General features: G+C 59.4%; 105 protein-coding genes and 1 pseudogene. 54 read left to right on the top strand and 52 right to left on the bottom strand.

All coding sequences use genetic code 11. The features are described from left to right. Positions 1–18 precede the first annotated feature (18 nt). The 9 genes and pseudogenes from ASG35_RS15995 to ASG35_RS15950 all read right to left on the bottom strand — a co-directional run bounded on the left by ASG35_RS15995 (position 19) and on the right by ASG35_RS15950 (position 11,635). Positions 19–879: a hypothetical protein gene (locus tag ASG35_RS15995; RefSeq protein WP_082508412.1), complete on the bottom strand. Its 861-nt coding sequence runs from the start codon at positions 877–879 to the stop codon at positions 19–21. Beyond that, the gene (locus ASG35_RS15990; protein WP_056359206.1) at positions 876–2,999 is read right to left on the bottom strand and encodes a glycosyl transferase family protein; all 2,124 of its coding nucleotides are present in this window, start codon (positions 2,997–2,999) and stop codon (positions 876–878) included. Before ASG35_RS15990 ends, ASG35_RS15995 begins: the two co-directional genes overlap by 4 nt. A gap of 9 nt (positions 3,000–3,008) precedes the next feature. Then, a complete protein-coding gene (locus ASG35_RS15985; protein ID WP_200945741.1) occupies positions 3,009–5,255 on the bottom strand; it encodes a cellulose synthase in 2,247 nt (748 codons plus the stop codon). 215 nt (positions 5,256–5,470) lie between these two features. Beyond that, entirely contained in the window at positions 5,471–6,697 is a 1,227-nt protein-coding gene (gene wecB, locus ASG35_RS15980) for a non-hydrolyzing UDP-N-acetylglucosamine 2-epimerase (RefSeq protein ID WP_056359201.1), read from the bottom strand. Positions 6,698–7,214: 517 nt separating this feature from the next. Beyond that, the gene (locus ASG35_RS15975; RefSeq protein ID WP_056360727.1) at positions 7,215–7,598 is read right to left on the bottom strand and encodes a cupin domain-containing protein; all 384 of its coding nucleotides are present in this window, start codon (positions 7,596–7,598) and stop codon (positions 7,215–7,217) included. Between the two features lie 381 nt (positions 7,599–7,979). Further along, positions 7,980–8,603, bottom strand: a pseudogene (locus ASG35_RS15965) (alkaline phosphatase family protein); the annotation flags it as partial. A gap of 179 nt (positions 8,604–8,782) precedes the next feature. Beyond that, positions 8,783–9,208 (bottom strand): MarR family winged helix-turn-helix transcriptional regulator, encoded by a 426-nt coding sequence (locus ASG35_RS15960; protein ID WP_056359196.1) that lies wholly within the window; start codon positions 9,206–9,208, stop codon positions 8,783–8,785. A gap of 233 nt (positions 9,209–9,441) precedes the next feature. Continuing rightward, positions 9,442–10,245, bottom strand: a complete 804-nt coding sequence (locus tag ASG35_RS15955) for an SDR family NAD(P)-dependent oxidoreductase (protein WP_056360725.1) — start codon at positions 10,243–10,245, stop codon at positions 9,442–9,444. A 445-nt stretch (positions 10,246–10,690) separates the two neighbouring features. Continuing rightward, on the bottom strand, positions 10,691–11,635 hold the full coding sequence (locus tag ASG35_RS15950; RefSeq protein WP_056359192.1) for a GlxA family transcriptional regulator: 945 nt from the start codon (positions 11,633–11,635) through the stop codon (positions 10,691–10,693). A gap of 120 nt (positions 11,636–11,755) precedes the next feature. On the opposite strand from ASG35_RS15950, the gene ASG35_RS15945 reads away from it, so the two are divergent. Both ASG35_RS15945 and ASG35_RS30805 read left to right on the top strand, forming a co-directional pair. After that, entirely contained in the window at positions 11,756–12,151 is a 396-nt protein-coding gene (locus ASG35_RS15945; RefSeq protein WP_056359190.1) for a tautomerase family protein, read from the top strand. Positions 12,152–12,638: 487 nt separating this feature from the next. Further along, positions 12,639–13,076, top strand: coding sequence for a tautomerase family protein (locus ASG35_RS30805; protein WP_082508411.1), 438 nt, complete (start codon positions 12,639–12,641; stop codon positions 13,074–13,076). 437 nt (positions 13,077–13,513) lie between these two features. Here ASG35_RS30805 and ASG35_RS15935 read toward each other — a convergent pair whose 3' ends face one another. Further along, positions 13,514–13,939 carry a DNA polymerase beta superfamily protein gene (locus ASG35_RS15935; RefSeq protein ID WP_200945740.1) on the bottom strand — a complete coding sequence of 142 codons (426 nt, stop codon included), beginning with the start codon at positions 13,937–13,939 and terminating at the stop codon, positions 13,514–13,516. Positions 13,940–14,164: 225 nt separating this feature from the next. Between ASG35_RS15935 and ASG35_RS15930 the strand changes: the two genes are divergently transcribed. Further along, a complete protein-coding gene (locus tag ASG35_RS15930; RefSeq protein ID WP_056359182.1) occupies positions 14,165–15,211 on the top strand; it encodes a sensor domain-containing diguanylate cyclase in 1,047 nt (348 codons plus the stop codon). Positions 15,212–15,238: 27 nt separating this feature from the next. Here the strand turns inward: ASG35_RS15930 and ASG35_RS15925 are convergent, their stop codons facing one another. Further along, positions 15,239–16,486 carry an MFS transporter gene (locus ASG35_RS15925; RefSeq protein ID WP_056360721.1) on the bottom strand — a complete coding sequence of 416 codons (1,248 nt, stop codon included), beginning with the start codon at positions 16,484–16,486 and terminating at the stop codon, positions 15,239–15,241. Between the two features lie 181 nt (positions 16,487–16,667). Here ASG35_RS15925 and ASG35_RS15920 point away from each other — a divergent pair, with 181 nt between their 5' ends. After that, positions 16,668–16,889: a hypothetical protein gene (locus ASG35_RS15920; RefSeq protein ID WP_056359180.1), complete on the top strand. Its 222-nt coding sequence runs from the start codon at positions 16,668–16,670 to the stop codon at positions 16,887–16,889. Further along, complete coding sequence (locus ASG35_RS15915; RefSeq protein WP_056359176.1) at positions 16,874–18,295, top strand: HdeD family acid-resistance protein; 1,422 nt, start codon at positions 16,874–16,876, stop codon at positions 18,293–18,295. The genes ASG35_RS15920 and ASG35_RS15915 overlap by 16 nt, the downstream gene beginning before the upstream one ends. A gap of 6 nt (positions 18,296–18,301) precedes the next feature. Here ASG35_RS15915 and ASG35_RS15910 read toward each other — a convergent pair whose 3' ends face one another. Further along, positions 18,302–18,805 (bottom strand): Mpo1 family 2-hydroxy fatty acid dioxygenase, encoded by a 504-nt coding sequence (locus tag ASG35_RS15910; RefSeq protein ID WP_056359172.1) that lies wholly within the window; start codon positions 18,803–18,805, stop codon positions 18,302–18,304. A gap of 733 nt (positions 18,806–19,538) precedes the next feature. Between ASG35_RS15910 and ASG35_RS32135 the strand changes: the two genes are divergently transcribed. The 4 genes from ASG35_RS32135 (at position 19,539) to ASG35_RS15890 (ending at position 22,331) form a co-directional block, all read left to right on the top strand. After that, on the top strand, positions 19,539–20,120 hold the full coding sequence (locus tag ASG35_RS32135; protein WP_235527563.1) for a helix-turn-helix domain-containing protein: 582 nt from the start codon (positions 19,539–19,541) through the stop codon (positions 20,118–20,120). Positions 20,121–20,266: 146 nt separating this feature from the next. Continuing rightward, on the top strand, positions 20,267–20,875 hold the full coding sequence (locus tag ASG35_RS15900; protein ID WP_056359167.1) for a tetratricopeptide repeat protein: 609 nt from the start codon (positions 20,267–20,269) through the stop codon (positions 20,873–20,875). Between the two features lie 83 nt (positions 20,876–20,958). Further along, entirely contained in the window at positions 20,959–21,786 is an 828-nt protein-coding gene (locus tag ASG35_RS15895; protein WP_056360718.1) for a hypothetical protein, read from the top strand. A 56-nt stretch (positions 21,787–21,842) separates the two neighbouring features. Beyond that, positions 21,843–22,331, top strand: coding sequence for a hypothetical protein (locus ASG35_RS15890; RefSeq protein WP_056359164.1), 489 nt, complete (start codon positions 21,843–21,845; stop codon positions 22,329–22,331). 53 nt (positions 22,332–22,384) lie between these two features. Here ASG35_RS15890 and ASG35_RS15885 read toward each other — a convergent pair whose 3' ends face one another. Continuing rightward, positions 22,385–22,702 (bottom strand): ArsR/SmtB family transcription factor, encoded by a 318-nt coding sequence (locus ASG35_RS15885; protein ID WP_056359161.1) that lies wholly within the window; start codon positions 22,700–22,702, stop codon positions 22,385–22,387. An 86-nt stretch (positions 22,703–22,788) separates the two neighbouring features. Between ASG35_RS15885 and ASG35_RS15880 the strand changes: the two genes are divergently transcribed. Beyond that, positions 22,789–23,886: an NADH:flavin oxidoreductase/NADH oxidase gene (locus ASG35_RS15880; RefSeq protein ID WP_056359159.1), complete on the top strand. Its 1,098-nt coding sequence runs from the start codon at positions 22,789–22,791 to the stop codon at positions 23,884–23,886. Between the two features lie 33 nt (positions 23,887–23,919). Here the strand turns inward: ASG35_RS15880 and ASG35_RS15875 are convergent, their stop codons facing one another. Next, positions 23,920–24,282, bottom strand: a complete 363-nt coding sequence (locus ASG35_RS15875; RefSeq protein ID WP_056359155.1) for a hypothetical protein — start codon at positions 24,280–24,282, stop codon at positions 23,920–23,922. A 486-nt stretch (positions 24,283–24,768) separates the two neighbouring features. Then, positions 24,769–25,665 (bottom strand): LysR family transcriptional regulator, encoded by an 897-nt coding sequence (locus tag ASG35_RS15870; protein WP_056359151.1) that lies wholly within the window; start codon positions 25,663–25,665, stop codon positions 24,769–24,771. Between the two features lie 120 nt (positions 25,666–25,785). Between ASG35_RS15870 and ASG35_RS15865 the strand changes: the two genes are divergently transcribed. Both ASG35_RS15865 and ASG35_RS15860 read left to right on the top strand, forming a co-directional pair. Beyond that, positions 25,786–26,241, top strand: a complete 456-nt coding sequence (locus tag ASG35_RS15865; RefSeq protein WP_056359148.1) for a cupin domain-containing protein — start codon at positions 25,786–25,788, stop codon at positions 26,239–26,241. A 147-nt stretch (positions 26,242–26,388) separates the two neighbouring features. Next, positions 26,389–27,900, top strand: a complete 1,512-nt coding sequence (locus tag ASG35_RS15860; RefSeq protein ID WP_056359146.1) for an esterase-like activity of phytase family protein — start codon at positions 26,389–26,391, stop codon at positions 27,898–27,900. 65 nt (positions 27,901–27,965) lie between these two features. On the opposite strand, the gene lhpI is transcribed toward ASG35_RS15860, so the two are convergent. The 3 genes from lhpI to ASG35_RS15845 all read right to left on the bottom strand — a co-directional run bounded on the left by lhpI (position 27,966) and on the right by ASG35_RS15845 (position 31,063). Continuing rightward, positions 27,966–28,868 (bottom strand): bifunctional Delta(1)-pyrroline-2-carboxylate/Delta(1)-piperideine-2-carboxylate reductase, encoded by a 903-nt coding sequence (lhpI, locus tag ASG35_RS15855; protein ID WP_056359143.1) that lies wholly within the window; start codon positions 28,866–28,868, stop codon positions 27,966–27,968. Positions 28,869–28,870: 2 nt separating this feature from the next. After that, complete coding sequence (gene lhpH, locus ASG35_RS15850; protein ID WP_056359141.1) at positions 28,871–29,878, bottom strand: trans-3-hydroxy-L-proline dehydratase; 1,008 nt, start codon at positions 29,876–29,878, stop codon at positions 28,871–28,873. 63 nt (positions 29,879–29,941) lie between these two features. Beyond that, positions 29,942–31,063 (bottom strand): branched-chain amino acid ABC transporter substrate-binding protein, encoded by a 1,122-nt coding sequence (locus tag ASG35_RS15845; protein WP_056359138.1) that lies wholly within the window; start codon positions 31,061–31,063, stop codon positions 29,942–29,944. A gap of 154 nt (positions 31,064–31,217) precedes the next feature. Here ASG35_RS15845 and ASG35_RS15840 point away from each other — a divergent pair, with 154 nt between their 5' ends. After that, positions 31,218–31,949 (top strand): FadR/GntR family transcriptional regulator, encoded by a 732-nt coding sequence (locus tag ASG35_RS15840; RefSeq protein WP_056359135.1) that lies wholly within the window; start codon positions 31,218–31,220, stop codon positions 31,947–31,949. Between the two features lie 10 nt (positions 31,950–31,959). On the opposite strand, the gene ASG35_RS15835 is transcribed toward ASG35_RS15840, so the two are convergent. The 7 genes from ASG35_RS15835 to ASG35_RS15810 form a co-directional block, all read right to left on the bottom strand. After that, complete coding sequence (locus ASG35_RS15835) at positions 31,960–33,279, bottom strand: sensor histidine kinase (protein WP_056359132.1); 1,320 nt, start codon at positions 33,277–33,279, stop codon at positions 31,960–31,962. Continuing rightward, on the bottom strand, positions 33,276–34,016 hold the full coding sequence (locus ASG35_RS15830; protein WP_056360715.1) for a response regulator: 741 nt from the start codon (positions 34,014–34,016) through the stop codon (positions 33,276–33,278). The genes ASG35_RS15835 and ASG35_RS15830 overlap by 4 nt, the downstream gene beginning before the upstream one ends. 5 nt (positions 34,017–34,021) lie before the next feature. Further along, on the bottom strand, positions 34,022–34,144 hold the full coding sequence (locus ASG35_RS32450; RefSeq protein ID WP_268761125.1) for a hypothetical protein: 123 nt from the start codon (positions 34,142–34,144) through the stop codon (positions 34,022–34,024). Then, a complete protein-coding gene (locus tag ASG35_RS15825) occupies positions 34,141–34,512 on the bottom strand; it encodes a GFA family protein (protein WP_056360711.1) in 372 nt (123 codons plus the stop codon). The genes ASG35_RS32450 and ASG35_RS15825 overlap by 4 nt, the downstream gene beginning before the upstream one ends. Positions 34,513–34,724: 212 nt before the next feature. Then, entirely contained in the window at positions 34,725–36,188 is a 1,464-nt protein-coding gene (locus tag ASG35_RS15820) for an efflux transporter outer membrane subunit (RefSeq protein WP_056359129.1), read from the bottom strand. 1 nt (position 36,189) lies between these two features. Beyond that, the gene (locus tag ASG35_RS15815) at positions 36,190–37,383 is read right to left on the bottom strand and encodes an efflux RND transporter periplasmic adaptor subunit (RefSeq protein ID WP_056359126.1); all 1,194 of its coding nucleotides are present in this window, start codon (positions 37,381–37,383) and stop codon (positions 36,190–36,192) included. Next, positions 37,373–40,564 carry an efflux RND transporter permease subunit gene (locus tag ASG35_RS15810; protein ID WP_056359123.1) on the bottom strand — a complete coding sequence of 1,064 codons (3,192 nt, stop codon included), beginning with the start codon at positions 40,562–40,564 and terminating at the stop codon, positions 37,373–37,375. Before ASG35_RS15810 ends, ASG35_RS15815 begins: the two co-directional genes overlap by 11 nt. Positions 40,565–41,714: 1,150 nt before the next feature. On the opposite strand from ASG35_RS15810, the gene ASG35_RS15800 reads away from it, so the two are divergent. Together ASG35_RS15800 and ASG35_RS15795 are read left to right on the top strand one after the other, a co-directional pair. Continuing rightward, positions 41,715–42,983 carry a PQQ-dependent sugar dehydrogenase gene (locus tag ASG35_RS15800; protein WP_056359116.1) on the top strand — a complete coding sequence of 423 codons (1,269 nt, stop codon included), beginning with the start codon at positions 41,715–41,717 and terminating at the stop codon, positions 42,981–42,983. Further along, a complete protein-coding gene (locus ASG35_RS15795) occupies positions 42,980–43,297 on the top strand; it encodes a c-type cytochrome (RefSeq protein ID WP_200945739.1) in 318 nt (105 codons plus the stop codon). Before ASG35_RS15800 ends, ASG35_RS15795 begins: the two co-directional genes overlap by 4 nt. 55 nt (positions 43,298–43,352) lie before the next feature. On the opposite strand, the gene ASG35_RS15790 is transcribed toward ASG35_RS15795, so the two are convergent. Together ASG35_RS15790 and ASG35_RS15785 are read right to left on the bottom strand one after the other, a co-directional pair. Continuing rightward, positions 43,353–44,051, bottom strand: coding sequence for a haloacid dehalogenase type II (locus ASG35_RS15790; RefSeq protein WP_056359113.1), 699 nt, complete (start codon positions 44,049–44,051; stop codon positions 43,353–43,355). Between the two features lie 49 nt (positions 44,052–44,100). Further along, positions 44,101–44,739 (bottom strand): CGNR zinc finger domain-containing protein, encoded by a 639-nt coding sequence (locus ASG35_RS15785; protein WP_056359110.1) that lies wholly within the window; start codon positions 44,737–44,739, stop codon positions 44,101–44,103. Positions 44,740–45,001: 262 nt separating this feature from the next. Here ASG35_RS15785 and ASG35_RS15780 point away from each other — a divergent pair, with 262 nt between their 5' ends. Both ASG35_RS15780 and ASG35_RS15775 read left to right on the top strand, forming a co-directional pair. Continuing rightward, complete coding sequence (locus ASG35_RS15780; protein ID WP_056359107.1) at positions 45,002–45,862, top strand: alpha/beta fold hydrolase; 861 nt, start codon at positions 45,002–45,004, stop codon at positions 45,860–45,862. A 12-nt stretch (positions 45,863–45,874) separates the two neighbouring features. Then, a complete protein-coding gene (locus ASG35_RS15775) occupies positions 45,875–46,645 on the top strand; it encodes an SDR family oxidoreductase (protein WP_056359103.1) in 771 nt (256 codons plus the stop codon). Between the two features lie 21 nt (positions 46,646–46,666). Here ASG35_RS15775 and ASG35_RS15770 read toward each other — a convergent pair whose 3' ends face one another. Then, on the bottom strand, positions 46,667–47,491 hold the full coding sequence (locus tag ASG35_RS15770; protein ID WP_056359099.1) for a hypothetical protein: 825 nt from the start codon (positions 47,489–47,491) through the stop codon (positions 46,667–46,669). A gap of 154 nt (positions 47,492–47,645) precedes the next feature. Between ASG35_RS15770 and ASG35_RS15765 the strand changes: the two genes are divergently transcribed. Continuing rightward, complete coding sequence (locus ASG35_RS15765; RefSeq protein WP_056359093.1) at positions 47,646–48,185, top strand: RBBP9/YdeN family alpha/beta hydrolase; 540 nt, start codon at positions 47,646–47,648, stop codon at positions 48,183–48,185. Positions 48,186–48,195: 10 nt separating this feature from the next. Here ASG35_RS15765 and ASG35_RS15760 read toward each other — a convergent pair whose 3' ends face one another. Then, positions 48,196–48,816 carry a nucleoside/nucleotide kinase family protein gene (locus ASG35_RS15760; protein ID WP_056359090.1) on the bottom strand — a complete coding sequence of 207 codons (621 nt, stop codon included), beginning with the start codon at positions 48,814–48,816 and terminating at the stop codon, positions 48,196–48,198. A 412-nt stretch (positions 48,817–49,228) separates the two neighbouring features. On the opposite strand from ASG35_RS15760, the gene ASG35_RS15755 reads away from it, so the two are divergent. From ASG35_RS15755 to ASG35_RS15740, 4 genes are all read left to right on the top strand, one after another. Continuing rightward, on the top strand, positions 49,229–49,756 hold the full coding sequence (locus tag ASG35_RS15755) for a 2,4'-dihydroxyacetophenone dioxygenase family protein (protein ID WP_056359087.1): 528 nt from the start codon (positions 49,229–49,231) through the stop codon (positions 49,754–49,756). Beyond that, complete coding sequence (locus tag ASG35_RS15750) at positions 49,753–50,502, top strand: SDR family NAD(P)-dependent oxidoreductase (protein ID WP_056359084.1); 750 nt, start codon at positions 49,753–49,755, stop codon at positions 50,500–50,502. The genes ASG35_RS15755 and ASG35_RS15750 overlap by 4 nt, the downstream gene beginning before the upstream one ends. Before the next feature lie 77 nt (positions 50,503–50,579). Continuing rightward, on the top strand, positions 50,580–51,881 hold the full coding sequence (locus tag ASG35_RS15745) for an MFS transporter (RefSeq protein ID WP_056359081.1): 1,302 nt from the start codon (positions 50,580–50,582) through the stop codon (positions 51,879–51,881). Positions 51,882–51,902: 21 nt separating this feature from the next. Next, entirely contained in the window at positions 51,903–52,631 is a 729-nt protein-coding gene (locus tag ASG35_RS15740; protein WP_056359078.1) for an SDR family NAD(P)-dependent oxidoreductase, read from the top strand. Between the two features lie 5 nt (positions 52,632–52,636). On the opposite strand, the gene ASG35_RS15735 is transcribed toward ASG35_RS15740, so the two are convergent. Continuing rightward, positions 52,637–53,029: an ester cyclase gene (locus ASG35_RS15735; RefSeq protein WP_056359075.1), complete on the bottom strand. Its 393-nt coding sequence runs from the start codon at positions 53,027–53,029 to the stop codon at positions 52,637–52,639. A 235-nt stretch (positions 53,030–53,264) separates the two neighbouring features. Between ASG35_RS15735 and ASG35_RS15730 the strand changes: the two genes are divergently transcribed. Beyond that, complete coding sequence (locus ASG35_RS15730; RefSeq protein WP_056359071.1) at positions 53,265–54,440, top strand: MFS transporter; 1,176 nt, start codon at positions 53,265–53,267, stop codon at positions 54,438–54,440. 130 nt (positions 54,441–54,570) lie between these two features. On the opposite strand, the gene ASG35_RS15725 is transcribed toward ASG35_RS15730, so the two are convergent. Further along, entirely contained in the window at positions 54,571–56,493 is a 1,923-nt protein-coding gene (locus tag ASG35_RS15725; protein WP_056359069.1) for a hypothetical protein, read from the bottom strand. A 40-nt stretch (positions 56,494–56,533) separates the two neighbouring features. Here ASG35_RS15725 and ASG35_RS15720 point away from each other — a divergent pair, with 40 nt between their 5' ends. The 7 genes from ASG35_RS15720 (at position 56,534) to ASG35_RS15690 (ending at position 64,237) form a co-directional block, all read left to right on the top strand. Next, complete coding sequence (locus ASG35_RS15720) at positions 56,534–56,938, top strand: hypothetical protein (RefSeq protein WP_156393189.1); 405 nt, start codon at positions 56,534–56,536, stop codon at positions 56,936–56,938. Positions 56,939–57,912: 974 nt separating this feature from the next. Beyond that, complete coding sequence (locus ASG35_RS15715; RefSeq protein ID WP_056359063.1) at positions 57,913–58,188, top strand: hypothetical protein; 276 nt, start codon at positions 57,913–57,915, stop codon at positions 58,186–58,188. A gap of 118 nt (positions 58,189–58,306) precedes the next feature. Beyond that, on the top strand, positions 58,307–59,209 hold the full coding sequence (locus tag ASG35_RS15710) for a YihY/virulence factor BrkB family protein (protein WP_056359060.1): 903 nt from the start codon (positions 58,307–58,309) through the stop codon (positions 59,207–59,209). A 58-nt stretch (positions 59,210–59,267) separates the two neighbouring features. Next, positions 59,268–60,203 (top strand): LysR family transcriptional regulator, encoded by a 936-nt coding sequence (locus ASG35_RS15705; protein WP_056359058.1) that lies wholly within the window; start codon positions 59,268–59,270, stop codon positions 60,201–60,203. 75 nt (positions 60,204–60,278) lie between these two features. Continuing rightward, positions 60,279–61,685, top strand: coding sequence for an FAD-dependent tricarballylate dehydrogenase TcuA (tcuA, locus tag ASG35_RS15700; RefSeq protein ID WP_056359053.1), 1,407 nt, complete (start codon positions 60,279–60,281; stop codon positions 61,683–61,685). Then, on the top strand, positions 61,672–62,847 hold the full coding sequence (tcuB, locus tag ASG35_RS15695) for a tricarballylate utilization 4Fe-4S protein TcuB (RefSeq protein WP_056359052.1): 1,176 nt from the start codon (positions 61,672–61,674) through the stop codon (positions 62,845–62,847). The genes tcuA and tcuB overlap by 14 nt, the downstream gene beginning before the upstream one ends. A 64-nt stretch (positions 62,848–62,911) precedes the next feature. Next, positions 62,912–64,237, top strand: a complete 1,326-nt coding sequence (locus ASG35_RS15690; RefSeq protein WP_056359051.1) for an MFS transporter — start codon at positions 62,912–62,914, stop codon at positions 64,235–64,237. A 126-nt stretch (positions 64,238–64,363) separates the two neighbouring features. Here ASG35_RS15690 and ASG35_RS15685 read toward each other — a convergent pair whose 3' ends face one another. The 3 genes from ASG35_RS15685 to ASG35_RS15675 form a co-directional block, all read right to left on the bottom strand. Beyond that, the gene (locus ASG35_RS15685; protein ID WP_056359050.1) at positions 64,364–64,945 is read right to left on the bottom strand and encodes a DJ-1/PfpI family protein; all 582 of its coding nucleotides are present in this window, start codon (positions 64,943–64,945) and stop codon (positions 64,364–64,366) included. Between the two features lie 99 nt (positions 64,946–65,044). After that, on the bottom strand, positions 65,045–66,235 hold the full coding sequence (locus ASG35_RS15680) for an amidohydrolase family protein (protein ID WP_156393188.1): 1,191 nt from the start codon (positions 66,233–66,235) through the stop codon (positions 65,045–65,047). Between the two features lie 82 nt (positions 66,236–66,317). Next, a complete protein-coding gene (locus tag ASG35_RS15675) occupies positions 66,318–66,521 on the bottom strand; it encodes a CsbD family protein (protein ID WP_156393244.1) in 204 nt (67 codons plus the stop codon). Between the two features lie 168 nt (positions 66,522–66,689). Between ASG35_RS15675 and ASG35_RS15670 the strand changes: the two genes are divergently transcribed. From ASG35_RS15670 to ASG35_RS15660, 3 genes are all read left to right on the top strand, one after another. Continuing rightward, entirely contained in the window at positions 66,690–67,817 is a 1,128-nt protein-coding gene (locus ASG35_RS15670) for an aminotransferase (protein WP_056359049.1), read from the top strand. A 145-nt stretch (positions 67,818–67,962) separates the two neighbouring features. Beyond that, positions 67,963–69,360 (top strand): LLM class flavin-dependent oxidoreductase, encoded by a 1,398-nt coding sequence (locus ASG35_RS15665; protein WP_056359048.1) that lies wholly within the window; start codon positions 67,963–67,965, stop codon positions 69,358–69,360. A 273-nt stretch (positions 69,361–69,633) separates the two neighbouring features. Next, the gene (locus ASG35_RS15660; protein ID WP_056359045.1) at positions 69,634–71,040 is read left to right on the top strand and encodes a sigma-54 dependent transcriptional regulator; all 1,407 of its coding nucleotides are present in this window, start codon (positions 69,634–69,636) and stop codon (positions 71,038–71,040) included. A 286-nt stretch (positions 71,041–71,326) separates the two neighbouring features. On the opposite strand, the gene ASG35_RS15650 is transcribed toward ASG35_RS15660, so the two are convergent. Then, positions 71,327–72,229: a LysR family transcriptional regulator gene (locus ASG35_RS15650; RefSeq protein ID WP_056359043.1), complete on the bottom strand. Its 903-nt coding sequence runs from the start codon at positions 72,227–72,229 to the stop codon at positions 71,327–71,329. A gap of 143 nt (positions 72,230–72,372) precedes the next feature. Between ASG35_RS15650 and ASG35_RS15645 the strand changes: the two genes are divergently transcribed. After that, positions 72,373–72,963 (top strand): ester cyclase, encoded by a 591-nt coding sequence (locus ASG35_RS15645; protein WP_056359042.1) that lies wholly within the window; start codon positions 72,373–72,375, stop codon positions 72,961–72,963. 32 nt (positions 72,964–72,995) lie between these two features. Continuing rightward, positions 72,996–73,721, top strand: coding sequence for an SDR family oxidoreductase (locus ASG35_RS15640; RefSeq protein ID WP_056359039.1), 726 nt, complete (start codon positions 72,996–72,998; stop codon positions 73,719–73,721). Between the two features lie 9 nt (positions 73,722–73,730). Here ASG35_RS15640 and ASG35_RS15635 read toward each other — a convergent pair whose 3' ends face one another. Next, the gene (locus ASG35_RS15635; protein WP_156393187.1) at positions 73,731–74,861 is read right to left on the bottom strand and encodes a glycosyltransferase; all 1,131 of its coding nucleotides are present in this window, start codon (positions 74,859–74,861) and stop codon (positions 73,731–73,733) included. 453 nt (positions 74,862–75,314) lie between these two features. Between ASG35_RS15635 and ASG35_RS32690 the strand changes: the two genes are divergently transcribed. Then, positions 75,315–78,485: an autotransporter family protein gene (locus ASG35_RS32690; RefSeq protein WP_056359035.1), complete on the top strand. Its 3,171-nt coding sequence runs from the start codon at positions 75,315–75,317 to the stop codon at positions 78,483–78,485. A gap of 224 nt (positions 78,486–78,709) precedes the next feature. Next, complete coding sequence (locus ASG35_RS15625) at positions 78,710–79,477, top strand: SDR family oxidoreductase (RefSeq protein WP_056359032.1); 768 nt, start codon at positions 78,710–78,712, stop codon at positions 79,475–79,477. 127 nt (positions 79,478–79,604) lie between these two features. Here the strand turns inward: ASG35_RS15625 and ASG35_RS15620 are convergent, their stop codons facing one another. The 6 genes from ASG35_RS15620 to ASG35_RS15595 all read right to left on the bottom strand — a co-directional run bounded on the left by ASG35_RS15620 (position 79,605) and on the right by ASG35_RS15595 (position 87,206). Further along, complete coding sequence (locus ASG35_RS15620; RefSeq protein ID WP_056359030.1) at positions 79,605–79,814, bottom strand: hypothetical protein; 210 nt, start codon at positions 79,812–79,814, stop codon at positions 79,605–79,607. Between the two features lie 218 nt (positions 79,815–80,032). After that, positions 80,033–80,665 (bottom strand): response regulator, encoded by a 633-nt coding sequence (locus tag ASG35_RS15615; protein WP_056359029.1) that lies wholly within the window; start codon positions 80,663–80,665, stop codon positions 80,033–80,035. Then, positions 80,662–82,698 (bottom strand): response regulator, encoded by a 2,037-nt coding sequence (locus ASG35_RS15610; RefSeq protein WP_056359028.1) that lies wholly within the window; start codon positions 82,696–82,698, stop codon positions 80,662–80,664. The genes ASG35_RS15615 and ASG35_RS15610 overlap by 4 nt, the downstream gene beginning before the upstream one ends. Next, complete coding sequence (locus ASG35_RS15605) at positions 82,695–84,860, bottom strand: hybrid sensor histidine kinase/response regulator (protein ID WP_056359027.1); 2,166 nt, start codon at positions 84,858–84,860, stop codon at positions 82,695–82,697. The genes ASG35_RS15610 and ASG35_RS15605 overlap by 4 nt, the downstream gene beginning before the upstream one ends. Positions 84,861–85,028: 168 nt before the next feature. Continuing rightward, positions 85,029–85,430 (bottom strand): hypothetical protein, encoded by a 402-nt coding sequence (locus tag ASG35_RS15600; RefSeq protein ID WP_200945738.1) that lies wholly within the window; start codon positions 85,428–85,430, stop codon positions 85,029–85,031. A 96-nt stretch (positions 85,431–85,526) separates the two neighbouring features. Then, complete coding sequence (locus tag ASG35_RS15595; protein WP_056360704.1) at positions 85,527–87,206, bottom strand: VRR-NUC domain-containing protein; 1,680 nt, start codon at positions 87,204–87,206, stop codon at positions 85,527–85,529. Between the two features lie 247 nt (positions 87,207–87,453). Between ASG35_RS15595 and ASG35_RS15590 the strand changes: the two genes are divergently transcribed. From ASG35_RS15590 to ASG35_RS15570, 5 genes are all read left to right on the top strand, one after another. Then, the gene (locus ASG35_RS15590; protein WP_056359025.1) at positions 87,454–88,755 is read left to right on the top strand and encodes a UDP-N-acetylglucosamine 1-carboxyvinyltransferase; all 1,302 of its coding nucleotides are present in this window, start codon (positions 87,454–87,456) and stop codon (positions 88,753–88,755) included. 332 nt (positions 88,756–89,087) lie between these two features. Next, positions 89,088–89,903: a substrate-binding periplasmic protein gene (locus ASG35_RS15585; RefSeq protein ID WP_056359023.1), complete on the top strand. Its 816-nt coding sequence runs from the start codon at positions 89,088–89,090 to the stop codon at positions 89,901–89,903. After that, positions 89,900–93,082 (top strand): bifunctional diguanylate cyclase/phosphodiesterase, encoded by a 3,183-nt coding sequence (locus ASG35_RS15580; protein ID WP_082508410.1) that lies wholly within the window; start codon positions 89,900–89,902, stop codon positions 93,080–93,082. Before ASG35_RS15585 ends, ASG35_RS15580 begins: the two co-directional genes overlap by 4 nt. Before the next feature lie 193 nt (positions 93,083–93,275). Then, on the top strand, positions 93,276–94,670 hold the full coding sequence (locus tag ASG35_RS15575; RefSeq protein ID WP_056359020.1) for an aspartate aminotransferase family protein: 1,395 nt from the start codon (positions 93,276–93,278) through the stop codon (positions 94,668–94,670). A gap of 62 nt (positions 94,671–94,732) precedes the next feature. Continuing rightward, positions 94,733–95,230, top strand: coding sequence for an Lrp/AsnC family transcriptional regulator (locus tag ASG35_RS15570; RefSeq protein ID WP_056359016.1), 498 nt, complete (start codon positions 94,733–94,735; stop codon positions 95,228–95,230). A gap of 27 nt (positions 95,231–95,257) precedes the next feature. Here the strand turns inward: ASG35_RS15570 and ASG35_RS15565 are convergent, their stop codons facing one another. Then, complete coding sequence (locus ASG35_RS15565) at positions 95,258–96,175, bottom strand: LysR substrate-binding domain-containing protein (protein ID WP_056359009.1); 918 nt, start codon at positions 96,173–96,175, stop codon at positions 95,258–95,260. A 115-nt stretch (positions 96,176–96,290) separates the two neighbouring features. Between ASG35_RS15565 and ASG35_RS15560 the strand changes: the two genes are divergently transcribed. The 3 genes from ASG35_RS15560 (at position 96,291) to ASG35_RS15550 (ending at position 98,239) form a co-directional block, all read left to right on the top strand. Continuing rightward, the gene (locus ASG35_RS15560; protein WP_056359006.1) at positions 96,291–97,373 is read left to right on the top strand and encodes a tartrate dehydrogenase; all 1,083 of its coding nucleotides are present in this window, start codon (positions 96,291–96,293) and stop codon (positions 97,371–97,373) included. 83 nt (positions 97,374–97,456) lie between these two features. Continuing rightward, entirely contained in the window at positions 97,457–97,669 is a 213-nt protein-coding gene (locus ASG35_RS15555) for a DUF2934 domain-containing protein (protein WP_056359005.1), read from the top strand. A 372-nt stretch (positions 97,670–98,041) separates the two neighbouring features. Then, on the top strand, positions 98,042–98,239 hold the full coding sequence (locus ASG35_RS15550) for a hypothetical protein (RefSeq protein WP_056358994.1): 198 nt from the start codon (positions 98,042–98,044) through the stop codon (positions 98,237–98,239). Positions 98,240–98,244: 5 nt separating this feature from the next. Here the strand turns inward: ASG35_RS15550 and argE are convergent, their stop codons facing one another. Genes argE through ASG35_RS15525 form a run of 5 tightly spaced genes read right to left on the bottom strand, consistent with a single transcriptional unit; the run spans position 98,245 to position 102,624 of the window. Beyond that, positions 98,245–99,435: an acetylornithine deacetylase gene (argE, locus tag ASG35_RS15545; RefSeq protein WP_056358992.1), complete on the bottom strand. Its 1,191-nt coding sequence runs from the start codon at positions 99,433–99,435 to the stop codon at positions 98,245–98,247. A 3-nt stretch (positions 99,436–99,438) separates the two neighbouring features. Further along, a complete protein-coding gene (locus tag ASG35_RS15540) occupies positions 99,439–100,110 on the bottom strand; it encodes a DUF1028 domain-containing protein (protein ID WP_056358990.1) in 672 nt (223 codons plus the stop codon). Between the two features lie 11 nt (positions 100,111–100,121). Then, the gene (locus tag ASG35_RS15535; RefSeq protein ID WP_056360700.1) at positions 100,122–100,535 is read right to left on the bottom strand and encodes a RidA family protein; all 414 of its coding nucleotides are present in this window, start codon (positions 100,533–100,535) and stop codon (positions 100,122–100,124) included. A gap of 7 nt (positions 100,536–100,542) precedes the next feature. After that, positions 100,543–102,027 (bottom strand): 4-hydroxyphenylacetate 3-hydroxylase family protein, encoded by a 1,485-nt coding sequence (locus ASG35_RS15530; protein WP_056358987.1) that lies wholly within the window; start codon positions 102,025–102,027, stop codon positions 100,543–100,545. Between the two features lie 51 nt (positions 102,028–102,078). Beyond that, positions 102,079–102,624: a flavin reductase family protein gene (locus ASG35_RS15525; RefSeq protein ID WP_056358984.1), complete on the bottom strand. Its 546-nt coding sequence runs from the start codon at positions 102,622–102,624 to the stop codon at positions 102,079–102,081. A gap of 154 nt (positions 102,625–102,778) precedes the next feature. Here ASG35_RS15525 and ASG35_RS15520 point away from each other — a divergent pair, with 154 nt between their 5' ends. The 7 genes from ASG35_RS15520 to ASG35_RS15490 all read left to right on the top strand — a co-directional run bounded on the left by ASG35_RS15520 (position 102,779) and on the right by ASG35_RS15490 (position 110,212). Then, the gene (locus tag ASG35_RS15520; protein ID WP_056360697.1) at positions 102,779–103,702 is read left to right on the top strand and encodes a LysR family transcriptional regulator; all 924 of its coding nucleotides are present in this window, start codon (positions 102,779–102,781) and stop codon (positions 103,700–103,702) included. 152 nt (positions 103,703–103,854) lie between these two features. Continuing rightward, positions 103,855–105,000 (top strand): SRPBCC family protein, encoded by a 1,146-nt coding sequence (locus ASG35_RS15515; protein WP_056358981.1) that lies wholly within the window; start codon positions 103,855–103,857, stop codon positions 104,998–105,000. A 27-nt stretch (positions 105,001–105,027) separates the two neighbouring features. Next, a complete protein-coding gene (locus tag ASG35_RS15510) occupies positions 105,028–106,185 on the top strand; it encodes an ABC transporter ATP-binding protein (RefSeq protein ID WP_056358978.1) in 1,158 nt (385 codons plus the stop codon). A gap of 1 nt (position 106,186) precedes the next feature. Beyond that, complete coding sequence (locus tag ASG35_RS15505; protein WP_056358975.1) at positions 106,187–107,254, top strand: ABC transporter substrate-binding protein; 1,068 nt, start codon at positions 106,187–106,189, stop codon at positions 107,252–107,254. Positions 107,255–107,300: 46 nt separating this feature from the next. After that, on the top strand, positions 107,301–108,533 hold the full coding sequence (locus tag ASG35_RS15500) for an ABC transporter permease (RefSeq protein ID WP_235527596.1): 1,233 nt from the start codon (positions 107,301–107,303) through the stop codon (positions 108,531–108,533). Positions 108,534–108,551: 18 nt separating this feature from the next. Further along, entirely contained in the window at positions 108,552–109,379 is an 828-nt protein-coding gene (locus ASG35_RS15495; RefSeq protein ID WP_056358969.1) for an ABC transporter permease, read from the top strand. A gap of 41 nt (positions 109,380–109,420) precedes the next feature. Then, positions 109,421–110,212, top strand: a complete 792-nt coding sequence (locus tag ASG35_RS15490) for a phytanoyl-CoA dioxygenase family protein (RefSeq protein ID WP_056358966.1) — start codon at positions 109,421–109,423, stop codon at positions 110,210–110,212. 47 nt (positions 110,213–110,259) lie between these two features. On the opposite strand, the gene ASG35_RS15485 is transcribed toward ASG35_RS15490, so the two are convergent. Further along, positions 110,260–110,823, bottom strand: coding sequence for an acyltransferase (locus ASG35_RS15485; protein WP_056358963.1), 564 nt, complete (start codon positions 110,821–110,823; stop codon positions 110,260–110,262). A gap of 719 nt (positions 110,824–111,542) precedes the next feature. On the opposite strand from ASG35_RS15485, the gene ASG35_RS15480 reads away from it, so the two are divergent. Both ASG35_RS15480 and ASG35_RS15475 read left to right on the top strand, forming a co-directional pair. After that, positions 111,543–112,463: an SMP-30/gluconolactonase/LRE family protein gene (locus ASG35_RS15480; protein ID WP_056358961.1), complete on the top strand. Its 921-nt coding sequence runs from the start codon at positions 111,543–111,545 to the stop codon at positions 112,461–112,463. Between the two features lie 112 nt (positions 112,464–112,575). After that, positions 112,576–113,784 (top strand): porin, encoded by a 1,209-nt coding sequence (locus ASG35_RS15475; RefSeq protein WP_056358959.1) that lies wholly within the window; start codon positions 112,576–112,578, stop codon positions 113,782–113,784. A gap of 208 nt (positions 113,785–113,992) precedes the next feature. Here ASG35_RS15475 and ASG35_RS15470 read toward each other — a convergent pair whose 3' ends face one another. The 3 genes from ASG35_RS15470 to ASG35_RS32680 form a co-directional block, all read right to left on the bottom strand. Then, positions 113,993–114,511 carry a type VI secretion IcmF C-terminal domain-containing protein gene (locus tag ASG35_RS15470; protein WP_235527595.1) on the bottom strand — a complete coding sequence of 173 codons (519 nt, stop codon included), beginning with the start codon at positions 114,509–114,511 and terminating at the stop codon, positions 113,993–113,995. A 14-nt stretch (positions 114,512–114,525) separates the two neighbouring features. Then, positions 114,526–114,809, bottom strand: a 284-nt coding sequence (locus ASG35_RS32685; protein WP_442854842.1) for a type VI secretion IcmF C-terminal domain-containing protein, incomplete at its 3' end; no start/stop codon positions are given. Position 114,810: 1 nt separating this feature from the next. Continuing rightward, positions 114,811–115,343: type VI secretion IcmF C-terminal domain-containing protein (locus ASG35_RS32680; protein WP_442854841.1), on the bottom strand; the 533-nt coding region annotated here is incomplete at both ends.

Genomic DNA, 115,343 nt, shown 5'->3' with positions numbered 1-115,343 from the left:
TACGAAGCGGATTGATATTCACTGCAGAAGGCTGTTCACGAGTTGAGGCGGCACGTAGTGAGGTCCATCGAAAAGATAGGTTCGATAACCGCGATAGGCGTCGAGCTGCGAGCGAAGTTCCTGCGCCGTTGCCGATCGGAACGACGCTCCCGGCGCGAGCCGGAAAGCCTCCGCAATGATCCGCACGCGCTCGAGTCCGAACTTCGCGCTGAGGGCGTCGGCATAGGTCCGGGCAACGCCTGGTTCGCGCGCGTACACGCCCACGCCGTCCTGCAGCAACACGCCGACATCGTTTGGAAGCCAGGTCGAAAGCCAGTCCGCCAACGCCGCGCCGCCAATGTTGCCGCGGTCATAAACGCTGATCCATAACGGCCGCGGCAGGCGTGCGAGCAACGGCGCGAGGGAGTGCGCGTCCTGCCAGCTCGGATCGACTTCGACCGGGAAATACCATCCTTCAATATTCAGTCGCGGCGCCGCGCGCACGAGTTCGAGTGACTGGTCGACAAGCAGCGCGACGTTGGCGCGCGCGGCGTTTTCGTCGAAACGGCCAGCCAATCCAACGAGGACATGCTTCGCCCACGGTTCTTGCGCAACGCGGTTCCAGTCGGGCAAACGCGGCGCCACGGGAATATGCGTTCCGGCCACGTACGCGGTGTTATCGACCGCGGTCCATTGCAGCAGCAGGTCAGTGACGCCAAGGCGATTCCATTCCCCGTATGCGTTGGCGTGCGTATTGTCGAGTTGCCATGCAACGCCCTGGACAAGCGGCGTTGACTGGCAACCCGCGAGTCCCAGCACCAGCAGTCCGGCAGCGCTGCCGAGCAGGAAAACACGGCGGCCCGGTTTCAAGGCGAAGCCGACGGAACCATTGCCGCTCATGTATGCTGCCCCGCTTCACGCGTGCTGATCTGTCTCTGCACGGCATCGCTCAACGCTCTCGCCGAGATCGCGCCGTACGCGACCATGAATTCGCCGATCCGGCCATCGCGTTCCGGCCTGTACACCTTCAGCGCCTGATTGAAACTCTCGCGCGTGATGTAGCCCATCTGGATCAGCAAATCGCCGAGAAGCGGCACGTTTGTTTCGTTCGGCTCGAGGGCGTTGTCGGCGCCGCGCAAGAACCGGAAGCCGGTCGCGATTTCGCTTTCCCGCACGATCCGCTGGGTGACCGGCGCGCCGGCGACACGTTCGATTTCCTTGAGGGCATCGTCCGCGATCGGGCTTGCCGCCAGCACGATCCGGCGGCCCGCATGGTCCGTGCCTTGCGGCAGGACGCGGTATCGAATGGCATGTTCGAGCGGCACGTGTTCCTGGCCTTCGTTGAGCAGAGAAGGGTCCAGCGTTGCGCGCTGCAACTCCGATTGAAACGAAAGCGCTTCGGCAAGCGTTTCTTCATCCAGCCAGCCGCGCGCAATCAGCACGCGGCCAAGCGGCGCTTCGCTCGCGAGCTCGTCTTCCATTGCGGTCTTGAGTTGTTCCTCGTTGATTGCCTGCCACGAGACGAGCAGTTCGCCAAGCCGTTGACGACGTTTTTCGGAGAGACCTGCCGCCGATGGAAAGTCGTGCATGGTCTTGTCCCACGCGAGCCGTTTCCCCGTAACCAGATGCGATGCGAACAACCGCCATGCCCGCGATACCGCCAGAAAGTTGATGAAGTTCGCGACGACCATGCGTGGAATGGAGACAATGCCCTGCTCCCATCCGTAGAGCCGCGAGACGAAATACACGCGTTGCACGACGCGCAAAAATACAGCGATTGCGTTCAGCACGAGCACGGCATTCATCCACGCCGAATCCACGAACGGCGAAGGCAACAGGTCGCTTGTGAGCCCGAGCGAGGCCGCGCCCATGAACGCGATGAACTGCAGCACGAGAACGTAAGCCAGCATGCCCACGAACGATGTCACCACGCCCTTGCGATCGCGAAACAGCAAATAGCGATTGGCAAGCGAGCCGCTCCAGCCGGTCTGCTGCCAGCCCTGCATGCCGATCCCGAGCACCCAGCGCGCACGTTGCCTGTAAGCGGTGCGAACCGTATCGGGGAAAAATTCGCGCACGGAAAGCGGCACCGTCACGGTTACTTCGCGATCGTCGCCCAAGCCGAAAACGCTCTTGCGGCGCGTGAGGTACTGCACGGGAAACACCGCGAAAATCGATTCCATGCCGAGCTTCAGCAAACGCGCGCCGACGTCGTAGTCTTCGGTGAGGGAATCGGTATTGAACGGCTGGTTCTTCGTGGTTTCGACAAGCGCGAGCATCGCCCGCCGCGAGAAGCACGTGCCCACGCCCGCGGACGGCACGCTGCCCGTCATGCTCTCGCGGACCACGAGATCCTTTGCGTGCCACTCGGCGAATTCATCCATGTAAGTGCCTGCGACCAGCTCGTACCAGTGCCGCTCGAGCGACGCCACCGGCAACTGGATCATGTCCTTGCGCGGCAGGAGAAAGTTGAAGAACTTCAGCTCCAGCGAATGCAGCACATCTTCGCTGTCATGCAGGACAAAACCCGCGAATTCCAGATCCGCGTTGCGTTCATGCTGAAACGCCGCCTGCACGACCCAGTTCAGGCAATCGGCCTTGCAGGTCGGGCCCTCGTGCGGCACTTCCACGCGATGCAACTGCTTGTAGCGCATCCGCATGCGTTCGACTTCGGCGATGGTCGCGGCATCGTTCACGTACGTTCCCACGAAGATCGCGTAGTTCCGGTAATCGAGCACACGCACGGCGTCTTCGAGCATTGCCGCGATCACGCCGTATTCGTGCCAGGCGGGAATCATGATGGCAATGGGCTGTTCCGCGCGCTCCTGCAATTGCGCTGCCTTCAGCGGCGTATATCCGCGCTTGACCGTAAGCGCGCGAACCAAACGCCGGACCCAGTAATACGCGTCGATAAACAGATCGTCTGCGCTCGAAACCAGGATGATCACGGCGATCACGCCCGCGCAATATTGCAGCGTGTAGTAATACTGTTGCGCGTAATAACCGGCGTGCAGGTCCATGACATGTCCTCATTTCGGCGGCGGATTTTCAGCCTGCTTGGTGGCCTGATTTGCAGCCTGCTTCGTGGCCTGATTTGCAGCCTGCTTTTCAGCTTGCTGCTTGCGGCTGCGCACCAGCGAGGCGAACATCAGCAACAGGATGAACATGCCGACGAGCAACGCCGGCACCGTCCACGCCAGCCATTTCTCCGACCATGGCGCGCCGGCCTGGTTGCCAGTATCGATACGGATCATGTTCGCCGGATCACGGGTATCGATCTCTTTGAGCACACCCGTACCGTCGATAACCGCAACGTCGGCTTGCGCCAGTTGCAGGCTCACGGGCACGAGCGGCGCGCGTGCGCCCACGCTGCGCCAGATCACGCCACGCGTATTGCCTGCATGTGCAACATCGAGCACGCCCACGCCTTGCTGGCTGACGTCGTAGAGAGGCTGGTCGTCGTTGCCGGTGATGGCGAGGCGCGTGTCTGCAACCCGCACGTGCGACTTCTGGTCTGCAAGCGCGACGTCGAACGCGAGGAACGGTCCCGTTGGCGTGACCGCCGCGTCGCCCGTTGTCACCGTCAGCGACGCGCGCTGCGGATCGACGCCAGTGGCGTCGGCAAGACGCGCGACGCGGGGAAGGGTGGTCGTCGCGTCGGCGAGATACGCGTTCGGCACCAGGACGCTTGCGCTCGTTGCAAAGCGCGCGACCATGCCAGTGAAGTTATCCTCGGCGTCGGCCTTGACGAGCGTGAGATGGCTGGTCGGCAGGACCGCCGCCGGATACCCTTCGTCGCTCGCGCAGCCCGAGTCGGACTGGCGCGTGAAGGTGACGCGCAAGAGGTTGCGTGAACTGAGCGACGTGCGCGGAATATGCGATGTCACCCGTTGCGCGCGGCCATCGGCATCGAGCAATTTCGAGCCTATCAGCGTGTCGTTGAAAAACACCGAGGCGACCACGCCCGCGTTGTGGCCGTTGGGCGAACCGGCAAGATCGAGCACCACGTCATCCGGCAACCGTCCCGCGCCGGCGACCGCGCCGAGATCGAAATCCGCTGTCCACGATGCCTGGCGCAACACATTCACCGTGCGCGGTTGGCCGCCGAGCGCTGCAAGCGGCACGATGTCATGGCGGCCGTTCGCGGCGCTGTCTATTTCATGCACGACCAGTTGATTCGATCCATCCACGGCGCGCCAGACCTGCGCGAGCGCGCCGACCGAACGCGTGTCGCCGACGACGATCGCCGCCTGACCCGCCACATGGACAAGGCGCACTTCGCCAGGCGCGAGCGGCGCGACCAGCGGAGCGGCGACGCGCGCACGCCAGTCATCAAACGCACTTGCAGCTTCCGGCGACACAGCCGCCGCTTGCAGCCGCAGCGCGTCGAGCGAGGCGTTGACGTTCGCGCGCAAGGTGTCGTCAGTGACGATGAGATCCGCCGGCAGCGCAGCAGGCGCCGCGATGGCAAGCAGCGCGCCGGCTTCCGCCGCGTTCGCCAGCTTGTGCTCTCCGCCGGCTGCGAGCGCGGCGAACGCGGGCATGGCGCGCAACGCTGCGGGCACATCGGGCGCGCCGAGATTCACGGTGTCGCCCACGGCGGGCCAGCCGCTTACCGACGGTTCACGGCCATCGCGCTGCATGATCGCGGCGGCGCGCCACGCGGTATCGTAGGCGAGCGTGCCGAGCCGTTTCGACGATACAGCTATAGCCGGCATTTGCGGCAGCGCGCTCCACGCGGTCCGCAAATCGCGAATGTCGCCGCTGTTGTACCGATAGTTCAGCCGGGTGCCGGGCGCGAGGCGCAACACGTTGCCAATCGCCGTCTGGTCGGCGCATTCGGCGTCGTTGATCACCGACGCATATTCGAACCCGACACGCACGTATCCATTCGCGCGCGGCGACCCATCCACGCCGATGGTCGCCGCCGCGTTGCCTTGCGGCTGCGTGAGGGCGTGCGCGAGCACCGGGGAACCGTCGAGGGAAACGAGCATTGTCGTGCGGCCGCCGTCGCCGCGCAGGTAGGTGGCATCGACTTGCAAGGCTGCGTCGCTGATTGGCACGCCCGCCGGCACCGGGAAGTAGTATTCGCGGCGGCTATCGGGCGCGCCGAGCGCCACGGTATCGCGCACGCCGAGGCGTTTCAACTCGACAGTGCGTGTGATCGAAGCATGGCTGGCGGCGTTCAAGGCATCGGCGAAATCCGGGTTCGCGGACAACGGTTGAGCGGCCGCTGCGTTCAATGACCATGCGACCAACGCAACACATGGAATCACGCGGACAAACGCCGGCAGGGCTCGAGAAAAGCGGTGACGATGATGCGATGGATTAGCTCGGGTCAAAGTAGGTAGCGGATTTGATTTGTGTCTGAGCAACGACGATCCGATGCAGCCCGCGCGAAGAGAGCGCGTTGCTGCGAATGGATGCCGCAAGAAGGATCGAGCCGGCGCCTTACGGCGCAATGCGATGGCGCAATCTGATAATGCAAAGATCAGCCGCCGGAAACTCTCTTGGCGCGCGAGAGGGCGGGCGCATCGATTACCGGCGGCGAAGCGCCGAATTCCGTGAATCGCCGGCCTGCAAGCACGGCGACGATCCGCTCCGACGCGTGGCCATCGCCGTAAGGATTGGCGGCGCGCGGCACGATTCGCGGCGGGCGTTTGGCTAGAGCGGTCGATGATGACGCCGATGACCCCAGCAGCGCCGATACCGCCGCGCCGATGGCCGCGCGGCTCGTCCCGACCAGCCGCACCGTACCCGCTACAACCGCTTCCGGACGCTCGGTGATATTGCGCATGACAAGCACCGGCTTGCCGAGCGCCGGTGCTTCTTCCTGCACGCCGCCCGAATCCGTGAGCACGATTGCCGCGCGTTGCATCAGCCGCACGAAACCGAGGTAATCGAGTGGCTCGATCAGGTGCACATTCGGCTCGTCCTGCAACATGGCAAGCACAGGTTCGCGAACGTTGGGATTGAGGTGAACCGGATAGACGATCTGCACCGCATGACGTCGCGCGATGTCGCGCAACGCGAGGCAGATCTGGTGGAATCCATCGCCGAAACTTTCTCTCCGATGCCCCGTAACCAGCAGGATCGGCTTGCCGTCGCTCGTGAAGGGCAGTGCGGCGTCCAGACGTTTGCGCAGATGTGCGTCGGCGTCGATGCGCGCGGCCGTCATCATGAGTGCATCGATGACCGTGTTGCCCGTGACGATTACGCGGCCCTGCAAATTCTCGGCCTCGAGATTCGCCTTTGCGCCCGCGGTCGGCGCGAACAGCAGGTCGCAGACGACATCCGTCACGCGGCGGTTCATTTCCTCAGGCCACGGTTGCGACAGATCGCCCGTGCGCAACCCGGCTTCAACATGCGCAACCGGAATTCGCCGATGAAACGCCGCGAGCGCGGCAAACGACGCCGTTGTGGTGTCGCCGTGAACCAGCACGCGATCAGGCTTCGCGATATCGAGCACGCTGTCGAGCGAATCAAGCACACGCGCGGCGAGCCCGTTGAGCGTCTGGTTCTCCGTCATCACGGCGAGGCGATGATCGGGCGTGATGTCGAACTGGTCCAGGACCTGTTGCAACATGGTTTCATGCTGACCCGTCACGCAGACGATCGACTCCAGGTCGGGATCCGCTTCGACCCACTTCACCAGCGGCGCCATTTTGATGGCTTCGGGACGCGTCCCGAAAATAGACAATATCTTTTTCAACGCCATTGATTTTCGGGTCGTCGTTTTCGTATGGAAAGTCTAAAAGAATTGTCTAATCTAAATGAAGTTTCAGCTTAAATAATTCGTAAAAGACGGTAATCGATGTAATTGATAGTAACTGCCCTAATCGACGAAAATTGGACAGTTAGTTCATACAAAACAAGTGGATAGATATTTCCTGACGATTGGCTGACGGTTAGGTTTTTTCGCCAGAATTGCCGCATCAGGACAGGCAATGTTCTGATGAAAGGGAAAGCGGAGTTGATTGCGGTGCGTAGAAAGTGTGCAATTTAACGCGACTGGTGATATTCAATTAAACGCGAATAAAGAGTACCTGAAATAAATCTTTTATTTGCATTTATTTATGCATTAAATATCGAATAAATACGTTTTTTTATGAGGTATTTAATGCGAACGGTAATCTTCACCAGGTCGTATCGTCGACCGCAAATGTGGAACCGTTCGATGACGCCGCGCTGTGCACGGCGCATCGTCTTGAGACAAGGCAGAGGGGTAATCCCGGTCAGGCAAGCTGCTGCGCGAGCGTCTTTGTAAGCGGCGTATCGACGTCACCCGTATGCAGCGTAGTCACAGGCTCGATCAGCACGATCCAGCATTCCTCTTCCGCCACCGGATTGTGCAGGACGCCTCGCGGTACGACGTGCATGCTGCCTTGGGCGAGCGGCACCACACGGCCGTTTTCGTATTCCATGCGCAGATTGCCGCGCACGATGTAAAACAATTCATCCTCGCCCGCGTGGCTATGCCAGGCAAGCTGGCCGCGCACCTTCGCCACCTTCACGTACTGATCGTTGACCTGCGCCACGACCTTCGGCGACCAGAAGTCGGTGATCGCTTCGAAGGCGGACACCAGGTCGAATGATTCAGCAAACAACATCGTGTTCATGTTCATCTCCACATTGGAATGATCGATACCGCGAGCAAGATCGCCATCGACCCGTTCAATTTCTCATTGCCGCAACGTCTTCAATAAAAGTGCGGACATTGCACCCGCTGCGCACCAGATGCGCGCGCGAATTCTCTGCTTAGTAAGGTTCCTTACGATCGAAGCGACGGCCGCGACAGCGCTTGCGCGCGGTGACAAGATAGCTTAAAGCTCGAAGTTCGGCACAGAGCCCGGTCTGCAAGTCGCTCACGAGCGCTGCGATCACCGGTTCGCCCGAGACTATTGGGCAAAAGCTCGCGGCGATCGTCAAATAATACGCGTGGGTATAAAGCGTGTACCTCGCAGTCCGCGAGTGGTATGCAACTGCGAGGCACATATCGGTTAGCGATCGATGTCAAAACCCGGCAGCACGCGCGTACCTTCGCGAGCTACCGATTGCAGCAAGTCCGGATCAATACCAAGCGACTGCAGGATCGTCGGGGCGACCTGAGTGGTGGTGACGGGCAACGTGACCGTGCTTGCGTGGCGCAACCCGGCGTAGGACACAACAAGGCCGAGATGACCGTCATCGGGGGCATTGCCGCCGTGCTCTTCATCCTTGGCTTTGCTCGACGTATAGATCACGCCGGGATTCGGCTGCACGATAATGTCCGGCGTGCGGCCGCGAGCCGGATCGCCGAATGCGTTTTCCATGCGCTCGCCCGAGAGGATGTAGGCTTGCGGTCCGTCGGCGCAGATGCCGGGCGCGTTGCAGCTCAAGTTCGCGCGCAGCGTCTTGACGGCGGCGGCAGTCTGGCGCTGATCGCGCAACCAGATGAGACTGACGTCGTCGCTTTGCACGAATCCGGTTCCGGAAAGGCCGCTGCCGTCGTTAAGGTTTCCTGTCTTGGTGGCGTTCTGTCCGAAGTTGCCGTTGGCATCGATGAAATTGTTGGCCTCAAGCAGCGCGGTAACGGTGTCGCCGTTTTTTACGAGCTTCGTGTGATCGGTTGGTGACTGGCCGTTNGTTGCCGTTGGCATCGATGAAATTGTTGGCCTCAAGCAGCGCGGTAACGGTGTCGCCGTTTTTTACGAGCTTCGTGTGATCGGTTGGTGACTGGCCGTTTGCGAGTAACAAGGTTTTTCTTACGGGCTCTAATCATTCGGAGGTTGTGCGTGAGCAGGGCGATCATCCCTGCTGGTAGTTAGTCTCCGACTTTCTGCAGCGTTTCAAGGGCATCAAGAAGCGCGGCCTTTGCGGGTCCTTTCAGGAATTTCTTGACCTCCTTCTCGACCTGTTTTTGTGCCGCGCGCCAATACGGCTCGGCTTCTTTCAATACACGAGCACCCGCGGGACTGAGTGTCGCCAGCTTGTACCGCGCATCTTCGTCGCTCGATACATTGACCCAGCCAGCGTCGATCAACAATTTGATGTTGCGGGAAATCGTCGTCTTGTCGAGAGCGAGTTCGCTTGCGATTTCGTTGTAAGTCGCTGAACCCAGCCGGTCGAGGCCGCGCAAAAGAGTGAGCTGAGTGATTTTCAAGCCGACCGGGCGCAAAGCATTATCGTAGACGCTCGTCAGTGCATTCGCCGAGCGCCTGAACTGGGTGCAATAGCATTCAGTGAACATCGTCAATCCTCTATAGGTCGAGAAGTGTATATGCAACTATCGTATCACCGCGTCGAATGTATGCCGGGATCGGATTGAAACAGCGAAGCACAAGCTGCGAGGCGATACTGATATTCGATCCCGACCAAGGCAGAAAGTAGCGAACCTATATTGTCCCGCGCACGCCAATAATGCTTTGTGCCGTCACCCGTGTTTGTGCAGGGTGACGGCATACGATCAAAGCGAAATACCCATTACTTGCTAGAAGCGAGACCATAGCGCGCTGCCGGCGCCGAATTGCCGAACTTCTGCGAGATTGCGCGGCGACCCGCTTCCCATTGGTTCCAGTCTTCTGCGTCGTGCAGACCTGGAATCGTCACGATTTCACCTGCATCGAGACCGGCCAGCGCTGCATCGACGAGATTAGTTGCGGACATCGTGACCGGCGAAGTCTTCTGGTTCGGATAACCCGCGACGTCCCAGAATTCGGTAGCGGTCGCGCCCGGCAGAACCGACTGCACGCGCACGCCTTTGTCTGCAAGATCGCGTTGCAGAGCGTGGCCGAAACTGATGACGTACGACTTCGACGCGCTGTACACGCCATTGAGCATTTCAACCGCGATGCCGACCACCGACGCGATGTTGACGATCGTGCCCGTGCCGCGCGCCACGAAAGCGGGAGCGACGGCGTACGTGAGGCGTGTCAGGGCGGTGATGTTCAGGGCGATCATGTCTTCCATCGTGTCCACATCGCCTTGCAGGATCGAATTGACCGAACCTATGCCGGCGTTGTTGACGAGCATGGTGATGCTCGCATCGTCGCGCAGCACGGCTTCAACGCGACGGACCGCGGCCTTATCGTTCAGGTCCTCGGCAAGATACTTTACCGAGCGGCCCGTTTCGGTTGCCAAGCGGGCAGACAACGCTTTCAGACGTTGTTCGTTCCGTGCGACCAGAATGAGGTCGTAACCGCGCTTCGCGAGACGGTCGGCATAAATAGCGCCTATGCCGGCCGACGCGCCAGTAATGAGGGCAGTACCTTTCGAATTGCTCATGATTTTCTCCAAGAGTTTCAGTCGATTGATTTCGACTTCAGGACGAAAGATACGCTGGCTTGATGCCGTCTCAAATGTCATATACGCAACGATTCCGGCCATCGTGCGAAACCGCTGCGCTGGAGGATTTCTGTACTAGAGCATTGAATGCGTGCGAAATGAATAGCAAGGGCAACCCGTGCCCTTGGCACGACCAGTTGGACAATGGATAGTGCTACAGACGCGTGAACGAGAGAAACGAGAAGACTTAGCGAATAAGCGTACTGCGCTTTCAATCGAAGCTTCGCTAGGAGCGAACGGTGTTAAGTAAGCTATCCGCAGGTAGGCAGCAATTTACATTGACTGCCACCGCCTTGAGTGGGCGTCAGATTGCCAATCGGAACGCCTTAACGAATGCATATGAATTCAAGCACGTCCGTGTAGCCCTGAATTTTAAGCGCCCGGTGCCTCAAGCCAGAACGGAAGGCAAGGCGGTTCGTTGTATCGATTGCGGTGGCTGACCAAAAGCCCGCAAAAACGCGCGACGCATACGCTCGCGATCGCCGAAGCCCGTTTCCCGTGCGATCTTGTCGATTGGATGACGGCCCGTCTCCATCATCGTTCTTGCGGCTTCTACGCGAAGACGCTCGACAGCCTTTGCCGGCGATTGCCCCGTCTCCTCGCGGAATATCCGGCTGAACTGCCGCGGACTAAGATTGGCGGCTTCGGCAAGCTCCTCTACCGATAGCTCCGCTGTGAGATGTTCCTTTGCATAAGTGAGGGCGTTCTGAACGCGATCCGTTTTGGCGTCAAGTTCGAGCAGCGCGGAATACTGTGACTGCCCGCCTGCACGCCGATGCGTCACCACGAGTTTTCGGGCGATGTCGCGTGCCATCTGCGGACCCAAGTCCTTTTCCACGAGTGCGAGCGCGAGGTCGACACCGGCACTCATGCCGGCGGATGTCCAGATATGTCCGTCGATTATGAAGATCCGGTCCTCTTCCATCTGGACGTTCGGATAGGTACGCTGGAATGCCCTGGCGAAATGCCAGTGCGTCGTCGCTCGACGTCCATCCAGCAACCCTGCTTCCGCGAGGATAAATGCTCCCGTACAAATCGCACAGATCCGGCGAGCGTGCCGGCTGGACGAGCGTAGATACACTTTGAGGCCTTCGCTCGGCTTCGCTGTTTCGTTATCGCCTGTAACGATCAGCGTGTCGAATTTTCGACGGACGAACGTGCTGGTTTCGACCGAAAAGCCTTGTGACGACTTGACGGGGCCGCCGAGCTCCGAGACCAGCGAAAGATCGTAGATCTGCTCGCCACTCAAGATGTTGGCGTATTCGAACACCGTCGTGACAGCGAGCCCGAGCGATTGAAAGTCAGGATAGACGATCAGTCCAACCTTTTGCATGACAACCTCCGATGGATAAATACGTCGATGGCTGAAAACGTTGCATCTACGTCATTGAGCCGATGATCGCATAAATTTAGGATTTAGCGTTGCTGCCCCATCCAAACAGTTGAGGAAGTCATGCCTTATTTGCAACTCGATGTACCTTACGAATACACCTCGGACCAAAAGAAAGCAGCCGCAAAGAAGATCGGCCAGATCTACGCGGATGTGATGGAGGTCAACACGAACATCATTACCGTGTCGATCCGTGAAGTGGGCAAAGGTGGCGTGTGGCGATGCTCCGATGACGAACCCAACGAAGCGGCGATCATGATGCTGGATATCCGCCGAGGTCGCCCGCTTGAACAGCGCGCAGAGTTGGCGCGACGGCTGATCGAAGCGTGCGTTGAATTGCTCGATCTCAAGACGAACCGGTTGAACATAGAGTTCACCCAGCATTCCGGCGACGAGATGTATCACCCGATCTTGGGCGGATTTAATAAAGACTGGATCGAAGACGAGCGTAGCGAATAGCGATCTCGATGCATGTTTCTCTTCATATTGACCGATAGAGCGGTTGGCTTCTGCTTTCGCGTGCGTCGACGCTAACAGCACGTTCACGTCGCGACTGCTGTGGATTTGAGCAAGTCGTCTTAGCAGGGATTTTTCGAATACGTCAGTTGCTTGGCGTGGGTTGCCGCCATGCAATGCACGATCGATCCTTGCAGAGAGAAATAGCGAAAAATCCGCGACTTCATAATCAGCAATTGATCACGCGTCGGCTTTCGTTGACTATGCTACGCCGTGCTGCTACTGGCCGAAGTTGCATCTCGATACCATGTGTGTCGATACCGATTTGCAGTTGCCGCCCCGCTCCTTTAATGACACGTTCGAGTGCCGCGCGAAGAGATTAGGGTAAACGTCCCTTATCCGCATGAAATCCAACTCATAAGATGTACCTACAACTAAACCTCCTTAAGTTACTGGTTACTGTAACTTTTGAATATCTGGATTAGAAACCATGCCTACATACGTTGTGTCAGCCGCAGCAGGGCGCTTCACTGAAGACGAGAAGTTGCGGATCGCGCAAGCCATCACCCAATCACACAGCGAAGCGACTGGCGCTCAGTGCTTCTTTGCACAAGTGATCTTCACCGATGTGGCCCGGGGAAATCATTTCATTGGCGGAAGCCCGCTTCGTGCGGAGCAAATATTTGTTCACGGCCATATACGTGCGGGCCGTTCCGATGACAAAAAACAGCTGCTTCTTTCCAGAATTGTCGACTCCGTGATGAAGATTGCATCGGTCGAGCGACGTTTTGTTTGGGTCTATATATCCGAAATTCCAGCGCTTCAGATGATTGAATATGGCCATGAGCTGCCAATTCCAGGGGAGGAGGAACGATGGCTGGAGAATCTGCCGCAAGCAGACCGGGAATATCTTCTTAGTTTAGGTTAAGGCTATCGCTGAAGGCACTTGCCTCGACGGATTTCATTCTGCGTTTGTGACCCTGCGAAGGTTGGTCATGACTTCATGAACCAACGAATAACGTCGCAGGAGAGAACCCGATCAGGTTTTGAATATTCCATCATTGCAACCGACGCTATTTTATAGGATATCTAAGCAATAGAGGCGCTTGATGTTCCGTTTGTCGCACGCCGACTGAATCACTTTGAACCGGTCGAGTTCGCGCATGTTCAACGTCATCAGTTCGGTAGGCTGCATGGCGAGCTCCCATCGTTGGATCGGAAGCTCCCAGCATCGCACCAGAAGCAAAACACGACATTCCTATCTTGCTCAAACACATAATTTATCTTATGTAAAATTAAATGGATACTGCCGAAACCCCACGACGCGCACGCCAAGTCGCACCTACCTCCAACGTGGGATTCACTTCAGCACCACACGCTGCAGAAAGGCATCGAGCAAGGCGACATCTCCTTCTGGACGCTTCTGAACAACGCCGATCTCCGCTTCGCGCCACATAGTTTCGATGAAACCGTGAATCGCAGGCCGGCGTGGTCCCAGCTCAGCCTCTCCCACGCTCGTTTTGATAGCAAGAGTTCGTTGATCTCGGCAAGCAAGACAACGTCCGTTACGGTGCCGGCGACCAGATCTGCGAAACGCATCGGCGGCATGCCCTTCTCCGAATCGATCCAGCGAACTGCCAATAAGGGGCGCAATACGTAAAGGTACTTCTTGAAGCAAACCTCATCGCCCTGCAGGTACCCGCGAAAGTTCTTCTTGCCCATGGACAGGTAGTGATACCGACCGCGAACTGGAGAAAAAAAAGCGTGAGCCAAGGCCTGAAGTGCGCTCACGTGAACTTCGTCCGCCAAAATTGTTCGTTTGCCATCTAATCCAGACGCCGTTGGAGTCGTCGAAAAAAGCAGCATCTATCCGCCGGTCCGTTTGTCCATCGCGTACTAACGATGTCGCCCGCCTCTTAAATAATGGACGCAAACTGCCGTTAACATCGTCGAGCGATTCCTCCAACCTCGAAGCCGCGACAACCGAACCGATAAATCAACGCCCGACGCCCGCCAATGACAAGCCAAGACAATAACGAAAGTAACCTGCGAGCCGCCTTCCTCCCGCATGATAAACCCCCCGCCCCGACCGCACGCGTTTTCGGCGATGGTGACAGCGCCATCTACCGGACCCTGCTCGAATCCACCAAGGCGATCCCGTGGAAAATCGACTGGGCCACGATGGAATTTGCGTATATCGGTCCACAAATCGAAGCGCTTCTAGGCTGGCCACCGTCGAGCTGGAATAATGTCAACGACTGGGCCGAACGCATGCATCCGGAGGACCGGGCATCGGTCGTCGATTTTTGCGTGGCGCAGTCCAAGGCCGGCACCGACCACGAAGCCGATTACCGCGCGCTCACCCGCGATGGAGGCTATGTCTGGTTGCGCGACGTGGTGCACGTGGTGCGCACCGCGAACGGCGAGGTCGATTCACTCGTCGGTTTCATGTTCGATATCAGCGAACGCAAACGCAACGAGGAAAAACTCGCGCAGCTTCAGAAGGAACTGGAAAGACTTTCATTCCACGACAGCCTCACGAACGCAGGCAATCGCCGCATGTTCGACCGCGTCATGGAGCGCGAATGGGCGGCATCGAAAGCTTCGGGAACGCCGCTTTCGCTGATCATGGTCGATATCGATTTCTTCAAGTCGTACAACGACTACTACGGCCATTTGCAAGGCGACGAGTGCCTCAAGCACGTCGCCCGCATGCTGGGCGAGGCAGCCGGCCCGGACAGTTTTCTCGCGCGTTTTGGCGGCGAGGAGTTCATTCTGGTTCTCGCCAACACGCCCGCCGAACACGCCGTGAAAATTGCTGAACGTTGCCGTGCGCTGATATCGGATGAAGCGATTGCGCACGTGCGTTCACCGCACAACCAGCGCGTGACGGCAAGTTTTGGTGTCGGAACAATCGTGCCGACCGAACGAATGGATGCAACGGCGTTCATCAATCTCGTCGATGCACAGCTGTACCAGGCAAAGGACAATGGCCGCAACCGCATTGCCGCGGTCGATCATGCGGGCATGGGTGGCGAGGCGTTCAAGTCGCACTCGCGGTAAGACTACACGCCTGCTTGAGTCCCTCACTTACTCCGGCGTCGCGTTGCAGGGAACCGGCACCGCCGACACGTTCTCTTCGCGCGCGCCGATACTCAACAGCGCCACGAGTCCCAGCAACGCGAGCGAACCGCCGAGCAGGAAGTCGGCGGGAATGCCCGCGCGATCGACGACCGTTCCGCCGACCAGCGACCCCGCTGCAATCGCGACCTGAATGATGCTGACAAACAGCGCCGATCCGGCTTCGGGCTGCTCGGGTGTCGCGCGCTGGATCCAGACGCTAAAGCACAGCGGCAGCGCGCCGAACGCGATACCCCACGCCAGCACAATCGCGCTCACGCCGAGTTGCCAATGGCGCAAGGCAGGCATCAGCAACAAGGCGCACGTCAGGATGAAGATCATGGTCGCCGTCGACATCTTCAGATTCTTGACCACGGTTGCCGATGCCACGAAATTCGACACGAACCCGATCACGCCGAATCCAAGCAGCAACCAGGTGATGGTAGATATGTCGAGATGGGCATCGCCGAGCAGAAACGGCGTTACATACGTGTAGGACGCAAAGTGACCGCCGAAAACAAGGGCGACCATCAACAGGCTTTTTCGCGAATGCGATTGCTTCAGCAGCGCCGTCAGATCGGAAAAGCGCAATGCTGTCGACGACGGCAGCGAAGGCACCATCAGCAATTGCGCAACGAGCGCAACAGCGACAAGACCGCCGGTCGCCATGAACGATACTCGCCACGACGCCAGCCCCGCGATGAACGTCCCCAGCGGCACGCCGATCACGGTCGCGCAGGTCACGCCGGTCAATATGGTGGCCATTGCTTTCGCTGCATCTCGCGGTTGCACGAGCCGCCGCGCAGCGGAAGTCGCCAAGGTCCAGAAGCCGCCCAGCGCGGCGCCGAGCAGCGCACGCCCCAGGAGCATCACGGTGAAATTCGGAGCGAAAGCGGACAACAGATTCGATGCCAGCAACATCGCGGTGAGCAGAAGGAATACATGCCGGCGATCCATTCGCCCTGCTCCGAGCATCAGCCCCGGCGCGGATATCGCTGCAATGACGCCGGGCGTGGTCACCATCAAACCCGCCGTTCCCGGCAACACGTCCAGTTCGCGCGATACATAAGGCAGCAGTCCCACAGGCAGGAACTCCGTGGTGACGAATGCAAATGCGCCGACCGTTACGGCCGCCACCGATAACCACTGGCGTAGCGAAGAAGCGGTATCGTTTTCCGGCGATGCGTCGCCGATGGATGATGGATTTTCCGGCAACATGGTTTGACCTGGAAGAGCGTGCAGAAAGAAGGTTCGTCGAGCGTTGTCCGCCTTGAACGACGTGGCGGAAACGCGGCGAAACGAATGGTTGCGGCAACATACCATCGCATTAAAGGTCTCGCAGAAACCATCCCCTGCTGGGCGTGTGGTTTAAAACCACGCGCGCCCGGCACCCTTGTTCATGCCACAGATGACGGTATTGGTCGGCTCAATTGCCGGATCGCAAGCATGTCGCGATGTGCGGGTCGTGCTCTGTATGGCCAGGATGCCGGCGCGCGTGGAAAGTCTTCATGCGCTGATTGCCAAGGCGCAGGCTTTGCCGGAAAAAAAACTGGGCTGCACTATATTGCGTACATGCCCGGTGTTCGAACTGGCAGGAGGCAAGCAATGGTGCGTCTCGTGATGATACTTCTCGGTGTCGACTATTTGCGGACTCGCTGGCGCGGACTCATGGCCGCTGGATTCTTCAGCATCGCGCTCGGCACGGTGATTTTCATCGATGCGCTCGACGGTTCTCTCTACTTTCCGATCACGCCATTCGCCCTCTTGCTGTTGATCGAGGGACTCGCCACGCTCGCGGTTGCGTGGACCGGCATGGGCGGCCAACGTTCGTTGCGGTACGTCAAAGGTACGACGTTCTGTCTCTCCGCCGCGCTCGTGCTGATTGGCGGCGAACACGGCAACTTCGCGCTCGCGCTTATCTTCGGTACGCTTTTTTTCATCGATGGCGCCCTGCAGATTATTTCCGCCCGACTGGTCCGTTACCGCACGTGGCGGCTCGCGATCGCCGGCGGCGTGCTCGAAATTGGCATTGCGATCTTTTTCTACCAGCCCTACCCGGATTTCTACACGGGAACTGTCGCGTACTGCGTGGCCTTCGGCCTGTTTTTCAGCGGCTGGAACATGATCCTGCTCGCCATGCGCGTCCGGCGCATGGCGAGCAATCCGGCAGTGGTCGCCGAACGAACCGGCGCAACGTCGGGCGTTCAAGCTGTCAAAACCGAGCGATGGGACGGGCCGCCCGCGCCCCATGAAGCTGCGCTTACCGTGCATGTGTGGACGCCCGTGGGTTCATCGAAGACACAAGCGCGACGGCAAATCATTGTCGACAGATACATTGCGGCGATCGACAAAAACGGCGCGATTTCGACCGGCCACGCCGCGCTGGAGTCGGCCGAGGGCGTGTACATCAGCTTGTACCCGGCCGCCGAAATCGAGCGCTCGCCGGAGGAGTTCGCGCGCATCGTCCGGGCGACGCGCGACAACGACGTGCCCGGCATCTTCCAGCCCGACTATGCGACCGAATCCGCAGCGTGGTGTCCGTCGACCCGGCAAGTGCGTATCCGCAATTACGATCCTGTGCGACTCGAACGCTTCTGGCGGGAATACCGGCGCGATACGACTTACAACCTCACCTACCGGAATTGCTCGAGTACGGTCGCGCGGGCGCTGGAAGCGGCTATTGAAGGCGCGTCCGTGCGCGCGTGGGGCGAGGGCGGCGGCTGGAAGCCGTTCTTGCGCGTCATGACGACGCCCGAATTATGGGTCGCGGCCCAGGTAAGAAAGCGCGCGGCGACCATGGCCTGGACGCCGGGACTGACGCTCGACTACGCCCGCGCGCTCAGCATGCTCGCGGACCCGCGGACTTCCGGATGGACGAAGATGGCGCGGCTGGCGCTTCGCACCATGTGTCGATCGAAACAACGATGGCGCGCGGAGAAAGCGGCGGCGCTCAATGTTCGCGATGTCGCGCCAGCAGGAAGGGATTCGGATTCGAATACGGCGGATATTGAATCAAGGTCGACGTAGTAAATTTCAATCGTGCGGATCCGCCTTGATCGCCCGATGCAGGCCTGGACGCCAGCCGAGACGGAACAACGCTTCTGCCAGAACGGACAGCGGACCGATTAGCAGTCCAATGACGTCATCGACAAACGCAGGTTTGCGATGCTCATATGCAATATGCCCAACGAACTGCAGCGTCCATCCGATCAAGAAAAGCCCCGCACCCGTGACCAGCCAGACGAGCGTGGATTGAGCCGCAAGCCATTGCCCGACGCCCAGACACAGCGCTGAAACCAGCACCATGATCAGGCCGAGCGGAACATCGAGGACAAGATAGTAGAGCGTCGCCGCGACGAACAACATAGCCGCAGGCGAGAGCGCAAACGGCAACGGTGCAGCGGTCCACGATGGTCGGCTCAACAGCACGGCAAGCGCGACGACGATCATCGGAATGCCCGCCAGATGGGTGGCGATGTTACGGCTGTCGCGATGATAAGCCGCGTATTGAGTAAGCTGCTCGGTCAGCGTTTTCACACACGTATCTCCGGTTGAAACGGCATGCATCGCGGCGTGCGCCAGACATATTCGCTGCATGTTTATTTTATCGACGCGCTCACTTTCGCGCCTGAGATGGCGGGTTTACGCTTATAAGTTTCCCTATTCAATCGCCCGGCTAACACCCCGCTTTCGAGCGACGTGCAGAAATCTCATTTGAAACGGATAATGCGCTTCGTAATCCGTTGTTCAGCTTCATTTCATCTGGTTTTCATCACTTCCTATCGTGCAGGCACGACTCCGGAGTTCAAATTTGAATCCTTATCTTTTCCATTTCTCGACCGACGCCTATTCCGAGGACCAACGATTCGATGTATGGCGAGATGAAGTCAACGCAATATTCGACGTCGGCATCGAAAAGCCCGCCTCTCAGCGCTTTAACTACGACTTGTCGACCGGATACGTCGGATCGCTGTTAATGGGTTGCGGCACGTGGGCCGGCGAAGACGATCCTGTTGCATATAGTGTCAAACGGCCATCACAAATGATCCGTAGGGACGGTCTCGATCATTTTTATCTCTGCCTCGGCATCACACATTCCATATCCGGGTATGCGGCGCGGGCGACCATCAATACAGAGCCGTCGAAGATATATATCCTCGATCTCGCGCGTGAACTCGATTCCGAAATCATTGCGGGCGACACGATCATATTGACCATTGCACGTGATCTTCTCGATCCGCGGATCAAATCAGCGAATCTGCATGGGACCGTGCTCGAAGGCCCGCTCAGCGCCCTTCTCAGCGATCACATGCATGCACTGCGCCGGCAATTACCAAACTTGTCGCCAGCCGAAATGCCGTATGCCGAACAGGCAACACTCGCGATGATATCGGCCGCGCTTGCGCCATGCATTGCAACACTGGCCGACGCGGAAAACGAAATCAATCAAACGGTATTCACGCGGGTGAGACGGTTTATCGATGCGAATTTGCAATCCGCGGATCTGACACCGTTGCTTATTTGCCGTGATGTCGGTATATCCCGCGCGCAGCTTTACAGAATGTTTAGTCGTGAATCAGGCGTTGTTTCGTACATTCAACAACGGCGACTCGACAAAATCCGACAGATACTGGAAAGCCCAGCTGGCACCGGTTATCGCATATCAACGCTTGCATTTGAATATGGATTCAAAAGCGAATCGCATTTCAGCCGAACCTTTCGCAATGCTTTCGGATATTCGCCACGCGAAGCACGCGATCGGGGTTCATCGTTTGAAAAACCAGGCAATGCTTCCGCCGATAACGCTCAATACGCCGGCTCATTAAAAGAAGTCCTCGGAAAGCTCGATTGATTCTCTGCTTTTGAGACGCTCAGGCAGGTTTTGGAGACAGTGAGGCAAATTGGAATTCTGCGTCGCTGTTACCATTTTCTCGCCTTATTCGTCAGGCATTAGACGCGACGAACAACAATCGATATCAAAGCGCATCGGGGATCAAGATGAAGTTTCGCTGGCTGGCGCTGTGCGCCGCCCTGGCGCTGGGAGCGTGCGCCCAAAATTCGTCGCACAGCGATCATGTCCGGATCTGCGATGACCACGGATGCGGCAACCGGCCTAAGAGTCAGGTGTCATTCGAGGCATTGGGCAACGGCAACACCGGCAACACCAGCAACACCGCCGACAGCGACGGCCGCATCACTGCACTGAAATTGGCGGCGCAAAAAGAGCCGCGTGCGGCCTACGACCTGGGCCTCAGATATTTTCGCGGCGACGGCGTCCCGCAGGATAGTTATCAGGCGCTCGTGTGGATGAGAAAGGCCGCTGAAGGCGGCGATCTCGAAGCGCAGAAAGCGCTGGGAAATTTTTATTTGTTCGGCCTCGAAGAGATGGGACCTGATCCCCGCGAGGCTGAAAAATGGCTGCTGATTGCATCGGGGCGAGGCGACGCCGAGTCGCGCAAACTTCTTGAGCAAGCGAGAGCTGCGAAGAAGTCAGAGGAGACCTACTACACATGGCAAACCGAATGGCGAGCGGTCTATTACGGCTACTGGTCGTCCGGCTATCCGTACTACGGGCATTGGCAGCAGCGTAGCTGGTACGGATATTAAGCCAACATTTTTTATCGACGTGCTCAGGCTTCATGCGAAGCCTGACAGGTCGCGTGCCGATCACTCACAACGCATCCAATAACATGACTCTCAGTTCACAAATTTCCGGCGTTAAAAAAGTACTTGCGGTCCTCCTGACTGCATCGCTGAGCGCGTGCGGCGGCATGGTATCGACTGGCGGACAAAGCGCCGGCGTCTCGGGTGCAGCGGGAGGCGCGACGAGCGCCGGCGCCGATGAAACCCTCGAACGCTGCACCGCGCCGCTCGGCACGATTGCAGTCGACGACGGCCGCAATGCGGACTGGTTCGGCCCATTCGGCAGCGCGACGCAAGTGACATCGATCGATCCGTTGCTGCGGCTCGCGGTCCAGCAATCGAACTGCTTCGTGATTACGTCGATCGGCAATCAGAAATCCGATGCCCGCCTCTCGCGCATCACGTCCTTGCAGCGCAATTCGGGCGAATACAGGGCGGGGTCGAAACAGCAGAAAGGCCAGCGCGTCGCCGCCGATTACTACATGGAGCCGCAGATCGTCATCAACGACTCGGCCATTGGCGGTGTGACTGGCGTTCTTGGCGGCCTCGTGGGAAATGCGGCGATCGCCAAGCTGGCGGGCGGCATGCAGAGCCGCGCGTCCGTCGTGACCCTGACGCTTTTCGATGTGCGCTCAGCAGTCCAGATTTCCGCGGCCGAGGGCAACGCGACAGCGACCAACTACGGCGCGGCTTTATCAGGACTCGGCGGCGGCGCTGCGGGCGGTCTGGGCGGTTTCTCGAAGACGCCGGAAGGCAAGGCAACAGTTGCCGCTTTCATAGATGCCTACAACAAGATGGTCGTCGCGCTGCGCAGCTACAAGGCGCAGGACGTTCAAGGCGGTCTTGGCCGCGGCGGTCAACTGAAGGTCAACTGAAGGTCAACTGAATTGCCGGAGATTGCCGTGCCGGCATGCCTGAGAGGAGCGTTACGATGAAAAGCCGAGTCAAGCGGTTGTTGAAGTTCGCCAGCGTCTTCGTGCTGCCTGCAATGATGCTCGCAACCGCCCTTCCCGCTCGCGCGCTCACGGCTGCGGACCAGAAGGAAATCCAGAGCTTCACGCTCACCGACGACTTCCTCACGCGCTTTGAAGCCGCGGCAGCCGAAGGCGGCGCGCGTCCCGAAGAAAACGACCCGAAGAAGGCAGCGGCGATGTTGTCATCGATCGATGCAATGAGCGCATCGATTGCGAAAACGCCTGCAAGCAAGGCGGCGCTCGACAGGCACGGCTTGACCGCGCGTCAGGCGGCGGTTGGTGCGATCGTCCTGATGCGCGTGCAGATGACGGACCAAATGCTCGCTGATCCGAAGCAAGCCAGGTACGTCGATAAAGCGAAGATTCCCAGCGCCGCGAACATGGCGTTTTATCGTGCGCACAAGGCCGAGATTGACAAAGCATTCCAGCGCAGTAACGAAGAATGATGAACAATTGATCGTTTCAGCCGTCGCTGCCGAATCTGAAGCACGCATGGCCCTCAGGCCATTTCCTCCACCAGCACGTGCTTCAAAATGGCTTCCATGAGGCCAGGGAAGCGGCTTTCCACTTCGCCGAGCCGCAACGTGTTCTGATGAACCGTGCCGGCTACGCGCGTCTGCACGAGACCCGCATCGCGCAAGATCCGGAAATGATGCGACATGCTGGACTTCGGCCGGCCGCCGTCGAGTTCACCGCACGTCGCCTCCGTCACGCGCGCGAGGTGCCGCACAATGTCCAGCCGCACCGGGTCGCTCAGGGCGTTGAAGATCCGCTCGAGGGCAAAATCCTTGGGATCGGGATGGTTATAGTTGCGCATAAAGCAAATGGTAAAGGATTCTGCGATACTCCGGTTATTCGATTTTTATCGAACTATCGAAACAGCCTGTTTTTGGAGCCTCGCAGATGCCGACATTGTTTGAACCCTTCAAGCTAAAAGACGTTTCCCTTCGCAACCGCATTGCCGTTCCGCCGATGTGCCAGTACTCAGCCGAAGACGGCCTGATCAACGACTGGCATCGTGTGCACCTGGCTGCGCTCGCACGTGGCGGCGCGGGACTCGTGATCGTGGAAGCAACGGCCGTGTCGCCGGAAGGCCGCATTACGCCAGGCTGCACCGGAATCTGGAACGACGAACAGGCGCAGGCCTTCGTGCCGGTTGTGGCATCGATCAAGGCGGCCGGCGCAGTGCCTGGAATCCAGATCGGTCACGCGGGCCGCAAGGCGAGTGCCAACCGGCCGTGGGAAGGCGACGACCATATCGCGGAGAGCGACCCGCGCGGCTGGCCGACCATTGCGCCGTCGGCGATTGCATTCGGCGGCGGCCTGCCGAAGGTGCCGAAAGCCATGACGCTCGACGATATCGCGCGCGTCCGCCACGACTTCGTGGCCGCTGCACAACGCGCTCGCGATGCGGGCTTCGAGTGGCTGGAACTGCACTTCGCGCACGGTTATCTCGGCCAAAGCTTTTTCTCGACGCACTCGAACCAGCGCGACGATGCTTACGGCGGCAGCCTCGAAAATCGCAGCCGCTTCCTGCTTGAAACGCTCGCCGCGGTGCGTGAGGTCTGGCCAGAGCATCTGCCGTTGACGGCGCGTTTCGGCGTGATTGAATACGATGGACGCGATGAACAAACGCTCTCGGAATCCATCGAGCTGGCGCGCAATTTCAAGCGTGGCGGCCTGGATTTGCTGAGCGTGAGCGTTGGGTTTTCCACGCCGACAGCGAATATTCCGTGGGCGCCGGCGTTCCTCGCGCCGATCGCCGAGCGCGTACGCCGTGAGGCGCAGCTTCCGGTTGCATCGGCGTGGGGAATCGACACCCCTGAACTCGCCGATGGCACCGTTCGCGACAACCAGCTCGACCTCGTGATGGTCGGCCGCGCACATCTCGCGAATCCGCACTGGCCGTATTACGCGGCGAAGAAATTGGGTATCGACCGTGCGTCCTGGACGCTGCCGGCGCCTTATGCGCATTGGCTCGAGCGTTACGCGGTCAACTAAGCCAGCCGTACGCGTGATCGCGCTTCCCGGTGATCACGCGAACCGGTGATCCTCCAGCGTCTGGCGGCACACCTGCAGCATGCGCTGAACCACGGTGCTGGCGGGGTTCAGCTTCATGTCGCCGGTGAAAAGGCCCTGGACATCGGCACGTTTCAATGCAATGCCAACGCCGATCAGATCGCGTTGCGCAATCTGCAACGCGAGTTGCCCGAGTCGAACGCGATCGAGCCACGGCAAATGCAGGCGATTGCCAGAAAGCCATGACCGGCACGCGATCACGACATGATCGACACGCCAGTCGCTCGTGAGCGCGTACGTAGCCGCCGCGGTGGCGACGACAAAACACAGCAATTCAGCGTGTGCCTCCGGAAGGAGGCTCATATCACCTGTTTCCATACTTGCACTTTTTACAATGAACGCCTGACGGCGGAAGCGACAATCCCGATATCCTGCCACGACAAATGATCGGGCGCGGCGGTTTATCGGCGCTGGTGAGTTTTGGAATGTAGGGCGCGTTCGCCGCGTGGGCGACATCGCGAGAGCTTACCCATATGAGGGCAAGTTTGCTGGGACACCGCAATTCGCGCCGCCAGGCGCTGGCGCATCGTTTCCATGCTTCTCCCGTCCGACGAACGGCGCCGCGTGCATCAGCGCGGTTGAGTCCAGTAGCCGGCGCATTTCAAAGAGGTGGCCGATGCGCTTCACCGCTACGTGCTCCGCAACCCAATGCCCGATTCGTTCCTTCTAAACCGCGCCCACGTGTAAATACGCGCCATGACATCGCGCGCGACAGTGCGGCTGACGTTGGAAGGTTGCGCAAGGCGCTCTTCCTTAATGCGCTCGGAGCCGAACAACACGAGCGTACAAAATCTTGAAGCGGATTTACCCGCTTGTCTGACCTCTCGACACCAGCGCATCGATAAACACACGAACGCGCGGCGGCATCATCCGTGAGCCGGGCGTGATGACATTCACCCGCAGCGGTGCGGGCCGGCATTCGGGCAACAACTCGACCAGCGTTCCTTCCCTGAAGTGCCGCTCGGCCATGTGTTCAGGCACTTGTGCGATACCCGCGCCGTCGAGCACCGCTTCGACCATGGCGTCGCCATGACTCAACGAGAACCGCGAGCGTGGGCGCAACTGGACTGACTGGCCGTCAACCACGAACTCGAGCGGACGCTCGCGGCCATTAGTAGGCATCCTGAACAATATGACTGCCCGATGCTCAACCTCGGCAACCGACCTCAACGCGCCATTCGCCTTCAAATAAGCGGGACTTGCGCACAGCACCAGATGCTGCTCATCGATCCGGCGTGCGACCAGACCCGAGTCGTCCAGCGCGCCGATGCGCACCACGGCATCGAGCCCTTCGGTTACCAGGTTCACGCGCTCGTCTGTCAGACGCAGGTCGACATCAAGCAGCGGATACGCTTCAAGCAATCGGTTAAGCACGGGCACGATCTTGCGGGTTCCATAGCCAATCGGCGCGCCGACTCGCAGCGTTCCCGAAGGTGCTTCCGGAGATTGCGCAGCCGATAACTCCAGCGCTTCGATCTCCTCCAGCAGCCGCGCGCAGCGCGCAAAAAGCGCGTCGCCCTCCGCTGTCAACCGCACCGCACGGGTCGTCCGATGAAACAGGCGCACGCCGAGATCGCTCTCCAGACGCGCGACGCTTTTCGCTACCGAAGACGGCGCAAGACCCAGTTCCCGCGCCGCCGCCGCGAAGCTGCTGTTGCGTGCGACCGCTGCGAAGCTCATGAATTGTCTGAGGTTTTTCATTCGGTATTCACGGTAAGTTGCCGTGAATGTTACGGCAGGCGGGACTCTATTTCTTGAACGGCGTGGAGCCTATAGTTAATTTTTTAAAGATTAAAACCCGACCACATCGAGAGGAACGCCATGTTCGTGTTGAATACCCAAGCGCCTGAATACAACTTTGCCGGCACGCGCATACGCTTGCTGATCTCCGGAAAAGACACCGCAGGCGTCTTCTGCATGATGGAGATCTTCGGCCCTCCGCGCCGCGCAACGCCGTTGCATGTCCACGATCGCGAGGAAGAGACCATCACCGTGCTGGAAGGTGTTGTCGATATCACCATCGACGGGAAAGAGGTCAGCTTGCGCGCCGGCGAGACCGCGCTCTTGCCGCGAAACGTGCCGCATCGGCTGGCGAACAACACCGATCAGCCATCGCGATACATGCTCGTCTGCACGCCCGCCGGCTTCGATGATTTCGTCGATGCCTGCGCTCACGCAGAGAATGGTCCGGTCACGCCTACAGCGCCGGGTCCTGATGACATCAAGCGGATGATCGACGCCGCGCCTCGATTCGGCATCACCTTGCTGCCGGGTTAACGGCCCTTATCGCGTCATCAACTCGTCACGATCCTCACGCAGTATTACCGCCAGCCTTCAAACGGCCGACGGACTGCGTGCTGGTTTCCCGTTTTCGCTCGCCAGGCACGTTCGACAAGATCCCTTCCAACCAAGGAAAAAAACATCGTGTCTCGCTCCAGATTGCTTGCTCTTACGACGATAGCCTCGTCGCTCATGTTTGCAACGGCGGCGCACGCCGGCGTCGACCTGATTGCGATAGGTCAGCTAAGCGGCCTGACGGGAGACTTGTCGAAGGAAACAGCGGCGCCGCTCGAAAACGGCGCGCCAGGCAATTTGCTCGGCGGCTTGGGTTCAGGCATTGCATACGCCGGATGCCACACGTTCGTGGCCGTGCCCGATCGTGGACCAAACGCGATCTCGTACAACGCAGCTATTGACGATACCGCCTCGTACATCAACCGCTTCCAGACCTTGCGTCTGCGTTTGCAACCGGCCGGCGCAGGCGCGTCGCTGCCCTACAAGCTGACGCCGAAGCTTATCGATACCACCCTGCTCCACGCCTCCGAATCGCTCGTCTACGGTAACGGCGCGGCAGCCGGCGTGCCGAACGGCGCGCCTTTGCTGAACCGTCGCAATCGCACGAACTACTTCACGGGACGCTCGGACAATTTCGACCCGGCGCGGTTATCGACGAATGATCGCGACGCACGCTTCGATCCGGAAAGCGTGCGCGTGAGCAACGATGGCGACAGCGTTTTCATCTCCGATGAATACGGCCCCTACGTGTACCGTTTCGATCGCCGGAGCGGACGCAGGATCGATACATACAAGTTGCCGTCGAGCTTCGCGGTATCGACACTGAGCTCGATTGGCAACGACGAAATCAGTCTGAACACATCGGGCCGCGTTGCGAACAAGGGCATGGAAGGTCTCGCTATCTCGCCCGACGGCAAGACGCTTTTCGGCGCGATGCAAAGCCCGCTGATCCAGGATGGCGGCACGGACGGCGCTTACACGCGCATCGTGAAGATCGATCTGCGTACCCGCAAGATGACGCAGTTCGCGTATCCGCTGACGAACATCGGAACGACGGCCAAGCCGAAATATCCGACCATCAGCGACGTGGTCGCCGTCAACGATCACGAATTGCTGATGGACGAACGCGACGGCAAAGGTCTCGGCGACAATTCGACGGCTGCGTTCAAGAAGGTGTTTCACATCGACCTGACGGGCGCGCAGGACGTGACCAACGCGAGCAGCGCGGCCGGACTTGCGCCGTACGCGGTCCAGAAGACGCTGTTCCTCGATATTGTCGCGACGCTGAATGCGCACGGTATTGGCGCGAACGATATTCCGGCGAAGCTCGAAGGTCTTGCGTTCGGTCCCGATGTCACCGTTGGCGGCGCGAAGAAGCACACGCTTTTCGTGGCGAACGACAACGATTTTGTCGGCACGATCACCGATACGAATCATCCGGCCGGCATCGCGAACACGAACCAGTTCTTCGTGTTCGCATGGGACCCGAGCGAATTGCCGGGTTATGTGGCGCAGCGTTTGCCTGGCGTTGGCAACGACTCACACGACGATCATCGCGGACGCGGCCACGACGATCACGGTCATGACCATGACGACAACGACAACAACACCTGCGGCCCGGATCGCGACGACGATCATTGAGCGTTGAATGTGCATCGGGCGCGGTTGCTAAACACGGCGCTCGATGCACGCAGTCACTCTTGCCCTTACCCTTGCGATAACCGCTCGCGCGCAAGCCGCGCCGCAGCGAGATCCCACGCGGCGCATCCAACGGTCTTGAATACCACCGGCCGATCCGCCGGCACACTCCGCGTTCCGTCTATGACATCGGCAAGCGCGCCGACCTTCGTCCAGTCGATGCCCGCCTGAATCAGATCGCCCGCTTCGTGTTTCGCGCCTGCCGGATCGTCCACCACCACGTCGCTCGCATGCACGATGGACGCCGCGATCTCCGCGCCATCCGGCGTGAAGGCGCCGACACCCACAACCAGTCGCGCCACGCGCGCTGCGTCGTGATAGACCGGCGTCCGGCTTGTAGTGAGCGTGACGACCACGTCGATATCATCCGGCACGACGTCGTTTTCGAGCGCCACGATGCCCTTTCTCGCTGCAGCAAACCGCTGAGCCGATTGCAGCGATGAACCCTTCACGTAGAGCGTGGCGTCGGGAAAAAGCGCCGCAAATGCTTCGGCGTGATTGCTTGCCTGTTTGCCTGTGCCGATCAGCAGAATCGACTTCACGCTGCGCGCAAGAAGCCTGATGCCGAGCGCCGATATTCCGGCCGTGCGCCTGCCCGTGACTGTCGGGCCGTCGAGCGTAAAAAGCGCCTGCCCGGTGATCGAATCGTATGCCGTCACTTGTCCGTGAATGGTCGGCAAACCCTTTGCGCCATTTCCCGGACAGACGTTCACGAGCTTGTGGATTGCGAGATCCGTGGCGCTTGCGGGCATCGACAACATGACGCCTTTCGCCTGCAAAGGCACGACAAGCCGCTCCGGGCTGACGATCTTTTCCGCGCCATATTCGGTCACTGCATTGCTTAACGCATCGACGAGTTCGGGATACGGAAGCAGCGCCGCGGTCTGTTGTTCATCGAAGGACTGGGTCATGTTTATCGCACCAAAAAGCCATAGGTGAGCGGATCGCGATCGTCGACGATCCAGTTCGCGAAACCGCAGATATACGCGTTGCCCTCGATCTCGGGGATGACGGCATTGAAGGAACCGAGCTTTGTTTCGCTCAGCACGCGGCCCTTGAAAATGGTGCCGATCACCGATTCGTTGACGATCGTTTCGTCCTTCTTCAACAGCCCGCGCAAATACAATTGCGCGACGCGTCCCGCCGTGCCCGAACCGGTAGGCGAGCGATCGACTTCACGGTCGGCGAACACGCAGCAATTCGCCTGCGATGAACCCGCGTGGCGCGCTTCGTTCGCGATGATCGTGCCGTAGATATGGTTCAACTCCGGAATCTCCGGATGCACGACCTTCACCGCCGCGTTGGCCGCGGCCTTCACTTCGGCGCCGAACTGGATCAGCTTGTCGACCGAAGATTCGCGGATCGGCAAGTCGAACGGCGCGCCATCGGTATAAAAATAAAACGCGCCGCCAAACGCAATGTCGCCCGTCACGCTGCCAAACGTCGGCGTCTCGACCGTTACATCCCGTTGCCAGATGAACGACGGCACGTTGACGAAGCGCACGTTGCCGGCATGGTTTCCATCCCACTGCACGAATGCTTCAATGAAACCGCAAGGTGCATCGATACCCACGCGCGTCTCGGGAATCGTCCGCTCGATCCAGCCAAGCTCCACGGCCGCCGTTGCAAGTCCGATCACGCCGTGGCCGCAATGATCGCTGTAACCCTCGTTGTGAAGGAAAATGATGCCGAAATCAGCGCCTTCGCTGACGGGTTCGGTGAGATAACCACCATACATATCGGCATGGCCGCGTGGTTCGAACATCAGCGCGCGGCGAATGTGGTCGGCATGTTCCTTGAGCCATGCACGGCGCGCGACGATCGTCTTGCCTTGCATTTTCGGCAAACCGCTCGTCACTATTCGAAACGCCTCCCCTCCGGTATGGACTTCAACCGTGCTGATAGCATTCGTGATTTTCATTTCTTTCCTGATTCGCTTGCTTCACGCTTCATTGGCGTGTCATTTGTCGCTTCATAAGCCGCGTCATTGTCCATAAGCGACCGGCAGGCCGTCCTTGATTTCGTAGACGGTCGTGGGCGCGCCTTTCAGGTCGCCTTTTGCGTCGAAGGAATAGGTGCCCGCAATGCCCTTGTAGTCCGTCTTCGCGAGTTGTGCCGTCAGCTTGGCCTTGTCCGTTGTCGTGCCGGCTTTCACCATTGCATCGGCGAGCAGCATCATGCCGTCGTAGTAACTCACGGCGTAGACCTGCGTGTCGGTGTGATACGTGTCCTTGTAGCGTTTGACGAAGTCGCGTCCCGCGGCGGTTTTCTCGAGCGACGTGCCGCCTTGCGCGCAATACACAATCGATGCCGCGTCGCCCGCAACCTTGCCCATGTCGGCGGAACAAATGCCGTCGCCGCCGAGCAGCTTGGCGCGCAACCCGCGCTGGCGCATTTGCCTGGCCATCGGCGCGCCTTGTGCCGCGTATCCGCCGAAGAAAATGACGTCGGGATTCTTCGCCTTGATGGTGGTCAGAATGCCGAGAAAATCGGTCGCGCTCGAGTTGGTGTATTGGCTGTCGACAATCTGAATGCCTTGCGCCTTCGCTACATTCACGAACTGTTCGGCAACGCCCTGGCCGTAAGCCGTGCGATCGTCGATGACCGCCGCTGTCTTCGCTTTGAGTGTCTTCTTCGCGAACACCGCCATGGCGCCGCCGAGTTGTTCGTCGCTCGCACCGATGCGGAAAACATTCTTGAAGCCTTGCGTGGTCAACGCGGGATTCGATGCCACGGGCAGCATGGGAATGCCGGCCGCGTTGAAGACACGCGACGCCGGAATTGCGACGCCGGAATTGTAGGGCCCAAGAACAGCGACAACGCCGCCGTCAGCCAGTTTTTGGGCGATTTGAACGCCAATTTTCGGATCGGCCTGGTCGTCTTCCGAATCCAGTTTGAAAGTCACTTTCTTTCCTGCGACCGTGATGCCCTTCTTGTTCAGGTCTTCCACCGCGAGGCGTGCGCCATTCTCGTTGTCCTTGCCGTTGACCGCTTGCGGACCCGTCAGCGGCGCTGAATGACCGATGGTCACCACCTCTTGCGAGTGGGCGTTCATGCTTGCAAGGGTCGCGGCGGCGACCATCAAACCTGCGACAGCCTTATTCATTTATTTCGCTCCGTGTGGGACTATACTGGTCTTTATTGCAGACCAGTTAATGTATTCCACAACGGCTCACGGTCGCAACTATTTCAAAAACAAATCGGACTTATGCTGGTTGGCTCTTGACCGCGCGGTTTGATTAAACAAGCGAGATCCACGAATGTCAGCGGTGCACGCCGAATTGGACGGCTCGTTCCGGCCCAGGCAAATTTACGAACAGGTATCGCAGAAGATCCGCGATGAAATTGCGGCTGGCCGCTTCATGCCGGAATCGCGTTTGCCCTCGGAGCGCGATCTTGCTGCGTTGTTCGGCGTAGGACGGCCGGCCGTTCGCGAGGCGATCGGTGCGTTGCAAAACGAAGGTCTGGTCGTCACGAAGCGGAATTCAGGAACCTTCGTGTGCGGTGACGCGTTCGACCGCCTTTCACGGCCAACCTCGAATAGCGCGGAAACGGCAGACTTCAGCCCGAGTTCCACGCTCGATGTCCGCATGGTCCTTGAGCCTGCCATCGCGAGGCGCGCGGCCGTTCGCGGCCAGCGCGACAGTCTGGCGGAGCAGTATTTGAATCAGATGGAAAGCGTGCACGACATAGACGACCCGGCGCAACGCGCGCTATGGAACAGCAGCGACCGCTTGTTTCATCGGCAACTCGCCGTGATGACAGGCGACGCGTTGATGATCAAGATCGCCGATGAAGTCGCGAGCTCGATGGACCAGCCGTTATGGAAGCGCCTGAAAGACGAAGGCATTTACGACGCCGGCCGCATTCGCCTGTACGTGGCCGAGCATCGGCTGATCTATGAAGCGGTTATTCAAGGCGATGCCGATGCCGCAGCGTTCTATGTGGAACAGCATATCAAGCGCGTGGAGCGCGATATCGCGCCGAAGTGAGGACGCGTAGTCACCCTATATTTTTCAGCACGAGCCGCGCCTCCAGACCGCCGCCGGTGCGATTGTGCAACGTGAGCGTTGCGTCCATTGCCAATGCGAGTTGCCGCGCGATTGCAAGCCCAAGTCCCGTGCCGCCCGTGTTGCGGTTACGCGAACTTTCAACGCGGAAGAACGGCTCGAACACTGCTTGCATTGATTCGGCCGGTATGCCCGGACCGCGATCGAGCACCGAGACCGTCACGTTTCCATCCAGCGCGGCTCCAATATCGATTTTTGCATCGCCGCCGAACTTCAGCGCGTTATCGACCAGATTGCAGACTATGCGCCGCAACGCCTGAGGCCGCGTCATCAGCGAGTGCCCAATGTTGCCTTGCAGCGAAACCTGCTTGCCGGCATCGACGTAATCGCACACCAGGCTGTCGAACAACGCATCGGGATTGATACGACAAGGTACCTCGGTTGCGCCGTGCAACGTCCGCGCGTACGTCACGCCCTCCTTCACGAGCGTTTCCATCTCCTGCAAATCCTGTTGCAGCTTGCTGCTCTGCGCGCTCTCTTCCATTACGTCGACACGCAAGCGCATGCGCGTGATCGGCGTCTGCAGATCGTGCGAAATCGATGCCAGAATCTGCATGCGTTCGGTCATGTACATGGCGACGCGATCCTGCATGGCATTGAATGCCCTCGCCGCGCGCGCCACTTCGTCCGGACCGTCCTCTGGCAGACGGCTTGCCTTGAGGTCGGGTCCGAGAGCGTCGGCAGCGTTTGCCAGTTGCTTGAGCGGTCGCGTTGCGAGGCGCACCGCGAACCAGCAACACGCGGCGAGAACGAGCAGTTGCATCGCGAGCACGAGCGGCAGCCAGGGCGACAACGGCGTGCCCGGCATGGGACGCAGGTCGATGGTCAACGGCGAGCCGTCGCTCAGGCGCAGATGAACCTGCAGCCGTTCTACATCGCCGGGAACGGCATTGACCGTCAACGGATAACGCTTGCCGATGCCGTCTTCTATCGACGCCGCAATGCGCGCCGATAATTTTTCATCCGGCGCCTCTCCGCTCACACCTGGTCCGAGAATGAAGCCATAGCTGCGCCGCTCCAGCCGCGGCAGCCAGGCGGCGCGCTGATCCGCCGGCAGGACATCCAGCAGCGCCACCGAACTCGTCACTTCGCGTTCGATATAACCCGTCATGATGTTCGTCATCGACTGGTCGCGCTCGGTCATGGTGAGCCAGAACGACATGGTCTGGGCGAGCGCAAGGCCGACCAGAAGGATCAGCGCGAGCCTTGCGAACAATGTTCGCGGCCAGCGTAATGCCGATTGCGCGTTCATTGCGGTCCTTCGAGCGGAATCACAGCCGCCGAAAACACGTACCCTTCGCTGCGCAGCGTCTTGATGTAACGCGGTTCACGCGCGACGTCCTGCAGGCGCTGCCGCAAGCGGCTCACCATCAGGTCGATCGACCGGTCGAACTGATCCGCCTGCCGGCCCTGGGTAAGGTTGAGCAATTGATCGCGCGTAAGGACGCGTTGCGGGTTGTCGAGAAACACGCGCAATAGCCGATACTCCGCGCCGCTCAGCGCGACCATTGTGCCGTCTGCATCCAGCAGATGCCGCGCGGTGGTGTCGAGCCGCCAGTCGCCGAAGCTCAGGATCTGCGCCGATTCCGTCACCTCCATGCCGGGCGGAAGCATGCGCACACGCCGCAGCACCGCCCGGATCCGCGCCAGGAGTTCGCGCACCGCAAATGGCTTGGCGAGGTAATCGTCTGCGCCCATTTCCAGGCCGACAATCCTGTCCGCCTCTTCGCTGCGCGCGGTCAGCATCAATACCGGCACCGCGCGGAACTTGCTTGCCCGCAACTCGCGGCAGAGCACGAGTCCGTCTTCGCCCGGCATCATCAGGTCGAGCACGATCAGGTCGGGCGCGCCCTGCTCCAGCGCGGCGCGCATCTGGCGGCCGTTGGCGGCAAGAGAAACGCGCATGCCGTTCTTCTCCAGATACGTGGCGAGCAACTCGCGGATACCGCGATCGTCGTCCACGATCAGCACGTGGTCAGTGGTTTCCATCGGGATCATTCCTTCCTGCGTTTCACCAGCATCCGGCTTGCGTTGATGAGTTCGCACTGCACCGGATGCGCCATTTCCGTCGCGATCCCGCCCGCAAGGAAGGCGACGATTGCCAGAAACCGTCTCATGCGTCTTCCACGACAGACAGGCTGGCGCCATCGACGACGCCGGCTTCAAGCGTATACGGATCGACACTTTCAAGGCAACCGATGTTGACGCGCCACAGCAGCGGGTCCTTGCGTGTCTGATGAAACGGATAGATACCGCAGTGCTTGCAGAAATAGTGCTTCGCCACGCGCGTGTTGAATTGATACAGCGTCAGCGCGTCCTCGCCGCTCAGGACCTTGAGTGCACTGGCGGCGAACGGCGGCGTCATCAGCGCGCCCTTGCGACGGCACAGGCTGCAATTGCAGCGCGATGCCGGCACGACCGCGGTGCGGACTTCGAATTTGACGGTCCCGCAGTGACAGGATCCTCGCAGCAGACTGGCGGTCATAAAGCTCTCCGTTTTATCGATGTCTGCTTTATAGCCCGGCATCCGAAGCGTTTTATGTCGCAATGTATCTGAGCCTGTACGCGATACAAAACCTTTCACAGAAGGGGCAATAAACGTCCTTTGACGCTCACGCAAAGCGATAAAAAAAGGCGCACCGTCTGGTGCGCCTTCGACTTTTCCACCTTCCACCTTTCTGCCTTGTTCAGCCTTGTTCAGCCCTTGGGCCCGGTCTCCGCCACGAGCGCCGGTGCCTGCGCCGCGTTCGCCAGTTCGTCGCTCGACCATCCGCCGCCCAGCGCCTTGACCAGCTGCACGTTCGCGCTCAACTGCCGCGTCTGGATGTCGAGAACGGCGCGCTGTGCATCGAGCGCCGCGGTCTGCGCCTGCACCACATCGAGATATCCCACCGCACCTTGCTTGTACCGGTTCAGCGCGAGATCGACGGAATGTTGCGCCGAATTGCCGGCATCGCGTTGCTGCTCCAGCGCCGTGCCGAGATCCTGAAGCAGCGAAAGATTGTCTTCGATCTGCTGGAACGCCGACAACACAACACCGCGATATCGCGCGCCCGCTTCATCGGTTGCCGCTTTCGCGGTATCGAGCTGCGCGCGGCGCAAACCGCCATCGAAGACGTACTGCACGAGCTGCGGACCAATAGCCCAGAAAAGCGTCGGCGCGCTGATCAGGCTGGCGTACTGCGAGCTCTGGAAACCGCCTTGCGCACTCAGCGTGATCGACGGGAAATACGCCGCGCGCGCCACGCCGATCTTCGCGTTCGCTTCCGCGACCCGGCGCTCGGCCGCGGCAATATCCGGCCGACGCTGCAACAAGGTCGACGGCAATCCAGCCGGAATTACCGGCAACGTGATCGACGCCGTCTGTTGCGGCAAACTGAATTCGGATGCCGACGCGCCGATCAATTCCGCGATCGCATGCTCGATCAACGCACGTTGCGCCAGGTTCTGCGATAACTGCGATTTCGCCGATGACAACTGCGTCTGCGCCCGCGACACATCGAGCCCCGACACAATGCCGCCGCCGTGCAGCGTTTGCGTAAGCTGCAATGCGCGCGCGAACGCCTTGACGGTATCGTTGAGCAATTGCGTCTGCTGGTCGAGCCCGCGCAGGCGCACGTAGCTATCGGCGAGCTGGATCTGCAGACTCAATTGAACCGATGCAAGATCGGCCTTCGACGCTTGCGCTTCATCCTTTCCCGCCGCTACCGAATCACGCACGCGGCCCCATAAATCAAGGTCGTAATCGACTTCGCCGCTGAGCGTGGCGGAGTTGTAGTCGTTGGGTCCGCCCGAGCGCAATGGCCGTCTGTATGACTGCCGGTCGCGTTGTGGAACCGCGCTCGCCGTGACTTTCGGAAACAGTCCCGCCGAGACCTGATCCACGAACGCCTGCGCCTGCCGGTAATGCGCGAGCGCCGCCGCGAGATCCGTGTTGTTCGCGAGCAGCCGTTGTTCGAGATCGTCGAGGCCCGCGTCGTTGTAGCTTTTCCACCAGCCGGTGCGGCTCAGTTGATCGGCCGGTTGCGCGCTGATCCAGGGACCCGTGGTCTTGTATTGCGCGACGACCGGCGTGGGCGGCACGTGATAGTCCGGCGCCAGCGAGCAACCCGCCAGCACACTTATAGCCGCAGTCAGCGCGGCAACGCGATACTTCGGCATCCTAGCCATTTGCTGGGACCTTCCTGGCAGCGCCCGCGACCTGCACGCGATCGCCATTTACGAGGCCATCGGGCGGTGTATCGATCACTTGGTCCGACGCAACGAGGCCCGAGCCTACTTCCACCGAGTCGCCGAAATCGCGATTGATCGTCACCTTCTTGAACACGACCTCGCCGTTCGCACCGAGCGTTGCGACCATCAGGCCGCGTGCGTCGAAAACGAGCGAACTGGCGGGGACACGTACCGCGTTTTGCTGCACCGGCAGCTTGAATTGCAGGCTCGCGAAGCCGCCGGGCAAGAGCTTGCCGTCGGTGTTATCGACGAGCAACTGGACCAGTGTCGTACCGGATGCCACGTTTACCGAATCCGCCGATGCAATCACGCGCGCCGTGAAATGCTGCCCAGGATATTCCGGCACGGTGAGCGTTGCGGTCGTGCCGCTGCGGACATCGGGCGCGTAGCTCTGCGGTACTTGCACATATACGCGCAGCTTCTTGACGTCCGATACCACGAACAGCTCTTGTCCGGTACCACCGCTGCCCGCGTTGATCAGCGCACCTACGTCCGTATCGCGCGCGGTGACCACACCGTCGAACGGGGCGACGATGCGCTCGAATCCCTTGGTCGCCAGCAAGCGGTCCACGTTGGCTTGCGCGGCCGCGACCGTGGCTTTCTTCGCGGTGTAGTCGCCCGTGCGTTCATCGACTTCCTGTTGCGCAACCGAGTCAGAGCCGAGCAGCGCCTGCCAGCGTTTCGCGGTCGTCCCCGCAAGCGCCGCATTGGCCTGCGCGCTCGCCAGGTCCGCGCGCGCCTGCAGCAACTGCTGGTCGAGCTCGGGCGACTCGATCACCGCAAGCAGTTGACCGGCTTTCACCGGCGCGCCAATGTCCACGCTCCATGACTTCAGATATCCGCTAACACGCGCGAAAAGCGGCGCACGCGAATACGCTTCAAGATGCGATGGCAAGTCGAGCGTCGGCCCGTTCGCGGCGCTGACCGGATGAATCACCGTCACCGTCGGCACGGTTTGCGCGGCGGTCCAGGTCTTTAGATTGCGGGCATCGACCACGCGCAGCGCGACGCCCGCCGCTACGACGATCAACGCAACGGCGACACCCACCACGCCGATTACGACGAGCCGCCGGCGCGGCACTGGCGCGTTATTGACGTTGGGAACAGCGGGTTCAGACGACATGAGCAGGACCTCCCGTTACGGGTGTCGGGGCAATCGCGCGGCCAGGGCGCGAGTGGATGATGCAGAAGATCACCGGGACAAGAAGCAATGACGCGGTGGTTGCGAAAATCAGGCCGCCGATCACGGCGCGGCCAAGCGGTGCGTTCTGTTCGCCGCCCTCGCCCAGCGCAAGCGCCATTGGCGCCATGCCGATGACCATGGAGAGCGCGGTCATCAGCACGGGCCGGAAACGGGTGAAGCCGGCTTCGAGCGCGGCCTTGAACGGGTCGCCGTGTTCGGCCAGACGCTCGCGGCAGAAACTGACGACTAGAATGGAGTTCGCAGTCGCCACGCCCATGCACATGATCGCGCCGGTGAGCGCCGGCACGGACAGCGTAGTGTGCGTGGCAAACAGCATCCAGATGATGCCCGCGAGCGCCGCGGGCAACGCGGTGACGATCACGAACGGATCCGCCCACGACTGGAAGTTGACCACCACGATCAAATAAATCAGCACGACCGCGCCGAGCAAGCCGAACAGCATGCCGGCGAACGCGCTGTTCATGGTCTGCACCTGACCGAGCAATGCAACCGATGACCCCTTCGGCAAGGTGCCCGCATTGTTTTGCACGACGCGCTGAATGTCGGATGCAACCGCGCCGAGATCGCGATCCTGCGTGGTGGCGAAGATCTCGACCATCGGCTGGATGTTGTACTGGCTCACGACCGCGTTGGTGTTGGTGCGCTGGACAGTCGCGAGTCCGCCGAGAATCTGGCCGCTGCTTTGCAGGTTCGATGTGATCGGCAGGTTCTGCAGCGAAGCCAGCGAATCAAGACTGTATTGCGGCGTCTGCATGACGATAGGATAAGACACGCCGTTCGCATTGTTCAGCCAGAACGTCGGCGCAACCTGGCTCGAACCCGCAAGGTTCACCACGAGGCTGTTGGTCACATCGCGTTCATTGATGCCGAGTAATTGCGCGCGCGTACGATCCACATCGACATTGAAAGTCGGCGAATTTTGCGCTTGCTGGATGCGTGCATCGACCACGCCGGGAATGCGGCGGATCTCGCGCAACAGGCGGTTCGCATACGCGAAGTTCGCAGGCAGGTTGTTGCCGCGAACCTGCAGATCGACGGGCGCCGGCGAGCCGAAGTTCAGGATCTGGCTGATGATGTCTGCGGGCGGAAACGAGAAGGTCACGCCCGGATAAAGGCGCGGCAGTTTCTCGCGCATCTGCCGCACGTAATCGTCCGTTGGATGATGATTTTCGTTCAGCGCAATCTGGATATCGCCGTCTTGCGAGCCGATGGTTCCCGTATTGTTGTACGCGAGGTTAATACCGCTTACCGGCAAGCCGATGTTGTCGACCACAGTGCTCAGTTCGTTGGGCGGAATGATCTGCCGGATCGACGCTTCAACGTCGGCGAAGATCTGCGCCGTCTTCTCCACGCGCACGCCGACGGGTGCACGCACATGCAACAGGATTTGCCCCGCGTCCACCGCCGGAAAAAAGTTGCGGCCGAGCAAAGGCACGAGCGCGAACGAGATCAGCACGAAACCAAGGAAGCAGCTCACGAACGGCGCGCGATGATTCAGCGCAAGTTCGAGCAAGCCGTGATAACCCGCGCGCACCTTTTCGAAACGCCGTTCGAAGCCTTGCTGGAAGCGTCCAAGCGGTCCCGGACGTTTTTTGTCGTGCGCGTCTTCGCTGAGATCATGCGGATGCAGCAGATACTTTGCCATCGTCGGCACGAGCGTACGCGACAAGATGAACGAAGAAATCATCGCGAAGATCACGGCTTCGGCCATCGGCACGAAAAGGAATCGTGCGACGCCGTTCAAGAAGAACATCGGCACGAACACAATGCAGATGCAAAGCAACGCAACGAACGCCGGCGTGACGATCTGCGCGGCGCCATCGAGAATGGCCTCTTCAACCTGCTTGCCCTGCTCCAGATGCCAATTGATATTTTCGATGGTCACCGTCGCGTCGTCGACGAGAATCCCCACCGCGAGCGCCAGGCCGCCGAGCGTCATGATGTTCAGCGTCTCGCCGAGCGCGGAGAGCGTTGCGATCGAGCCGAGAATGGCAAGCGGGATCGAGGTCGCGATGATCACGGTCGAGCGCCAGCTTCCGAGGAACAGCAAGATCATCAGGCTCGTTAGCGCCGCCGCGATCACGCCTTCACGCGCCACGCCGCTGATGGCCGCGCGCACGAACAGCGACTGGTCGCCAATAGGCGCGATCTGCAGCGCGTCGGGCAACGAAGGTTTTGCATCGATCACATGCTGCTTGATGCCGTCGATGATCCCGAGCGTGGACACCGAACCGTTCTTGAGTATCGACATCAGCACTGAACGCTTGCCGTCAACGTGCACGATGTTCGTTTGCGGCGGACTGCCGTCGCGGACGTTGGCGACATCGTGGATATAGACCGTCGTTCCGTTGACCGCCTTGATCGGCAAGTCGCCGAGCGCCTTGATCGCGGACGGCGCGTTATTTAGTTGCAGCGTGTATTCGTGATCGCCGATCTTCTCCGTGCCAATAGGCGTCAACAGGTTCTGGCTCGCAAGCGCATTCGCGACGTCTTGCGCGGACAGGCCGCGCGCTTGCAAAGCTGCCGGGTTGATGTCGATCTGCACTTGACGCGTCTTGCCGCCGAACGGGAACGGAATGGACGCACCTGCAACGGTAACAAGCGCAGGACGCAATTGATTCAACCCGAGATCGCCCAGATTTTGTTCTGAAAGACCTTTGCCGGACAGCGCGAGCTGGATGATCGGCACCGTCGATGCGTTGTAGTTCAGGATCAGCGGCGGCGTGGTTCCTGGCGGTAACTGGCGCAACTGCGTCTGCGAAACAGCAGTTACTTGTGCGTTTGCGTTGCTGATGTTGACGCCCGGCTGGAAGAAGATCTTGATGATCCCAAAGCCATTCACCGACTCGGCTTCTATGTGCTGGATGTCGTTCACCGTTGTGGTCAGCGACCGCTCGAACGGCGACGTGATTCGTCCAACCATTTGATCGGGCGGCAAGCCCGTGTATTGCCATACGACGCTGATCACGGGAATGCGGATATCGGGAAAGATATCCGTTGGCGTGCGCAGCGCCGAAAGCGGACCGATGATCAGGATCAGGATCGCCAGGACGACAAACGTATAGGGCCGCCGCAGAGCGATACGTACTAGGGCAAGCATGGGAATTCCAGAACGTGAGGTTGCACCGGCGCGCGCCGCAAAACCGCTTTGCGCTGCAATGGGCGATGTGCGGCCGCATTCATTCGCATGGCCCGGAAGGCATGCCGGGTGGGATCGTTTTCGTCACGACAGCAGACGGCATGGTTGCAAGCCAACCTTGTTCGTCCTGGTTTTAACTTGGCGGAAATCTCGAGCACCATAAATGTCAGTCGAGCGGAAATTGTGGTTTCGTATGCCTTTCGAAAGTTTTTCCGAGAAGGCAAACTCAATGCAAGGCATCGTCAAAGCCGTCCAATCAAGCAACGCATGGACGATGCGGGAATGTACACAAACGAAAACAAATCTGCAGCGGCCGTCCGCACTTTCATTGACGGAAATACTGACTCGCGGAGTGTACATAGTCAGATCATTGCGAAGCTGGCAGTTTTGCCATTTTCGAATCACGCTATTTAGCGGTCGATTTTTGTCGTGACAGACGACTCGCGGTGGTTTGCAGAACTCCACTGCTTCAGCATTTACGATGATAGTTCGGCATCCGTACTACCTGAACGACAAAGCATTCAAGCATGCTTCCGCTGCACACGAACGACTTGTGCATGTCCTCTTGAATAACCGAGCACGTGCTTCGGAGTCCACAAACATCCCGGATGCCGTCGGACATCTGAGCCACCGACTGCGGACAAATAGCTGGCAAGGAAAGCGTTGAGATAATTTCTTTTATGAATTACATTTGCATTACGACAGCATGAAAATGAGTGGATAACTCATCCTTGACCTGTATTCACGGACGGTCTATACAAGACTCTCTAGCCCTTCCTTTCATGGCATATGGCTGCCAGCCACGTAGTGGGGTCAAGCCGCGGGTCGCCCGCTGTCAGGAATCGAATGCACTGCGAGGAAGCAATGAACAAGACCTCCCGTTTATGCAGCGCTTCTGCCGCAACCGCCAAAGCTCGCGGGCGCATCACCGCACCACCAGCAAGGCGGACCAATCACGCGTCCGTCAAATGCCCCAGCCCAATCCACAGGACCAAGCTTGCGCCTGCATAGCGCGCGTCGCCCATGGACGCGGCATCCGTCGTATCGCACATCACGTTTTTTCCGCAGTTGCAGTCATTAAAAACGAAGCAACAACTCAGGAGACAAACAGATGAACGCAACGCTCAAGGTCTTGCCCGTAGCCATTGGTGCAATGCTCGCCGGCTTGCCGTGCGCCCAGGCCGCGCAAGACAACGTCAACGCGCTTTCGAACTTCCAGCAAACGGGCAACACCGCGCCGGCCGAAACCGTGGCGCAGACGGGCCAGCGCGCCGACGCACTGCGCGAGAATCTCAGGGCGATCAAGTTGCCGCCGGGCTTCAAGATCGACTTGTACGCGGTGGTGCCCGAAGCGCGCCACATGGCAATCGAGCCTTCAACGGGCGTGGTTTTTGTCGGCACGCGCAAGGCGCGCGTCTGGCAAGTGACAGACCGCACCAAGCGCCGCGTTGCAGACGATGTGGTCGCCTTCGCAAGTTCAGTAACGTTCAAGGTGCCGAACGGTGTGTGCTTCTCTCCAGATGGCGTGCTGTATGTCGTGGAGCAGAATCGCGTGCTTGCATTCCCGGCTGCCCAGTTCTTCGGCGAAGGTGGCAGCGATGTCGCGGCTGCCGTTGTCGTGCCGCAAGGCAAGCTGATCCCGACGCAATTCGAAAGCTTCAACCACGGCGCGCGCACCTGCCGTATCGGGCCGGACAAGAAGTTGTACATCACGCTCGGCCAGCCGTGGAACGTGCCGGCGAAAGACAAGCTTGCCGACCTCGACAAGAACGGTCTTGCGGGCATTATCCGCATGGATCAGGATGGCAAGAACCGCGAGATTTATGCGCATGGCATTCGTAATTCAGTTGGTCTCGACTTCAATCCGAAAGACAAGACGCTGTGGTTCACGGACAATCAGGTCGACGGAATGGGCGACGACATTCCACCCGGCGAACTCAATCGCGCGACGAAACCGGGCGAAAATTTCGGCTTCCCATGGTATGGCGGCGGCAAGGTCCGCACGATCGAATACAAGGACGCGACACCGCCTGCCGGCGTCGTGTTTCCGCAGGTGGAAATGGCGGCGCACGCGGCCGACCTCGGCATGTCGTTCTACACCGGCAAGATGTTCCCGGCGAAGTATCAGGGCGGCATCTTCGATGCGCAACATGGCTCGTGGAATCGCACCAAGCCCATCGGCGCGCGCGTCATGTTGACGCCGGTCAAGGACGACGGCACCGCGGGCGAATCGGAGGTGTTCGCCGAAGGCTGGCTCACGCCGTCCGGTGAATACATGGGCCGTCCGGTCGATGTGCAGCAGTTGCAGGACGGCTCGCTGCTCGTCTCCGACGACTTCGCCGGCGCGATTTACCGGATCTCGTACACGGGCGGAAAATGAGGAAATTATCGACTCTGATCAGCGCGGCGTTGGTTCTCGCCGCCGCGTGGCTGCCGCAGACGTCATTCGCAGGCGACGTCCAGGCCGGCCGCGCGAAGGCCGTGCAATGCCAGGCATGTCACGGCATGGACGGCCTTGCGAAGATACCCGACGCGCCAAATCTTGCCGGGCAAACGGAGGAATACCTGGTGAAGGCGCTGAACGACTTCAAGTCCGGCGCGCGACAGAACGAGATGATGACGATGATGGCAAAACCGTTGTCCGATACGGACATCGCGAATCTCGCGGCTTATTATCACAGCCTTGGAAAGTAATGAGGTGTGGCTGGTTTCTGGTCGTAGTTTCAGGCGGGAGCCGGCCTGTCTTTTCTTACACCGATGACGCGTTTCCTTCGGCGGAATCGAAGAGCCGCACGATTTCATTAACGCCGCGCAGTTCCCAATCCGGCGACTGCCCCATCTCCTCGAACACGTTGCCGCCACGATTGATCCAGAACGTCGGGAATCCGAAATAACGTGCGCCGGTTGCGTCCCACCCGTTCGACGATACGAACAGAATCGACGTCCGCGCTAATCCGAAGGTTTCCTCGGCCAACCCATACGCACGATCATGCGGCTTGTAGATCCGTACCGGATCCACGCTGATCAGGTGATCGAATTCATCGCGGAGACCGGCATTGCCGACTACCGCGCCAATCGAATGCGGCGAACCGTTCGACAACACCGCTAGTTTGAGTCCGCGATTCCTGAGTTCGCGCAGCGCGCCGGGCACTTCGGGGAACGGTTGCAAACGCAAATAGGCATCGCAAAGAGCGCTGCGGGACGGGTTATCGAGTGCAAGTCCCAGATGGCTGCACGTGTAACGCAACGCATCTTCAGTTGCTTGCTCGAAGGTCACGTATCGGTTCATCAGGCTTCGCAACCACGTGTATTCCAGCTGCTTTTGCCGCCATAACGTACTGACTTCTTTTCCTCGCCCTGGAAATCGCTTCTCGCACTGATCGATGACCGAATGAACGTCGAACAGCGTGCCGTAAAGATCGAATGCAATCGCCTTGATATGGTTCATCTCACGCTCCTGAATGAATCGATGAAACGCGCTAATAAAGCTTAAACCCTTAATGTTCACCGCTCTCAAGATCCTTAAGACGCTTGCGATGCGCCGCGACCTTTGCGCGATTACCGCAAGCGGCCATGCTGCACCATCGGCGAGCGTGGCCGCGTGTGTGGTCGGCAAACATCAACGTGCAGGTCGGGCCTTCGCACGCTTTCACGTAGGTGAAGTCCTCTTCGCATACGAGCTCTGCTAATGCTTCGGCAATAGGCATTAAAAGCGATTCCGGCGATTCCCAATGTCGAACTGCGTGAAGTTCGTAGTGTGTGACGCCATCGGATGAATGTTTGACGATTTGCCGATGCTGCTGATCGCGTTCGAGCAATTTATTCAAAGGTTCCAGCTCGCGAAAATCTTTCGCGGACAGCGGCCGACCCTTCCTCTTCTGCGCAAATGCCCTGAACCATTCCCTCAGATCACGCGCCTTCGCGGCAAGGTCGTCGAGCTCGGCGATAGTGAAGCGATTGCGGATATCTTCGATTGCTTCCGGCGGCGCAAACCCCGCTTGTTCTAGCCAGGATAACAGGCCTTCGCCGTCGGGGATCCAGTCCACCTGTTCATCGACGGGCGTAGCAACCGAATTCAAGAAATCGAGGCCCGGTGCGTCGGCCACGAACATCGGGGGTATCTGGCGGTAATCCATCTTTCATGCGCTTTCCGAAATAATGATGATGAAATCGTAACCACTAAAACTCTTCTTGACAAGTTACACGTCGAATTTGTAACCTTTAAATGCGCAACAAGACGGTTACTCGAATGCTGGTTGTTGCGGTTGGTTATTTGATCTCCCGGCAATCAGGAACCAGCAAAGAAGGTCTTTCCAGAGCGGGCGACCAATCGCTTCGCCGATGCATGCAACAGAAGTCCAACGAGTTGCCGCTCACTAACTTCAAGGAAGAAAACTCATGTCCGCAATTACCTATCGTTCCGCCGACGTAGACGGCTTCAAGGTGTTCTATCGCGAAGCAGGTCGTCCCGGCGCGCCGAAACTGTTGCTCCTCCACGGCTTTCCAAGCTCGGGCCACATGTTCCGCGACCTGATTCCTAAGCTCGCCGATCAGTTTCATATCATCGCGCCGGATCTGCCAGGCTTCGGGCAATCCGGCATGCCGAGCCGCGATGCCTTCACATACACGTTCGAGAATATCGCCAAGGTCATTGGACGGTTTACCGAAGTCGTCGGCTTCGATCGCTTTGCAATGTACGTGTTCGACTACGGCGCGCCAACAGGCTTTCGTCTGGCGCTCAGTTATCCTGAACGAATTACCGCGATCATTTCGCAGAATGGCAACGCGTACGAAGAAGGTTTGAGCGACGGCTGGAATCCGATTCGCGCTTATTGGCAAGATCCGTCGAGTGTGAATCGTGAAGCGCTGCGCGCAATGCTTACGCACGATACAACCTACTGGCAATACACGCACGGAGTACAGGACACGACGCTCGTATCGCCCGATGGTTATTCGCTCGACGATTTCTATTTGAGCCGTCCCGGCGCCGACGAAATCCAGCTCGATTTATTCGGCGACTATAAAAACAATGTCGCCTTGTATCCCGCGTTCCAGGAATATTTCCGCACGCACCGCCCGCGTTTTCTTGCCGTGTGGGGAAAGAACGATCCGTTTTTTTTGCCGCCGGGCGCCGAGGCGTTCAAGCGCGACATTCCGGATGCAGTGGTGCGTTTCTTCGATACGGGGCATTTCGCGCTCGAAACACATGCGTCGGAAATTGCATCGGCCATTGCCGAATTCCTGAATACCAACGTGTAAGGAGACAAAAAAATGTCCACGAAAGTAGCCATCGTCACGGGCGCGAGCCAGGGTATCGGCCGCTCGACCGCCATCAGGTTGGCGCGGGATTTTTCATCGATCGTGCTGGTTGCACGCAACCGCGAGAAGCTCGAACAGACAGCGGACGACGTTAAAAACGCGGGCGCTGAACCGCTGGTAATCGACGCCGATTTGTCTCGCCCTGAAGCGGCGCAGGACGTCATCGACAAGACACTTTCGGCGTTCAGCCAGATCGACGCGTTGCTCAACATCGCCGGCGCCGTGCCGCAAATCGATCTCTTCGATATGACCGACGACCAATGGGAACGCGGCCTCGCGTTGAAGCTCCACGGCGCACGGCGCTTGACCGTCGCGGCATGGCCTTCGCTCAAGAATACTTCGGGATCCGTAGTGCTGATGTCGGGCAATTCAGCGCTTTTTCCCAAAGCGCCGTACGCGGCCGTCGGCACCATTAATGCGGCGATCGTGGCGCTGGCAAAGGCGTTCTCGGACCGGGGCATTACCGACGGCGTGCAGGTCAACAGCGTGCTGCCCGGTCCCGTGATGACGGGCCGCCGGCAATCCTATCTGGAACATTGGGCGCCACTTCACAACATGACGGTCGAAGAAGCGACAGCGAAGTTCCCTGTCGAAGCGCAGATCGAACGGTTCGGCACGCCTGAGGAGATAGCCGAGCTGATGGCGTTCATCGTGTCGCCGGGAGCGCACTGGATGACCGGTTCGACGTTGCGGATGGACGGCGGAGAGGTCAAGTCGATCTGATTCTGGCCTGAAGGCACATGCTCAGTTCATGCCCAGAATGTCGTACTGAAGCTTGTCGATGTTCATGTCGCTCTGGGCGTTGAAATCGGCCGACTGAACAACAAGCTGGTCGTTGACGTCCTTGTACTTGACGACCATCTTGATGCCGATCGCGACCCAGCTGTCGGGATACACATCGATATCCCACTCCACAATAACCGGATCAGCCGCGCTGGCGTCCTGTGAACGCTTTTGGACCAATCGCTCAAACGGGATCATTTTCGTGTTGGCGTCGAAGGTCCCCGCGACGAGGTTGCCCACCGCGTTATCGCCGCCGAGACTATGCGCGCGGATATGCAGCCACTCCCAGGTGCGGGCGTTCGCCCAATCATCGCCATAGCACGACGCCGCGTAGTTGCGCGCGGAATCGCCCATGACGGTGTCGCGATTTTGCGATGTATCGCCATTGGTCGCCGGGCCATCGTACTGGGCCACGATACGAATCAGGTCCGTATTCGGCGGCCCCGGAAAGCTGGGACGCGACTTCGGCGCCTTCGCAACGGGGCGCGGTCCAAGCATGTCGAGAGGCGTCTTGCCGAAGTAGAGCCAGTCCTCGCCGTAGCCGATCAGCAAATAAGCACCGTTGATGCCGTTGTTAAGTTGCTGTTCGATGGCATAAGCATCTGCAAGCGTGACTGCCTGGTTTCGAACGGTGACATGATGCTCTTGGGCGACGGCAATCTTTCTTGCGTTGGCGCTGAAAAAAACATTGGTGGGCCTTGCATCGGCGGCGCGGCCTCGGACGTTGAAGCCCTTCGACTTGACAGCCGTGGTGATCAGCACCTTTCCAGATCGCGTCGTGATCATGCATCTTCTCCATGAGTGAAATGTTTTGCGCCGGTGGTTTCGTTGAGTAACATTCGAGGGAAAGCATTTATTCCCTAAAGAATGTTCAATCGTCCGCGCGGGTATTGCGACAGATGCCCGCGAAACTGCCATCTCAACTCGGGAGAAATTCGCTATGAAGGAAGCTGTTTTTATCGTGCCTGGAATTGGGAATTCAGGTCCCGAGCATTGGCAGAGTTTGTGGGAACGCGAGCATCCGCACTGGCGGCGTCTGGTCGTGGATGATTGGGATCGCGTTGAATGCGACGATTGGGTATCGGCTATAGATCGGCAGATCGGACCGCATCACGCTAATACCGTGATCGTGGCGCATAGCCTCGGATGTCTCGCGGTTGCGCATTGGGCTGCGCGCACCAATGCCCGCGTGCGTGGCGCGCTGTTAGTCGCGGTGCCCGATCCCGAAACACCGGCCTTTCCAAAAGCGGCGGCAACCGGCTTTGCACCGTTGCCTTCAAAGCGGCTGGTGTTCGCTTCCGTCGTGGTCTCGAGCAGCAACGACCCTTATGGCAGCGAGCAATATGCACAAGCGTGCGCCGCCGCGTGGGGCAGCGACTGGGTGCGTGCTGGCGCGCGCGGGCATCTCAACGCACAAAGCGGTCTGGGTAACTGGGCCGAAGGATTGAAGCTCGTGGAGAAGCTTCACGCGGGCAAATGAAGCGCGCCAGTTACATCGGCCATTCGAAAACGAGATCGGCGCGCGCGCGCGTCAGTTCGATGAGCGCCGCGTTGACTTCATCGGTTTGCTGCACCCAGGTTCTCGCGGCGTCTTCGCTGCGGCCAAAGTAAATGTGGCGCGCAACCAGCCGTTGAACACGCAATTGCGGATCGACGTCCACGTACCAGGCTTCATCGAGCAACGATCGAATTGAGCTCCAGTGACCATGCTGCAACAGCAAATAATTGCCTTCGGTAATCACGAGCGGTATGTCAGCAAGAACAGGAATCGCGCCGGCGATCGGCTCCTCGATCTCGCGCCGAAAGGCGGGAGCGTAAATGATTTCGCCTTCACGCTGCGCGCGAATCCGCGTTAGCAACGCAACGAAACCGGCACTGTCGAAGGTATCTTCCGCGCCTTTGCGCGAAGCGCGGCCAAGACGCTCCAATTCCACGTTCGCCAGATGAAACCCATCCATTGGCACGACCACGGCGCGGCCTGGGAAAGCATCCAGAATGGCTTGCGCCAGCGTCGATTTACCCGCGCCCGGCGCACCCGCCAGCCCGAGAATGCTGCGCCGGCCGCTCGCAATGAGAAGTTGCAGCCGTTCCATAAAGCGGTCTTCGATCATCGGCTAAATCCAGGTAGTTCAGTAAAACGCCTTGGTTAATGGTGTGCTTTCGCTTTGGCAGCCGCGTTGATGCCGCCAGTCATAAACGCCCGCGCGTGCGTTGCAAGGTTCCTGCTGTCGAAAAACTGCGCGAAGTCGATAGTACCCGAGCCGAGATAACCGCGATTCCGGACTTTTCGTGCTCATGTGATACGTCTTAAGGTGCACGGGTGTCGAACTCATCGAGCATATTGAGGTTAACGAGGCCCTCTTGAGCAGGTCGCTTTTAACCTGGCAAAACAAGCCAACCGATGCGTCAAAAGCCGAAAGCTAAGTGAATACCCCGGGATTGACTGGATATCTCGAAATCTTCGATAATTAATCACATTGTGGACGTGAGTCCATATTATGGACAATTACAGAAGGTCGCCCCATGCCAGATATCGTCAATACCTATCCTGCCACCATGCCGTACCAGTTGCCATTTCCCAAGGAAGCGCAAAAGGAAGTGGTCGTGCCGTTCGCCATTCCAACCGATGAACGCGTGTGGGTGCCGCAAGCCGAGAATGTATCGTTCCGACCTCTTTGCCTCAACGCCTCGCAAGGTTACTGGATGAACCTGCTGCGCGTGCGAAAGTCGGGCGTCCTGAGCCGGCATCGTCATCCGCAAGGCGTTCATGGATTCGTATTGAAGGGACGATGGAAATACCTCGAGCACGAATGGACCGCCACGGAAGGAAGCTACGTCTATGAGCCGCCTGGCGAGACCCATACCTTGTACGTGCCCGAAGACGTCGAGGAAATGATCACCTATTTTCAGGTGAACGGCGTGATGTTCTACTGTGATCCGTACGGCAACTACACGGGTTACGAGGACGTGTTCACCAAGATCGAGATGTGCCGCAAACACTATGCATCGGTTGGACTGGGTGAAGACTACGTGGACCAGTTCATCCGATGAACACGCGTTCTTCCTTGGCGCGCTACGACTTTGCCGAACGCGTGGCGGTGGTCACGGGCGCGGCCGGAGGAATTGGCCGGGCAATATGCGATGCGTTCAGCGAGAACGGTGCATCGGCGGTGAACTGGGACCGGATCCCGGGGAACATGGATGCACCCAATGCGCCCGCGCATTTTCAGGTCGATATCACGGAGCCTGCTTCCATTGAAGCCGCGCTTGCCGCGACCATTGGAAAGTACGGCCGCATCGACTATCTCGTGAACAACGCGGGGTTTGCAGGCTCGACACAACCGCTCGATGAATGCGATCCCGAAGAATGGCAGCGCGTGATCGAAGTCAACTTGCTCGGTACTTATCATGTCAGCCGTATCGTGCTGCCAATCATGCGCCGGGCGCGAAGTGGGCGTATTGTCAACGTGGCGTCGCTTGCCGGCAAGGAAGGCACGGCGAATGCATCGGCTTATAGCGCGGCAAAAGCGGGCGTGATTGCAATGACGAAGTCACTCGGCAAGGAACTGGCGCAGACCGGCATTCTGGTGAATGGCATTGCGCCGGCTGCGGTAGAAACGCCGTTGCTCATGCAGATGGCAGCGTCGCACGTGCAAACCATGATCGATAAAAGCCCGATGGGCCGGCTCGGCACAACGCAGGAAGTGGCCGCCCTCGCACTCTGGTTATGTTCGGATTCGTGCACCTTCAATACAGGCGCGACCTTTGACCTTTCCGGAGGACGCGCGACCTACTGACCGTGGGGCGATCAAGCACCAAGCGCCAATAAGAAAGCAGTCATTGCTCACGACAAATCCATGCAGGAGACAAGCACATGCTACAAAAATCTTCGCGCCTCAAGCGCACGCAAGTCATAGCGGTCACCTTCCTGACCATTGCAGGTATTGTCAATTATCTGGACCGTTCCACGCTTTCCATCGCGAATCATTCAGTGAGCCAGGAGCTGCATCTCTCGGCTTCGCAAATGGGCTTGCTGTTGTCGGCGTTTTCGCTCGCGTACGCATTCGCGCAGCTTCCTGTAGGCGCTCTGCTCGATCGATTCGGTTCGCGCGCGATGCTCGGACTTGGCATGCTGGTATGGTCGGTCGCGCAACTCGCAGGCGGCTTCATTCAGACGCTCAATCATTTTCTCTTTGCGCGGATTGTTCTGGGGATATCGGAAGCGCCCTTGTTTCCAGCGGGTGCGAAGGTGGTCAACGAGTGGTTCGCCGTGCACGAGCGCGGGCGGCCGACCGGGACGTTCGTTGCTTCATCGACCATTGCGCCGATGATCGCGCCACCGCTGCTGACCGTGCTGATGCTTTCATTCGGATGGCGAACCATGTTCATCATCATGGGTGCGCTCGGCATTCTGGTATCGATTGGCTGGTACGTGCAATACCGGAACCGCGATGAAGTAGCGCTCGACGAATCGGAGATCGCTTATCTGGAATCGGACCATAAGGTCGAGCCGCGCGCGAAGGGTGTGAGTCTTGCCGAATGGGGCAACCTGTTCAAATTGCGCAATACGTGGGGCATGGTGTTCGGCTTCATGGGCGTGATTTATATGGTGTGGCTGTATCTCACGTGGTTGCCCGGATACCTCGAAAACGAACGTCACTTGAGCATTGCGCATACAGGCTGGCTTGTATCCATACCTTATGTTTTCGGCACTATCGGCATGGTGTCGAGCGGTTATATTGCAGACCATTTGCTCAAGCGCGGCATGGCGCCTATTCGCAGCCGCAAGTGGCCGCTGTGCATCGGGCTCGTGGGCGCCGCCGCGTTCACAGTGCCCGCCGCCTACACGCCGAGCACCACGCTTGCCATTGTCTATATCTCGTTCGCAATGTTCTTCGTCAATATGTCGAGCGGCACCGCATGGGCGCTCGTCAGCGTCGCCGCGCCCCGTCATCTGGTGGCGTCACTTGGCAGCATGCAAAACTTTGGTGGATATCTCGGCGGTTCTTTCGCGCCGATCATCACCGGCATCGTGGTCGACCAGACGCATTCGTTCGTCAACGCGCTGTTGATTAGCGCAGCCGTCGCCTTCGCCGCCGCGCTCGTGTATTTGTTCGTGGTCAAAGAGGTCGCGCCTGAGACGCTGCCCGCTGCGATAGAAACACAGCCGTCGTAATTTTTACTCTCAGGACTGGACATGACTTTCAAGGATAACCTGCTCGAAGGCAAGGTGGCGCTCGTCACCGGTGGCCTGAGCGGCATTGGCGCGGCAATCGCGAATCATCTGTCGCAGCTCGGCGCGCATGTGGTGGCTGCCGGCTTGCCGCTTGCAACAGAAACGCCTGACGTACTGGACGCTGCGGTGCGAAAGGTCACGCTCGACGTGCGCTCGACCGCGAACGTCAATGCCGTGCTGAAGGAATTCGATCGGCTCGATATTGTCGTGAACTGCGCGGGCGTGATCCGACGTGGCGCCGAACATGAAGTCGATGTGTTCGAGGACGTCGTCGATATCAACTTGAATGGCACCATGCGCGTCTGTTCTGGTGCGCGCGAGTTGCTCAAGGCATCGTCGGGATGCATTGTGAATACGGCATCCATGTTGAGTTTTTTCGGCGGCGGACTGGTGCCGGCCTACAGCGCAAGCAAGGGCGCAATTTCGCAATTGACGAAGTCGCTCGCCATTGCCTACGCCGCCGACGGGATCCGCGTGAATGCCGTGGCGCCGGGCTGGATTGCCACGCCCTTGACGCAGGCGCTGCAGGAAGATGCCGGCCGCTCGCAGACAATCCTGGAGCGCACGCCAATGAAACGCTGGGGCGGCCCTGACGAAGTGGCGCAAGTCGTCGCGTTTTTATGCACGCCGGCGGCGTCGTTCATGACCGCGGCGATCGTGCCCGTGGATGGCGGTTATCTCGCGGCTTAAGGGCTCTAAGGCTTTAGCTGCGTTTCGATTGCCGCCCGGTCGATCACCGACCAGACCTCCACGATCTTCCCTTCGTTAAATTGATAGAAGACGTTCTCGGTGAACGATACCGCCTTGCCGTTCACCGGAAGACCGAGGAACGAACCCTTCGGAGTACATGCAAAGGCTAACCGGCTCGCTATGAAAGGCGGGTCGGCGACCAGCAATTGAATGTTGAAATGAAGGTCGGGGATTTGCTCGAAATCTCTTTCCAGCATCTCGCGATATCCGTTCAGGCCGAAACGCTTGCCGTTATGGGAAGCATCTTCGTGAACGAACTGTCCGAGATGCTGCCAGTCCTGGTCGTTCAAGCACGCAATGTATGCCCGATAGACATCGGCGAGTTCGGTTTTTTCCATTGAAGTATCCTGATGGTTCTTCGAAACCGTGAATGCTCGCGCAACGGGAGCGCACTGAAGATCTTATACAACTTCGCCACGCGCGGTTTGGCATCGCGTGCGCCGAGGTTTTACTTCCCTCCAGCCGAATGCCCGTGTCGACGACCGCTATAGACCAAGTAAAGACTCGCTTACCCCTTTGGTAAGATGCGTGACTTCCAATGGCTATCAACGCGAAACCGCCGCACGACGGTCAATGAAAATAATTCTCTCGCGCGACTTCCTCGGGCTCATATTAAGCGTCGCCGTGGTCGGTCTCGGCCTTGGCGCGACCCTGCCTCTTACCGCACTCGCGTTGACAAACGCCGGCTATGGCACCGACGTCGTCGGACTGATGACGGCCATGCAGGCAGGCGGCGGCTTGCTCGTAATTCCCGTGGTCGGCCGCATCACCGGACGGTTCAGCGCGAGCCAGATCATCATGGGCGCGGCGTTGAGCGTTGCTGCCGCCACCATGCTCATGCAATTCACCGCGCACTTATGGCTTTGGGCGGTGCTGCGCGTAGTGAGCGGCGCGGCGCTCATGGTGCTTTTCACCATCGGTGAAGCGTGGGTGAACGAACTCGCCGACGATAGCAACCGCGGCCGTCTGGTCGCAGTCTATGCGACCAATTTCACCGCATTCCAGATGGCAGGCCCGGTCATGGTGGGCGTCATCGGCGAATGGCACGCGACGCGCTTCATCGTATGCGGCGCGGTGTTTTTGTTTGCATTGCCGGCGCTCGCGCTCGTGCGTGGCGGACCGCCCGTGCATGCATCGAGTGGCGAAGCTCACGCCGCCGAAAAGCGCAGCGGTGTCTGGCGCGATGTCTTTCCGCTGATGCCGGCCATCCTGGTTGGAACGGCATTCTTCGCGCTCTTCGATACGCTCGCGTTGTCGCTCATGCCGTTGTTCGCCATGTCGAAGGGTGTCCCGGAAAATCTCGCGCTGCTATTCGGCTCGGCAGTCTTGCTCGGCGATACGCTCATGCAATTTCCGATTGGCTGGCTCGCCGACCGGCTGGGACGCGTGCGCGTGCATATGGGCGCCGCGCTGGTTGTCATCGGCTTATTGCCCTTGCTGCCCTGGGCGGTGTCGAATCCGTGGCTGTGCTGGCCGCTTTTGTTCGTCATCGGCGCGGCCGCAGGGAGCATCTATACGCTGTCGCTCGTGGCTTGCGGCGAACGCTTTCGCGGTGCGGCGCTCGTGTCGGCAAGCTCGCTGGTGGGTGCATCGTGGAGCATTGCGAGTTTTGGCGGTCCGATCATCACGGGCGCGCTGATGCATGCAATCGCGCCGGTTGCGCTGATTTTCGTGCTGCTCGTGTGTGCATCCGCGTTCCTGATCGCGATGATCTGGGAATGGCGTTCAAGCGCCGAGGCGGCGCGCTGACTGGATCACGGCGGAAGTCGTTGGCAATACAACCCACCTGCGGCGGCAGCGAGCGTAACGCTCACTACGAAAAAAACGAGGCCCCGGTCATTCCGGCAGCCTCGCATCTTTTGTCCGTTCCTATAACCGCTTACCTGAGCAAACTCAGGTAATTGCCGCTCGGATACGCGGTGTTCAGCCACGTCGACAACCGGTTCACCTGTGTCCTGTCGATCCCCTCGCCTTGCATCAGCGGAATCTGGTTCCACGTCCACGTCGGGAAGTTCTCGACCGTGCCGCCCGATACCGTCCCGTGAACATAGCCGATCTCGCACAGGCTGCGCATGGCCCAGCCGCAAGTCGTCTCGCCAGGAACCGCATTGGGCTGGCCTTCGCGCTGCCACGTGTTGATATCGAAACTCGTTGTGGTGTCCATCCAGTTCGACAAGAACGCATTAACGACCGCTTGCTCCGTTGCAGGGTCCGTACCTTTCCAGACGCCGGTCCGGCCGCCATTCCAGACGTCCAGCGGACTGCTGTCGCGAATGGTCCAGCCGCGCGTGACATCGGTTACGCCTACACCGTTGTCCATTTCCTGCGCGCCTTTCAGCACGTACAGGAAGTTGCGGATCGGCTCGGGCCGGCCGCTGCTTTGGTACAGGTTGTTGAGCAGGCCATACGCGTATTGCCAGTCAGTCGGCAAATGCACGTTGTGCGCGCCCGAACCCGGGTTCAGCAGGATCTGCAGGTAATACCACTGGTTCGCCTTCACGTAATGCGCGACCGGACTGCCGAACATGCTGTTGGCAACCGGGAAGCCCTGAATATGCGGCGATACGTTGAAAATAAAGCGCCAGTATCCGCACCAGCCGCGCCTCTCCGCCTTGGGCGCATTTTCTTCATTGACCCAGGCCACGGGGCAATTGGTTTCCAGTGAAAAGTCCTGGGCAATTTCCCACGATTTCATCAGTTGCCACTGCACGGTGCCGTACAGGTTCTTCTGCTGCGCAATCGTATAGCTGCCATTCACGCCTTCGTTCGGCGGCGCGAATCGCTCACCGAATTCAACGCCCCAGTAATACAGGTCGCCGAAGATATCGCCGGTTCGGCCTTGAGCGTAGTTGGTGCCGCCATTGGCGAGCTGGGTGCGCATATTGTAGGTCGCCGTGCCCGTACCCTCGCCCGCGTACTCCTTATTTAAGTTGCTGTTCGTAAAATAGTCACCCCATGCGTCTTTCGGATGAATATGCGGGACCCAGTGATTCCAGTCCGGCAATTGAAAGCCAATCGGGATTTCCCGAAGATTGATCTGGCCTCGGGTTGCAATCGCGGCCTTGTCCACTCCATTCGGAAATACCGTTGCCAATGTATCGAGATCGTTTTCCGATACCGCGTCGATACCCGCGCCGCATGTCCAGTCGCTTACCGGCGCGCTATCGAGACCTGGACCCGGTTGATAAGGCGGATTCCATGGCCGGCATTTCGGGCCCGGCGTGGGATAACGGTTCGCGAGACTTCTGATATAGCTGGCGATCTGCAAGCCCTGGTTTTCCGAGAGCCCGTGATACTGGCTTCGAACGACGATTGAATTGTTCGAGTAGTTGAACTTGAATAAATCGCTTCCGCTCGCGCTATGACAATCCATGCAATGTGCCTTGATCTGGCCGGCATTGATGGGTGAATCGATCAACGTAGCGCTTTGCCATAATGTCGCGCCCGCGCTAATGTCCGCATTGCTCGAAAGCGGCGCTGTCCATTGGGTCGGATCGTCTTGCGCGAAACTGCTGTCGGCAATCAATGCATTGCCCGACGCATCGAGAAAGTTAAACGATAGAACCCGATATCCCGAACTCACGCCATCGGTTGAGTTGAAGCGGAAATTGACGATATTACTGCCGTTGATTGCGCCGGATATAGGGACGTTCAAGCTAATGGTGTCATAACCGCCGCCAATGCCGCCGTATAATTTTGCGTTCCCCAACACGGTCACGTTTGCGTTCGTGAGGTCGATCCAGTTTCCGCCGTTCACCTGAACCGAGCCCTTGGCGTCGTACGAAAGATTATTCACGCGCATGGTAAGCGTCCTGGCCGATGCACCGGCTGGAACGGGCACAGTGGCCGCGATGATCTTTCCGCTTCCCGCACTCATCACTTCCAGCGGCATGATGACGGCGCCGGACGAGGTGGTGCCAGCATTGGATGGCGGCACCACCGGTATCGTTACCGGCGGCGCACTGCCAACGACATTCGAGCCACTGGCGGGAGAAGTTGCACCCGCGGACGACGCTGGAGATCCCGCTGCGCCGCTCGCGCCGACCGGCGCGGTTGCGGAAGATCCGGACGCACTTCCCGCGTTACCAGCGGACCCTGACGAGTTGCTGAGCCCTGCCACGGCGCCTGAATCCGAGCTGCCGCCACCGCCTCCGCATGCGCTGACGCTGAGAATTGCGCCGCTGACCATGGACACCAACTGTACCCGATTGAGTTTAATCATTATTTATATGATGCGGAAACGATGAAAATCCCCCGCACGAAACCCGCGGAGTCCTGTGTTTTCAATAAAACGTTTTTCCGCGAATACCGACACTTGCCTATCACGACAACTTGAAAACCCGCTCAGCCTGTCGCGCAATTCTTCATACAATATTGAATCTATATTCTTATAGAGCTGCAGTTTGAGTCGACAGCACACTTGCATCTGGCGCAGGACAGCTTAAAGAAATGCCACTACAACACCGTTAGATGTTCGTACTGTGAAAATCGAGTTGAATAAAATGAAGCTGGTGCTTAATTCCGGCTGCAAATGCAGGTGGAACATTGGAAGAGAACGACATATCTCGAAAGACTGCATGCAATGCAAATCGATACTTCGCTCTCGAGAAAAACTCGCAAGACATGCAAAGATCAATTTTCGGCAACTCAAATAAACGGACGAACCGAAGCCACGCGACTTTCAATCGCGTAATCGAGAACGATCAGCTGCTTTCTGTACTGGATGCTGGATTGAGCCGAGCAAACGGGAGTTCGTTTACTTGTTATCGGCAAGCATTGCGCGAAGTTTAATCGTAAAAAAATATCAGTGTCAATTTGCAATAGCGGCGCTCGGTACACTAGTTGTAGAGGCCAGAAAACGTGTTCATGAATTGAAAGATCGGCGGTTTATCGATACGCAGAACACGTATCGATCAACCCGTTCAAGCCGCGGTCGAGTTTCCCGCAGTGCTCACGAACTTGCCCCCGGCGCAGATGCCGCCGCACTACCTCCGGGCGCGGGAGTAGAGATTCCTGAATCGCCGCCCTTCGAACATGCCACGCATGCAAATACCAGCGTGGCCACTCCAATCCATCTGATCCACTTAGCCAACATGATTAATCTCCGGTTGTTGTAAATCACCTGTACAGCACTTGAAAGCGAGCAATGGACGTTCCGGGTTCGATCTTTGCGGACCCTGCTTACACATCGATTGAATGATTGAAAAACCGGAGACTTACCTTGAGACATATAGGCAAAACTGCTTGCGCGCTGACGCTTGTCATCTGCATGGCCGGCAGCGCGTTTGCACAAGGAACCAGCACCGGCGGCGCGCCGCCTGCGACACATTCGAGCAGCAGTGACACCGGCAACGGGCGCTCAGGCGCGAAGGGCGGCGGAGGTGCTGCCACTCAATATGGCACGGACCCCGCGACCCTGAAAAAAGAGGAAACCGCGCGGCAACAAGCCGGGAAGGGGCCGCAACCAGGCGCATCCGGCGCGGCGGTATCGAAGTGAACTTGCTGCTGAAAGCGCATAAAACGTGATCGACTGGCAGGACTTGCGCATCCGTTCTTAGAATCCGCGGATCACGTATGCATATCGATCGCGCGGCAGGCGGCATTTCGGAGGGCATATGCGACTGATCCGCTACCGCACGCTGCGAACCATCGCCGATCATCCCGGCGCGTTCGCGCTGCAGGTACTCAAGGCTTTTCGCGCGAACCAGGGTATGTTGCTCGCGGGAGCGGTGGCGTATTACGCGCTGCTTTCCATCGTTCCGCTACTGATCCTTGTCGTGATCGCGTTGTCGCATGTATTCGACCGGCACGTGTTGCTCGATACCCTTTCTCATCTGCTCGAATGGCTCGTGCCGGGACAGGCGAAAGCCATCGTCAAGGAGCTTGCCAACTTTCTCTCGCATCGAACGGTGATTGGCTGGGTGCTGCTTTGTACGATGGTCTTTTTCAGCTCGCTCGCTTTCACGGTGCTCGAAAACGCGATGTCCGTGATCTTCGTGCACCGCGTCGCGATCCGCCGGCGGCACTTCCTGATATCCGCGCTGCTGCCGTATTGCTACAGCTTGTCGCTCGGCGCGGGCGTGTTGCTCGTCACGCTCGTTTCGACAGGATTGCAGGCGGTGGGCGCGCATAGCGTGGATATATTCGGCATCGAAGTGTCACTCAGCGGGACATCGCGCGTGCTGCTTTATCTGTTCGGTTTCGCAGGCGAGGTATTCGTGCTGACATCCATTTACATGGTGATTCCGGTGGGACGTCCGCGCTTCAGGCACGCGCTTTTCGGCGCGGTCGCCGCCGCGTTATTGTGGGAAGTCACGCGTCATGTGCTCGTCTGGTATTTCGCCACGCTCTCGCAAGTGAGCGTGGTCTACGGGTCGCTGACAACGTCGATTGTCGTGCTGTTCAGCCTCGAAGCGCTCGCCACATTGCTGCTGTTCGGCGCGCAGATGATCGCGGAGTACGAACGGCTGCACGCGGGCACTACGGAGCTTCGGCCCAGGCCGTTTCGCACGAGTTGAACTAGCGGTTCCCGGCGATAATGCGCGGATATCAAAAACGGATCTGCAAGGAGACCCTTTGGAACTGCGCCAGCTTCGTTACTTCGTCCGTGTCATTGAACATGGCAGCATGGGCCGCGCGGCCATGGAACTCGGCGTGGTGACATCGACACTCAGCCAGCAGATCAGCCGGCTCGAAAGCGAGCTGTCCACGCGTCTTTTGCAGCGCACCGCGAACGGCGTGGTTCCTACCGATGCGGGTCTCGCGTTCTGGCGCCAGGCGCAACTGGCGCTTCGTCATGTCGATGACGCCGCCCACGCCGCGCAACACGCGCGCCTTTCGGGTCATGTCAGCGTCGGCATGGCGCCGAGCACCACGGGCATGCTCGGTCTTGCATTCATGCGCGCCATGCGCGAGCGTTATCCCGATGTCCGCCTGCGACTGGTCGAAAGCCTGTCGGGTCATTTGACGGGCATGCTGAACGCACGCCAGATCGACCTTGCGATCCTCTTCCAGAGCGACAACATCAAGCGCTTCAGCGCCACGCCTTTGCTCGATGAACGCCTGTACATGATCGCATCGGCCGGTTTCGAACCAATGCCGAAGAGCAAGACTACAAAGCTCGCAAACATCGCGAGATTGCCGATGATCCTTCCAAGCGGACCACACGGCCTTCGCTCGCTGCTCGATACCGCGTTTGCGCGCGCGAGCATCGAACCGAATATCGTGGCTGAAATCGATGGCCTCGCAATGCTCATGGATGCAGTCGGCGGCGGCCTCGGCGTAACTATCCAGCCGGGCGCAGCGCTCGCACGCCGCGACCTTTCGTTGTTCCGCGCGCTGCCCGTAAGCGATCGCTACATGGTGCGTCCGAACCAGCTCGTGAGTCTCTCCGACGATGAACTCTCGCCGGCCGGTCTCGCGGCCCGCGTAGTTCTCGCCGATGTCGCGCGCACGCTCGTCACAACCGGCAAGTGGACGGGCGCGACCTTGCCGCCTCTTCACGAATCGTGAAGACCCGTTGTCTGCCGCCTGCTGGCGGCCGAACACCGCACGTCCTACACTCGCGGGATTGGAGGAGACATCACAATGGTCGACGTATTGGTGATCGGCGGCGGCAACGCGGCTTTGTGCGCTGCATTGATGGCGCGCGAAGCGGGCGCGTCCGTGATGCTGCTGGAAGCGGCGCCGCGTGAGTGGCGCGGCGGGAATTCGCAGCACACGCGCAATTTGCGCTGCATGCACGACGGACCGCAGGACGTGCTGATCGATGCTTATCCGGAGGAAGAATACTGGCAGGACTTGCTCAAGGTCACGGGCGGTATCACGAATGAACCGCTTGCTCGCTTCGCTATCCGCGAATCATCGACATGCCGCGACTGGATGCGCAAACACGGCGTGCATTTCCAGCCGCCGTTATCGGGCGCGCTGCATGTCGCGCGCACCAACGCGTTTTTCATGGGCGGCGGCAAGGCGCTCGTCAACGCGTATTTCCGCAGCGCGGAAGCACTCGGCGTAAAGGTTCGATACAACGCGCCGGTCGATTCCATCGAACTGGATGGAGACCGTTTCGTCGCGGCGCGTATTGGAAACGAACGCATTGAAGCACGCGCGTGCGTGCTCGCAGCGGGCGGCTTTGAATCCAACCGGGAATGGTTGCGCGAAGCGTGGGGCCAAATCAACGGCGAGTGGGTCGCCGACAATTTCCTGATTCGCGGCACGCGTTTTAACATGGGCGTGCTGCTCAAATTCATGATCGACGCCGGCGCGGATTCCATTGGCGATCCGTCGCAATCGCATTGCGTTGCCATCGATGCCCGCGCGCCACTTTATGACGGCGGCATTTGCACGCGCGTGGATTGTGTGTCGCTGGGTGTGATGCTGAACCGCAACGCAGAGCGTTTCTACGACGAAGGCGAGGACTTCTGGCCGAAGCGTTATGCAATCTGGGGCCGCCTCGTTGCGCATCAGCCGGGACAGATCGGTTATTCGATCATCGATTCAAAAGCGATCGGCCGCTTCATGCCGCCCGTGTTTCCGGGCACGAAAGCAAATACGCTCGGCGAACTCGCGCGCGCCATGGACCTCGATGCAGCAAAATTCATCGATACGATCCAGACCTATAACGCCGCGTGCCGTGTCGGAACCTTCGACCACGCCGTCCTCGACGATTGCCACACCGAAGGTCTGACGCCGGCGAAGACGCATTGGGCGCAGCCTATCGATAAACCACCTTTTTATGCCTTCGCGCTTCGTCCGGGAATCACGTTCACGTACCTCGGGCTCAAGGTGAACGATAAATCCGCCGTTCATTTCGGCGGCAAGCCGAGCCCGAACCTGTATGTTGCCGGCGAGATGATGGCGGGCAATGTGCTTGGAAAGGGATATACGGCCGGCGTCGGGATGGCGATCGGAACGGCGTTCGGGCGGATTGCCGGAACTCAGGCTGCGCAGGCGGCTTTGAAACTGAAGGAAGCCAGTCATGCAGACGCTTGAAAACCTGACGCGCGAAGCCAGCGCGCTTGCATTGAACGAAGTCCCCATTACGTTTGCAAAACCGATGTCCGCCGCCGAAGGCGAAGTCAGCCGCATCATGCAGATCTGCAATGCGTGCCGCTATTGCGAGGGCTTTTGCGCCGTGTTCCCTGCCATGACTCGCCGGCTCGAATTCGGCCGCGCCGACGTGCATTTCCTTTCAAATCTTTGTCACAACTGCGGCGCATGTCTGCACGCGTGCCAATACGCGCCGCCGCACGAGTTCGGTGTGAACGTTCCCAAAGCGATGGCCGAAGTGCGTTTGCAGACCTACGTGGACTATGCGTGGCCAGCGGGTTTTGGCGCGCTGTACAAACGCAACGGCCTGACGCTCGCGCTTGCGCTCGCGGCTGGTCTGGCGCTTTTTCTGATCTCGACGATAGCGCTGAAAGGCGCTTTGATATTGCCGCCGCTCGCCGGGAATTTCTACGCGGTGTTCCCGCACAACACGCTCGCGTTGCTGTTCGGCATCGTATTCGTCTTCGCGATGATCGCGCTCGGCGTCGGCGTCCGGCGTTTCTGGCGCAATGAAGATCCGGGCGCGATGTCGGCGGAGGCGATCGGAGAGGCAACGCACGATGTACTCAGCCTGCGCTATCTCGGCGGCGGCCACGGAGAAGGCTGCAATAACGCCGATGACGCGTTTTCACTCGCACGCCGGCGCTTTCATCATCTGACGTTTTACGGTTTCATGCTGTGTTTTGCATCGACATGCGTGGCGACGCTGTATCACTATGTGCTCAAGCTCGAAGCGCCTTACGCGCTCACCAGCTTGCCGGTCGTGCTCGGATCGGTTGGCGGTCTTGGTTTGCTCGTCGGTCCCGCGGGTTTGTTGTGGCTGAATCTAAGGCGTCATCCGCAACACGGCGATACCGCGCAAAAACCGATGGACCGTGGGTTTATCGCGTTGCTGTTGTTGACCAGCGCGAGCGGTCTCGCACTGTTGATCCTGCGCGATACATCCATGATGGCGCTGATACTGGCCGTTCATCTCGGCATTGTGATGGCATTGTTCCTGACGCTGCCGTATGGCAAATTCGCACACGGGATATATCGCAGCGCAGCACTGCTGAAATGGGCCGTGGAAAAACGCCAGCCGAGTAAACTGCTGGTCGACGATTAATGCAAAACGGGGCCCGTCGAGCCTATCATGGCCGGCGTGGCAATAAAAAAATCCAGGAGACGACATGGCAACCGGTAACGAATTTCAACCGCAGGCGTTGGGCGCGACCGCGCCGAGCGTCTCGAAGCTGGGCGCAGTTCTGCGCGTCACCAGCGGCAACTTTCTCGAGCAATTCGATTTTTTCCTGTTCGGTTTTTACGCAACCTATATTGCCAAGACGTTCTTTCCGGCCGCCAGCGAATTTGCGTCGCTGATGCAGACGTTCGCCGTGTTCGGCGCTGGATTCCTAATGCGTCCGTTGGGCGCGATCGTGCTGGGCGCGTACATCGATAAAGTCGGCCGGCGGCGCGGGCTGATCGTCACGCTCTCCATCATGGCGAGCGGCACCATTCTCATTGCGTGCGTTCCGGGATTTGCGACCATTGGCTTGCTGGCGCCGGCGCTCGTGCTGATCGGGCGTTTGCTGCAGGGATTCTCGGCGGGCGCCGAACTTGGTGGCGTGTCGGTTTATCTTGCGGAAATGGCGACGCCCGGCAGGAAAGGCTTTTATACGTCATGGCAGTCTGCCAGCCAGCAAGTCGCGATCGTGGTTGCGGCCGCGCTCGGTTACGCGTTGAACAGCTGGCTTTCGCCGACGCAGATTGCCGGTTGGGGATGGCGCGTGCCGTTTTTTATCGGCTGCATGATCGTGCCGTTTCTATATATTCTGCGCCGCTCGCTGCAGGAAACCGCCGAGTTCCAGGCGCGCCGGCATCATCCGGCAACCTCCGAAGTTTTCCGCTCGATGCTCACGAACTGGAAGACTGTCATTGCAGGCATGCTGATGGTCGCGATGACCACCACCACGTTTTATCTGATCACCGTTTATACGCCGACATTCGGGCGCGCCGTGCTGCACCTGAGCACGTCGGACAGTTTGATCGTGACGCTGTTCGTGGGTGTATCGAACTTTATCTGGCTGCCGATCGGCGGCGCGATTTCGGATCGTATTGGACGCAAACCGGTGCTGTTGTTTGTATCGGCGCTGGCGATCATCACGGCTTACCCGGCGCTTTCGTGGCTCGCGCATGATCCGAGTTTCCTGCGCATGCTCGGCGTGCTGCTGTACTTTTCGTTCTTCTTCGGCGGATACAACGGTGCGATGGTCGCAGCGCTCACCGAAGTCATGCCGGTCAATGTTCGCGTGGCGGGTTTCTCGCTGGCGTTCAGTCTGGCGACGGCGATTTTTGGCGGCTTTACGCCGGCGGTATCGACGTACCTGATCCAGGCAACCGGCGATAAAGCCGCGCCCGCTTACTGGCTTATTTTTGCCGCGGTGTGCGGGTTCGTGGCGACGCTGGCACTTTATAAGCGCGGCGGGGCTGCTGAGTTGCAGGCGAAACTGGAGTGAGGGAGTGATGGCGCGCGGTCAGTGTTCTTGCCTGACCGCGCGACTAAATCTTGTTTTTTCCAACAGAAATCCGGAACGAATTGATCAGCTTAAAGCCTGCCGTTTTTGCTGACTTTGTATTGATGCCTAAAGCTTGATCTCCGTTCCAAGGCGCGCCAGAAATTGCGCAAGCCATTGCGGATGCGCAGGCCACGCCGGCGCAGTGATGAAGTTGCCGTCTGTCACCGCGCTATCCACCGGGATATCCGCATACTCGCCTCCCGCAAGCCGGACTTCCGGTGCGCAGGCCGGATAAGCCGATATGCGCTTGCCCCGAATCACGTCCGCGGCGGCCAGCAGTTGCGCTCCATGGCACACGGCGGCAATCGGCTTTTGGGCATCGGCGAAATGCCGGACAATTTCAATCACGCGATCGTTCAAGCGCAAATATTCGGGTGCACGACCGCCGGCGATCATCAACGCGTCGTAACTGGCGGGATTCGTGTCATCGAAACTCGCGTTCAACGCAAACAAATGTCCGGGTTTCTCCGTATAAGTCTGATCGCCTTCAAAGTCGTGAATTGCGGTCTTGATCGTGTCTCCGCTTTTCTTGCCGGGGCAAACTGCATGCACGGTGTGACCGACCATCTGCAGCGCCTGGAAAGGCACCATTGTTTCGTAGTCTTCTGCAAAATCACCGGTCAGAAAAAGAATCTTCTTGGCTGCCATCTTGTTCTCCCATTGAAGAGATCACGCAGGAAACCAGTCCGTTTGGACCGGCGCTCGCTGATATCTTAGCTCGTACGGGAAGCGTCCGGCCCGGCGTTTTCAGGCGAGCATTGCACCGTTGCGGGCAACCACTCTGCCGTTCGATACAACCACCTTCCGCACCGGCCGCGCCACGACCGCGTGAGCGACAGTTGCCGCATCGACGAGAACAAGATCCGCGCGCGCGCCCGCACGCAATCCGTAGTCCGTGAAACCGCACGCGTGTGCGCCGAGCGTGCTGACGCAATCGAACGCCAGCGCCAAGTCGTCGTCGCGGCGCAGGTCGTGGCGCATGGCGAGGAACATCGCGCGTTCAAGCATGTCCGGCGAACCAAAAGGCGTCCATGTATCGCGTATGCCGTCGTTGCCTGCAAAGAGCGTCACGCCCGATTCGATGCAAGCGCGAAGCGACGGCACCGGCACCGATGGCGGCGCGGTTGTCAGAAGCGCCACGTCGAGCTTGGCGATTCGTGCGAGCAACACATCGCGTTCACGATCCGGCAGCATGCCTAGGCAGAACGCATGACTGATCACAACGCGTCCCTGCATGCCGAGCGCTTCGACACGATCGAGCAGAAGCTTGATCGTGAACGCGCCGATTTCGCCGGGCTCGTGGAGGTGGATATCGATAGGCTTCTGATGCCGATCCGCAATCTCGAACGTCGTGTCGAGCGACTGGACCGGGTCCTGGTCGATAAGCGCAGGATCGAGCGCGCCGAGCACGTCGGCACCTGATTCGAGCGCATCGCTTAGGAGCGAACTGGTTCCGGCGCGGCGCAGCATGCCCGATTGAGGGAACGCCACGATCTGGATGTCCACAATATTAGCGAGCGTTTCGCGGGTCGCGAGAACGCCCTTTAGATGTTTGAGGCCGGCGTCCGTGTCTATGTCGACGTGCGTCCTTATACGCGTCGTTCCTGCCGCGACGAACGCGCGGGCGAGCGCGAGCGATTGCGCGCCTGCATCGTGTCCCGAACTCGCGCGCCACGCGCGTTCGTTTTCAATGCGATCGACAAGCTTGGGGCCGACATCGTTTCGATACCACGGCAAACCCCAGTTCGTTTTGTCCAGATGCGTATGGCCTTCAACGAACCCGGGAAGCACCAGCGCGTTCGCGCCGTCTTCAACTACCGTATTGGTATCGCGCGGAAGATTTGCGCCGATTGCATCGATACGTCCAGCAGTAATCGCGATATCAACGGACGTGCCGTCCGCCATGCGAACGTTGCTGATCAACAAACTTGGATTCACGAAAAAATCTCCTGACGTCGCGGTGGCGTTAAGCAAACCGCGAGTGTGTCATAAGAGATTGCGTGCCGGAAGTGCGCGTGCCTTATACGTTCGATGGGTTGTCGGGATCGACGGCGCCCTTTTCAACGTTGTCCTCGAAGTCCGCCTTGTCCTTTTTGTTCGAGCCGTTGGTAATTTCAACCTCGCCTTGCAATGCTCGATCTTCGTTGCCGGTAAGTTTTCCGATGCCGAGATTCACCACGCCCTTAACCTGCTCTTTGACGCCGTCCATCTTGTCCTTGTTCACGATGAGCTCCCGTAGAGTTTTAATGCCGTGAGAAAGATCACGCAACGGGCGTTCCTGCGTCGCTTCATGACGCGTTTCAAGCAAACGGTTTCACCTGCCCGAGCCGCGTGATATTTTTGGACGTGGAATCAGGGTATCGTCGAGTGAACTGGACTCGCGGAGATTTGAATGAAGATCAAGGACTTTCTGGTCGAACGCTGGATGGACCGCTACGAGCATGAGGCGCGCTACAACCTCGCCGAGACGTGCGTTGAATCGCTGACCGTCGATCAACTGCTGACACTGACCGGCAAGCAGGACAGCATCATGGACGAGTTGCGTCCCATGAAGCTGACTTATGGCGCAATCGAAGGATCGGAGCGGCTGCGCGCGAACATTGCTTCGCTATACGACCGGCAGACGCCGAAGAACATCCTGGTCACGCATGGTGCTATAGGCGGGAATGCGCTCGTCTATGAAACGTTGATCGAACCCGGTGATCGTGTGATTGCCGTGTTGCCAACGTATCAGCAGCACTATTCGATTCCCGAAAGTTATGGCGCCGATCTGCACACCATGACGCTGCGGGAGGAGAACAGTTTTCTTCCGGACCTGGATGAACTACGCCAACTCGCAAGCCAGAAGACGAAGCTGATCGCCATCAACAATCCGAACAATCCTACGGGTTCCTTGATGGACGAAGCTTTCCTTAGAGAGGTCGTCGCCATCGCGCAATCGTGCGGCGCGTATCTTTTGTGCGATGAGGTTTATCGGGGAACAGATCAGGAGGGTTCAGGTTTTACAGCGTCTGTTGCGGACCTTTATGAACGTGGCATCAGCACGGGCAGCATGTCGAAGACGTGGTCGCTCGCCGGGTTGCGGCTGGGCTGGATTGCCGGGCCGGTCGAACTGATTCGCGCGGTCTGCATTCATCGCGACTACAACACCATCAGCGTAGGGATGATCGACGATCATCTGGCGTCGATCGCGCTGGAATCAAAGGACAAAATCCTCGATCGCAATCACGCGATCACGCGGACCAATCTGGCGACGCTCGATGCATGGGTCCGACAAGAGCCGCTGGTCTCGTACGTCAAGCCGAAAGCCGCGACTGTTTGTCTGCTCAAGTTCGACGTCGACATATCATCGACTGAATTCTGTACTTCGTTGATCGAAGCAACCGGCGTCATGTTCACGCCGGGCAGCGCGTTCGAAATGGAGGGTTATGTGCGGATCGGCTTCGCCAATCCGCTGGATGTGCTGCAACTAGGACTTGGCCGCGTATCCGATTTCCTGAAGGACATCGAGCGCAGGTGAGCGCTATTCGAGAGCGCGCGACCAGATGCGCCGCGTCCGCATTCATGCATAGCAAATAACAATTCAATGGTTCGCCGAGCCGTTCTACCGTGCGATGCTATCGACCCTTTGCGTCCTTCATCCATCGTTTTCCGCGTGGACTCCCATGAGCAAGAAAAAGATCCTTTTGAACGCGTTCAACATGAATTGCGTGGGCCATATCAACCATGGCTTATGGACGCATCCGCGTGACCGTTCAACCGATTACCGCAAGCTTTCGTACTGGACCGATCTTGCGAAACTGCTTGAAAAAGGCCTGTTCGATGGCCTTTTCATCGCGGACATCGTCGGTGTCTACGATGTGTATCAGCAGTCGGCCGACGTAACCTTGAAAGAGTCCGTCCAGCTTCCCGTGAACGACCCCATGATGCTCGTCTCGGCCATGGCGGCCGTCACGCAACATCTCGGCTTCGGCATCACGGTGAACCTCACGTACGAAGCGCCCTATCTTCTGGCGCGGCGTTTTTCCACACTCGATCATCTGAGCGACGGGCGGATTGGCTGGAACATCGTCACGGGTTATCTGGACAGCGCCGCGCGAGCGATGGGCCTGACCGAGCAGATCGCGCACGACGAACGCTACGACCGCGCCGACGAATATCTCGACGTGCTCTACAAGCTGTGGGAAGGCAGTTGGCAGAACGACGCCGTGGTCCGCGACCGCGCAGCACGCGTCTTCGCCGATCCCGCGAAGGTGCACAAAGTGAACCATCACGGGCGCTTTTTCGATGTCGAGGGTTATCACCTTTCCGAACCGTCTCCGCAGCGCACGCCGGTCCTCTTCCAAGCCGGTTCCTCCGGCCGCGGACAGGCGTTCGCAACGCGCCACGCGGAGTGCGTGTTTGTATCGAGTCAGAGTAAGGAAGGCACGAAAAAGCTCGTCGATGCACTTCGCCAGCAAGCCGCCGATGCCGGGCGCAATCCCGCCGACCTGAAGATCTTCATGGGCATTACCGTCGTGGTCGGCCGCACGCGCGCCGAGGCCGAAGCCAAGTTTGCCGAATATGCGCGGTATGCGAGCCCGGAAGCCGGACTGGCGCATTTCGCGGCAGGCACCGGGACCGACTATTCGACCTTCAATCCCGACGACGAAATCCAGCCGCCGGGCGCTCCGAAAAGCCGCGGTATCGAGTCGTCCGTGCAGCGCGTGACCGACGGCCAATCCGGCTGGACCGTGCGTCGTCTGCTCGATCAGTTGAAGCTCGGCGGCCGATATACGACCATAGTCGGCGACCCGGTTGAAGTGGCTGATGCGCTGGAATCGTGGGTCGACGAAGCGGGCGTGGACGGTTTCAATCTGACGCGCACGGTAACGCCCGAGAGCTACGAGGATTTTATCGATCTAGTGATTCCGGAGCTTCAGGCAAGAGGCATTTATAAAACCTCGTACGCCGACGGCACCCTGCGCGAAAAACTTTTTGGCGGCGCCGCGCATTTGCCTCGGGAGCATGCAGGCGCATCGTTTCGCGATTTGTCCGTGGATCTCGCCGGGCCGTCCGAATAAATCGCGCGCGACGCATCCGAACCGCACCTCCTTTCGTATCCTCAGACAAGACCGTCCGGGGCCTGGTTTTCGTCCGAGATAAGGGTTTTCCCTATAGCGCAGTTTTAACCCGAGTCACGCCTTTAACTTTCAAGTTTCTAACCAAAAAGCCGTTATAAAAGGAGCATGCGCCCCAACGTCCTTGTCAACAGGGTAAAAATCGCAAGCCAGACAACGCGTGCCACCGATGGTTTTGGTGGCATTATTCGTTGTAACCAACCGGTGTAACTTTTCATGGCAGCTTTTTCGTCGAGTCCCAGGCATCTTTATTACGTAGGCGATCCCTTGACGCTCGAGGTTCGCTCTCTGATGGATGCGCGCGGCTGGACGGTCAGAAATTCCGAACTGGGTCGTGACCTGGAAAGTTTTTCAATGGACCCGAGCGGCGGCTTGCTCGATTTTTCGTCTCGCAACGTGCAGACGAATTTGCGCCTGGCCGAGACTATGCTGGCGATCAAGACCATCGGCTGGGTCGCCTTGCTGACTCCAGTTCAGCTCGATAACGAAACCATCCGCCGTCTGATCCGCGATTTCTGCTTCGATTACGTCACGCTCCCCGCTTCCGGCGAACGTATCCTCAATGCGCTCGGGCATGCCTATGGCATCGCAGCGCTGCACGACGGCGGGTCGCGCGCGGGCGTGGTGGGCGGCACGCATGGCAACGTGAACGCAATGGGCAGCAGCGAAGCGGAGGGCGAGATGATCGGCTCTTGCGACGCCATGCTCGCGCTGTTCAGGGCAATCCGCAAAGTCGCCATTACCGACGCGCCCGTGTTCATCTCCGGCGAATCGGGCACCGGCAAGGAACTCACGGCCGCCGCCATTCACCGGCATTCCACGCGGCGCGACCAGCCCTTCGTCGCGATCAATTGCGGCGCGATCCCCACGCATCTGCTTCAGTCGGAGCTGTTCGGTTACGAGCGCGGCGCGTTCACGGGCGCGAACCAGCGCAAGATCGGACGCGTCGAGGCCGCGAATGGCGGCACGCTTTTCCTCGATGAAATCGGCGATTTGCCGCTTGAAAGCCAGGCCAGCCTGCTGCGTTTTTTACAGGAACGCAAAGTCGAACGGCTGGGCGGACATGGCTCGACATCCGTCGATGTACGCATCATCTCGGCTACGCACGTGGAAATGCAGACGGCCATGGTCGAAGGACGGTTTCGAGCCGACTTGTACCATCGTTTGTGCGTGCTTCAAATCGATGAACCGCCGCTTCGCGCGCGCGGCAAGGACATCGAATTGCTCGCGAAACACATGCTCGACCGCTACAAGAAAGATGCGCACCGGCCGTTGCGCGGTTTTGCGCCCGATGCCGTCGCCGCGCTGCATAACTACTCGTGGCCTGGCAACGTGCGCGAGTTGATCAACCGCGTACGGCGCGCGATCGTCATGGCCGAAGGACGGCTGATCGGCGCGCATGACCTGGAACTCGGCGAATTTGCCGAACCGGCTCCGACCTCGCTTGCGCAGGCCCGCGAAGCCGGCGAGCGGCAGGCAATCGAAATGGCCCTGCTCAGGAATCGCGGCCGTCTTGGCGAAGCCGCAAAAGAGCTCGGCGTGTCGCGCGTGACCCTGTACCGGATCTTGTCGGCATACAGCATGCGCGACGCAACGACGTCGCCGGGCGTGGACGTCGATTAAGACCGCCTCGGCTTAATCTGGCCAGCGTGTCTTGATGGCCGGCAGCGACGACCATCGAACAGATAACAACTCCCTGCAACTGGCGGTTGCCTGGTAAATCCACCCGATGGCCAGGACTAGTAAAAGACCGCCCAGCTTTTCGTCGTCGCGCATGTCATCCCCCCGGTTATTTTCTTTGCCTGTCCCTGCAGGCATAACCGTAAGCATACTTATCAATTTGCAGCCCGCTCTGTTCGGTATCGCTCATGAAAGTGTCCATGAAGCGTCCATCTTTTGAACACAGCGTTCAGGCTTTGTCCCAGCGCCATGCGTCGCGCAATCGCTCTCGTAAATAGTCGACAAAACCACGCACGCGCGGCGCGAGATGCCGGTTATGCGGATAAAGCGCATGCAGCGGCGCGGCTGGCATGGAATGGGCGGGAAGGATGCGCACCAGCCGGCCTGCGGCAATGTCGTCGCCTACATCCCAGATCGACTTCACGCCTATGCCAACGCCGTGCAGCGCCCAAGCGTGGGCGGCGGCGCCGTCGTTGGTGATGAGCGCGCCGGTCACGCGCACGGCGACGGGTTCCGCGCCTTCGAAACGCCACTCGGCGCGCGCCTGGTCCCCGATCAATATGCAACGGTGGCGCGTGAGGTCATCGGGCGTTTGCGGCATTCCGTGTTGGCTCAAGTACGCGGGCGCCGCAACCAGCACGCGATAATTCGGCGCGAGCGGGCGCGCGATCATCGACGAATCGGCGAGACTGCCGAAGCGCACGGCCATATCGAGACCCGAATCGACCAGATCGACCACTACATCCGTCAGCTCCAGTTGCACCGTCAGGTGTGGATGCAGTTGCTGGAAGTCCGCCATGATCGGCGCGATCCACTGCCGCCCGATAGCCCCCGGCGCGCTCACCCGCAACACACCGCTCACGACGTCTCGCCTGCCCGACATCAGCGTTTCTGCCTGCTCGACTTCGGCAAGGATGCGCAGCACCTGCTGGTGGAAGAGCGCGCCCTCCTCCGTCAACGTCTGGCGTCGCGTGGTGCGTTGTATCAGCCGCACGCCGAGGCTTTCTTCGAGTTGCGCGAGTCGCTTGCTGACCACTGCGAGCGACATATCCATTTCCCGCGCCGCAGCCGAAAGACTGCCCGCCGACACCACGCGCGCGAATGCGATGAGGTTGGGAAGGCTATCGATCATTCTTCGCGTTTTGGAGAGAATGCATTGAATAAAATCCCGTATTACGTCGTGAATCGGAAAGTTAGCATACGTCTCACTGGCTCACGCAATGGTTTTTACGCGACGCGGGAGCTGCCTTAAACCCATATCCAAGGAGAAATAAAATGCCGCTTCTGTTCAGAACGCTCAAAAATCACATGATCGCCGCCGCGCTTGCAGTCGGCGCTTCAGGCGCGGGTTTCGGGCTGGTTCAACCGGCTTTCGCCGAGAATGCCGCGAGCGCGGCGAGTGCGGCCCTCGTCGAACCGGCGACGCTGATCGTGGATCACAGCGTGCCCCGCGCGCAGGCCAAGGCCCAGATTCTCGCGGCTCGCCGATACGACACGTTCTGGACCAGCGGCAACGAATCGCTCGCCCGCGCTGCGCTGAGCACGGGTTTCATCGACCGGACGCTGCCGCCCGGCCGGCCGCAAGGGATTGATGGACCGCTGGCGGCATCGAAAGTCGTGCACGCGGCCGTTCCGGACATCCATTGCGATGTCACGCAAATGATCGTCGCGGGCGACCGCGTGGTTTCGCATCTGCACTTCACCGGACATTTCACCGGCGAATTCAAAGGCGTGAAGGGCAACGGGCACGTGGTCGATTTCATCGCAACCGATATCTATCGCGTGGCAGATGGCCGTATCGTTGAGAACTGGCACCTCGAAGACAACCTGACGTTCCTTCAGCAGCTTGGCGTCGTCGCGCGTTGAGATCCAAAACCTGTCTACATAGGAGTCTGGAAATGATCACATTTGAATCGAAGAATGTATTGATTGTCGGTGGTAGTTCGGGCATTGGCGCCGCCACCGCGAGAGCCTTCGCCGAACTGGGCGCGCAGGTGACGATCGCCTCGCGTAACCAGGAAAAGCTCGACGCAAGCGCGGCCGAGATCAAAGCGAGTACGGGATCGACTGTTCGGACGGCCGTGCTCGATACCGGCGACGAAGCCGCGGTCGAACGCTTCTTCGCTGAGACGGGACCGTACGATCACGTGGTGGTATCGGCGGCTCAAACGCCCGGCGGCCCCGCACGCACGCTCGCACTCGCCGATGCCTATACCGCGATGGACAGCAAGTTCTGGGGCGCATATCGCGTGGCGCGCGCTGTGCGGATCAACGACGGTGGTTCGCTCACGCTCGTCTCAGGTTTCCTGAGCGTACGGCCAAGCAAGAGTTCGGTGCTGCAAGGCGCCATCAACGCCGCACTGGAAGCGCTGGCGCGCGGCCTTGCGCTCGAGTTGTCCCCGATACGCGTGAATACGGTTTCGCCAGGAATGATCGCCACGCCGCTGTGGTCGAAGCTCGGCGACGAAGCACGCCAAAGTATGTTCGATAACGCGGCGGCCCGTTTGCCGGCGCGCCGCGTAGGGCAACCGGAGGATATCGCCAACGCCGTGATCTATCTTGCGAGCACGCCCTATGCAACAGGTTCGACCGTGCTCGTGGATGGCGGTGGCGCTATTGCATAGCTATCCGAATCAAGCCCTGGCTAGCGGTGTGACTCCTTCCTTCATCTCGGCATTGCGCAGCATCTGCTGTGTCAGCACGACATGCTGGCGGGCGTAGCCGCGTGTGGTCAGTTCTTTCGATACCAACTCCTGTTGAGCGCGGCGGATGCGTTCCGTCGTGCCTTCGGGATCGGCGCCCAGAGCGGCAACGATCTCGCGCAGCGCGCCTGGATTGTGAACAGGGACGTATGACACGGCATCGTGCGAAAAATAGTCCGTCAGACCGCCAATGTCCGTGGCAACGACCACCTTGCCCGCCATCACGCCTTCGAGCACCACCGTGATCCCCGATGCATGATGGTTGGGATGCAGCGGCACCACGATTACATCGGCCCATTCATAGAGCTTGCGTTGCTCGTCTATACCGGACACCGGCCCGACCACGACGTTATCTGCGGCGCTTGGACGTGAGACCTTGCGCTGCGTGGCAAGTCGTGCGGAAAACCGCTTGTCGTTCTCGAAAGCTTCCATGAAGGTCTGCCAGTCGCGATCCCGGTCGTTGCCGATTGCGGCAACCCGCAACGGACCATGCGGACGCCATTGCGAGACCGGCTGCAACGGAAAGTCATCCGTGCTGATGCCATAAAGCACGACGGTTGCATCGCGGTTCCAGAACTCTTTCACGAGCGCGGCGTTGTCAGTGGTGAGCGTGGTGAGCAGGTCGGCGCGGCTCAACAGCTTCTTGTAGATGGCGCGCTTGAATCCGCCGAGCGATTTCCACACGTCGAGCAACCAGACACTTTGCGCGAGCAACAGCGGCTTGGGCCCACGCTTGAGCATCAGCAACAACGCGGCGGACAAATATTCGCGTTCGGTATGCGTCCAGATGACATCGGATTCGAGCAAGGCTGCGCGATTGCGAAACGTATGGATCAGATCGCAACCGAAGAGCGCTTTAAGGCCGCGCCGGATGGAGCGCATTGCGCGTCCTTCGTCGTGATCCTGCGAATACGAAAGCGCAACGTTTTCAGATTCGGCGTAGTGATATCCATACAGGCAACCCACGTTGTCATCTTTGCGATAACGGCTCGGATCAACGCCGTAATACAGATGAACATGGACCTTTACCGGCACGCTGGCCACAGTGCTCTTCGATCCCATCTATCCCCCGAATAAAAAACGTCTGGCCCGAACGTCGAAACGCTGGCTACGCTAAAAAGCGCATCGTACAGCGCCCGCGGGCATCGTCCAGCACGACCTGCAATGCAGCGTAGGGTAGACCACATAAACCGGCGTGCCTCGCGCCTTATGTTCGGCAACGAGCAAACAGGACAAGCAGTTTCTGCTAGTGCCCGCGCACGCATTAGTCCCGTATTCGTGGCGGTTCTTGTTTTTGATCCCGGCTGTTTCGCGGAACGCAGCCTCTGTTTGCAATCTGGTTTGGCACTGGCCGACACGTGTTGCGCATCTAGTTGCACGGCTATAAGCGGCACGACACATAGCGTGTGTCGTTGCTTTGGTTTTGAAGCACAACTGTTCGCCTCGCAACATTCATCGCGTGACCCCGGGCGATAAATTCCGCTCGCATTCAAATAACAAACACCGGGGCGTACCATGTCAAATCCTGTTCGTACGCGAGCGATCTCGCTTGCACCGTCATTGCTGCTCATTCCGTTTCTTCTCAATCCGATTGCTGCGGCAGCCGCATGCGCAGTGAACGGCCAAAGCACTATTTGCAGTACCGGATCGCCGAGAACAACGACGATCGGCACGGGCGATGCGCCGGGTAACGACGACCGCACGGTTGTCGTCAAGCGAGGCGCGCTCGTCAACACGCAGGATGCATCGGCAATCAGTCTCGCCGACCGCGCCAACGTCACCGTGAAGTCCGGCGGCACGGTCAGCAACCATGCAGTCGAGTTGCACGGCAACTACGGCACGGGCACCAATACAATCGAGTTCCGCGACAACGGCACGCTGACCGTGGAAGCCGGCGGCAAGGTCTTGTCCAAAGGCACCGAAGACATTGCCGAAGCCGTGAACCTGCAGGGCACGGGCAACGTCATCAGGAACAGCGGCTTGATCCAGGCGAAGAATGCCGCGGCCATCTGGTTTCAGAACACGTCAGGAAGCAACACGGTCATCAATACGGAAACGGGTGTGATCGAAGCACCGGTCAACGCGATCGGATCCAGTGGAGATGGCGCTGTCGACTTCACGAACAAGGGCAAGGTGATTGGCAACCTTCTGTTCTCCGGCGGCAACGACACCATGCGCATCTATACCGGATCGACGGTGCAAGGCGCCGTCGACGGCGGCGCGGGGATCAACCAGCTGATCCTCAGCGGCGCGGGCAACGGCACGCTGGATACGTCGGTGAGCGGGTACATCTCGAACTTCCAGACACTCATCAAGGACGATACCGGCACGTGGACGCTCAACGGCATCCTGCCCGACGTTCAAACGGCGGAAGTTGCAGCGGGCAAGTTGATCCTGACCGGCGACAACAGCGCGTACACAGGACAGTTCACGGTCGATGCCCCCGGCACGCTCGAAGCACGCGCGCAAAGCTTGCCATCGGCGATAACGGATAACGGGCTCGTGCGCTTTGCACAGACCGACGACGGCACGTACGCGGGATTGTTGAGCGGCACGGGTTCCATCGAAAAAACCGGTGCGGGCACGTTGATGCTCGCGCCCTCGGCGGCAGGCGGCAACACCTATTCCGGCGGCACGCTGATTACGCAAGGCACGATCAACATCGGCGCCGATAACGCCCTGGGCGCATCCACAGGCGGCGTGGCCTTCAACGGCGGCACGCTGCAGCTCGGCAACACTTTCGACCTTGCGGCCACACGTGCCATCACAATCGGCGCGGATGGCGGGACCATCGACACGCAGCAGTTTTCATCCACGCTTTCTCAGGCCGTGACCGGCGCGGGCGCGTTGACGAAGCTTGGCAGCGGCCAGCTCACCATGAATGGCGCGAGCACTTACGGCGACACGAACGTGCTTGGCGGCACGCTCGCGGTCGGCGACGCGCAACATGCCGGCGCCACGATCGGTTCAGGCACGACGACCGTTGCCGATGGCGCGACGCTCGGTGGCTTCGGCACGGTGCTGGGCTCGGTGAACAACTCGGGCACCATCGCGGTCGCGAATGCGCTGCCGGCGTTCTCGGCAAGCACGACGGGTTCGTTCCTGATCCACGGCAACCTCACGAACAACGCCACGATCAACCTCGCGGCGGCATCGGGCACGACGGGCAATGTGCTGAACGTCAGCGGCAACTACGTGGGCAACAATGCGAAGCTGATCGTCAACACGGTGATGAATGAAGGCGGTGCTGCATCGAACCAGTTCACGGACAAGCTCGTGATCGGCGGCAATGCAAGCGGCGATACGACCGTGATCGTGAAGCCGACGGGACTCGGCGCGCTGACAGTCGGCGACGGCATCAAGGTCGTGCAAGTGAACGGCACGGCTGCATCGGGTACGTTCCACATGGCGGCGCCGGTTCAGGCAGGCGCGTATGAATATTTGCTGTACCAGGGCGGATCGGGACGGCCGAGCGACTTCTACTTGCGTTCATCGCTGGAAAATCCGCCGGTTACGCCTCCGGTCACACCGCCTGTCACGCCGCCTGTGACGCCGCCCGTGACACCGCCCGTGACACCGCCGGTCACGCCGCCAGCAGTCACGCCGCCGGTGACCACGCCGCCCGTCACGACGACGTCCACTCCGCCCAACGACACCCCCGTGCTCGGCGGTACAGGCACGCCGCCAACGGCGCCGACAGCACCGGCACCGATTGCGTATCGTCCGGCCGTGGTGGGTTATTCGCTGACGCCGTCGCTGAACATCGACTACGGTTTCGCGATCCTGAGCCGCCTGCATGAGCGCGTGGGCGACATCGCGAATCTCGAGAAAGCACAAGGCACGCACGATAACGGCGTGTGGGGACGCATCGGCGGCCAGAACCTCGATGCGAATTCAGGCGACCGTTTCTCCGCGGACGAACGCACGTTCTTCGCGCAGTTCGGCAAGGACTGGACGTTGGCACAGAACCCGGCAGGCGGCAGCACGCACGCAGGTGTCACGCTGACGATCGGCTCGACCTCCGCGACCTTCGAGGACAGCGCGCGCAGCCTGAACCCGACGCTCGGCACAGGCACCGGTTCGGTTGAAACGCAAGCACAATCGCTCGGCGGCTACTGGACGAAGTACCTGAAGGACGGCAGCTATTTCGATGCCGTCGCGCAACTGACGCACTATCGCAACAAGTACGGCGATGTGTACGGCGGCGGCGCTTCGCAAAACGGCTACGGCACGGGTCTTTCGGGCGAAGTGGGCAAGCCGTTCCTGATTGGATCGACGACGATTGCCATCGAACCGCAGGCGCAGTTGATGTATCAGTACCTGCATTTGAATGGTTTCAACGACGGCATTTCGCCGGTCGGAAGCACATCGAGCAACGCGTTGCGCGGCCGCGCCGGGTTCCGCATCTTCAAGGCGAACCTGAGCAACGACACGAAGACGGGTGCATTGACGCCTTACTTCACGGCAGACGTATTGCACGACTTCCTGACGCCGGGCAACACGACGGTGGACGGATCGACCTTCAACGGCGCGTTTTCGAAGACGTGGTACGAGCTCGGCGTGGGACTGACAACGAGCATGGGCAAGTCGTCGGAGATGTATGCCAACGTGAAGTACGCACGGAACATTGGCGGGGATTATCGCCGGGGCGTGTTTGGTCAGGTCGGATATAAGTTCAGCTGGTAAGAACAACACAACAGCCTGGCTTTGAGCAGGGGAATCGCGAACTTAATGTTCGCGATTCCCCCGATTTTTTTGTCGGCCGCTTGTTGAGCCCCTGCAGCGATGTGAAAATAAGGCGATCATTCGGGCAGTCGCGCAGGTTTGCCGTACGCAATACCTTACGATATCCCTGTCGCCATTCAAGTGTTGTCCAATAATTCAGAGACCCATTTCAGGAGAGCATTGCCGTGAATTCAGAATCCGACCGTCGCGAGCGCATCGCCATTGTCACCGGAGCGGGCGCCGGCATTGGCCGCGCTGCATCGCTTGCGTTATTGCAGGACGGCTGGACCGTGGTAGCGGCGGGACGCCGCCTCGAACCGCTCGAACAACTTGCCGCCGACGCGCCCGAAGGCAGCCGCGTGCTGCCCTGCCCGTGCGACGTGGCCGATCCCGACGCCGTGAAAAAATTGTTCGCCACGGCAGTCGATACATACGGCCGCATCGACTTGCTGTTCAACAACGCGGGGGTATCGAACCCACCGGGACCGTTCGAGGATTGGACCGTCGAGCAATGGAAATCGGTCATCGATATCAATCTCAGCGGCATGTTCTATTGCATCCAGCAAGCGTTCCGCGTGATGCGCGCGCAGACGCCCATGGGCGGCCGGATCATCAATAACGGGTCGATATCGGCTACATCGCCGCGGCCGAATTCCATCGCGTACACGGCGACCAAGCATGCCGTTGAAGGCATGACGAAATCCGCCTCGCTCGATGGCCGGAAGTACGATATTGCGGTGGGCCAGATCGATATAGGCAATGCGCAAACCGATCTTGCCGCGCGCATGGCGAAGGGCGTGCCGCAAGCGAACGGAGAAATTGCCGCCGAGCCCATGCTCGATGTGAACATAGTCGGGCAATCGGTGCGTTATATGGCAAGCCTTCCGCTGGAAGCGAACATCCTGTTCCACACGGTGATGCCGGCGAAGATGCCTTTCGTGGGTCGCGGATAACTCATTACCGCAACCTATCCGCGTTGCCATGCGAAAAAAAAGCGCCATGCGAACATGGCGCTTGAAAATTCTAGCTTCCGAGGGGATGGGCTAGAACTGAGAGACGGTCAGCGGGATTCGCGCGCGCTCAATGCATGACGCAGAAAAATGCCAGCACGGCATCGTCGGGACTCAAGCCGACTTCAAAATATCCTTGCAAACGCTCAGCGGTCGGGTCGTCGAGCCGAAATGGCGGGTGTATGAAATTCGCCGCCACCGCGCGTTCGTACCAGAGGCTTATCCATTCCTTCAGATCAACGAGCAACAGCTCTTCAGCCACTACAGATGGGATGGCCATGAGATCTCCGCAAGCTTGCCGGGGCGACGTTGTGAACGGAACAGGGATATGCCGCTGAAATGCGAGCTACGCACCGCGCTTAGCACGCGTGCACGCATCGTTTCATATAGCTCCATGTTAGACACCCAACGTCGATTCGCCAGTCGGCGGAAGCGGATTTTCCCCTAGGTGATTCCTGATTCTGCTATCAGGATTTCCTGACACGGCTGAGTCGATCGTTATTCCGTGACCAGCCCGTGCCTCACCGCGTATCGGATCATTTCCGAATTATTGTTCAGTCCGAGCTTCTGCATGAGGCGCATCTTGTGCGTGCTGATTGTCTTGGCGCTAAGCGACAGGGCATCGGCAATATCGTTGATGCTGCTGCCCGCCGCCAGCATTTGCAACACCTGGAATTCGCGATCCGACAGGATCTCGTGCGGTGGACCATCGTTGGACGGAGCATCGAAGACAATCGCGTCCACGAGCTTCGGATCGATGAACCGTCCACCCGCCGCGAGCTTGCGAATGGCCGCGAGCAGCACCTCGAGGTCACTGTCTTTCGTGACGTAACCGGTCGCGCCCGCACGCAACGCGCGCGATACGACCTGCCCTTCGTTGTGAATGCTCAGCACGAGTATGGGCAACGCCGGTTGCTCGGCACGTACACGCCGAATCAGGTCCATACCGCTGATGCCCGGCATGGTCATGTCGAGCATCAGGAGGTCTACTTGACACGCTCGCAGCTTGTCCACCACGTCGGCGCCGTGCGCCGCTTCGCCGACCACCTGGATATCGGTCGTGGTCGCAACGATCTGCTTGAGTCCGCTTCTTACGATGGCGTGGTCATCGGCGATAAAAATACTGATCATTGTTCCCGTCCGCCATCGAGCGGTAAATGAATCGATACCATGGTTCCCGCGCCCGGCGCGCTGTCTATCTGCAGCGTCCCGCCAATCAGCCTCGCGCGTTCGCTCATGCCGAGCAGTCCATACGAATAACCGCCTTGCGCGGAATCGGCGTCGAAGCCTTTGCCGTCGTCGCTTACGCGCAGATCCAGAGCGACGCTGCTGCTGACCAGCGTGACGGTCACGCGGGACGCGCCCGCATGCCGCGATACGTTCGTCAGCGATTCCTGGACGATGCGGAACACGGCAGTTGAGAACGCATCCGCGAGCACGGGTTCGCCGCCGCGCACGACGAGTTGGCACGGCATGCCGTTGCGCCGCGCGAAGTCTTCCGCAAGCCATTCGAGCGCTGATACAACGCCGAAATTCAACGCAGCAGGCCGCAAATGGCTTGCGACGTTGCGCACCATCCAGATCGTCTTCTCGACCAACTCGCGGATATCGTCGATCTTTCGCGTGGCTTCGGGATTGTTATCAGGCCGCGTGTTTGCATCGGCGACGAGACGCATCTTCAGCAACGCGACATCCATTTTCAGCGCGGTCAACACCTGCCCGAGTTCGTCGTGGATCTCCATGGCGATGCGCCGCCTTTCCTCCTCGCGAATCGCTTCCAGATACGCCGACAGTTCGCGCAAACGCTCCCGCGACGCGAGCAGTTCTTCTTCAGTGCGCTTGCGCTCGGTGATGTCCTGCACCGTTCCGACAATGCCCCACGGTTCTCCCTCGCGCCCTTCCACGTGTTCTGCCTGCAGCCGCACGATCCGCATGGCGCCGTCGGGTCCGACAATCCGGTGATCGATGCCGAACGGCTGCCGCTTGCACACCAGCACACGCACCGCGCGTCTGACGGCGGCATGGTCATCGGGATGGACCTTCGCCAGATAAGCGTTGTAACACGGCCTCACCTGCGAGCACGCCACGCCCAGGATGCGGTAGATCTCGGAGGACCAGTGCGTGAGACCGCGCGCACTATCCCACGCCCAGTCGCCAAGACGCGCAAGGCGCTGCGCGTTCGCAAGGCTCGCTTCGCTCGCCCGCAATTTCTCGTCGGCGGCCTTGCGCGCGGTGATGTCGTAGAGGCCAACATAGATGGCGGGAACGTCGTCGTAGGTCGCCACGCGCGCATTCGCCACGGCCCAGAACGACGTGCCGTCGGGCCGCCGGAAACGCAGTTCAGCGTTATGCAGATTGCCGTCGTTTTGCAATGTACATACGACCGGATCGCGCTCGTTGGGCATTCCGTAATAGTCGACGATATTGCCGGTCGCCTGCCCGACATCCAGAGCGAAGAGCGCTCGAAACGGCTGGTTCATGTAGAGAATCTTGCCGTCCGGCATGGAGGTGATGCAAAGCGGCACCGGACTCGTTTCGACGATCGCCCGAAAGCGCGCCTCGCTCTCCTTCAGACGCACCTCGACGCCCTTGCGCTCGATGATCTCCAGATTCAGGTTCGCATTGGCGCGCGCGAGTTCGTCGGTGCGTTGAGCGACGCGCGCTTCGAGTTCATCGCGTGCCTCGCACAGCTTGCGCTCGGTTTCCTCACGCACCGCTATCTCATGCTGCAATTGCAGATTGCGCGCGACCAGTTGCGCCTGCAGCGCACGCAGCGACAAATGCGTGCCGATGCGGGCGACCACTTCATCGACGCGAATGGGTTTCGTGACGTAATCCACGCCGCCCGCCGCAAGCCCTTCGACTACATCGGCGGCGGCGGACATGGACGTCATGAAGATCACGGGGATGTCGTTCGTATCGCTGTTCGCCTTGAGCCGCGGGCAGGTTTCGTAGCCATCGATACCGGGCATCTTGACGTCGAGCAGGATCAGGTCGGGCTGCGAGAACGCTGCGCGTTCCAGTGCTTCGAGCCCGTCGAGCGCGACCAGCACGCGATACCCCTGATCCTCCAGGCTCTCCACCATGACGCTCAGGTTCGCGGGCATGTCGTCCACGATCAGGACCGCCGGCGCCTCGACTGCAACCGCTGCAATCTCGCTCATGACGTGTGTCTCCCCTCCAGATGCTGTTCCACGATTTGCACGATCGCCTTCGTCCGATAACCCTTCGCCAGCGCGCGCAACTCCGCCGCGAACGCGCCGTAGCGTGCATCGAGATGCGAGATGCGTTCTGCCCACAACACGATTTCACGCATGTTTCCCTGCCGCGCCAGCCGATGCAATGTTTCGAGCTCATCGTGCGGCAACGGCAGATACTGCATTGACAAACTGCTAATTTCGGCGGCCTCGACTATTGGCGTTGGCGCGTAGATCCACTCTATCGATATCACCGAAGCAATCTTCTGCAGCAGCGTGTCGAGATGAAGCGGCTTGACGACAAACGCATTTGCGCCTGCGGCGAGACTGCGCTGTTCGTCGCCACCGGACGGACTCGCCGACATTGCGATGACCGGAACTTCACTCAACCCCGGCAAAAGACGCAGGCGACGGATGGTCTGAAGCCCGTCCATGCTGCCCATGATGACATCGGTGAGAACGAGATCCGGCGTTGTCCGCTGAGCGATTTCGACCGCCTCCGCGCCGCTCTCGGCTTCCTGCATCACGAAACCGGCATGCGACAGCATGGCCACCGCGACCGCCCGATTGGTCGGCGCGTCGTCAATCACAAGCACCGTTTTGCGTGCGCCTGCATAACCCGTGATCAATCGCGCAGGCACCGCCGCTGCTTGCGCAACGGCCAGGAAAGGCGTGGCTGTATCGAGCTCGAACCAGAACGTGCTCCCCTCGCCTTTGCGGCTCTCGACAAAGATCTCGCTGCCCATCGCACGCATCAGTTGCCGGCTGATGCCAAGGCCGAGCCCCGCGCCGCCGCGCTGTCTTTGTTCGTCGCCGGTTTGCTCGAAAGGCTCGAAAATCAGTTCGCGTTGTGCTTCGCCGATTCCAATGCCCGTATCTTCCACCGTAAATCTGACGCGCCCGTCCACGAGCATTGCCACCCGCAAACTCACGCTGCCGTGGTCCGTGAACTTCACAGCGTTCGCAAGGAGATTGAGCAGCACCTGGCGCAGGCGCCGTTCATCGGCGCGGACGGCTTCGGGTGCATTCGGCGCGGCATTGCATACGAACACGAGGTCTTTCTGCTCGGCCTTCACGCCGATGATCTCGCGGATGTCGTTCAGCAGTCCGGCAACCGGCACCGCGACAATATCGAACGGCACCTTGCCCGCCTCGATCCTCGCGATGTCCAGGACGTCGTTGATCAAGGCCAGCAAATGTTCGCCGCTGCGCTGGATCACGCCGAGTCCGTCGCGCTGGCGCTCGTTCAGGCTCGTGTCGCGGCTCAGCACCTGCGCGTAGCCGAGAATGCCGTTGAGCGGCGTGCGCAATTCGTGGCTCATGTTGGCAATGAACTCGGACTTCGCGCGATTCGCCGCTTCCGCCGCATGGCGCGCTTCGCGGCCTTCGGCGGCTTCGCGTTCATCGACATAAGCACGATGAAGCCGCGCCGACATGGCATCGAACGAAACCACCACGCGCTCGAGTTCGTCCGGATGACGCGGCGCTTTGCGTTGCAGCGCGAACGCTTGCGGCGCCTGCCGGAAGTCATAGCTCTCCACGCGCCGCGCCACTGCCGCCAGATGCCGTGTGACGAGACGCGAAAAAATGTAGAACGTGAAAAGCGATACGAGGAACGTATTCGCGGCCTGGCTCAACAAGATGACGAGCGCGGTTTTATACAACTCGCTGTACAGGTTCGCGAGCGTTGCTTCCACTTTCAACGTGCCGATCATTTCCTCATGGCCTTGAACGCGATACACCACCGGAAAGCTGCGCACGATCACCGGACCCAGCGTGCGTTCGCCGGCGGCGACGACCATGGATGTGTCGCTTGCGATGATCTCGGTGACTTCGGCAATGCGGATATCGGGCAGATGAAGAATGCCGTCGAGTTGCAGTTCGAGTTGCGGACGGTCCAGGCGCCATAACGCCTCGCCCAGACTTCCACGATAACTCTCATTGATCTCCGCGAGCCTGCTTTCAATGATTGCCATGCCCCGGTCATAGTCGCGATAAAGCTGCAATGCGGTGAGCGTCAGCGTCACCATGCAACTGAAGAGGACGACGATTCCAAGCAGCCGTAACACGACACTGCTGCGGTGGCGCTCGACCGAATACCACAGTCCGCCAAACGAATTGAGCGCCATATTTTCCGGACCCGCCTGAGTTCTAGACTCGCGTATTTTGCGCTCTCCAATAGCGCGGGTCTAACGAGACGAGTGCACGGAAAAACCATTCTGGAAAACGAGTCGAGGTCGTGAGAATGTACCGAGTACTTAATTATTTATGAGTCGCGATGCTTCAACCCATATGCTTCAATTCAAACGGCACAATTGCTCGACTTTCGAGTTGACCCACATGCGGTCGATGCGCTCATCGCTTGCGCCTGTTGCGTGTAGCCGCATCTCTTCAATGCGTTCTTCCAGTTCCAATAGCAAGCCCGCTTCATAAACGCCGACCGCCGCGCCATGTGATCTGCGCAGTTCGCCCAGGGTATTGGAGAGATGTTTGAGCGACGACGTCTCTACCGTGATCAACGGCCAGCAGTGCATCAGAAATGCAAGCGGCGTGAGATTTCTGGTTTCGCACCAGGTGTCGAACAAACGCAGACAAATGCCTTCGATCTGTTCCGACGCAGTTCTATGGTTGAATAGATCGGCACTCATCATCACGCGCAAAACGAAGTCATGGGTGTCATGATCGTAGAGCGCGATCATGCTTGGCGAAATCGGGAAACCCTCGAAAACGCTTAAGGAAATCCTGGTCTTGCCTTAGGGAAATCCTTAACGGTTGGGAATCGTCAGCAGTGCGCTTCAACGGTGCGCTTCCGCCCACTTCACATGCACCACCCGCACCGGCATATCGTGTGCGGCGCAGTATGCAAGCCAGCGCGTCTGGTTGTCCTGCAAACGGTCGCCCGGACCTTTGACCTCGATCATTTCGTAGCGCTTTTGCTCCGGCCAGAAGCGAATCAGGTCCGGAAAGCCCGTGCGGTTCGCGCCAACGTCCTGCAATAGCCTGCAAAACCATAACTTCATGTGCGCGGCAGGCAGACACAGGAGCGCCTGCTCCAGCAGTTCGTTCGTCAGCATTCCCCAGTGAACGAAGGGTGATTGAACTCCCGCCTTCGATACAAACGCCGAGCGGATCACATGCTCGTGCTGCGCGGTATCGAGTAACGAAAGACATTGGTCGAACGCATCGCGCCGTGCGGTGTGAAAGCCGGGGGAATGGAGATCGGCGGGACCACGCTGGAACGGATGAAAAAACGCGCCCGGCAGCGGCAAGAAAATGGCGTCCCAGCAGAGCAGCCCGAAGAGCGAATTGATCAGCATGTTCTCGACATAATGCACGCCCGCGCCGGGCTCGCTGAGTGCATCGCGAACGATTATCTCGACCGATGCCGGTTCGGACGGCAAGGGCAAGAGGACATCGATACGCTCAACCGTGCGCGGCCTCCTCACGACCTCGACAGGAAGCCCGAGCTTGCGCTGAAGGCGCGGCAGCATGCGCGCGACGCGTTGGGCCTCCTCCTCGCTCTCTGGAGCGCTGAGCGCCTGGAGCGCCAGGGTATGGGCATCGTCGTGGAAACCAGCCTGTTCCAGCGCCCGCATGCGCCTGTGCCGCGCGCCCGGAAACGCGCAGGCACGGTACGCGGTCAACGCGGTATCCCAGTGACGCAACCGCTCGCAATATTGCCCTACTCGATACAACAATTTTTGCCGCCGTTGATCGAGCCATCCGTGATCGCACGGCAACGCTTCGATCTCGGGAATCATGGATTCGATGGACGGCAGATCGTCGATGGTATCGAGCATCTCGCGATACGCATGCACCGCCAGGAACACGTCGATATCCCCACGAGTCTGGAACGCGCGCGACGACCGTTCGAGCAAAACGCGCTCATACCGCACGATCCCGAGATCCGCGAGCACGAACTCAGCCCAGCTTTGCCGCAAGTTGCCGAAGAACATCAGCCTCAAGCGCTCGCACAAGCTGGTCAAATTCAGCCGCATGACGACATCGGCCGCGCCCGGATGCCATTCGCCATAAATCCGCGTTCCAGCATGCGTTGAAGAGAGTGATTCACGCAGTTCGGACTTTCGTGCAGCCGCCGCCGATGGAGTCAGCGAGAAGATGTTCCTGAGTTCGGGCTTGGTGTGAAGGCTGAAGATTTCATCGAGGGTAAGCGGCGGGTTCGTGTCTACCCAGCCGAGCGTGCCAAGCGGCGCGAGTGCTTCGAGGGGGCAGCCGATTTCATCGTAGAGCAGTTTGCTTGCACGAAAAAACGGCCCCACGCGCATCAGCATGCGAACCAGCAGCGCGCGCGACGCCAGCGGCAAAGCCGGAAACTCGCGCAGGAAATCGCGCTCGTCTTTCGCCCAGAGATCGTCGTAACGATCCGCGAGCCATTCAAGCGCGCGCTCGAAATTCAGCAAGTAGTAAAACCGGCGCTGGAAATCCGCCGGTTCCGAAGATGTCGGATCGCTCATGATCACTGTATGCATATACAGCTTGCATGATACCGCCCTCGGAGCATTTTGCGATTGTTCTGAGCGCGATTTGCACCGGCCGCACAACCGCGATCGAAGGAAAATAGGGACGGTTAAGTTTTCCTAAAAGCGACGCTCGCTGTCGTGCGGCGCCGACAGCCGCACCGAAATTGACCCTGCAGTAAAGGCAAACGTTACACGCGGTGGCATCATATGCGCCTTGCTCTCCAACGCCCGGCACTCATACATGTCCAATCTGATCGTCCACGGCGGCCTTCCCCTGCGCGGTGAAATCACCCCGTCCGCCAACAAGAACGCCGTCCTGCCCATCCTCTGCGCCACCCTCCTTTCCGACCAGCCTTTGCGCCTTGTCGGCGTCCCGGAAATCACCGACGTCAAGAAGATCCTCGATATTTTCCGCATGCTCGGCAGCAGCGTATCGATGGACTTCGCGACCGGCGTCCTGCAACTTCACCATCACGCCACGCGTTTCGATCCGGTCGAACACCGGCTCCCGGAAGAAATGCGTTCGTCGATCATGCTGGTGCCGCCGCTGCTCGCGCGCTTCGGCGTGGCGCGTCTGGAAAACGACGTCAAGGGCTGCACGCTGGGCGTGCGCGAGATCGATCCGCACGTTGAAGTCTTCGAGCGCTTCGGCGCACGCATTGAACGCACGACGGATTCGCTGATCGTTCGCGCCGAGTCGCAGATGACCGCGAACCATCATTGGTTCGACTACGCGTCGGTCACCACCACTGAAAATTTCGTGCTGTGCGCTGCGTCCGCGAATGGCACGTCGTCGCTCGTGAACGCGGCCTCGGAGCCGCACGTGCAGGAGTTCTGCCGTTTTCTCTCGATGCTCGGCGTGGTGATCGACGGCATCGGGACCTCGCGCATTACCGTGACCGGCGGCAAGAAACTGTGCGGCGGCGAGTTCCGCTTCAGCGAGGATTTTCATGAAATCGCGACGTTCCTCGCGCTCGGCGCAATCACGGGCGGTGACATCGCGGTGAAGAACACGGCGCCGGAACAGTTCCCGCTGATCGACCGGACCTTCGCCAAATTCGGCGTGCACGTGGAGCACAGCAACGGCTGGTCGCGCACCGTTCGCGATGGCCCGTTGCGCGTGCGCCGCCCGTTCACGCAGAACATCCTGACCAAGGTCGAGGCGGCGCCGTGGCCGTATCTTCCAGTCGACTTGCTGCCGATTTTCATCGCGCTCGGCGTAAAGGCGGAAGGCAGCGCGATGTTCTGGAACAAGGTCTACGACGGCGCCATGGGCTGGTCCGGCGAGTTGTCGAAGTTCGGCGCGCATGTGTTCTTGTCGGATCCGCACCGGCTGATCACGTTCGGCGGCCTGACGCTCACGCCGGCCAAGGTGGAAAGCCCGTACATCATCCGCGTGGCAATCGCGCTGCTGATGGTCGCCGCGAGCATAGAAGGGCGTTCGGAAATCACCAACGCCTTGCCGATACGGCGCGCGCATCCGCGTTTTGTCGAAAACCTGCGGTCGGTGGGTGCGAACGTGGAATGGACCAGCAGCGAATAACGCCGATACGGCGCGGGTGATTACGCCCGCGCCTTTCGGGCGGCTAATGCGGCGGCTAATGCGGCCGCGAATAAAAACCGGGGCCGGTAGTGTCAGGGGCGCATTCCGGACAACACCGGCGCATTGCGCGCGCCTAGAATAAATAATTAATTAAACTGCGCGGCGTAAAACGTAAATGCCATCGAATTGCGAATAAAATCTCGCGTGCCCGATGTGGCATCCTGTCGGCAAATCTGCTAAACGAATGCTTAAACCGATTAACTAAACAACGAAGCGTACAGGCCGTAAGCGCCGGCGTGCTCCTAGTCAAACTCATTCACCACGGAGACACAGTGATCAAACATGGCCTTGGCGGGTTGCTGCTCAAGCTCTGCCTAGTCACATTGATAAGCGCGCCAATAAGCAATGCAGTCGCGGCGGGTCCCGACTGCTCACGGCCATTCACGCTTGCATTGCACGACCACGGCCTGCTCTATTCCGCGGACACGGATACCGGTATCGACAAGGACTTTGCCGACGAACTCATTCGCCGCAGCGGCTGCAAGGTCACCGTCAGCCTGATGTCGCGTGCACGTATCTGGCAATTGATTGAATCGGGCGCACTCGATTTCAGCTTGTCGGGCATTACGAATGCCGAGCGCAATCAGTTTGCATCGTTTGCGTGGTACTTCACCGATAAATATTATCTCCTCGTCCGAAAGGATTCCGGCATGCGCCGCCTGGCGGATTTCGAGCGCAGCGATCAATTCCAGCTAGGCGTGATCCGGAGTTTTCGCTATAGCGATTCCGCCAACAAACTCGTCGATACACTCGCCGCACAGAATCGCGTCAGTCAGGCCGGCGGCCTCGAACCGCTATACGAAGCGCTGATCAACCGCCGCATTCAGGGCATGATCATGGAGCCCTTCGATTATCCCGCGCTCGAAGAAAAACGGATTCGCGACGTCACCACGGTTATCGAATTCAATGATCCGCCCGTTCCGCATGGCTTGATCATGTCGAAGAAAGCGCTCTCGCCGGGTGAGCAGGCGAAGTGGCGCGCGCTGGTGAACGAGATGCGCGCGGATGGCACCGTGCTGAGCATCTTCCGCAAATATTTCAAACCCGATCTCGCTCAGGCGATGGTCGATTTCAAGGCGCCGCAATGAACCGGGCGCGCCGCCGGGTTCGCGCCGCCCTGACGCCGCAGCTGGTATATCGGCTGATCCCGTTATTGATTCCGCTGCTCGTGTTTTTTGCAGCCTTGAGCGTCACGTGGGTCGTGTGGGATCACGAACAGCAAGCGTCCAGGCGCGAGTTGCTGTCCCAGTTCGACTTCTCGCTGGGCGACGCGGTGAGCCGCGTCGAACAGCGCATGACCACTTACGAGCAAATGCTCCACGGCGTTCAGGGTCTCTTCGCGGCAATCGGCGACGCCGGCCGGGACAACGTGCGCGACTACGTCAGCGCGCTCAATCTCGATGCGAATTTCTCCGGCATCCAGGCAATAGGCGTCATCAAGTGGATACCGGGACCGCAGAAGGACACCCATGTCGCGGCCATGGTCATGGACGGATTCAGCCACTACGGTATCCAGCCGCCGGGCACCCGCGACGGTTACGCGCCGATCGTCCAACGCGAACCGAATGTGGGCGCGAACCGCCGCGCGCCGCTCGGCTTCGACGCGTGGACCGATCCAGTGCGCCGCCTCGCCATGGAGAAGGCGCGCGACTCCGGCATGGCGGTGATATCGGGCAAATTGAGACTGGCGGTCGATGACGGCCCGAACGCTCAACCCGGTTTCATCATGTACGTGCCGGTTTATATGCGCGGCCAGTCGCTCGATAACGTCACCCAGCGCCGTGCGCATCTGACGGGCTGGGTGTATGCATCGTTTCGAATGCACGACGTGATCGCCAGCCTTTACGGCGAGCAGCCGCGCGGCTTGTCGCTTGCCATCTACGACGGCGTCGAACCCTCGGCTGCGGCCCTGATGTATCGCTCGGCGGATGCTGGTGGCGGGAAAAAAACGGCAGAGATGATCTCGGCCAGCGAATACCTGGTGGTGGCGGGCCATAACTGGACACTGTCGCTCGCCACGCAGGACGGTTTCAAGGCCGGATTCGGGCGTAACGCGCAATGGATCATCGCGATCACCGGCGTGGGCCTGAGCGTCACGCTGGCCTTGCTCGCATGGCTGCTCGTAACCGGCCACGGCCGCGCGATGCGACTCGCGTCCACCATGACGCGCGAATTGCGGGAAAGCGAGGAGAAATTTCGCGCCATCGCGGATTGCACCGTCAACTGGGAAGTCTGGTGGGGTCCGGACGGCAAGCCGCGCTGGATCAATCCCTCGGTCAAGGAATACACAGGCTATACCGTCGAGGAATGCATGGCGATGCCCGACTTCGCCGGCACGCTGATTCATCCCGAAGACATGCCGCGCGTCGCGCCGGAATTCGTGAAAGGTCTGCAGGGACATCGTGGCGATGACCTCGAATTCCGCTGCGTTCGAAAAGACGGTTCCAACGTATGGCTGTCGGTTTCATGGGTGCCGATCACGGATGCCAAAGGCGTCTTCACAGGCTTTCGCACGAGCGGGCGCGATATCACCGAGCGCAAGCACGCCGAGTCCGAGCTGCGCATTGCCGCGGTTGCGTTCGACTCGCTGGAAGGCATGATCGTCACGGACGCCACCACCAGGATCTTGCGCGTGAATTCGGCCTTTATAGAATGCACGGGTTACAGCGCGGAGGAACTCGTCGGCAAGACGCCGCGCATGCTTCAATCCGGCCGGCACGACGCCGCGTTTTTCCGTGCGATGTGGGATTCGATCAACCGCGTTGGCGGCTGGCAGGGCGAGATCTGGGATCGTCGCAAGAACGGCGAGGTGTATCCGAAATGGTTGAGCATTTCCGCCGTGACGGGTGCTGACGGCGTGGTGAGCCATTACGTGGGCGCGCATCACGACATCACCGAACGCAAGATTGCGGAGGAACGCATTCGCGAGCTGGCTTTCTTCGACGCCCTCACGCGCCTGCCCAATCGCACGCTGCTGATCGACCGCCTGACGCAAGCCATTGCGCTCAGCGCGCAAAAGAAAACCTGCGGGGCGCTGCTTTTTATCGACCTGGATCACTTCAAGACACTCAACGATACCCTCGGCCACGACAAGGGCGACACGCTCCTGCAGCAAGCGGCGGGACGTCTCGCCGCGAGCGTCGGCCGCAGCGATACCGTCGCGCGCGTGGGCGGCGACGAATTTGTCGTGGTGCTCGGAAGCCTGCACGAAAACCCGCACGAAGCGGCGAATCAGACGGAGATCGTGGGCGAGCGCATTCTCGCCATTCTCGGCAATCCGTATCACCTCGACGATGTCGAATACCGCAGCACGGCGAGCATTGGCGCGACGGTGTTCACGGGACATCAGACGGTCATCGACGAACTGCTGAAGCAGGCCGACCTCGCGATGTACAAATCGAAGGAACGCGGCCGCAACGCAATGTGTTTCTTCGATCCCGCCATGCAGACGGCCGTAGTCGAGCGCGTCTCGCTTGAAGCGGGATTGCGCCGCGCGATCGAGGACAACCAGTTCGTGCTGCATTACCAGGCGCAAGTGACGGACGACGTAATGCACAACGCCGCCGATAACTACCGCGTTATCGGCGCCGAAGCGCTCGTGCGTTGGCAACATCCTGAGAAAGGTATCGTGGCGCCGGCCGAATTCATTCCGCTTGCCGAAGAAACCGGCCTGATTCTCGCGCTCGGAAACTGGGTGCTGGAGACTGCATGCACGCAACTGGCGCGCTGGATGAAACAACCCGAAATGGCGCATCTCAGCATGGCCGTGAATGTCAGCGCGCAGCAATTCCGCCAGCCGGATTTCGTGGACAAGGTGCTCGCGATCATTCGCAAGACGGGCGCCAATCCGAACCGTCTGAAGCTCGAACTCACCGAAAGCCTGCTGGTGGACAACATGCAGGACATCGTGCAGAAAATGTGGTCGCTGAAGGCGAAGGGCGTGGTGTTCTCGCTCGATGACTTCGGCGTCGGGTATTCGTCGCTGTCGTATTTAAAACGCTTGCCGCTCGATCAGTTGAAGATCGACGAATCGTTCGTGCGCGACGTGCTGGACGATCCAAACGATGCCGCCATCGCGCGCACTATCGTGGCGCTCGCGCAAAGCCTCGGGCTTGGCGTGATTGCCGAAGGCGTGGAGACGGCGGCGCAGCGCGACTTTCTCGCGAGCGTTGAATGCCACGCTTATCAAGGCTTCTATTTTTCCCGCCCGATGAACGTGGAAGGTTTCGAAGCGTTCGTGCGCAAGGACGATGCTGTGGCGGCATGAGCGTATTTTCAGCACGTAAAACGCAGCGAGCGCAACCGAGTCAAGCGCACAGCACAAAATGCTGCCGCGCCCCATCAAAACGAGGCATCCGCGTTTTTTGGAGATCGATTAACGCGTAGAAAAGAATGCGGGCTTCAATACCATGGGAGATCAGTCAGGCCAACTCACCCTTCATTCGCCACGAGAAAATCCCATGTCGATCCAGTCGCTCATTGAAGCCGACCGCAAGCATCTCATTCATCCGGTCATCAACTATCGTGCGCACGAAGCGCGCGGCGTCACCGTGCTCGAATCGGCGAACGGTGCCTTCCTGCGGGATGCCGACGGCAACGAGCTGCTCGATGCGTTCTCCGGACTCTGGTGCGTGAACGTGGGGTACGGACAGCAGAGCATCGTCAAGGTCGCGGCCGAACAGATGGCACGCCTGCCCTACGCCACCGGCTATTTCCACTTCGGCAGCGCGCCCGCAATCGAACTTGCCGAGAAGCTCGTGGCCCTTTCACCCGCGTCGCTGCAGCACGTGTATTTCACGCTCGGCGGCTCGGACGCAGTCGACTCCGCGCTGCGTTTCATCACCCATTATTTCAACGCCACGGGACGGCCGGCCAAAAAGCACATCATCGCGCTGGAACGCGGGTATCACGGGTCGTCGGCGGTCGGATCGGGACTGACCGCGCTGCCGGTTTTTCATCGCAACTTCGACGTACCGCTGCCGAACCAGCATCACATTCCGTCGCCCTACGCGTATCGCAATGCGTTCCCCGACGACGCCGCGTTGATCGCCGCATCTGTCGCCGCGCTCGAAGCAAAAGTAGCCGCGTTGGGCGCCGAAAACGTTGCCGCGTTTTTCTGTGAGCCGATTCAGGGATCGGGCGGCGTGATCGTGCCGCCGGTCGGCTGGCTCAAGGCAATGCGCGAGACTTGCCGCAAGCTGGACGTATTATTCGTTGCCGATGAAGTCATCACCGGGTTCGGCCGCACAGGCCCGCTGTTCGCGTGCGAAGCCGAAAACGTCGAACCGGATCTGATGACCGTCGCGAAGGGTCTGACATCGGGATACGCGCCGATGGGCGCCGTCCTGATGTCCGATGCCGTCTATCAAGGCATCGCCGATGGCGACCCGGTCGCAAGCGTCGGTCACGGTCATACGTATTCGGCGCATCCGGTGAGCGCGGCGATCGGGCTGGAGGTCATGCGCCTGTATCACGAAGGCGGTTTGCTTGCGAACGGCGTGGCGAACGCGCCGCGTTTTGCGCAGGGTCTGGATGCGTTGCTCGCGCATCCGCTCGTGGGCGACTCGCGCCATCGCGGTTTGCTGGGCGCGCTAGAACTCGTCGCCGATAAACACAGCAAGCAGGGTTTCGATGCATCGCTGAAATTACCGGATCGGATCGCGGCGGCAGCGTACAAGAACCGCCTCGTATTCCGGGCGTTCGGCGACAACATATTAGGCTTCGCGCCGGCGCTGAGCTACACCGCATCCGAGTTCGACCTGCTGTTCGAGCGCCTTGAAAAAACACTCGACGATGTCCTCGATGAACCCGAAGTCCGTACGGCGCTGCAAGCAAAAAGTGGCGTGACTGCGTGATAAGATCGCCGGGCAAATCCTTCATGCCCCAACGATCCCAAACACCGGAACACGTCCCGACAATGAGCAGCGACGGCAAGCTCGACCGCATAGACTTGCGCATTCTTTCGCAACTGCAGAAGAAAGGCCGCATCACGAATGTCGAGCTTGCAGACCTGGTCGGGCTCTCGCCAAGCCCGTGCCTGATCCGCGTGAAGCGGCTGGAAAAAGCGGGGTATATCGTTGGGTATGGCGCGCAGATTCAGCTCGAGAAGCTCGGCGACGTGCAGATCGTGTTCACGGAAGTGACGCTCTCGGATCATCGGCGCGAGGACTTCATCAAGTTCGTCGCGGCGATCAAGGACGTGGATGAAATCGTGGAATGCCATCTGGCAAGCGGCGGCTACGACTATCTGCTCAAGTTCGTCACGCGAAGCGTCAGCCACTATCAAGGCATTATTGAAGGCTTGCTCGAGCGCAATATCGGCATTGAAAAGTACTTCAGCTTTGTCATCATCAAATCGCCGATCATGAAGCGCGACTACCCGCTGGAAAGCTTGTTTTCCGCGGGTCAAGGTTGAGCAACGTTGCACAGCGTTGAACATTGCTCAGGATGGCTGAACGCCCCACTGCGCGAATTCATCGGCGAGAAAATCGACACACACGCGCACTTTCGCCGATGCCGCCAGCCGCGCCGGATACACCGCCCAGATATTTGCCGGCTGCGTGACATCCGGTAGTACCTGCACGAGCTTCCCGCTTTCCAGCAGCGGCCGCACATCCCACAACGAACGCAGCACAATGCCGCGGCCGGCCAGCGCCCATTGCACCGCGACCTCGCCGTGATTGGTCGAAAGCGGTCCCGTGACCTTGATCGATACAGGCTCGCCACGCACGTTCAGACGCCACAAGCCGAACGGATGATCGCGTTCCTTGATCGCGAGGCATGCATGGCTCGTCAAGTCGGCAAGTTGTTTCGGCGCGCCGTGGCGCTGCAAATAATCCGCCGATGCACACAACACCCGATGGTTCGAAGCCAGCCGCTTCGCAATCAGATGTGCTGCAATTTCGTCGCCGATACGGATGTCGAGATCGAAACCTTCGCCAGCGACATCGACGAGGCGGTCGAACAGATCGAGCCTCACGCTCAGTTGCGGATGTTTGTCTGAGAGGCGCGCAAGGGCCGGCGCCACGATATGCCGGCCGAACCCGAAGCTGCTGGATATTCGCAGCGTCCCGCGCGGAACGCGCCGCGTGGTGGAGACATCTTCCACGAGCTGATCGACGTCATCGAGGATCTTTTCAGCCCACGCATAAACGCGTTCGCCGGCTTCGGTAATCGCGACCCGGCGCGTCGAGCGATGCAACAAGCGTGTGCCGAGATCGGCTTCCAGCACGCCGACTCTCTTGCTCACATATGCCGCCGATACCGACAGCGCCTCCGCCGCCGCGCTGAAACTGGACTTGCGTGCGACCGTGCAAAAGACGCGCAGGTCGTCGAGATTCGGGGAAAGCGATGTTTTCATTATTCACGCTTCGTGCATGGTGGCTTAACCGAAAACCCGATTCTAAGCGGTACGCAGCGGAATAGAATAGGTGCATCGAATAGACTGTTCACCCTCAACCCGGAGACATCAGCTCATGACCAAAACCTACAAGATTGCAGTCATTCCCGGCGACGGCATTGGCACAGAAGTCATGCCGGAAGCGTTGCGCGTGCTGGACGCCGCCACCAAACGCTTCGGCATCGAGATCGAATATCAGCACATTGAATGGGCGAGTTGCGCGTACTACGAGAAACACGGCCAGATGATGCCGGACGACTGGAAGGCCCAGTTGCAGCACGCCGACGCCATTCTCTTCGGCGCGGTCGGCTGGCCCGATACCGTGCCGGATCACATTTCGCTGTGGGGCTCGCTCCTGAAATTCCGCCGCGAATTCGATCAGTACATCAATTTGCGCCCGGCGCGCCTGTTCGAAGGCGTGCCCTCGCCGCTCGCGAATCGCAAGGCCGGCGATATCGATTTCTGGATCGTTCGTGAGAATACGGAAGGCGAATATTCGTCGGTTGGCGGCGTGATGTTCGAGGGCACGGACCGCGAATTCGTGTTGCAGGAATCGGTCTTTACGCGTCACGGCAGCGAACGCGTGCTCAAGTTCGCATTCGATCTCGCGCAGCGCCGCGAGAAAAAAAAGATCACGGTCGCGACCAAGAGCAACGGCATCGCGATCAGCATGCCGTGGTGGGACAAACGCGCGGCGGAAGTGGCCGCGCTTTATCCGGATGTCAAATGGGACAAGCAGCACATCGACATTCTGTGCGCGCGTTTCGTGTTGAATCCGGACCGGTTCGACGTGGTCGTGGCCACCAATCTTTTCGGCGATATCCTCTCCGACCTGGGTCCGGCGTGCACCGGCACGATTGGCCTTGCGCCTTCGGGCAACCTGAATCCGGACCGCAAGTTTCCGTCGCTGTTCGAACCCGTACATGGCTCGGCGCCAGATATCGCGGGCAAGAACATTGCCAATCCGGTCGCCATGATCTGGTCGGCCGCGATGATGCTCGAATTCCTCGGCAACGCCCAAGGCCCGGAACGCGACGCACACGACGCAATTCTCGCGGCGATTGAAGCAACGCTCAAGGAAGGTCCGCGAACTGGCGACCTGGGCGGCACCGCAAGTACGACAGACGTTGGCACGGCGATCGCGGCACGGCTGGCTTGAGTATTGCTGCCCCGTTGAGCAGGCTCAAACGAGCCCGAAACGGTCGCATCGTGCGGCCGTGTTCAACCTCGACGGGGCAAATCATGGATGTTCAATTGTCGGAAGAGCAAATTCGCACGCTAGCGTTTTATCTCTGGGAACAAGACGGCAGTCCGGAAGGACGGTCGGATGAATACTGGGAAAAGGCTCGCCAGCAATTGTCTTCGGGAAGCGATTCCGAAAGCACGGCTGACGACAAAACCGCCGGGTTTGGCGAGGAGCCGGATGCATCGCTTAATCGCCCGTTAACGGAATAGTTTCTACGCACGCGTCAATTTGATTCAATTTGATTTATGGGCCACGCATGCATCGCGCGTTTTCACGCATCGCTCCAGACGTGGCGACTCATTTGGAACGTCATTCGAAACACCATTCAACACTCGACCTCATGAATGGCGGTTAGCCGCATTAAGCGAAAAAACAAGAATAGTGTTGCCTCAAATACACGGTAGATAATGCAGAGCCCCAGCCCGTGGTGCTTTGCGCCATCGCATTGGTGACACTACCTATGTCACGAACCCTTCGGTTGGCGCTTACTGGAATAACACCGCCGCAAGCCTTACGCAGCGAGTGCCCGGTGAGCAAATAAAAAATTGTTTTTGCCAATAACTACTGAAGTGGTGTTTAACATGAATACGTTCAATCAACTCAACGCTGTATCGTCGACCACTGCCGGAAGCCGTAACAAGGTAATGAAGGCGGGCTCCAAAGTCGAAAAGCAAAACTCCTCCTATATGTCGATGCTTCAGGCGCCCATGACCGTCCTGGCCTGCAACGTCTCGGACCGCGCCGATATCACGGCCTGCGCCATCCTCGGATACAACTGAGCGTTTCAAGACTGGCCGATTGTCAAGGTCGCCGGCAAACTCGCCGAGAGTTTGCCAAGAAAGCTCAAGCATTTGGAAAGCTGCTCGAGCTCGACGTATTCATCGGCCTTATGTCCTTGCTCGATGGAACCCGGTCCGCATACGACCGTGGGGATTCCTATCGATTGAAACAGACCACCTTCGGTTCCGAACGCGAGTGTGCGCACGTCGTTGCGTTCAGCCGCAGCGCATGCCAGTTCGCGCAACCAGCCGGCTGCGGCCTGATCGGACAGCGCCGGATAATCCACAAGCTGTTCCCAGTCGATACCACTTTCCGCGAACGTCTCGCGCATGGTGCCGACGAGTTCCGTGTCCGCGTATTGCGCGATGGTTTCCACGATGGCGTCCGCGTTGTCGGCGGGAAGATTGCGGATTTCGAATTCAACCTGCGCGTGATCCGGAATCACGTTCAACGCAATACCGCCGTTCAAACGCCCCGTATGAATGGTCGTGTACGGAGGATCGAAATCGTGATCGAGCGTTGCCGAGGTCCGCAAATCGCGCTGCGTGCGCCTTAAGAAGGTCACGAGTTCCGCCGCGAAATCCACCGCGTTGACGCCAAGATGCGTCAGCGCGGAATGCCCGGCAAGGCCTTTCACGCAGCATCGATACGCCTTTTTGCCCTTGTGCGCGACCGCAACCTGCATGCTCGTCGGCTCACCGATAATGCATGCGAGCGGCTTCACCGGCGCCGCCGCGAGTTCGCGCAACAAGCCGCGCACGCCACGGCAACCGACTTCTTCGTCGTAGCTGAAAGCGAGGTGGATAGGCACCTCCTTGCAGGTCGCGACGAAGTGCGGCACGCTCGCAAGCACCGCGGCAATAAACCCCTTCATGTCAGCGGTGCCACGCCCGAATACACGGTCGCTGCCACGCGTCATTTCGAACGGCGGCACGGTCCAAGGCTGACCGGCGGCAGGCACCACGTCGGTATGACCCGACAAACACAACCCCGCCCTGTTTTTCGGGCCGATAGTCGCGTACAGGTTCGCCTTGCGGCCGGTTTCATCGAAAACGAGGGACGACTCCACGCCGTGCTTGCTTAGATAGTGCTGCACGTATTTGATCAGCTTCAAGTTCGATTCCGAGCTGCGGGTATCGAAGGCGATCAGGTCGTTCAGCAGGTCGAGCGTGTCATCGAGCAAAGCGTGCTTCATTAGCTAGAGATCTCCGGGTACTCCGTACGAGGGTGCCTGCTCGGGACGCTTCGCGCGCATTGCGTAGTCGTTCATCTGCGGTTCGTAGCGCTGCCAGAGCGCACGCAGATCGGCTATGGGCTGATCGGACCAATCCACACGTAACTCCGCGAGCGGCCAGACCTCTCGTCCATACACGCAGAACCCAGCTGAATGCACGGGACCTGCCTCGCCACCCGCGGCCGCGCCGGCTTCGAGCGCCGTGATCAGTCGATCGGAAAGCGAGCTTGCGTGCGACGCTTCAAAGGCTTCGACCATCGCGGATGGTATGCCGTCGTGCGCAAGCAGATTACCCGCTGCAACGCAGTCCCGCCCCAGCTGCGTCACGATTATACCCAGCCCTTTTTCACCCGTCGCGGCACCGCACGAACCGTCGGCATCGAGTACGGCAAGCTGGCGCCACTCCGCATAAGGACGCGCATGCTGCAATTGTTGCAAGGTGCTTTCAGCACCGAAACCTTGCGAAAGCAACTGCAAGCCGAGCACGCCGAGACGCGGATCAGTCACGTTCTGGCTGAGCACAACGCCATGCGGACTCGCCCACAAACAACGGCTGGGAACCGCGATGCTCGAACTGCATACAATGCCGCCGATCATGCCTGTGCGCTCGCATCGGCCAGCCAGTGAAAACGTCATGCAACTCTCCTCTAGCTATTCGGAATGACGGCGATCACATCGATCTCAACGAGCCACTCGGGCCGCGCGAGGGCTGAAACCACAATACCCGTCGACACCGGATACACACCCTTCAGCCATTTTCCGACCACCGTGTACACCGCTTCGCGATACCGGATATCGACGAGATAAATGGTGATCTTGCAAATATCTTCCAGCTTGCTGCCGGCTTCGCCGAGCAACATGGCGATATTGGCCATCGCCTTTTCCGCTTGCGCACCGACGTCGCCTATGCCCACCGATTCGCGCGTGTCCAGATCCTGACCGATCTGTCCGCGCAAATAAACCGTTCCGTTCGCGACGACCGCCTGGCACAGATCGTTATCGAGTTTCTGCTCGGGATACGTCTCGCGCGTATTGAACTTGCGGATGCGTGTATGGCTCATGGACACCTCACACAACGCGCTTGAGCCGCGGCTCGGCGCTGGATTGAACGACACGGTCCGACAGGTTGGCCGCCTTCTTCACATAACCGAGCGTGCTGTCGAAATCGAAGTTGCGGAACACCGCGCCGAGATGCGCGAACGGCGGCGACTGGGCAAACAACTGGAACGTGAGCCGATGCCCCGCGTAGTCCGAGTTCAGCAAGTCGCGTGCGAACGCCAGCAGCTTGCGGCGGTCGTCGGAGACCCAGTTGTCATTGACGGTATAGAACTTGTCCAGCCATCCGCTGATCTCGGGATTGGCAAACGATGCCGAATCCGGCGTCACGCAAATCTGTCCGCCGCAGAGTTCGCGCGCGAGATGCATCATTTCGTGAAGACGCGAACATGCCTGCACGCGGCCCGTATAAAGCAGCGATTGGTTGGGCATCATCAGACCGGCGGGACTGCGTTCGCCGCACGCAATCGATGCCGTCAAATGCGCATTGATGGTCTCGCGATACACCGCGAGCGTCGACAATTTCTCTTGCACCGCCTGCTGCTTTTCCAGGCCGGTTTGCCGCGCGTTGAACAACGCCGCGCCGATCATGAGGTCGGCGAGCCGCAGGTTGCGCTGGACAAACGCGAACGCGCTGTATCGATGCAACGTAGAACGAATGAACGTGGCCGCCTTCGTGTGTTGATAGAACAGCACGTCTTCCCAAGGGATCAGGACGTTGTCGAAAATCAGCAAGGTATCGACTTCATCGCAGCGATTCGACAGCGGATAATCTTCCGGATTCGCGCGGCCGGCAAAGCCCGTGCGGCAGATGAACTTGAGCCCCGGCGCCGACATGTTCACCACGAAACCGACTGCATAGTCGGACAGTTTGGCATCGCCCCAATTCGCGATGGTCGGCTTCACGAACGCCTGGTTCGCATAGGCCGCGGCCGTTTCATACTTCGCGCCTCGCACCACGATGCCCGCATCCGTTTCCTTCACCACATGCAAAAGCATGTCCGGGTCCTGCTCCTGGGGCGGTTTGGATCGGTCGCCTTTCGGATCGGTATTAGCGGAAACGTGGAACGGATCTTCATGCAGCGCACGATTGATATGCCGCTCGATGTTCGCCGCAAAACGCGGATCGACTTCGTTGAGCACGTCCTTGCCGTCGTAGAGCGACCACATCTCGCCGATGGTTTCATCGCCTACGCGCGTCGCGATTCCGCCGATGTCATCCAGCACCGTATCGACCGCGAGGCGCTTGTCGTGCCAGTCCTGCTGCGTGTACGGAAGTTTCAGACCGACCGCGTTGCGCTCGCCGGTTGTTTCATCCACGTAGCTCATCACGTCCTGCGTTGCCTTCTCGTGCGCCATGTCGTAAATGCGCGCGCGGATATCCACGATAGGCTTGAACATGGGATGCGTGGTCACGTCCTTCACGCGTTCGCCGTTGATCCAGACCTGCCGTCCGTCTCGAATGGACTCGCGATATTGCTCGCCTGTTCTGATCATTGCTGTGCCTCGATCCGTTGATCCGTTGGAAATACCGTGGTTCAGATTTGCCTAGAAAGCCAGGAACTGGCCGTAATCGCGCTTGCAATAAAGCAGCGGCATATGCGCGGCGGGCGCGCGCCTGATTGCCGCCACTTCGCCGAAAAAGACCGTATGCGTGCCAATGGTCTGCTGCGCAATGAGCCGGCATTCGATTGCGGCAACCGCGCCTTCGATAAGCGGCACGTCGAGCGTCCCCGCCGTCACCGTGCAACACGAAAAATCGAAGGGCTTGGCGGTCGCCGAGCGGCCAGCGAAGGTATCGGCAATGCCGCGCTGCGCCACGTTCAACAGGTTCACCGCGAACACGCCGTTCGCCGCGACGGCCGCGTTCGCCGGGCTGCGCGTATTGATGCAGACGAGCAACGTGGGCGGGTCCGCGCAAACCGAGCTGCACGCGCTGACCGTCACCCCGAAACGGTCGCCGCCGGCGCCGGTAGTCACGACATGAACCGATGTGGAATTGGACGCCATCGAATCCAGAAAGGCGGCCCGCAGGTCGCGCTGCACCTCTGGCGCTGCTTCCATCAAACCGTTGTCTGTTTGCTCTGTTCGCATGCCGCCCCCTCGCGTTTGCACTGACCTTGGGCAAAATCTACGCTCGTGCTCCGCATCCGAAAAACATATTTAAAAAATGCAAATCATCGGTTTTGCCTATGCAAGCGTATTTATGTCCAAGCACAATAGGCACGACAAAAGACCGGGGCAGACCGTGGAACCTGCGCAACTACGCTATTCGTTAAGGCAGTTGAGGTACTTCGTGGTGACGGCCGAAGTGTTGTCGTTCACGGCTGCGGCGAAGCTGCTGCATATCTCGCAGCCGTCCATTTCCACGGCGCTTGCAGATCTCGAGCTGTCGTTCGGCGTGCAGCTTTTCATCCGGCATCATGCGAGCGGGTTATCCCTGACACAGGCCGGACGCGAGATGCTCGGCCGCGCGCGCGACCTGTTGAAGAACGCGGAAGACCTTCAGACCGCGGCCAAGGAAATGGATGGCGGCATGTCCGGCGCGATCACGCTGGGCTGCCTGGTTTCGCTCGCGCCGCCGCTCATGCCCGCCATGATGAGCCGCTTCATAGCGGGGCATGTGGGCATTGCGTTCCGCACGCTCGAAGCGCATCAGGACGATCTGCTGCGCGGCCTTCACGACGGTTCGCTCGATATTGCGCTGACATACAACCTCGATCTGACCGACGACATTGCGTTCACGCCGCTGCTTTCCTTGCCGCCCTATGTGATTCTGCCGAAGAATCATCGGCTGGCAAAACAGCGTGCCGTGGCGCTCGCCGACCTGCGCGATGAACCTTACGTAATGCTCGATCTTCCTCATAGCCGCGAATATTTCGCCGGTCTTTTCGATGCTGTCGGCGGACGTCCCATTGCGGCGTTCCGTTCGTCGCAACCGGAAGTGGTCCGTGGCATGGTCGCCAACGGCCTTGGCTACAGCATTCTTAATTTCCCGCTGAAATCGAGCCGCACGGTGGACGGCGAGGACTTCGTGATCAAGCAATTCAAGGATGAAGTGAACGCCACGACACTCGGCATTGCGCAGTCCCGAAGCATGAAACCCCGGCAGGTCGTGCAGCGCTTCGCCGCCTTTTGCGAAGCCCAAATCAAGGCCCAACGTTCAAGTTGAAACGCCCGGTTTGCTGGATAGGAAAAAACTTGGTTCTACATGCAAAAACAATATTTTGGCTGGTAATTTGACTTGATAGATTGATGTCCATGCAGCGAGCGGCCTGTCGATAAACAGGTTGCAGCATCCACTGAATACGACAGGGAGGCGCGATGGGATCTTCAGCGGCAGCATCCGGCGCCGGGCTCGACATAGTCCGCCAGTTGCAGGCCGGTTGCGACCGTCCCTTCAGCGACGCGCATTCCATGCCGCCCGCCGTCTACACATCGGCTGAATTTCTCGCGCTCGAACAAGAGAATATTTTCCGCAGCGAATGGCTTTGCGTCGGCCGGGCAAGCGCGATTGCCGAGACCGGCGACTATCTCACTGCGGATATCGACGGACAGCCGGTAGTGGTCTTGCGCGACGAGAAGCTGGAGCTGAAGGCGTTCTCGAACGTATGTTTGCATCGCATGTCGGTGTTGCTCGAAGGTCGCGGCAATACACGGCGAATCGTCTGCCCTTATCACGCGTGGAACTACACGCTCGACGGTGCGTTGAGCGGCGCTCCCATGATGGATCGTCAAAGCGGCTTTTGCAAAGAGAACTACCGCTTGCCACAGGTCCGATACGAGCTCTGGCAAGGTTGGATCTACGTCACGCTCAACGCCGACGCGCCGCCCGTTGCCGCGAAGCTCGCAGGCCTCACCGAGTTGATCGCCGACTACGGCATGACCGATTACAAGGAAACGTTCTACGAAGAACACGTGTGGGATACCAACTGGAAAATCCTCGCCGAGAACTTCATGGAGAGTTATCACCTTCCCATGCTGCATCGCGCGACCGTTGGACCGCATTCGCGACTTGAAGAGATGGAATGCCCGCCCGGCAGCGACGCGTTCAACTATCACTGGATCACGAAGGAAGCGTCGTTGCCCATCGGCCAGGCGCATCCGGACAATCATCGGTTGCAAGGTCACTGGCGCAAGACGACGGCGCTGCTCGCGATCTACCCGACTCACCTCGTGACGCTCACGCCTGGCTACTTCTGGTATCTCGTGCTGCAGCCTGTAGGAACCAGCCGCGTACACATCCGCTTTGGCGGCGGCCTTGCGCCTGAGTTCATCGCCGATCCGAAGGCCAATGAATACATGACGACGCTTAAAGCATTGCTCGACGCAGTCAACGAAGAAGACCGGCGTGGCGTGCAAGCGGTGTTTCGCGGTGTGAGCGCGCCGCTTGCGAAGCCGGGACACCTGAGTCATCTGGAAAGGCCTAATTACGACTTTGCGCGCTACCTTGCAAGACAGCTCGCCTGATTCCGAACACTCATTAAACACGACACGATGTCATCGCACTCCTTCATCTCCTTCGCGGGCGTGAGCAAGACATATGACGGCGTTCATTACGTCGTGGAAGGACTCGATCTCGATGTCGCCAAAGGCGAGTTCGTCTCGTTGCTCGGACCGTCCGGATCGGGCAAGACCACCACGCTGATGATGCTCGCGGGTTTCGAATCGGCCACGCAAGGCGAGATTCGCCTGAACGGAAAACGTCTCGACGATAAACCGCCGCATCAGCGCGACATCGGCATGGTGTTCCAGAACTACGCGCTCTTCCCGCACCTGACGATCGAGCAGAACGTCGCGTTTCCGCTGTCGGTGCGGCGCATCGGCAAGACAGAACAAAAGGCGCGTGTGAAGCGCGCGCTGGACATGGTCGAGTTGCCGCATCTTGCGGCACGCCGGCCGGCGCAACTATCGGGCGGACAGCAGCAGCGCGTGGCGCTCGCGCGCGCACTCGTGTTCGAGCCGAGCGTGGTGCTGATGGATGAACCGCTCGGCGCGCTCGACAAACGTCTGCGCGAGACCATGCAATACGAAATCATGCGGCTGCATCGCGAGCTTGGCTTGACGGTGGTCTACGTGACGCACGATCAGGCCGAAGCGCTGACCATGTCGGATCGCGTCGCCGTTTTCTCCGATGGCCGCATTCAGCAGGCAGCGACGCCAACGGAACTCTATGAGAACGCGCATAACGCGTTCGTGGCGAATTTTGTTGGCGAGAACAATGGCTTGATGGGCCGCGTACTCGATCAGGATTCGGACTGGGCGACGCTCGCGTTGCCCGGCGGCGCGGTCATACGCGGACGTTGCGGACGGGGCTTGCGCAACGGCGAAGAAGCCATGCTGGCGCTGCGCCCGGAGCGCGCGCACATTGCATCGGCAGAAGGCATTCAAAGCGCGGCAGACGTCAACACGGTGACCGCGCGCGTGGAAGAACTCGTGTATTGCGGCGACCATCACCGCGTTCACTTGAAACTTGGGGAACAAGGCGCGGGCGACAGTCTGATCGTCAAAGTACCCAATACGCAGCACCACGACCTTCCGTCACTCGGCAGTGCAACCGCCGTGGCATGGCGCCACGACGACTGCAAGATTCTCGCAACGGCCGTAACCGCAAGCCACGGCCACGCTCCGTCCCTCACCGCAGGAGTCCACTGACATGAAAACTAAACTTATTCGTACCGGTATGACGGGCATCGCCGGACTCGTCTTTTCAGGCGTCGCGTTGTTCTCGGCTAGCGCGCTCGCGGCCGAAACCATCTCGGTCGTGACCTTCGGCGGCGCGTATGAAGCAGCGGCGAAGAAGGCTTTCTTCGAGCCGTTCACGGCGGCAACGGGGATCGGCTTTTCGACGGAATCGTATGACGGCGGTCTCGCCAAACTCTCGGCGATGGAACAGGCGAAGAACCCCACGTGGGATTTGATCGACCTCGAATCGAACGATGCGATCACCGGTTGCGACGAAGGCCTGCTCAAGAAGATCGACAAGAAATCGCTTGGCAACACGAGCGCGTTCATTCCCGGTTCGATCATGGATTGCGCGGTCGCCGCCATGGTCTGGTCCACGGTTTATGCATACGACACGACCAAACTCAAGACCGCGCCGACCTCGATCAACGACTTCTTCGACCTGAAGAAATATCCGGGCAAGCGCGGCCTGCGCAAGTCGCCGAAGGTGACGCTCGAATGGGCGCTGCTCGCCGATGGCGTCAAACCCGCCGACGTCTACAAGGTGCTCGGTACGCCCGCCGGCGTGGATCGCGCATTCAAGAAGCTCGACACCATCAAGCCGAGCATTGTCTGGTGGGAAGCCGGCGCGCAACCGCCACAACTGCTTTCGGACGGCGCGGTGGTGATGACGCAGGCGTACAACGGGCGCATCGACGACGCCGTGCACAAGGATCACAAGCCGTTCGAATCGGTGTGGGACGGCCAGGTCTACGACTTCGAATGGTGGGGCATCCCGATGGGCGCAAAGAACGCGGATGCTGCGGCCAAGTTCATTTCATCGGCATCGACGGCAAAAAGCTACGCCGATCTGACGAAGTACATTGCATACGCGCCGCCACGCAAGGATTCGATTCCGCTCATCGATAAAGCCCGCCTCAACGACTTGCCGACCGCGCCCGCCAACTTCAAGCGCGCCGTGCAGATCAATGCGAATTTCTGGGCCGATAACGCCGACCAGATCAACAAGCGCTTCCAGGTCTGGCTGACTCAGCAATAGCCCGCCAAGGTGATTCGTGACCGTGACAGTGACCGCGACCAGCACCGTGCAAGAGCCGGCTGAAACTCAAATCGGCGGGCGCGCGGCCTATGACAAGACGCGCCGGCGAGCATCCACGCAAGCGCTCTTGCTCGCTCTGCCGCTGCTGCTGTTCCTGCTCGCCACGTTCATTGCGCCCATCGCCATTCTGCTTTCAAGGAGCGTTGTGAATCGCGAAGTGCCGGTGAACTTGCCGGTGCTGTCGCAAGCGCTCAATGCATGGAACGGCGAAGGCGTACCCGATGAACACACGTTCGCCCTGCTCGCCGCCGACATACGGCGAGCGTCGCAGGAAGGGCAACTCGGCACCGTCGCGCGGCGGATGAACTTCTACCTGCCCGAGTTTCGCAGCTTGTTGATGAAGACGGCACGTCAGTTGCCCAAGACCGCACCGCCTGCCTGGAAAGATGCGTTGATCGAACTCGATCCACGCTGGGGCACGCACGACATCTGGCGTTATTTGAAACGCTCGGCGGTATCTCCCACGCCTGACTACTTGCTGACCGCCGTCGATTCCGAAGTCACAGCCGATGGCGCCGTCAAATCTCTTCCGGCAGACAGTTCTGTCTACCTCAATGCTTTTGCGCGCACGGTATGGATAAGCGCTTCGGTAATGGTGTTATGTCTTCTGCTTGGATATCCCGTCGCGTATCTGCTCGCCACGTTGCCGCCTGCAAAAAGTAATCGCTTGATGCTGCTTGTGATTGTGCCGTTCTGGACGTCGCTGCTGGTTCGAACCACGGCGTGGTACGTGCTGCTGCAACCGAGCGGCGTGATCAATAGCTTGCTCGTGAGTTCGGGAATCGTCAGCCATCCGCTGCCGCTGCTGTTCAACCGCACGGGCGTGTTGATCGGCATGACGCATATTCTGTTGCCCTACATGATCCTCGCGATCTATTCGGTTATGAAGGGCGTATCGCCGGTCTACATGCGCGCGGCGCAATCGCTCGGTGCGCATCCCGTAACAGCGTTCGTTCGCATCTATATGCCCCAGACGCTGCCGGGCGTGGGCGCGGGTTGCTTTCTCGTGTTCGTGCTTGCGCTCGGGTACTACATCACGCCCGCGCTGCTCGGCGGCGCCGGCGACGAAATGATCAGCCAGTTGATCGCAGCGCAGACCAACGAGCAGCTCAACTGGGGACTCGCCGGCGCGTTGTCGGCGTATCTCGTGATCTTCACGGCCGTGTTCTATTTCGTGTTCAACCGGCTCGTGGGTATCGACCGGTTGCGGTTTGGCTAGAGCAAGGACGCACATATCATGCAAAGCCAGCGACATCTCGTGCTATCGGAACGCATTGCGTCCAAGTGGTTGCGCGTGCATTCCGCCGTGATCCTGTTCTTCCTGATCGCGCCGATTCTCGCGATCGTGCCGCTGTCGTTCAACTCCGGCGCGTACTTCTCCTACCCCATGCAAGGCTTCTCGCTGCACTGGTATTCCAAGGCGCTCGGCAGCAGCGACTGGCAACGCGCGTTTGTGAACAGCATCGGCATTGGCGCGGCGTCGACGTTGCTTGCCACGTGTCTCGGCACGCTCGCCGCGCTCGGGCTCAGCCGCGCCAACTTTCCGTTTCGCGCGGTCATCATGCCGCTGCTCATTTCGCCGATGATCATTCCCATCGTGGTGGTGGCCGCCGGGTTCTATCTCGTGTTCGCGCCGCTCGGGCTGGTGAATTCGTATGTCGGCGTGGTGCTGGCGCATGCCGCGCTCGGTACGCCCTTCGTGGTGATCACCGTCACGGCGTCGCTGCTCTCCTTCGATCAAAGCCTGATTCGCGCAGCTTCCGGACTTGGCGCCACGCCATGGACCGCGTTTCGCCGCGTGACCTTGCCACTGATCTTGCCGGCGGTGGCAACGGGCAGCGTGTTCGCGTTCGCGACTTCGTTCGATGAAGTCATCGTGATCCTGTTCATTGGCGGCCCGGATCAGCGGACCGTTCCTCGACAGATGTGGAGCGGCATTCGTGATTCCATCGATCCATCCATTCTCGCGGTCGCGACCATGCTGATCCTGTTCGCGGTCGCGTTATTCAGCAGCATCAACTGGTTGCGCGGACGCAGCGCCGCGGCAACGCTGCCGGGCACGTGATGCGCTGTTTATGCCCGATCAATCGATAAAAGGAGAGCACCATGCTGGCAGCAGAACGTGAAGCGTTTGAACGCGACGGTGCGGTTGTCTTGCGCGGGATTTTCAAGGACTGGATGGAGACCTTGCGCGAAGGCGTGGAGTACAACGCGACGCATCCGGGTCCGTCTTTCAGGAACTACACGCCCGAAAAAACCTCGGGCCGTTTCTTCGGAGATTACTGCAACTGGCAGCGCATCGAGCCCTTCAAGGATTTCGTCCAGCACAGTGCGGCGGCATCTGTCGCGCAGGCGTTGATGGGCTCCGAGCGCGCACGCATTTTCCATGAACACGTGCTCGTGAAGGAAGCCGGCGCGGCCAAGCTCACGCCTTGGCATCACGATGAACCCTATTATTGTGTGAGCGCGGATCATGCCGTGAGCTTATGGATTCCGCTCGATCCTGTGCCGCGCGAAACCTGCGTGGAGTTCGTGGCGGGATCGCATAAATGGGGCAAGTTGTTCCGGCCGCGCAAATTCAGCGGCGTGGCCTACGATCACAAGTCGGAACGGCTCGAGGAGTTACCGGATATCGATGCAAACCGCGGGGACTACCAGATTCTCGGATGGGATCTGCAACCTGGCGATGCGATCGCCTTCAACTTTCATACGGTTCATGGCGCGCCCGGAAATCTTGCAGGGCAGCAATCGCGGCGGGTGGTGTCGTTCCGATGGCTTGGCGATGGCGCGCATTTCGTGGATCGCGGCGGTGAAACGTCACCGCCTTATCCGGAACTGATGAAGAAATTCAAGCATGGCGATGCACTGCCGGAAGCCGAGTTTCCGTTTATTATTTAAACAGTGATTGCTCGCCACGCATAAAGCGGGTTTGATATTCCGGATTATCAATCCCGAATCCAGTCGTCGGGCACGTCCAGTGTCCTTATCACCCGCGCCGGTGAACCGCCCGCCAAAGATTTCGCGGGGATTTCTCCCACGACTGTTGAACCGGCTGCAATGACGGAATGATCGCCAATATCCGCGCCGGCCAATATGGTCGAGCGTGCGCCAATCCACACGTTATTGCCAATGGAGATAGGGGCACGTTTGGTGGGATGTTGCGGCGAGACTTGATGAAAATCGGTGTCGTATATATACGTCATATCACCGATCTTGCAATTCCTGCCGATTTTCACCGATAACGTCGCGCACAGGTTGGCCCCGTCGTTCATGAACGTGTTGCGCCCGATCTCCAATATGGCGTCCTTTGTCACGGTAATGTGCTGCCGCGTGCGGAAAGAGCGAAATGAGCAATTCTCGGCGATATAAATACGCCCTTTGTTCGTGATTTTCGGCCATTTACCGGAAAAGACTGGCGCGCTTTCATAACCCACGTTGTCCGCCCTTAATGACAAACCAACGAACAGGCTTTTCAACTGAGACAATCCTCTGATCAATACTTTTTTCATCTCGTGTCCAATTTTGGCCGGCGATTTTCATCCTCATTGGGATGATTAGTTTCGTATTGTGAACAGAATCTGCTGCATCCGGCTTAAGACGATACTTCCTGTAACAAATATCGTGCGGATTCGATGTATAGCGAGGAGCAAAAACTTTTGATTATCAACGCATCGCATACGTGCGTTGGACAACAGAATTAAACCAGCCGTCGCATATTAACACCCATCAAAAGGGGCCGAATGACGGCGAATGGCGCCGCTCGTTGGCCTGATACGTTGTTGCAGCGCATTCAACTCCACCTCAATTTACCCGTAGTTGTACGACGTCCTTCCACACCGCTGTTTCGCCGAAAAATAAGCAAAACGCCTCGGTATCGGCCATAGACGCCGGCTTGCCAACATTCACGCCATCCTCATGCCAACTTCGCAGGAAAAATTACTGGTGTAAACGCTGACCTCTCTCGTATTGCCTCCGCCAAGTCATCTGACATACGATGCGTTGACATTCCGTAACGTACCTTACGTGCGCTGAATGTCTGGCCGATGAAGCACTGCGCGCGCAGCACATAAGCGGGTGCCGTTGGCTTAGCAAAACAACGAAATCGGAGACACCGACATGGCAATGAAACTACGCGGCGCGTATCTGCATCCTGCGCGAGCATTCAATGTGAAAGACCGTCACCACGATCGCGTGGCAACCGTTCGTTGCGCCTGATATCGGCCAGCCAATGCCCAACGTCGCAACCCTGAAAACCGCACGCGTGGAGCGCGTCGAGGCGTCCGGTCAGATCCCGGCGCAAGTGGGCGAGAGCCCGGTGTGGCGCGAAGCGGAACAGGCGCTGTACTGGGTCGATATCCCCGCGCGTTTGATCGCCCGCGTGCAACTTGAAACAGGCACGCGCACGGACTGGACGTTGCCGGAACAGGTTGCGTGCATCACGTTCGATAGCAACGGCACGGTGCTGGCAGGCTGCGAGAGCGGACTGTTTGCAGTGACGTTATCGAACACGGGTGAAGCGACATTCAGACGCGTCGCCGCGCCCGAATTCCCCTTCCCCGGCATGCGCTTCAACGACGGCCGTTGCGACCGGCAAGGCCGCTTCTGGGCCGGCACGATGGTGCAGGACATGGCGACGGCGAATCCTGCGGGCGGGTTGTATCGATACGACACCGCAGGCGTACTTTCAGCGCCCATCGTACGCAATCTGATCACGCAGAACGGCCTTGCATGGTCACCCGATGGCACGACCATGTACCTCTCGGATTCGCATCCATTGCGCCGCCTCGTGTGGGCGTTCGACTTCGACACGGACTCCGGCGAACCTCGCAACCAGCGCGTCTTCGCCGACCTGAACCGCTTCACCGGTCGTCCGGACGGCGCCGCGATCGATGCCGACGGCGGCTACTGGACCTGCGCCAACGACGCGGGCGTTCTCCTGCGCTTCACGCCCGATGGCGCACTGGACCGCACGCTGCAACTGCCGGTCAGCAAACCTTCCATGTGCGCGTTCGGCGGCCGCGATCTGGACACGCTCTTCATTACTTCGATACGCCCCGCCACCAACGCCAACGAACTCGACGGGCATCTCCTCGCCGTTCGGCCCGGCGTTCGGGGCATGCCCGAATGCGGTTATGGAGGTTTGCTATAGGGGCAAACACTGCATGCCAATCGACAGGAATTGTCAGGCACTTTGTAGTAAAACACTGTCCGCGACGCAGCTGGCCGCATCGCAATCATTGATACAAAAAAGAGGAGATACCATGCAGTCACGCCACGCCAAAAAGGCCGTCCTTCTGGGCCTAGCCACCCTCGCCTCACCGGTTTTTGCTCAGAACAGCGTGACGCTGTACGGCATTATCGATGATTCGATCACGTACCAGAGCAGCCAGACGACGCTGGGTTCAACCAAGGGCGGACGCTCGAACGTCAAGATGCTGCCGGGCGTTTGGGCCGGCAGCCGATTCGGCTTGAAGGGCGCTGAAGACCTTGGCGGCGGCAACAAGGCGATCTTCCAGCTCGAGTCCGGTTTCAATTCGGCAACAGGTGGCCAGCAGTTCACCAACGCAATGTTCGGCCGCCAGGCGTGGGTCGGCTTGACGAATCCCGCGTACGGTACATTCACCGCGGGCCGCCAGTACACGTCGTATTACACGCTGCTCGCGCCGTACAGCCCGACGACTTGGCTGACAGGTGCGTTCGGCGCGCATCCGGGCGATCTGGATGAGCTCGATACGATTTATCGCGCGAACAATTCGCTCGTCTATACATCGCCGAAATTTTATGGCGTCACGATCAGCGGCTCGTATTCGTTCGCGGGCGTTCCGGGCAGCGTGAACCAGGGATCGACCTGGAGCGGCGCCGTTCAATACGCGAACGGTCCGTTCGGTCTTGCGGCCGGCATCACGCGCATCAACAACTCGACGCCGGGCGGCGGTGCGTTCGGCGCGGATTCGACCACGAACTCGGCGGGACAATCGGGTGTATCGGCGGTGACCAACGGCTATCAGACCGCTCAAGCGCAGCAGCGTATTGCGGTGGCGGGCGGTTATACGTTCACGCAAGCGCTCGACATCACGTTCTCGTATTCGAACGTGCAGTACATTCCGGGCATCAACTCCAGTTTCAAGACGACCGCGATCTTCAATACTGGCGGCGCCGTGTTGCACTGGAAGCCGGTCACGCTGATCGATCTTGCTGCCGGCTACAGCTATACGCGTGCGACGAAGGCCAACGGCATTACGAGTTCCGCGCAGTACCAGCAGTTCAACTTGTCCGAGTACTACTCGTTGTCCAAGCGCACGGGCCTTTATGCTTTGCAGGCTTATCAGCGCGCGAACGGCAAGACGCTCGGCACGAACGGTGTCAGCATCATCAACGCGACGTCGGCGATTGGCGATGGCTTCCAGTCGGCGCCGTCTTCATCGCCGAGTCAGTTTGCGGCAGGCGTAGGGATTATTCACCGGTTCTGATTGGATGGGACGCGGGTGGACGAACGGCGCGCCGGTGGAGGCGTGCCGTTTTTTTTGCGATGGACTTATGGGCCATGTTGTACGAGATCGGTTCAGAATTACTCTGAAAGTATCGTTGGCGAGGCGTTTGGACATTAGAACAACCACACAAACATTTTCTGGGTCGGACCACTGCACGGCGTTCGTCTAAGCAGAGTTGCAGCGTGTTCTATTCAGCGGCTTCTAGCGCGGCTTTAGGTAGCGGCGGTGGGTTCGGGCTTCGGTCCGTGTTCGTTGTGCGCGGCTTATCGATGAACATGCGATTCGGCAGCACAAAACCTTTGAGCGCGAGCAGTTCGAGCGGACCTTTGCCGACGTCCGTGCGCATCAGATAGCTCAGCGGATAGATTGCCTGTGTTGGCGCAGCTGTAAGCGGTTGTTGCGCGACGAGGCTGTCGAGCGCCGGGATTTGTTGTGGTGCTGTCGCTGTGAAGTCGCGGGTCCCGCTGGTCCAGTCGTCTGCGTTGCGTGCGCTCGAGTGCGAAGGTGCTTTCGCGATGACTGAAGTTGTTGGCATCGAAACTACTTGTACGCTTCGCCGCGTATCCGGTGCTGCCTGCCAGGTCAGCTGAAACGTGGCGCTATCGATAGGTTCAACCTTCGCACGTTCGAGCATGCGCACAAGCGCCCAGCGTCCGCCGAACTCGAAGTTCTTGCTCGTTCCCGCCGTCTCGGTTTGCCATTGCAATCGCGTACCCGCCNCTTCGCCGCGTATCCGGTGCTGCCTGCCAGGTCAGCTGAAACGTGGCGCTATCGATAGGTTCAACCTTCGCACGTTCGAGCATGCGCACAAGCGCCCAGCGTCCGCCGAACTCGAAGTTCTTGCTCGTGCCCGCCGTCTCGGTTTGCCATTGCAATCGCGTGCCCGCCACTTGCGGATCGTTCGATGGCCACATCAACCCGTGCCACGTTTCACGCTGGTTGTAGTAGTGAAGCTTTTGCGTGTCGATGGTGAGCAGCGTGTCCGTGATGCCGGGTGTCGGCACNCCCGCCGTCTCGGTTTGCCATTGCAATCGCGTCCCCGCCACTTGCGGATCGTTCGATGGCCACATCAACCCGTGCCACGTTTCACGCTGGTTGTAGTAGTGAAGCTTTTGCGTGTCGATGGTGAGCAGCGTGTCCGTGATGCCGGGTGTCGGCACGGGCTTGAAGTCGAACCGATATTGCGGCTCACCTTGCGCCATCAAGTGGCCCGCAATGCGCTGCAGCGTATTCACCGCTTTGATGAACGATGGATCGAATTGCAGCGCGCCGCCTCGCGTGTTTACCTCCACCCATTGATCGCCTTGCAACTCCAGGACGCCTGCAAGCTGCGTGTTCAGGAACGTCGAAATCATTCCGCCTTGCGGTCTTAGGAATCGCGCGAGCTCGGGAATCGATGCATCGTTATCGGTGTTATCGAACGGATAGCGCCCCGCGAAAGACTTGTTCCAGGTCGCGACGATGGTCTGGCGCCAAGCATCGTTCAGACTCGCCTGCGCGGGTTGCAGAACGATTTGCGTGGCCTGCGCGACGGGCCG

The organism is Burkholderia sp. Leaf177, from assembly GCF_001424345.1.
Taxonomy (GTDB): Bacteria; Pseudomonadota; Gammaproteobacteria; order Burkholderiales; family Burkholderiaceae; genus Caballeronia.
The sequence above is the reverse complement of the archived record's forward strand: the minus strand, read 5'-3'. Positions and strand labels throughout refer to the sequence as shown.

Coding starts and splice junctions, on each gene's coding strand:
- ASG35_RS15995 (WP_082508412.1), bottom strand. CDS start 879: ATGAGCGGCAATGGTTCCGTCGGCTTCGCCTTGAAACCGGGCCGCCGT.
- ASG35_RS15990 (WP_056359206.1), bottom strand. CDS start 2,999: ATGGACCTGCACGCCGGTTATTACGCGCAACAGTATTACTACACGCTG.
- wecB (WP_056359201.1), bottom strand. CDS start 6,697: ATGGCGTTGAAAAAGATATTGTCTATTTTCGGGACGCGTCCCGAAGCC.
- ASG35_RS15975 (WP_056360727.1), bottom strand. CDS start 7,598: ATGAACACGATGTTGTTTGCTGAATCATTCGACCTGGTGTCCGCCTTC.
- ASG35_RS15960 (WP_056359196.1), bottom strand. CDS start 9,208: ATGTTCACTGAATGCTATTGCACCCAGTTCAGGCGCTCGGCGAATGCA.
- ASG35_RS15950 (WP_056359192.1), bottom strand. CDS start 11,635: ATGCAAAAGGTTGGACTGATCGTCTATCCTGACTTTCAATCGCTCGGG.
- ASG35_RS15945 (WP_056359190.1), top strand. CDS start 11,756: ATGCCTTATTTGCAACTCGATGTACCTTACGAATACACCTCGGACCAA.
- ASG35_RS30805 (WP_082508411.1), top strand. CDS start 12,639: ATGCCTACATACGTTGTGTCAGCCGCAGCAGGGCGCTTCACTGAAGAC.
- ASG35_RS15930 (WP_056359182.1), top strand. CDS start 14,165: ATGACAAGCCAAGACAATAACGAAAGTAACCTGCGAGCCGCCTTCCTC.
- ASG35_RS15925 (WP_056360721.1), bottom strand. CDS start 16,486: ATGTTGCCGGAAAATCCATCATCCATCGGCGACGCATCGCCGGAAAAC.
- ASG35_RS15920 (WP_056359180.1), top strand. CDS start 16,668: ATGCCACAGATGACGGTATTGGTCGGCTCAATTGCCGGATCGCAAGCA.
- ASG35_RS15915 (WP_056359176.1), top strand. CDS start 16,874: ATGGTGCGTCTCGTGATGATACTTCTCGGTGTCGACTATTTGCGGACT.
- ASG35_RS15900 (WP_056359167.1), top strand. CDS start 20,267: ATGAAGTTTCGCTGGCTGGCGCTGTGCGCCGCCCTGGCGCTGGGAGCG.
- ASG35_RS15895 (WP_056360718.1), top strand. CDS start 20,959: ATGACTCTCAGTTCACAAATTTCCGGCGTTAAAAAAGTACTTGCGGTC.
- ASG35_RS15890 (WP_056359164.1), top strand. CDS start 21,843: ATGAAAAGCCGAGTCAAGCGGTTGTTGAAGTTCGCCAGCGTCTTCGTG.
- ASG35_RS15885 (WP_056359161.1), bottom strand. CDS start 22,702: ATGCGCAACTATAACCATCCCGATCCCAAGGATTTTGCCCTCGAGCGG.
- ASG35_RS15880 (WP_056359159.1), top strand. CDS start 22,789: ATGCCGACATTGTTTGAACCCTTCAAGCTAAAAGACGTTTCCCTTCGC.
- ASG35_RS15875 (WP_056359155.1), bottom strand. CDS start 24,282: ATGGAAACAGGTGATATGAGCCTCCTTCCGGAGGCACACGCTGAATTG.
- ASG35_RS15870 (WP_056359151.1), bottom strand. CDS start 25,665: ATGAAAAACCTCAGACAATTCATGAGCTTCGCAGCGGTCGCACGCAAC.
- ASG35_RS15865 (WP_056359148.1), top strand. CDS start 25,786: ATGTTCGTGTTGAATACCCAAGCGCCTGAATACAACTTTGCCGGCACG.
- lhpI (WP_056359143.1), bottom strand. CDS start 28,868: ATGACCCAGTCCTTCGATGAACAACAGACCGCGGCGCTGCTTCCGTAT.
- lhpH (WP_056359141.1), bottom strand. CDS start 29,878: ATGAAAATCACGAATGCTATCAGCACGGTTGAAGTCCATACCGGAGGG.
- ASG35_RS15845 (WP_056359138.1), bottom strand. CDS start 31,063: ATGAATAAGGCTGTCGCAGGTTTGATGGTCGCCGCCGCGACCCTTGCA.
- ASG35_RS15840 (WP_056359135.1), top strand. CDS start 31,218: ATGTCAGCGGTGCACGCCGAATTGGACGGCTCGTTCCGGCCCAGGCAA.
- ASG35_RS15835 (WP_056359132.1), bottom strand. CDS start 33,279: ATGAACGCGCAATCGGCATTACGCTGGCCGCGAACATTGTTCGCAAGG.
- ASG35_RS15830 (WP_056360715.1), bottom strand. CDS start 34,016: ATGGAAACCACTGACCACGTGCTGATCGTGGACGACGATCGCGGTATC.
- ASG35_RS32450 (WP_268761125.1), bottom strand. CDS start 34,144: ATGAGACGGTTTCTGGCAATCGTCGCCTTCCTTGCGGGCGGGATCGCG.
- ASG35_RS15825 (WP_056360711.1), bottom strand. CDS start 34,512: ATGACCGCCAGTCTGCTGCGAGGATCCTGTCACTGCGGGACCGTCAAA.
- ASG35_RS15820 (WP_056359129.1), bottom strand. CDS start 36,188: ATGCCGAAGTATCGCGTTGCCGCGCTGACTGCGGCTATAAGTGTGCTG.
- ASG35_RS15815 (WP_056359126.1), bottom strand. CDS start 37,383: ATGTCGTCTGAACCCGCTGTTCCCAACGTCAATAACGCGCCAGTGCCG.
- ASG35_RS15810 (WP_056359123.1), bottom strand. CDS start 40,564: ATGCTTGCCCTAGTACGTATCGCTCTGCGGCGGCCCTATACGTTTGTC.
- ASG35_RS15800 (WP_056359116.1), top strand. CDS start 41,715: ATGAACGCAACGCTCAAGGTCTTGCCCGTAGCCATTGGTGCAATGCTC.
- ASG35_RS15795 (WP_200945739.1), top strand. CDS start 42,980: ATGAGGAAATTATCGACTCTGATCAGCGCGGCGTTGGTTCTCGCCGCC.
- ASG35_RS15790 (WP_056359113.1), bottom strand. CDS start 44,051: ATGAACCATATCAAGGCGATTGCATTCGATCTTTACGGCACGCTGTTC.
- ASG35_RS15785 (WP_056359110.1), bottom strand. CDS start 44,739: ATGGATTACCGCCAGATACCCCCGATGTTCGTGGCCGACGCACCGGGC.
- ASG35_RS15780 (WP_056359107.1), top strand. CDS start 45,002: ATGTCCGCAATTACCTATCGTTCCGCCGACGTAGACGGCTTCAAGGTG.
- ASG35_RS15775 (WP_056359103.1), top strand. CDS start 45,875: ATGTCCACGAAAGTAGCCATCGTCACGGGCGCGAGCCAGGGTATCGGC.
- ASG35_RS15770 (WP_056359099.1), bottom strand. CDS start 47,491: ATGATCACGACGCGATCTGGAAAGGTGCTGATCACCACGGCTGTCAAG.
- ASG35_RS15765 (WP_056359093.1), top strand. CDS start 47,646: ATGAAGGAAGCTGTTTTTATCGTGCCTGGAATTGGGAATTCAGGTCCC.
- ASG35_RS15760 (WP_056359090.1), bottom strand. CDS start 48,816: ATGATCGAAGACCGCTTTATGGAACGGCTGCAACTTCTCATTGCGAGC.
- ASG35_RS15755 (WP_056359087.1), top strand. CDS start 49,229: ATGCCAGATATCGTCAATACCTATCCTGCCACCATGCCGTACCAGTTG.
- ASG35_RS15750 (WP_056359084.1), top strand. CDS start 49,753: ATGAACACGCGTTCTTCCTTGGCGCGCTACGACTTTGCCGAACGCGTG.
- ASG35_RS15745 (WP_056359081.1), top strand. CDS start 50,580: ATGCTACAAAAATCTTCGCGCCTCAAGCGCACGCAAGTCATAGCGGTC.
- ASG35_RS15740 (WP_056359078.1), top strand. CDS start 51,903: ATGACTTTCAAGGATAACCTGCTCGAAGGCAAGGTGGCGCTCGTCACC.
- ASG35_RS15735 (WP_056359075.1), bottom strand. CDS start 53,029: ATGGAAAAAACCGAACTCGCCGATGTCTATCGGGCATACATTGCGTGC.
- ASG35_RS15730 (WP_056359071.1), top strand. CDS start 53,265: ATGAAAATAATTCTCTCGCGCGACTTCCTCGGGCTCATATTAAGCGTC.
- ASG35_RS15725 (WP_056359069.1), bottom strand. CDS start 56,493: ATGCGCGTGAATAATCTTTCGTACGACGCCAAGGGCTCGGTTCAGGTG.
- ASG35_RS15710 (WP_056359060.1), top strand. CDS start 58,307: ATGCGACTGATCCGCTACCGCACGCTGCGAACCATCGCCGATCATCCC.
- tcuA (WP_056359053.1), top strand. CDS start 60,279: ATGGTCGACGTATTGGTGATCGGCGGCGGCAACGCGGCTTTGTGCGCT.
- tcuB (WP_056359052.1), top strand. CDS start 61,672: ATGCAGACGCTTGAAAACCTGACGCGCGAAGCCAGCGCGCTTGCATTG.
- ASG35_RS15690 (WP_056359051.1), top strand. CDS start 62,912: ATGGCAACCGGTAACGAATTTCAACCGCAGGCGTTGGGCGCGACCGCG.
- ASG35_RS15685 (WP_056359050.1), bottom strand. CDS start 64,945: ATGGCAGCCAAGAAGATTCTTTTTCTGACCGGTGATTTTGCAGAAGAC.
- ASG35_RS15670 (WP_056359049.1), top strand. CDS start 66,690: ATGAAGATCAAGGACTTTCTGGTCGAACGCTGGATGGACCGCTACGAG.
- ASG35_RS15665 (WP_056359048.1), top strand. CDS start 67,963: ATGAGCAAGAAAAAGATCCTTTTGAACGCGTTCAACATGAATTGCGTG.
- ASG35_RS15660 (WP_056359045.1), top strand. CDS start 69,634: ATGGCAGCTTTTTCGTCGAGTCCCAGGCATCTTTATTACGTAGGCGAT.
- ASG35_RS15650 (WP_056359043.1), bottom strand. CDS start 72,229: ATGATCGATAGCCTTCCCAACCTCATCGCATTCGCGCGCGTGGTGTCG.
- ASG35_RS15645 (WP_056359042.1), top strand. CDS start 72,373: ATGCCGCTTCTGTTCAGAACGCTCAAAAATCACATGATCGCCGCCGCG.
- ASG35_RS15640 (WP_056359039.1), top strand. CDS start 72,996: ATGATCACATTTGAATCGAAGAATGTATTGATTGTCGGTGGTAGTTCG.
- ASG35_RS15635 (WP_156393187.1), bottom strand. CDS start 74,861: ATGGGATCGAAGAGCACTGTGGCCAGCGTGCCGGTAAAGGTCCATGTT.
- ASG35_RS32690 (WP_056359035.1), top strand. CDS start 75,315: ATGTCAAATCCTGTTCGTACGCGAGCGATCTCGCTTGCACCGTCATTG.
- ASG35_RS15620 (WP_056359030.1), bottom strand. CDS start 79,814: ATGGCCATCCCATCTGTAGTGGCTGAAGAGCTGTTGCTCGTTGATCTG.
- ASG35_RS15615 (WP_056359029.1), bottom strand. CDS start 80,665: ATGATCAGTATTTTTATCGCCGATGACCACGCCATCGTAAGAAGCGGA.
- ASG35_RS15610 (WP_056359028.1), bottom strand. CDS start 82,698: ATGAGCGAGATTGCAGCGGTTGCAGTCGAGGCGCCGGCGGTCCTGATC.
- ASG35_RS15605 (WP_056359027.1), bottom strand. CDS start 84,860: ATGGCGCTCAATTCGTTTGGCGGACTGTGGTATTCGGTCGAGCGCCAC.
- ASG35_RS15600 (WP_200945738.1), bottom strand. CDS start 85,430: ATGATCGCGCTCTACGATCATGACACCCATGACTTCGTTTTGCGCGTG.
- ASG35_RS15595 (WP_056360704.1), bottom strand. CDS start 87,206: ATGAGCGATCCGACATCTTCGGAACCGGCGGATTTCCAGCGCCGGTTT.
- ASG35_RS15590 (WP_056359025.1), top strand. CDS start 87,454: ATGTCCAATCTGATCGTCCACGGCGGCCTTCCCCTGCGCGGTGAAATC.
- ASG35_RS15580 (WP_082508410.1), top strand. CDS start 89,900: ATGAACCGGGCGCGCCGCCGGGTTCGCGCCGCCCTGACGCCGCAGCTG.
- ASG35_RS15575 (WP_056359020.1), top strand. CDS start 93,276: ATGTCGATCCAGTCGCTCATTGAAGCCGACCGCAAGCATCTCATTCAT.
- ASG35_RS15570 (WP_056359016.1), top strand. CDS start 94,733: ATGAGCAGCGACGGCAAGCTCGACCGCATAGACTTGCGCATTCTTTCG.
- ASG35_RS15565 (WP_056359009.1), bottom strand. CDS start 96,175: ATGAAAACATCGCTTTCCCCGAATCTCGACGACCTGCGCGTCTTTTGC.
- ASG35_RS15560 (WP_056359006.1), top strand. CDS start 96,291: ATGACCAAAACCTACAAGATTGCAGTCATTCCCGGCGACGGCATTGGC.
- ASG35_RS15555 (WP_056359005.1), top strand. CDS start 97,457: ATGGATGTTCAATTGTCGGAAGAGCAAATTCGCACGCTAGCGTTTTAT.
- ASG35_RS15550 (WP_056358994.1), top strand. CDS start 98,042: ATGAATACGTTCAATCAACTCAACGCTGTATCGTCGACCACTGCCGGA.
- argE (WP_056358992.1), bottom strand. CDS start 99,435: ATGAAGCACGCTTTGCTCGATGACACGCTCGACCTGCTGAACGACCTG.
- ASG35_RS15540 (WP_056358990.1), bottom strand. CDS start 100,110: ATGACGTTTTCACTGGCTGGCCGATGCGAGCGCACAGGCATGATCGGC.
- ASG35_RS15535 (WP_056360700.1), bottom strand. CDS start 100,535: ATGAGCCATACACGCATCCGCAAGTTCAATACGCGCGAGACGTATCCC.
- ASG35_RS15530 (WP_056358987.1), bottom strand. CDS start 102,027: ATGATCAGAACAGGCGAGCAATATCGCGAGTCCATTCGAGACGGACGG.
- ASG35_RS15525 (WP_056358984.1), bottom strand. CDS start 102,624: ATGCGAACAGAGCAAACAGACAACGGTTTGATGGAAGCAGCGCCAGAG.
- ASG35_RS15515 (WP_056358981.1), top strand. CDS start 103,855: ATGGGATCTTCAGCGGCAGCATCCGGCGCCGGGCTCGACATAGTCCGC.
- ASG35_RS15510 (WP_056358978.1), top strand. CDS start 105,028: ATGTCATCGCACTCCTTCATCTCCTTCGCGGGCGTGAGCAAGACATAT.
- ASG35_RS15505 (WP_056358975.1), top strand. CDS start 106,187: ATGAAAACTAAACTTATTCGTACCGGTATGACGGGCATCGCCGGACTC.
- ASG35_RS15495 (WP_056358969.1), top strand. CDS start 108,552: ATGCAAAGCCAGCGACATCTCGTGCTATCGGAACGCATTGCGTCCAAG.
- ASG35_RS15490 (WP_056358966.1), top strand. CDS start 109,421: ATGCTGGCAGCAGAACGTGAAGCGTTTGAACGCGACGGTGCGGTTGTC.
- ASG35_RS15485 (WP_056358963.1), bottom strand. CDS start 110,823: ATGAAAAAAGTATTGATCAGAGGATTGTCTCAGTTGAAAAGCCTGTTC.
- ASG35_RS15480 (WP_056358961.1), top strand. CDS start 111,543: ATGCCCAACGTCGCAACCCTGAAAACCGCACGCGTGGAGCGCGTCGAG.
- ASG35_RS15475 (WP_056358959.1), top strand. CDS start 112,576: ATGCAGTCACGCCACGCCAAAAAGGCCGTCCTTCTGGGCCTAGCCACC.